Here is a 115057-nt window from a genome sequence, read left to right on the forward strand (position 1 = left end):
TGGTCAACATGCAGAAGATCGCCTACGTGCGCGAACAGTCCGGCGCCAAGGCTCTTCTGGCCCTTAAATGCTTCGCCACCTGGTCGGTGTTCGACCTGATGCAGGAATACATGGACGGCACCACTTCGTCGTCGTTGTACGAGCTCAAGCTGGGTCGCCAGAAGTTCGAAGGTGAAGCCCACGCCTACAGCGTGGCCTGGGCCGACGATGAAATCGAAGAGATGCTGGATAACTGCGACAAGATCATCTTCAACTCCATCAGCCAGTTGCAGCGCTTTGCCGAACGTAGCGAAGGCAAGACCCGCGGCCTGCGCGTCAACCCGCAGGTGAGCAGCTCCGACTACCTGCTGGCCGACCCGGCGCGCCCGTTCAGCCGTCTGGGCGAGTGGGACCCGGTGAAGATCGAAGGCGTGATCGAGCAGATCACAGGCTTCATGTTCCACAACAACTGCGAGAACGGTGACTTCAACCTGTTCGACCAGATGCTCAACACCATCGAAGAACGCTTCGGCGCGCTGCTGCACAAGGTCAACTGGGTCAGCCTCGGCGGCGGCATCCACTTCACCGGTGAAGGCTACGCCATCGACGCCTTCTGCCAGCGCCTCAAGGCGTTCTCGCAGAAGTACGACGTGCAGGTGTACCTGGAACCCGGCGAAGCGGCGATCACCAACAGCGCCTCCCTGGAAGTGACCGTGCTCGACACCCTCTACAACGGCAAAAACCTCGCCGTGGTAGACAGCTCCATCGAAGCCCACCTGCTGGACCTGCTGATCTATCGCCTCAACGCCAAGCTGGCACCGAGCGACGGTGAACACACCTACATGGTGTGCGGCAAGTCGTGCCTGGCCGGGGACATCTTCGGTGAATACCAATTTGATCAGCCGCTGGCCATCGGCGATCGACTGTCGTTCATCGACACGGCAGGCTACACCATGGTCAAGAAAAACTGGTTCAACGGCCTGAAAATGCCGTCCATCGTAGTGAAACAACTCGACGGTACAGTCGAAGTGGTTCGTGAATTTGGTTACGACGACTACCTGTCCAGCCTTTCGTAAAGCGGACAGATAAAGGAGAGATAAAGCAATTGAAAAAGAACGTTCTTATCATTGGTGCAGGAGGTGTCGCCAAGGTGGTGGCCCACAAGTGCGCGCAGCACAACGACGAACTCGGTCGTATTGCTATCGCGTCGCGCAACATCTCCAAATGCCAGGCCATCATCGACAGCGTCAAGGCCAAGGGTAGCCTCAAGGTACCCGCCGATATCCAGGCCTTCGCGCTGAACGCTTTGGACGTGGAAGCGACCAAGGCACTGATCCGCGAGACTGAATCGCAGATCGTCATCAACGTAGGTTCTGCGTTCCTCAACATGTCGGTACTGCGTGCCTGCATCGACACGGGCGTGGCTTACCTCGACACCGCCATCCACGAAGAGCCGGGCAAGGTCTGCGAGACCCCGCCGTGGTACGGCAACTACGAATGGAACCACCTGGAAGAGTGCAAACAGAAGAACATCACGGCCATTCTTGGCGTGGGCTTCGACCCGGGTGTCGTCAACGCTTATGCAGCGCTGGCGCAGCAAAAGCATTTTGACCGCATTGATTCGATCGACATTCTCGACGTCAATGCCGGCTCCCATGGCAAATATTTCGCCACCAATTTCGACCCGGAAATCAACTTCCGCGAATTCACCGGACAGGTGTGGAGCTGGCAGAACAGCCAGTGGACCAGCAACACCATGTTCGAAGTCAAACGCACCGACGACCTGCCTGTGGTCGGTTCGCAGAACCTGTACCTGACCGGCCACGATGAAGTGCACTCGCTGTCGAAAAACCTCGACGTGCCCAACGTGCGTTTCTGGATGAGCTTCGGCGAACACTACATCAACGTGTTCACCGTGCTGAAAAACCTCGGCCTGCTCTCCGAAAAACCGGTCACTACCGCCGAAGGCCTGGAAGTCGTGCCGCTGAAACTGGTCAAGGCCGTGCTGCCTGACCCGTCGTCGCTGGCACCGGGCTACACCGGCAAGACCTGCATCGGCGACCTGGTCAAGGGCACCAAGGATGGCCAGCCGCGCGAGCTGTTCATCTACAACGTGGCCTGCCACGAAGAAGCCTTTGCCGAAACCGACAGCCAGGGCATCTCCTACACCGCCGGCGTACCACCGGTGGCTGCAGCGCTGCTGGTTGCCCGTGGCGAGTGGGATGTGAAGCACATGGCCAACGTCGAGGAACTGCCGGCTGAGCCGTTCCTGAAAGCGCTGGACGTGATGGGCTTGCCGACTCGCATCAAAGACGAGAACGGTGACCGTGCCTGGGATGCGATTGCCTGAGGGTGATAGCTGACTGAACAAAAAAATGCGCCCGAAGGGGCGCATTTTTTGTTGGGGCTCACATAAATCTCAAAGAACAATGAAGATCAAATGTGGGAGCTGGCTTGCCTGCGATAGCGGTGGGTCAGAACCGAATGGGCGAGCTGACACTCCGCTATCGCAGGCAAGCCAGCTCCCACACTGATCGTGTTGTCTGCTCGATAGCATTTCTATTCAAGATTGCGCGCCGAATTGCTCAACGCCCTTGAACACTGCAACAACGCCGGCGCCAGCTGCTTCTCCGCATCCGCCCGGCTCCACCGACTGGTGGGCGCCACCACGTGCACCGCCGCTACCGGCCGGCCATTTGCCCCCAGCACCGGCGCGCCGATGGTCATGTCGCCCAGGAACAGTTCCTGGCCATTCACCGCATAGCCTTGTTCGCGCACTTGCTGCAACGACTCCATGATCCTGTCGACCTCCGTCAGCGTCTGGCTGGTGTGCGCCACCCGCTGGCTGTGCTCGATCAACGCCAACGCCTCATCCTGCGGCAACGCACTCAAATACGCCCGGCCCGACGCCGTGCAGTACATCGGCACCCGCGAGCCAATCGGCATGTGCACCGGCACAAAGCCCGAGCTGACGAAGCGCGCGATGTACGTCATGTCGTAACCCGCAGGCTCCGTCAGGCACGAGGTTTCTCCCGTCAGGCGGGTCAGCTCCGAGAGGAACGGGTTGGCCACTTCAATCAACGAATGCGCATCCAGATAACTGAAGCCCAACTCCAGCACCCGGGGTGTGAGTTGGTAATGGCGGGTGCGCGAGTGTTTCCGAAGGTAACCCAGGCTCTCCAGGGTAAACACCATGCGCTGGGCCGAGCTTTTGGTCATGCCGGCGGCCTCGGCCACCTCTGCAAGGCTCATGCTGCGGCGCTGGGCGCTGAATGCCTTGAGCACCGACAGGCCTTTTTCCAGGGATTGGTTGTGCAAGCTGTTGCGTTCTTCAGACATGGCGGACTCGCGGTCAGGTCGATCAAGCGTGGCGATATTTCTACACCAAACTGCGAAATTCGACCACTTAAAATCGCATACCGATACGAAATGTTCATTTTGTCGATTTTCTGTACCACTAGACGATTTTATTGAATCGAAATGGCACAGAGCTTGCGGTTTCCTCTCCAGCCGCTTGCGGTACTGACGATCCGCTTTCCTTCTGGAGTAACCCGATGAACAGTCTTTCGCCCTTGTTTCGCCGCCTCGCCTTCGGTCTTTGCGCCACCCTTTGCGTGGCCACCGTGCACGCCGCCGGTGCAGCCTCGTACAAAGTCGGTGCAACGGCCAGCGGCTCGCCGTTTACCTTCCTCGACATCAAGAGCAACAGCATCCAGGGCGTGATGGTCGACGTGGCCAATGCCGTGGGCAAGGCCGGTGGTTTCACCAGCGAAATCGAGCAGACCAACTTTGCCGCGCTGATTCCTTCGCTGACCTCCGGCAAGCTCGACTTCATCGCCGCCGGCATGCTCAAGACCCCGGAGCGCGCCCAGGTGGTGGACTTCAGCGCGCCGGTGTACGCCTACGGCGAAGGCCTGATCGTGAGTGCCGACGACAACGCAACCTATACCGACCTCAGTTCGCTTAAGGACCAAGTAGTGGGCGTGCAGGCCGGCACGATCTTCTACGACATGCTCAACAAGCTGGGTATCTTCAAGGAAATCCGCACCTACGACTCCATCGGTGAAATGGTCCGGGACCTGAGCCTGGGCCGCATCAAGGCCGCCGTGGGTGACCAGCCGGTGGTGGCGTACCAGATCCGCCAGAAGCTGTTCAAAGGCGTGAAACTCGCCGCCGACTACAAGCCGGTCAACGTCGGCGAGGTGTGCCTGGTGGTGCGCAAGGGCGACAGCGAAACCCTCGCACGCCTGAACCAGGCCATCGCCAGCATCAAGGCTGACGGCACCCTGGAGGCGATCCTGAAGAAGTGGGGGCTTGATGCCCAGGTGCAGCCATGAACCCGGCTGAATTCCTGCAGAACGCCCGGGACTTCCTGCCGATCCTGCTTCAGGGCGCCTGGGTGACGATCCAGATCACCGTGCTGTCGTTCCTGCTCAGCAGCGCCATCGGCCTGGTGCTGGCGTTGCTCAAGCTGTCGCCGATCAAGGCGCTGTCGTGGGCGGCGAGCACGGTGATCAACGTGATTCGCGGCCTGCCGATCATCGTGCAGCTGTTCTACATCTACTTCGTGCTGCCGGACATGGGCGTGCACCTCAGCGCGTTCCAGGCGGGTGTGATCGGCATGGGCATCGCCTATTCGGCGTACCAGGCGGAGAACTTTCGTACCGGCATCATCGCGGTCGAACAAGGCCAGCGTGAAGCCGCCGAAGCCTTAGGGATGCGCTCGGTGCTGATGATGCGCCGGGTGATCCTGCCCCAGGCCTTTCGCATCGCCCTGCCGCCCTACGGCAACACCCTGGTGATGATGCTCAAGGACTCCTCGCTGGTGTCGACCATCACCGTGGCCGAGATGACGCGCCAGGGCCAGCTTATCGCCTCGTCGACCTTCCAGAACATGACCGTCTACACCCTGGTCGCCCTGCTCTACCTGCTGATGAGCCTGCCGCTGGTGTATGGCCTGCGCCGCATGGAACAGCACCTGGGCCGGAGGAAAAAAGCATGATCGAGATTCGCCAACTGCAAAAACACTACGGCACCCATCGTGTGCTGCACGGCGTCGACCTGGACGTGGCCAAGGGCGAAGTGGTGTGCCTGATCGGCCCGTCGGGCTCGGGCAAGTCCACCCTGCTGCGCTGCATCAACGCCCTGGAAGCCTACGACGGCGGCACCATCAACGTGTTCGGCGAAACCGTGCAACGTGGCAGCAAGACCGTACATGCATTGCGTAGCCGCATGGGCATGGTGTTCCAGCGCTTCAACCTGTTCCCCCATCGCACCGTGCTGGAAAACGTGATGGAAGGTCCGGTGTACGTCAAACGCGAACCGCTGCAACAGGCCCGGGAAGAAGCCCTGGCGCTGCTGGATAAAGTCGGCCTGTCGGCCAAGGCCGATGCCTACCCGGAACAACTCTCGGGCGGCCAGCAGCAACGCGTCGCCATCGCCCGCGCCCTCGCGATGAAGCCCGATGCGATGCTGTTCGACGAACCGACCTCGGCCCTCGACCCGGAACTGGTGGGCGATGTGCTGGAAGTGATGCGCACCCTCGCCGATGAAGGCATGACCATGATTGTGGTGACCCACGAAATGGGCTTTGCCCGCGAAGTGGCCGACCGCGTGTGCTTCCTGCACGGCGGCTACATCGTGGAAAGCGGACCCGCCGAGCAAGTACTGGGCAACCCGCAACAGCCGCGTACCCAGGACTTCCTGCGCCGCGTGCTGCACCCGACGGCCAACACCCGGAGCCTGTCATGAAGTCACTCTGGGCAGCGACAGCCCCCGCCGCACCGCCGACACCCGCGCTGGCTGAATCCATCAAGGTCGACGTGGCCATCGTCGGTGCCGGCTACACCGGTTTGTCCACGGCCCTGCACTTGGCGGAACGCGGCGTGAGCGTGTGCGTGCTGGAAGCCAACGAACCCGGCTGGGGCGCGTCCGGGCGCAATGGCGGGCAGGTCAACCCGACACTCAAATACGACCCGGATCAACTGGTGCAGAGGTACGGCGCCGAGCGCGCCGAGCCGCTGATCCATACCGTGTCCAACTCGGCCGACCTGGTGTTCAACCTGATCGAGCGCCATGGCATCGACTGTGCGCCCACTCGCAAGGGCTGGATGCAGGTGTCCTATTCCGAAAAAGGCGTGGCAGGCCTGCATGCCCGGGCCGAACAATGGGAGCGTCGCGGGGTGCCGGTGCAGCGCCTGGATGCCGGCGCGGTGTCAGCTCGGATGGGCAGCCAGGCGTTTGCCGGCGGCTGGCTGGATGGCCGCGCTGGCGCCATTCAACCGCTGGCCTATGCGCGCGGCCTGGTGCGTGCAGCGCAGGCGGCGGGCGTGCGCATTCACGGGCAGAGCGCGGTAACCGCGATGCAGCAGGCGGGCGCAGGCTGGAAGTTACAGACCGCCAGCGGTGCACAGGTGTCGGCCGGCCAGGTGGTGTTGGCCACCAACGGCTACAGCGGCGACTTGTGGCCCGGCATGGCCCAGAGCGTACTGGCGGCCAACAGCTTTATCGTTGCTACCCGGCCCTTGAGCGGGCCTGCGGCCGAGAGCATTTTGCCGGGGCAGGAAACCGTCTCAACCGCCCAACGGCTGCTGCTGTACTTTCGCAAGGACGTCCACGGTCGCCTGTTGATGGGCGGGCGCGGGTTGTTCGAAGATCCCACCGGGCCAGCGGATTTTGCGCACCTGGAACGTTCGCTGGCGTTGCTGTTTCCGCAGTTGGGCAAGCTGGACTTCGAGTACCGCTGGGCGGGACGGATCGCGATCACCCGGGACTTTATGCCCCACGTCCACGAACCCGCACCCGGCTTGACCCTGGCATTGGGCTGTAACGGACGCGGGATAGCCCTGTGCACCAGCCTCGGCCAGCAACTGGCGGGACGCCTGTGTGACAGCCGTTCCGACTTCGCGTACCCGGTAACGCCTTTGCAGCGGTTGCCACTGCATGGCTTGCAACGCTTCTACATCGGTGCGGGTGTGGCGTGGTACAGCCTGCTGGACCGCCTATCCCTGTAGGAGCGAGCTTGCTCGCGAAAAACCCGAAGGCGCCGCGTTTCCTCAGGAGACCGGCGCCTTCGTCAAAGCTCGCAGACCTCACCCTCGTCGCCGAAGAAATAGATATTTTCGTGCTTATAACCCCAGCGACCGCCCCGCTCGCGAACATGCGGCTCGAAGGTAAAGCACGTCACCTCCTCCAGGCGCCGATGATTGCCCGCCTCGATGTAGAGCCTTTGGTCACGCTGCTCGCAGATGCTGTGGCCGACGTTGCCGGCGAAATCGAGGTTCTCGAAACCCTCGGATGCGATCAGGTCATTGGCAAACGCATGCAGGTCGTTGAACGTGGTCCCGGGCCGGGCGAATGTGCGCATCATGGCGTGTAACCGGTGCTCCACTTCATAGCCCTTGCTGAACTCCACCCCCGTCGGCACCGATCGGCACACACCCTCCTCCACATAGAAAGAGCGCGCGCAATCGCCCCACACAGTGCCGGAGCGTGGGCTCAAATCCACGGTGATCAGATTGTGCAAACCGACCGCTTCGTCACTGGGACGATAGTCGCGGCCCGACACAGAAAGCGCACTGCGTGAACCCAGTAATACGAAGGCCGGGCAGTCGTAATACCAGGTATCCGGATAGCCGGAGTCCGCAAGCATCTGCGCCGCCATTTCGGCGATGGACGCTTCGGTTGAATGTGGGGTGATTCGCGTAACGAGCTGCTGCAGCACCGACTTGGCGGCGGCCTGGACGACACGATTGGGCAACATGGACCGTCTCTGACTGATGGGTGATTGCGTCGATAGTATCAGCACCCTCCTCAATGACAGGGAGGCCTGCGCGGATTTTTCCGACAACTGTTTCAGGTTGTCGGTCGGACTCGGGCTGACTAACCTCCCGCAGTCGCTGCCCATTCAGCGGCCGGATTTGACCGTCCGCAACCATAGAACAACTGCGCCAAAACCGATCTTGGGCGTTTTTTTTACGCCTGATGTATTGTGTCGCGGCAGCTGTACGCGGGATACCTTCGGGTATGCCGGTTTTGTTCTTTGGGCCGGTCGGTCAACCCGCGTATAGCTGCCACCCTAATCGTTTGACCGCGAATAGTGGCAGCTCCATTCACAAAGGAGCTTCACCATGATTAAAGACAGTCCAAATCCCCCAAATCATGCCGACCGGCTTCAAGAAGCCGCTTACCGCGCCATTCATCACTATCTGAAACCTGACGCCCAACCCCAACCGCCTGAACCCGCCGAGCTACCGTTCGATGGATTGTTTACCGTGCGTAAGGACCTGGACACGGAAACCTTGCTGGCCAATGCCTCGCAAGACCTGGCGTCGATCAATGTCATCGCCGCTCACCTGGCCTTCGAAGTCGACGGTACCCAACGCAATGTGGCGCTGGGTATTTGCCGGATGCTGGAAGGTGTGCAGATGCTGGTCGACAAAGCGCTGGATCGATGCGCGGAAACTGCGCCGAGATAAAACTCACTGCGCTAACCGTGCCCACGCGAACGTGGGCACGGTTAGCAGTAACTCTTTGCCTTAAGGCAAGCATTCCCATGGATCAAGGTTGAGAGTTTTAGGTCCCGGTTTAGCAACACATAAAACAAATTCAGCTCCATAGGGAAGGCTGAAGTGATGGAAAGTGCCGTAGACGATTTCCGCACGTTCTGAGAAAACCTTTCGGCCATTCAGTGTAGCGCCATCAACAGTCCAAACTGTCTTATAACCACTTGCACCTTGAGGGCTAGCTGTGCCAACTACTTGCTTATCACCAATATCGTAATCAAAATCCACATTTACGATAGCAGTTTTTTGTCCGAGACTAGTAACCGTGACATTACTGTCAAACTTAGCTTTTCCAATTTCGCACTCTGTTCTTTCTTTATTACAAACGCGAACACTTGCAACAGAAGACTTGAAACTTTCCTGCTCAGCGCCTTTCACCGTCGCGATCCGTGGCTCCCGAGTCACATTAGCGGAAGGAAAAATCCCGTTTGAATCTTTAAAGCTTGATACTGCGACGATAGGTACTTGCTGTGCGGCGCAACCGCCAAGCAAAATAAAACCAAAGACTGACACACACTTTAAATAGTTTTTCAAAACCAACTCTCCTTTTGACTACAAAGTCCATTATCAAAGATAGGGGGATGTGTATCTACGTCCCAGCGCGCATTGTTATTCTGCGGCTCGCCCAAGTAAAGGCAATAGGCCATCATACCTTAACTCAGTTAAAATAGACAATAAATGTCTATTACCATAACGTGGAAAAATCATGCCTTCGTTTTTGTTCATTTTCGCAGTCAAAACACCGACCACCCAATCCGCTCACTCAACAACTCCAACGCCTTCATCCCCGCCAACGAATTGCCTGCCGCATTCAACTCCGGCGACCACACGCACACCGTGAACTGCCCCGGCACCACCGCGAGAATTCCGCCGCCTACCCCGCTCTTGCCCGGCAACCCGACGCGATACGCAAAATTCCCCGCCTCGTCATACAGCCCGCTGGTGGCCATGATCGAGTTCACCTGCTTGGTTTGCCGCGCGGTCAGAATCTGCTCACCGCTGTGGGTGCATACGCCTTCATTCGCCAGGAAGCAAAACGCCTTGGCCAGGTCCAGGCAGCTCATCTGCAACGCGCAGTAGTTGAAGTAGCTGTGCAGCACCGCGTCCACATCGTTGTGGAAGTTGCCGAACGACTTCATCAGGTACGCCATGGCCGCATTGCGCGCGCCGTGCTGGGCTTCGGATTCGGCCACGACACTGTTGACCAGGATCTGTGGGTTGCCCGACAGCCGCCGCACGAAGTCGCGCATGGACAGGATCGGCACGGCAAAGCGCGACTGGTTGATGTCGCAGATCACCAGCGCACCGGCGTTGATAAACGGGTTGCGTGGCCGCCCACGCTCAAACTCCAACTGCACCATGGAGTTGAACGGCTGTCCCGAGGGTTCGTGACCCAGGCGTTCCCAGATGCTTTCGCCGCCATGGTCGATGGCCTGCACCAGGCTGAATACCTTGGAGATGCTCTGTACGGAGAACAACGTGTGAGCATCGCCCGCACAGTAGGACGAGCCGTCATTACCGTACACGGCAATGCCCAGTTGCTGCGCCGGCACATCGGCGAGTGCGGGGATGTAGTCGGCGACTTTGCCGAGGCCGATCAGTGGACGGACTTCGTCGAGGATCGACTCCAACAGGGCCTGCATGTTTTGTTCGGGCATGGTTTGGAAAATAGTGATTGGCGGGCGCGGAGGATACCTGAAACGCCAGGGCCAGGCTGGATGTTGGTGCAACGATGGACGCTGCGCAGGCCGTGCGATATCTTCTGGCCGCCGCCGGTTCAGGCGAAAAAAAGAAGGAGTGGAACGTTGAAGATGCAGGACGCCCTGAGAGGAAGAAGCTTTGCCGTGCTGCTCGGCATTGCTTTTATTGCCTTAGACCAGTTGATCAAACTGCTGGCGCTGTTTTCGCTGCAAGCCACCACGTTCCGGTTCGGCTCAAGCCCGGTCAACATGGCCCTGGAGTTGAGCTTGAACCCGGGTGCGTTCCTCAGCTTGGGCGCCAGCCTGCCAACCCAGGTCAAGCAACTGATCTTTATCGTCGGCGTGGCCGCCGTGGTGTGCTGGGCGGGTTATTGGGCCTGGACGCACTGGAACCACTCCCTGCGCAAGGCCGCCCCCCTTTTCCTGATTGCCCTGGGCGGCGCCGGGAACCTGATTGACCGGGTTTTTCGTGACGGCCATGTCGTCGATTATCTGGTGGTGAATGTCGGCCCGCTGCATACGGGTGTGTTCAATCTCGCCGATATCGCGATCACCTTGGGTGCGTTGTTGCTGATGCTTGATCTATTCAAGAGCCCAGGTAAAGCCTGAGTTCCACACCGGCCAACAATACGCTCAAACAGGCGAAGAGAATCAGTGTGGGAGCTGGCTTGCCTGCGATGCAGACACCTCGATGTATCAGTTGCACCGAGGTGATGCTATCGCAGGCAAGCCAGCTCCCACCTTTGATTTAGGCTGGCCTGGACATCGTACTCAGTCAGCCCGCCACCCGCTCCCGCCCCTTGAACGCCACCGAAAAACAAAAAAAGATCAGCAACGCAAAACCCGCAGGAAACAGCCAGATGCTGCGCCAGTCATGGCTGCCACCCGCCGCTGCGTAGTGGTCTGTCACCTGCCCTGCTACCCAGAACCCGATCAACATTCCCACGCCGTAGGTCGCCAGGGTAATCAACCCCTGGGCCGAACTCCTGAAGCGCTCCGGGGCCTTGGCGTCGGTGTAAATCTGCCCCGAGACAAAGAAGAAGTCATAGCAGATGCCATGCAGCGCGATCCCGGCAAACAGCATGAAGGCCAGTTCGCCGTTGTTGCCGTAGGCGAACAGCGCATAGCGCAGCGCCCAGGCCAGCATGCCCACCAGCAGCGCGACCTTGATGCCGAAGCGCTGGATGAACAGCGGCAACAGCAGCATGAACAGCACCTCGGACACTTGCCCGATGGCCATTTTTGCCGTGGGGTTGGTCACGCCGATTTCCGCGAGAAACGGGTTGGCGTTCTGGTAGTAGAACGCCAGGGGAATACAGATAAGGATCGAGGCGATGAAGAACACCAGGTAGCTGCGATCCTTGAGCAAACCCAGCGCATCCAGCCCCAGCAGTTGCTTGACACCACCACTGCCCGCCTCGGCTTTCAACGGAGCGGTAGGCGGCAAGGTGAAGCTGTAGAAACCCAGCACCAGTGACGCGATGGCAGACATCAGGAAGGTGTTGCGCAACGCGCCGGTGGTGATCGACTGCTGGGAATCCCAGGCGAACACAAAGCTGATCACCAACCCCGCGACGATCCAGCCCAAGGTGCCCCACACACGGATGCGGGAAAATTCCTGGGCCGGGTCGCTCATTTGCCGGAACGCCACCGAGTTCACCAGTGCCAGGGTCGGCATGTAGATGACCATGTACGCCAGCACGTAGGGATAAAAGCCGACAAAGTCCGGCGCGCGGTACAGCTGGTACAGCAGTACTGCGCCGATCAGGTGCAGCACCGCCAGGATGCGCTCGGCGTTGAAGTAGCGGTCGGCGATCAGGCCGATGATAAACGGCGCGATGATCGCCCCCCAGGACTGGGTGGAAAACGCCATGCCGATTTGCCCGCCACTGGCCCCCAGGTTGCTGGCGAGGAAGGTGCCCAGGGTGACGAACCAGCCGCCCCAGATAAAGAACTGCAGGAACATCATGACGCTCAGTCGCGCTTTCATTGTGGTCACCGGTTTATTGTTATTTTGGTAAGCGAAGCGGTGTTCAGGCGTCGGGCAGGCCCAGCAGCCGTCGGTTGGAGTGTTCGTCGGACGTCACGCCGGCAAAGTCATCGAACGCCTTGGTGGTCTTGCGGATCATGTGCTGCTGGATGAACGCCGCCCCTTCCGCCGCGCCTTGTTGCGCGTCCTTCAGGCAGCACTCCCACTCCAGCACGGCCCAGCCGCTGAAATCGTATTGGGTGAGCTTGCTGAAGATCGATTTGAAGTCGATCTGGCCATCGCCCAACGAGCGGAAACGCCCGGGGCGGTCGACCCAGCCTTGATAACCGCCATACACGCCGGAGCGTGCATCGGGGCGGAACTCGGCGTCCTTGACGTGGAACATGCGGATGCGTGCGTGGTAGCGGTCGATGAAGCCCAGGTAGTCCATTTGCTGCAACAGCAGGTGGCTGGGGTCGTAGAGGATGTTGGCCCGGGGATGGTGGTCGACGGCTTCGAGGAAGCGCTCGAAGGAGGCGCCGTCGTGCAGGTCTTCACCGGGGTGGATTTCGTAGCACAGGTCGACACCGGCGGCTTCGAAGCAATCGAGGATCGGCAGCCAGCGCTTGGCCAACTCGGCGAAGCCTTGTTCCACCAGGCCGCCGGGGCGTTGTGGCCACGGGTAGAGGTAGGGCCAGAGCAGCGCGCCGGAGAAGGTCGCGTGTGCGCTTAAGCCAAGGCGTTGGCTGGCGCGGGCGGCGAGTTTCAATTGCTCGATGGCCCACTCGGTGCGTGCCTGGGGTTGGCCCCGCAGGTGGGCCGGGGCGAAGTCGTCGAAGAGCGTGTCGAAGGCCGGATGCACGGCCACCAACTGGCCTTGCAGGTGGGTCGACAGTTCGCTGATTTCGACGCCGGCATGGGCGCAGGTCGCCTTGAGTTCATCGCAGTAGGCCTGGCTTTCTGCGGCGCGGGCCAGGTCGATGTAGCGGGTGCCAAGGGTGGGCAACTGGATTGCCTTGTAGCCCTGGGAGGCCGCCCATTGGGCGATGTTGGCCAGGGTGTCGAAAGGCGCTTCGTCCGAGATGAACTGGGCGAGAAAAATACCGGGGCCGCGCATGTGTGTGATCTCCTTCATAAGTGGCTGGCCAGGGTCGTCCACTTCGCGTCGCCGCGATGGTTGGCGATCACGGCTTCGATAAAGGCCATGCCGCGTACGCCGACTTCAATGCCGGGCACGCCGACGGCTTCAGTGCCTTGGCGAATGGCTGTGGCGAAGTCGCGGTAGAGGTTGGCCATGGCCTCCAGGTAACCCTCGGGATGCCCGGCGGGCAGGCGCATGCGTTGCAAGGCCGCGTCGCACAGCCAGGGCTGGCCGACGCCGGAACGCAGGATGCGCAGGGGTTGATCGAGGGAGCGATGGATCAGGCTGGCGGGTTCTTCCTGGCGCCATTCAAGGCCGCCCTTGTCGCCATAGAGGCGGATCTTCAGCGGGTTCTCTTCACCGGCACACACTTGGCTGGCGATCAACACACCACTCGCGCCGGAGGCCATCTTGAACAGCATCGCGGCATCGTCATCGAGTTGGCGGCCGGGTACGTGAGTGCCCAGGCTGGCGCAGAGCTGTTCGATCGGTTGGTCGGCGACGAACTCCGCGAGGGAAAAGGCGTGGGTGCCGATGTCGCCGATACATCCACCCAGCCCCGACAGCTCGGGCCGGCTCCGCCAGTCAGCCTGCTTATTGCCCTCCCCGGCCACGTCCTGGCTGAGCCAACCCTGCGGGTATTCGACGATGACTTTGCGCAGGGGGCCGATGACACCGCTGCGCACCATCTCACGTGCTTGCCACACCATCGGGTAGCCCAGGTAGGTATGTGCCAACCCGTAGCGTCCGGGACTGGTGTTGACGACGGTTGCCAACGCCTGCACCTCGGCGAGATTCAACGCGGCAGGCTTCTCGCTGAACACGTGAAAGCCAGCCTGCAACGCCAGGGTTGCGATGGGAGCATGCAGATGATTGGGGGTGACGATCACCAGCAGTTGCATGCGCTGATCGGCCGGCAGTGCCTGTTCCGCCGTCAGCATCTGCTGCCAGTCGCTGTAGCAACGGGACGCGGGCAAGCCCAGGGCGCTGCCAGTGTTCCGGTTGTTCTCGGGCTCGCGGCTGAAGGCACCGCACACCAGTTCATAACCGCCATCCAGCCCCGCCGCCTGGCGGTGGGCCTGGCCGATGAAGGCGCCCGCGCCGCCGCCAACAAAGCCCATTCTTATTTTTTGCACTGCAGCCGTCATCGCAAGTCTTCTCTTTTTGGGCTATTACGGATCATGATGTAACCGGTTACATCGTGCCGGAAATTTAGGCCCAGTTGCTCGCGGTGTCAAACCCCGACTGCGGTAAACTTGGCGGCTGCTGCTCTGATAACGAGGTTGTCTTGTCCAATATTCGCGAAGTCGCCCGCTTGGCCGGGGTCTCGGTGGCCACCGTGTCCAGGACCCTGGCCAGCCCTGAACGCGTGCTCCCCGAGACCCGCGACAAGGTCAACGCCGCCGTGGAACAGACCGGCTACCGGCCGAACCGCATGGCGGTGCAATTTCGTTCGCGGCGCACCGGTAACCTGGTGATCCTGGTACCGGCGATTGCCAACACGTTTTTCGCCCGGGTCATCAGCGGTGCACAACAGGCGGCGCAGGCATCGGGTTACCGGTTGCTGTTGTGCGACACCCGGGGCCAGGCTGAAATCGAAAAGCAGTTCGCCGAACTGGTCCACGCCCATCAGGCCGATGGGGTGATTCAGTTGCGGGCCTCTGACCCGTTCAGCGACTGCAGCGACTCACCGCCACTGGTGAACGCCTGTGAGGTGATCCAGGACGGTCGCCATCCCACCATCAGCCTCGACAACCGTGGCGCAGCCCAGGCCATGACCCAACATTTGATCGACCTCGGCCACCGCCGCATTGGCTTGATCAAAGGCCCGAAAAGCAGCCCGCTGACCCGTGACCGCGTGGCCGGTTATGAAGATGCCTTGCTCGCGGCCGGCATCCCCCGCGACCCGGCGCTTATCTGCCACGGCGACTTCACCCTGCACGCCGGTTTCGAAGGCGCAGGCAGCATGCTTGCCCTGCCCGAGCGCCCCACCGCGCTGTTCTGCGAGAACGACGAAATGGCCATCGGCGCCTTGAAGCGCATCAAGCAACAGGGCCTGCGCGTGCCCCAGGATATTTCCCTGGTGGGCTTTGATGACATCCCCTTCGCCGCCTATTGCGACCCGCCGCTGACCACCATCGCCCAGCCAGCCGAAACCTTCGGGCGCAAGGCGGTCGAGATGCTCATCGCCCTGATCGAGAAAACCCCGCTGCAGGAACGCCAGGTGGTGTTGCCGTTCGAACTCACCTTGCGTGGCAGTACGGCAGCGCCCAACACTCAATAGTGCGCCACGTCCGACACCTGGGTGTCCAGCACGTCCCGCGCCAAAGCCCAGGCTTGATCCCGGGATTCCACCACCAGCAGCGGGTAGCCCCACGCTTTGCCAAACATCACCGCAAACGGCTTGAGCGCCAGGCGCTTGGCCGAGCTGGGCTCCACCTGAATCATGCCTTTGACGAACGCGCGCAAGGCCACCTTGTTCTTCTTCATCCAGATCGAGGCTTGTTTGCGCTCTTCGTGGGAGTGCTCGTGAGCGCTTTCATCCACGGCTTTTTCGTGAAGCAAAACGAAGGGTTCCTCGCGCCGCAGCAAGGCCTCGAACGCGACAAAGGTGTCTTGCGGGGGCGTGTCGCTCGGGGCGTCGAAGACGATTTTCACCACGGGGAACATTGCACTGTCGAGTTGCATGGGAAGCTCCTTTAACGAGAATGTTTCTCATAATAGCCATGCCATCACTGGACGCCATTGCACAGAATAGCCAGAATGTTTCGCATTCCAGCCAAGACGTACCTCCGCCATGTATACCCACCGCCTCGAAACCCGTGACCCGCTGCGCCCGGCCATGGCCGATGCGATTCCCCGAGCCGTGGTAGCGGTGAGCGCCTCAAGCACTTCCGCCAGCTGGGAACACACGCCGCACCAGCACCGCAAGGGTCAGTTGATGTACACGTTGCGCGGGGTGATTCATTGCGTCATCGAAGAAGGTATCTGGATCGTGCCGCCCCAATGCGCGCTGTGGATTCCGGGTGGCCTCTCCCATGCGGCACGCGGTTCGGGACCTGCGGATGTCTACTGCCTGCTGGTAGACCCCGATGCCGCCAGTGCCCTGCCCCGGCAATGCTGCACGCTGGCCGTGTCGCCGTTGTTACACGAGTTGATCAGCAAGGCCGTGAGCTTCCCGCCGCTGTATGACACCGAGGGCGCGCAAGGCCGGTTGGTGGCCACGCTGCTGGACGAACTCGCGCTGGCCCCGGTCGAGGCGCTGCACCTGCCCATGCCCCAGGACCCAAGGTTGAGACGCCTGGCCGACAGTTTGTTGGCCAACCCCGGCGACAAGGCCACCCTCGGCGAATGGGCGGTGCGTATCGGCATGAGCGAACGCAGCATGACGCGCCTGTTGCTGGAGGAGATCGGCCTGAGTTTCGGGCGCTGGCGCCGGCAGTTGCATGTGATCCTGTCGCTGCAGCGCCTGGCCAAAGGCGAAAGTGTGCAGAGGGTAGCGCTGGACCTGGGCTATGAGAACGCCAGCGGCTTTATCACCATGTTCCGCAAGGCCATCGGCAAACCTCCGGCGCGCTACCTGGCAGACCGCGCGGGCACATCCGAGCACACAACGCCCGCTATCGCCTTGCTGGATTATTATAAATAGTCAGGTATAAGCATTTTTAGAGCTTAAGGACTAGAACGGTTAAATCATTCCAGCCAAAAAAATCAAGCCAGCCTAAAATACTTATCGCACACTAAAAAATTTGCACTAGCATATGAGTACTCCCGTCCAGAAATCCGCTTTCAACACCCGCCAGCAAACCGCCTTACCCCCCGTAAATAAAGTGCCGAATGTTAAAATTTGTCACGTTTTGGCGTATTCAATTCGATTAACATCTAAACGCCTGCAGCGATTGAATTGACGGCCTCGCATGCCGGAAAAGGGAGCAACGTGATGCATTTTTCCAACGTCCTCGCTATTGCACGGACCCCATCGAAATCCGAGGACTTCAGCGAGCTTATAGTTCGTACTGTACCGAAAAATCTAAAAGTCGATACACGCTCCTACGGCCAACTAATTGGTCCCTATGAAAGCCATGGACATTACCGTGCCATCATCATAGAGATTGACACCCCCTCTGCCAGCACCCAAACGCTGGACATCATAAAGAAAACCAGATCCGAGAACCCCGGCAGCACCATTTTTCTGGTTGTCACCTTCGCCACCACACTAAGCAAAACCAAATATTATCTCGCAGGCGCCGACTACTGCATAAAGGTCGTCGAGAGCTCGCCCGAAAAAAAACTTGCGCTCTTCGCCGCGTTTCTCAGCGAGACATACTGGCTAAGTAATACTGATTTGCTACTCGACCAGGACCGCATGTGCATCTACGGCGGCGGCAAAAAGCTGGAAGTCTCCTTCGTCGAAATGAAAGTACTGGAAGCCCTCATTCATAATCGATTGCTCAGCCACGATGAAATTGCAGTTGTCATGGGACTTAACGCCCGATTTTATGATTCGCGGGCGCTCGAAAAATCGATCAGTCGTTTGCGCGGCAAAATAAAATCGCACTATGGAAGCAATATAATTCAAAGTATTCGGGGTTACGGCTACAAACTTAGCAGAGGCCTTGCTTCGGTGAATCATGTCCAACCCGTCAAGGAGCGGCCAAACCGTGAATAGCGGAAATCTATTGCTTGCAGCGTCCGCCGACTTCAAGTTTTCGCGCCAGGCGATACTTGAACGAAGTTGCACCTTATGGGGCAGTGAAATTCGGGTTCATGCCGAGCACGCTCTCGACACCTTGCCCGATGATGTGCGCCCCTTTTATTCCGAGCAACTTAAGTACGCCTACAGTGAAGCCCTGCAACACACAAAGCCCAACTCATTTGCCCGAGAAGGAAAACGTTTGCGTGTGGACAAAAGCCCGGGGCTCCACAAGTTTTTCCGGGTCGAGCAATCCTTATTGATGAATGAAGACCTGCTCAAGGAAATCATCAATACGTCGGCCATACTGGAAAAACACAAACAACAACTTATTGTCAGCGTTGAAAATACACTGGATACTCTCCCCGGCCCGGTGGAGCGTAGAAACATGATCCGCCAACTGTATAGCCTGAAAGACCGCAGCACTATCAAGCTTGCCTATAACAATTACACATTACATACAAAAAACACCGACCTGCTGATCGACTTGAGTCTTTATGACTATATAAAAATGCCCTTTCCAGACTCGGCCCTCAGGCTCAGTCTGAACACGCGCTCAGGCCTGTTCGACCGGCTTTACGACCAGATGCTGGGGCTGATGAGCACCACCCGGGTCTCGTTCATCGCCGACAACGTCGAGTATGCCGACAGCGCACTTCTCGCCAGACGCTTGCCTTTTGACTATTTTCAGGGCCCCTACTTCTCCCCTGCGGATAGTTTATGAACCCCCGTACTTTCCTGGAATCGGTGAATGCCATGAGTTCTCTCAAGAAACACACATTTACATCCACGTACCCGTCAATTGCGCTGCATGATTTCACGCCCAATGTGGCATTTTTACATTACGACGTCGACAGCGGCCCGCTGGTAGAAACCGCTGAGAAAACAGCGGAGTCCTCGGCCAGTTCCTACGCCGTGACCAGTGAGCAGAATTTCAATCTATGGCTCAGCAATTATGTGGCCGCCAAAAGACTCTATGAGGCCAATAACCGACTAACCCGACAACTTTACGACGCTTCCAAAAACCCGAAAATTGCCGTACTCAAATCAGAACCCGGCGGCCCCGATCTTAATAACACCCCCGCGGAAGTTGTTAATTCAACCCCCGCCTTGCGCACCCCGGATGTGTGGTTATTGACCCAACAAGACCGGGCACTGGTCAAAGGCGGACTGCGTATTTCCTTGACGACTATTGAGTCGGCACTGATCAAGAAGATGTTGCACCATGAAGAACGTGTGGTGAGCAAAGAAGAACTTATCCGGAACATCGGGCGCGAACCCGACCTCTATCGCGGGCTCGAAATGTGCCTCAGCCGACTGCAGGACAAGTTCAAGCGCGTCAATGATGGCGAGCGCCTGTTCCGAGCGGTACGCAACCGCGGCTACTGCCTCACACAAAAAATAAAAAGCCCTTTGAGCAGTCGCAACAGCGTCGCCGAACAATAATTATTTCATAAAAATTACAATTCACCCTGCCTATTAAAATCCTTTTCTATCTGCCATTTTATAACAACATGCCCGCGTTATAAGTCGTCAGCCATTGCTCCCTGCCATTTATTACTATCAATACGCACGCCTACGCGTGCGCCTGCCATTTGATAGTCATTAAAACCACGCCTCGCTTTAACCTGCCAGCACGTGAGTGGATACCACAGGGAGCAGAAGTATGCTTAACAACAGAAGAATGCATCGTAACCTTACACCCAAAGGTCTCACCTTCTGGGGGCAGTGGGCTATTGCCTTGAGTGTGGTCGTTGTACTTTTGTTTTCACTGGTACTGTTCAAGACCGGACAATTGGAAGCCCACTACCGGATATTGGCAGCCATTACAATACTGGCCTCTATCCCGGCCTACATGTTATGTGATGTCTATAGCAAAAAGGATGATTTTTTTGTAGGGCTGGGACGATTATTTACAGGCTGGTTATTGACCCTTGGGATATTGACTGTGGTCGGTATGGCCTGTAATGCCAGCTCGCTGTTTCCTCTGGAAACCCTGCTACTCTGGGCCGCCGTCAGCTATCCACTACTAGCACTTTGCTACATCCCCATTCACAGTCTCTCCCGCCACTACCATCGACAACTTCACGAACGTCAGAAATCGCTGATTATTGGCACCGGAAAACTTGCAACCGACTTGGCCAACACTCTTGCCAGGCAAAAACGTTCGCCGTTAGTTGGCCTCGTAGGTCCGGCCAGTACCGTGCCCCAGACCAGCGCTCAACCTCAAATTCTCGGCGATTTGCCGGACCTTCCCGCACTGATCAGGCAACACGGAATTCGCCGGCTGTACATCACTCATTCGCTCCAGGAAGCCACGCATATCGAGGCGCTGTACCTCAACCTGCTGGAGATCAGCGTGGACGTGATCTGGGTGCCCGACCTCAACAACATGCTGCTGCTCAACCACAGCGTGGCCGAGGTGGATGGCTTGCCGGCAATCTTCCTCAATGAGAGCCCGCTGACCAGTCGCCCGACCGCGGCACTGAGCAAGTCGCTGCTGGACAAGAGCCTGGCGCTGTTGGCGATTGTGCTGCTCAGCCCGTTGCTGCTGCTGTTCGCCCTGCTGATCAAACTCACCTCCCCCGGCCCGGTGATCTTCAAGCAGGACCGTCACGGTTGGAATGGCGAGGTGATCAAGGTCTGGAAGTTCCGCTCGATGCGCGTGCATGACGACCACGAAGTGCGCCAGGCAAGCCGCAACGACTCGCGCATTACCGGCGTAGGGCGCTTTATCCGGCGCACCTCCATCGACGAGTTGCCGCAGCTGTTCAACGTGTTGCAGGGGCATATGGCACTGGTGGGTCCGCGCCCCCATGCCGTGGCCCACAATGACTACTACTCGGGCAAGATTCGCGCCTACATGGCGCGGCATCGCATCAAGCCCGGCATCACCGGCCTGGCGCAAGTCAACGGCTGCCGTGGCGAAACCGAGACCCTGGAGAAGATGCAAAAACGCGTCGATATCGACCTGAGCTATATCAACAACTGGTCGCTGTGGCTCGACATCAAGATCCTCTTCAAGACCCCGTTTACCCTGCTGTCCAAAGACATCTATTGACCCTCCCTTCCCCGTGTCGCTGCAACGGCGACGCGGGGCACCAGACGCCCTCAGGGGCGTCGTCTTCGCTCCCCGCCACTCTCCCCTATCGGCCGTAAAGATAACGCCCACAGCGACGCCTGGGCGTCCAGGCCCACGCCATTCGTAGAGGGTTCACAGAGGGGAAGTCAGGGAAATGTTGCTCGCCGGCATTGCACCTGGCGTTGTGTTGCCAAGGCCTTCTCACTGCCTGGCGCATTCAGCACCAGGCAGTGAACAACCTTGTCGGCAAATGCCGCGCCGTCACTCAGTGATCTTCTCGAAGTTGTTGTAGAACAGCTCGCTGTCACGCCCATCGGTCATCGTCTGCAGCGAGTAAGCACGGTTCAGGCGCGCGCCGCCGTCGCGGGTCAGGGGTGCCCAGACGACGTTGGCCCGACGCATCGTCGAGGTGCTCATCAACTCGTCGAACGGGACGGAAATGTAGATCCCTTTGTCGAAGCTGCCCTCGCCGTACTCTTCTTTCGAGGCGGTGGTCAGTGTCACCCAGCCACCAAATTTCACGCCGTTCTTGAACTGCCGGGAGATGTCGACGGTGGTGCCCCAGTCCCGCGCCAGATAACGGCCCACACTGACTGCCGCCAAGGTGTCATAGGGCAGCTCTGTGTAGCTGGTGACATGCCCGGTGATGGTCTGGTAATCACGCAGGCCGAAGCCCTGATTGAAATCACGCTGGCGCACGACGTTCAGGTCTGCACCCACCGACCAGTGCTTGCCCGCCGGCCGAAACAACACTTCGCCGCCCACCCCGGCGTACATGGACTCCAGATAACCACCGTAGACCATGCCATACAGGTCCCGGTCCAGCCGCGCCGCATGGTTGAACTGGAAGTTTGGCATCGTCACATCCGACGTCGTCATGTATTGGCGCAGGTCGGTGCGCACCCGCGGCAACCCGCTGGGTGCGTCGTAGGTGAACTTGTCGTAGTTGTTCAGCAGGTTGGCGCTGAGCAAACCGCTCCACCAGGTGTTGCGGGTAAACCGGTACTCCGCGTCGGCATCGGCGGTGAACTGATACAGCAAGCCGTTGGGGCCGCCGATGTTCTGTTTGTAACCCAGGCCCAGGCCGTAGCTGAACGGCGCCTGCTTGCCGGTGTAAAGCGTGGTTTCCCGATGAGCAATCGCCGGATTGACCTCGGTGGCACGGTGCAGATCCGTCAACGGCTGCTCGTTGTTCACCACCGCGCGGAAGGTGTCGCGGGGTACGCTGGTTTCTTCGATGGGCATGTCATAACGCTTGTTCACCAGGGTGAACCAATCGATGTCCTGATTGGCGCTGTTGTCGAGAATACGGCTGGCGCGCCCGACGGCCTTGGCTGAGTAGAAGTAGCGCTGCTGCTCGCCATACACCATCAATTCCGAGCCGCGCTGGGCAATGCGTTCCACCTTGTAGCCGGCATTCTGCTGCAGCCGATCGGCGACACTGGCCCAGTTGACCTGGTCGGGCGGCGTGGTCGGCATGCGTGCGGGCAACGGTTCGGCGGGCGGGTCATAGGTCTTGACCGGTGCCTTGCGGCTGACAAAGTTGGTGTGCAGGGTGATGCCGAACATCGCGGTGTTTCCGCGCTCCCAGGCCGCACTCAGGTCAACGCTGTCGGCCAGCTTGTAGACCACACCGATATTGACTGGCGAGTCCTGCTTGATCGGGTTGTCCAACGGTTCGTGCTTGTAGTCGTTGCCCTCGTATTCGAGCTTCAGGCTCAGGGGTTCCCACGGCGTTTGATAGGCGATCCCGCCAAACAACGAAGGACGGCCCCTGAAGTAGGCGTTGGAGTTCACGTCCCCTGCCCTGGCGACGACTGCGGTGCTCTTGGGCCGGTCGTTGAACTTGCTGCCGAACACCGACAGCGGGTTGCTGAAGTCCCCGCGATTGCCCAGGTAGCCCCAGGCAATGCCGAGGCTGAAATCCAGGTTGGCATAGCGCTTGTTGGCGACGAAGTATTCGCTGGAAAACAATCCGGTACCGCCGATGTCCCGGGCGCCGAAGGCCACTTGCGGCGCCCAGTGGCTTTCTTCCCAGAGCCGTGCCTTGAAGTCGATGGCTTTGTCTTTGAAGCTCTGGCTTCCGCTCAACGCCTCGGCACCGTACTTGCGGTTGCTGATGGCGGTGTAGCGAAACGAGCCCTCCAGCCAGTCGAACGGCTGCAAGGAAAAGCTGTAGCGCGAGTAAGGATCGGTCCGGTTGGCGTTGGCGCTCAGCTCGCCCGCCGGGGCCATGCGTGCGGTGGGAGTCTGTAGCAGGCCCACGCCGCCAAAATCATTTTGGGTGTAACGGGGCTCACCGTGAACCAGCCCACAGGGCAAAAGCAATACAGCTGCAAAACGTAAATTCAAGGGTTCACCTCAGCCAACGGTTGAGTGGCGAAAAACTCGGCCAGTTGTTGGTTGAGATCAGGGGTCGGCGTCTCAAGATCATCGCTGCGCAGCGGCACCAGGATCCGGCTGCCGGGAGCGGCCACGACACCCTCCTCCCGATTCCAGGCCGCCACGCCCACACGTCGTACCTGGCCGTCGGGCTGGATCAGCCACAGGTCATCGCTCTCGGCGTCGTCGAGGACAGTGCAGTCGCGGACGTAATCCCGGATTTCCCTCATCGCCTGGTACGCCACATTGCAGGGCTGCGCGACCGCCCCCAGTACCTCAACGGTGGAGGGTCTTGCGGGGTAAAAAAGCTGGTCGCCCTCATCGAGCAACGCGTTGCGGGCGAACCCCGCCTCCACGGCGATCGGGTCCAGCACGGTCACCTGGCGGCCGGTGACGGGCAACTGCTCGACCTGCCGGTACAGACGCGCACTCAAGTCCGCCCGCGTGTGCTTGTTATCCAGCAAGGCCCCTCGTTGCAGCAGTTTCAGGTCGAACAACACGCCCGCCTTCAAACGCGCCTGCTTGCCTGCCTGCGACCGGTGCAGCCACGCGGCGCCCAACCAGTAGCTTTCGGCATTGGGCTGGGCCTCGCGAATCACGTCCAGCAAGCGCGCACCGGGCTTGATGTCGAATGGGCCGGGGCTGCGCACATCACCGCTGACGGTGACGGCCGCCTGGCCAACGCCTGGGCCGATCAACAGCAGCCCAAGGCATAAAAGGGTCGAACACTTCACCGGACGGCCCCCCGATCAGGGCGCAACTGCACGATTTTCAACACCAGCCGGGGCGTCAGGTGCTGCTCGCTGCGCCAGATGAAACCATCCAGCGGATCGATCCAGTAACGGTTGGTGGCGCGGAAATTCAAGGTGGGCACATCCACCTGTTCGTCGATGCGCAGCAAGGCGTAATCCTTGTCCAGAATGCGGAGGATCTCGATACCGTGGGGGCTGAAACGGCTGTTGACCGCAAGACCGATTCGGTTGCCGTCATAGAGGTCGATCCAGCGGGTGCTGGCATAGCCATCGGGCAGATGCTGGAGGCCGCGTTTGAACGGCGACTCGCCACTGAAGCGGGTGCCATCCAGGGAAACCCCCAGCCCGACGGTGCGCACCACCAGGCCGTTGCGCATCATCAGCACTTGCTTGCCGGAGGCGACCCAGAACTCCAGGTCGCCCCGACGACGGGGCATGGCCATCACCCCTTCGCTGACGGCGGTGGTGACCAGGATCTGCGGATACGGCACCGCGTCGACCTGGGCGCGGGTCACGTTGATGGAGGCCGGGCCGGTGACGGACGTTTCGAGGGTGTACCACGACGCTCTCATCAACGGGTTACACCCGCACAACAAGAGCGCCATCGACAGACAGGCGCAGCTAGGCAAAATTTTCACCACGGGATAGCGCCTTATCTGCTGTTGACTTCACTGAGGTCATTGGCCGATCTGGCACCCAGCCCAATGGCAGTGGCGGTAGGCAGCAGTTGGCTGATCAAGCGGTTCCAGCGCGTCACGCCGGCAGGCCCAACGTACACGATGTCTTGGGGCTGCAAGTCAAAGCGCGTGGCGAGCACCAGCGCCGAAGGTGACTGGGCATCGAGCTGGAACACCTTGGCCGGTTCGGCTTCCAGGTTGTCCACGCCGCGAATCACGTACACCGCATTGCCATTGGAAGTGGTCTGGTTCAAGCCCCCAGCCGTGCCCAGGGCATCGGTCAGGTTGATCGACTTGCCCTTGAAACTCAGCGCCCGGGGCTGATTGACTTCACCCATGAGGTACACGCGTTTCTGGTCGTTATAGGGCAAGTACAACCGGTCGCCGCCCTTGAGGTAGATGCCCTGCAGTTGCGAGCCCTGGCGATTGAGGCTGTCCAGGTCGAGCCTGTACTCGCGGCCGTCGCGGGTCAGGGTCAGGCCCGACAGGTCGGCATTCGTCGGGTCGACACCGGCGGCGCCAATGGCCTCCACAGCGCTCAGTGGCGTGGTGGTGATCGGCTGCTGGCCGGCTTTCACCACCGCACCGGTCACCACCACCGTCTGGCTGGCAAACCGCAGCACGCTGACGTCAACCTGAGGGCTTTCAATAAATTGCGCCAGGCGTCCGGAGATATAGGCGCGCAGCTCTTCGATGGTTTTACCGGCCACCGGGACGTTACCGATATACGGATAAAACAGCGTGCCGTCCGGGCGAACCAGGCGCCCGTTGGCATCAATCTGCTGTTGCGGCCCCGACGGCGCCGTCAACTCAGGGTGATCCCAGACCGTAATAAACAACAGGTCATTGGCGCCTACGCGATAGCCACCCGGAACATAAGACAATAATTCCGAGGGCACCGATTCGCGTACTTGCGTGGCGGCATTCATGGCGATCAATTTGGGGGTGATGGGAATCAACTCCACCCGGGTACTTTCGAGAGAACCCTCACTGGACATTTGACCGGTGTCCATGTGTTGACCAGGCGAAAACATGCAGCCGTGCAAGCTGATACTTGCCAGCAAAAGAACAGGTAACCTACGAATCATAATGGCACTACGCTAGTCGAGGGCGAGTCTAAAAAAGATCACCCAGAAAGTTCTGAGTGATCTTGAACAACACACATTGCGGGTTAATTAGTTGGTACCGGTGGTACCACCTGTGCCGGTTGTGCCGCCGGTGCCGGAAGTACCGCCATTGGAACTGCCGCCCGAGTTGGAAGCAGCCGCCGCAGCGCCGACAACAGCCGTGCCGACCCCCACGGTTTCACCGAGCGTCACGCCGCCCACGACCGGGGTGCTCAACGACAGGGACTCGCCTGCGCTGGCCGTCTCGCTCACCGCTGCGCCGGCGACTTCACCCGCCGCCAGTGCCGCAGTACTTGTGAAAGCCAGCAAGCCAGCCAACAGTAATTGCTTCATATCAGACTCCTTCTCGATATTTACCCCTTATACAACTTTGCAATAAGGGAGTAGTGATGGAACGGAGATAAAACAGGCCATGAAAACTGCATATAGATCCTGCCGGATCACGCAATTAGCCTCTCAGGAATCATCTCACTTGTGGATACGGCAAACCACCAATGTTAATAATCGTCAGGTTCAAATGATTGGCCGCACTGATAATCCGCGACCGATACCGTAATACTCGAAACCATTGGCTTTCATGCGGTGCGGATCAAATATATTCCGGCCGTCAAAGATCACCGGCGTACTCAGTTTTTCTTTTATAAAGTCCAGGTCCGGGGCTTTGAACTCGCGCCACTCGGTCACGATCACCAACGCATCGGCACCCTGCAACGCGGCTTCCTTGGTGCCCATCAGCAGCAAGTCTTCGTTCATGCCGTAGATGCGCTGGGTTTCCGCCATGGCTTCCGGGTCGAACGCCTGAATCCTGGCCCCTACGCTGCGCAACTGTTCGATCAATACGCGGCTGGAGGCTTCGCGCATGTCATCGGTATTGGGCTTGAAGGCCAGGCCCCAGATCGCAAAGGTCTTGCCTTCCAGTTGCCCACCGAAGTGATGGTGGATATGCCCGAACAGGTGCTGCTTCTGGCGCTTGTTGACTTCCTCGACAGCCGACAACAGGGTTGCCTGGTAGCCGATCGACGACGCGGTGCGCTCCAGGGCTTGCACGTCTTTCGGGAAGCACGAGCCGCCATAGCCGCAGCCGGGGTAGATAAAGTCGTAGCCGATTCGCGGGTCGGAACCAATGCCTTTACGCACGGCTTCAATGTCGGCGCCCAGGCGTTCGGCAAAGTTGGCCATTTCGTTCATGAACGAAATCTTGGTGGCCAACAGGCAGTTGGCTGCGTACTTGGTCAGCTCCGCACTGCGGATGTCCATCGTGATGATTTTTTCGTGGTTGCGGTTGAAGGGCTCATACAGCTCCCGCATGCGGTCCACGGCGTAGCTGCTGTCACTGCCGATGATGATTCGGTCGGGACGCGTGCAGTCCGCGACCGCCGAACCTTCCTTGAGGAACTCGGGGTTCGAGATGACGTGAAACTCCACCTCAAGCCCTCGGGACTTCAGCACCTCGGACACTTTCGCCCGGACTTTGTCCGCCGTGCCCACCGGCACTGTGGACTTGTTCACGATGATCTTCGGCTCGGTCATGTTGAGGGCAATGGTCGCCGCCACGGAGAGCACGTACTTGATGTCGGCGCTGCCGTCGTCATCCGGCGGCGTGCCCACGGCGATGAACTGCACCTCGCCGTGACGCACGCCCTGGGCGGCATCGGTGGTGAAATGCAGGCGGCCGGCATCATGGTTCTTCTGGACGAGCGCGCTTAACCCAGGCTCGTAGATCGGGATAATGCCGCTCTTGAGGTTCTCGACTTTCGTGGCGTCGATGTCGACACAACAGACTTCATGCCCCGCGTCAGCCAATACCGCCGCCTGCACCAGACCCACATAGCCGATTCCAAATACAGTTACATTCATTTCAATACTCCTTTAAACAAGCTCGAGGCGGCCATAGCGGTCTTCAAAGCGGATGATGTCGTCTTCGCCGAGGTAGGAACCTGATTGCACTTCAATCAGCTCCAGCGGGATGCGTCCCGGGTTTTCGAGGGAGTGCACAACGCCGATCGGGATGTAGGTGGACTGGTTCTCGGTGAGCAGCACCTGCTTGTCGGCGATCTGCACATTGGCCGTGCCGGAGACCACGATCCAGTGCTCGGCCCGATGGTGGTGAAGCTGCACAGACAGCTTGTGCCCCGGCTTCACCGTGATGCGCTTCACCTGGTAGCGGTAGCCCTGGTCCACCGAGTCATACTTGCCCCACGGCCGATAGACTTCGCGGTGGCTCGCGCTTTCGATCCGGTGCTTTTCAGTCAGCTCGGTGACGATCTTCTTGACGTCCTGGGCATGGTCCTTGGTGGTCACGAGGACCGCGTCGGCGGTCTCGACCACCACCACATCGCTGATCCCTGCCACCGTGACCAGCCGGTGGCTGGCGTGCACATAGCTGTGGGTGACGTCTTGCAGCAACACGTCACCCTGGGTGCAGTTCTGATGGACATCCTTGGCGCCCGCTTCCCACACCGAATCCCAGGCGCCCAGGTCACTCCACGGGGAGTTGAGGATGACCACCGAGGCGATATCGGTTTTTTCCATCACCGCGTAATCAATCGACACGTTGGGCGCGTTCACGAAATCCACCTGGTTGAGCCGGGTGAAATCCTGGTCATGCGCCGCGTTGGAGAGGGACAGTTCGGCGGCCACCACGATGTCCGGGCTCAGGCGCTCCAGCTCAGCCTTCATGACAGAGGCACGGAACATGAACATGCCGCTGTTCCAGAAGTAGTTACCCTGGGCCAGGTAGCCTTGTGCGGTCGCAAGGTCAGGCTTTTCGACAAAGGCCTCGACGTGCGCCGCGCCGTCGACCGCAGCCGCTTGAGTACGGATATAGCCGTAGCCGGTCTCCGGCTTGGTGGGCACCACGCCGAAGGTGACGATCTTGCCCTTGTTGACTTCCGCCGTGGCCGACGTCAACGCTGCGTTGAAGGCGTCGGTATCGCCGATGACATGGTCTGCCGCCAGCACCAGCAGGATCGGATCGTCCCCGTCCGCCAGCGCCGAAAGCGTCGCGGCCGCAATCGCCGGGGCGGTATTTCGGGCGGTGGGTTCCAGGAGGATTTTCTGCGGAATCACGTCCAGCGATCGGCTTTGTTCGGCCACGATGAACCGGTGTTCTTCGTTACACACAATGATTGGAGGGCGGACGTTCTCGCCCTCTATGCACAGGTTCTTGATTCGCTCCAACGTGGCCTGAAACAAACTCAAGTCACCGTGCAGGGCAATAAACTGCTTTGGCTTAAGTGCTCTTGAAAGCGGCCACAGGCGCGTGCCTGAGCCGCCAGACAATATAACTGGGATCATAGCGATTACTCGATGATTAAAGGCAATAAGAGCGTATTGACAAACAGTCGGAACTTAAGAGGCGAACGCCTTTACATAACTGATCAAACGATCTCTTTCGGTAAAGTCCAATGTACTTTCTGCGCTGCTGTAGTTAAGGGCCGAATCAATCGCCGAAAAGAAAGCGTCTTTATCGTGGGCGATAAACACAGACGGCAGGTCTGAAAAATTCTCGGCGGTGTCGAACTGATGATTATTGATATGTTCACCGCGTCGGCTATCGCGCGGGACGATAACGATGGGTTTGCCCAGTTCGAGGGAACGAATGATATTGCCCATGCCCGCATGGGAAACAATCACTTTCGAGGCGTTGAAGTTCTTGGAAAAGAGCGGCTCGGCAATGGTCTTGTACGCTGTAATGCGGCCCAGGTCGTTTTCGTTGTTGCCGACCTGCGCCACAATCGGGACCTGGGGGTTTGCATGGCTCCATTCATTCAAGTAGCCGAGCATTCTTTCAAACGGTGCTTGAGTGCCAACGCTGCAAAAAATCATTTATACAATCCTCCCTTTATATTGGGCCCGGCTGTTTTGCGAAAGCGTGGGCCACTGGGTCAGCAACTCATCGACAAAGTAAACAGCGATACGGCCAGACAAAGAGAGTTTCTTGGGGTTGGCGATGCTGTCGATCCACAGGGTCTTTTTGCCCATGAGTTTTCCGGCGATCAACCCCAGCAGACCGGGAGCGGCACCGGTGGAGATAACGTATTTGGCTTTACTGCGGTAGACGATCGCGAAGATCTGGCAAAACCCCTTGATGATCTTCATGGGCTCACTGCGGTTAAAGTCCGGGACTTGCGAAAACTTATGCAATGGATACTGCGAGCCAATGCTGATATCGACGGTGGCAATGGTAACTTTTTGACCGTCGAAGGCCGGGAGCAACTTACTCATTTGCACCCAGTGCCCACCTCCAGAACAAATCAACAAAACATCACTTGATTGACTCATGACGGTTCCCTTCCTGTCAGAACTAATAAACATCATTAAATAGCTGCGGCAGTTTTCAACAATTGAGCCTGCCCTTCCCAACGGCTTATCCGCTTGGCTTTCAGCAAGGCTGACTTTTCTTTATAGGTTTCTTGATGGGCGATGAGTTGGGAAACACCGGCCTTTATGGACAGTGGGTCCATCGTGTCCACGAACACCGCCGCCTCGGAAAACAACGAGCGCAGCACCGTGGTGTTTGAAAGCGCCATCGGCCTGCCGGCACTGACCGCTTCGTTGGCCACGCTCAACTGCACGTTGTCGCGGGTGGTCAGGCCGAGCACCACATTTGCGTGGCACAGCAACTGCTCGAAGGTCGCCTTGCTGAGGAAGCCGGTCAGCTTGATGTTGCCGGGCAGTGACGCCACGAGTTCCTCGGAGAGCTTGCCCTGGTGCTTGCCGGTGATCAGGAAGTCGACACCGGGCATTTCCCTGGCGGCGTTGATCACAACCTCGATCGGCTCATCGATATCAAACGAACAGGGAAACAGCACATAGGGTGTTTCGCGCTCACTGGCGGGCGGCACCGGAAAGTCGCACGGCAAGTCTTCCAGAATAAAAAGCCTGGCTTCCTTGACGCCCAGGCTTGCCAATTCTTCTTTGACTTTGAAGTTGTGCACGACCACCGCATCAATGCGATTCAGCAGGGCCACGGTTCCCGGGAAGCCGATCCATTGTTTGCGCAACAGGCTGTTGTGGGCGTCGGCAATAATCTTCAGGCGCCGGTTAAATACACACTTGTAGGCCAGCGCTATATGCAAGACCGGGCTCGGTGGCAGTTGCACCCAAAGCACTTCGGGCGAACCGACCAACAGCGTCTTGAGGGTTTTGAACGACTTGATCAAATAGTCCAGTGGCCGTGCAGACTTTTTCTTGAACCGGTTGGGCAGATGCAGAATGTCATACGCCCAATATTGCTTCATGGTATCGGCGCGTCGTTGATAGCCAATCCATGCAATCATTAATGATTTCACTTAAGAATCCTGCATAAATAAGGGTGGGCACGCGGGGTGCTTTACAAGGCAAACCAGACAGGAAAGTCGGCGCGGTACAGAATGTTTTTATTTCGAAAGCGAATCGGTTTGGCCGGGTTGCCGCCCACGATCGAATAGGCTTCAACGCTGCGCGTCACCACACTGCCGGGATACACCACCGCGCCTTTCCCGATGGTGACGCCGGGCATCACCATCACATTGGGAAAGATCCAGGCGTCGTCTTCGATCACCACGGGTTTTCCCACCAGGCAACTCATCGGGTCATCGATGTCGTGGCCCAGGGTATAAATCCGGGTGTTGTGGGAAATATTGACGTTGTCGCCAATGCGGATACCCGCGCGGTTATCCAGGTAGCAGCCGTAATTGATCGTGCAGTTCTTGCCGATCGCGCAGTTGCCGAACGAGAAGAAAACCACCTTGCGGTGAACCGTGGTGTTTGCGCCCACCTGGCACCCGGTGGCCCGCAGGAGTGAACGTCGCAGGTTGAAAAACAAGGCGAGGCTGAGCAGCGTGTTGAACAAGGCAAGGGCGGCCTTCTTGATATTCAGTTTCAGGTTCTTCATCTACTCACCCTGCCCTGCTGTATCCGTCACGCGCTGCGAACTCATCACAAAATTCCGGAAGCGGATATTGGTACTGACCGGCGTGGCGAACGACGGGTTATTCCCACCGAAGAACGTCGAAAACAGCAAACCATCGATGGTGATATCCCGGGTGTCTCTAAACGTCAGCCCGGTTTCGGTGTGCACCAGTTTTTTGTCGTACCAAATGGAGATCACGCCGTCGGCCTCCCCCGGCGTATTCAACTTCACCAGTTGCTCCAACGTATGCCATTGCCCGACCGTAAACATCCAGGAACCCAGGCCTACAGCCGTTCCCCAGGTTTTACTGGTGGGCAGATAGGCATAAATGGCGCCGGCGCCCTTTTCTTTCCATATGTAGCGCGTGGAAAAACCATCATGGCCGTTAGGTATTTTCCCGCCGGTATTGGCTGTACCGCCATAGAGGCCTGGAAGCTTCCCGCCTTTTACAAAGTTGAAGTTCTTGTCGAACTTCAACTCATAGGTCAGCACCAGGCATTCGCGGCCGGGTTGCGGGAGCGGCGACTTGAACTCAATGCCGCCATAGGGCAAACCCAGGCGCACCATCGAACCCGGGTCGTACGAGCCGGCCGGAAAGTGCACGGCGATGTCCTTGATCTTCTGGCTATAGGCCTTGTTCGTCAGATTGGCGCTGCCCTTAATGCTGTTCTGCGCCTGCGGACCTTTGAGCATCTGCGACACATCCGGCAGTGACGGATAGATGTTTTTGATGGGTTGCTCACAACGGTCGTTAGTCTCTGATGCGCCGCTCGCAGCCATCTGCAAAGCGAACGCCAAAGTGAGTAGCGTCGAGGCTGTCTTTTTCACGTCGGTTGCCCCTCAACTCTATTTTTCATCGACCCACTTCAAAAAGTCGTCGACCGCTTTTTGTGCCAGGGACGACCGCTGCGCGATCTCCTGCTTGAGGTGCTCGGCCATCTGCGTTTTGGATTGCCTGAACTCGCTGATGGTCGACATGATCACCTCAGCGTCCGGGGTGCTGACCAACCGGGTGCCTTGAGGCAACATTTCATGGACTTTCTTCAGCTTGTTTTCGATGGCAACGGCGATGGTGGGAAACCCGAGGGAAGCCGGCAGCAGCACGCCGTGTGCACGGGCGCTGATGATCACGTCGGACTCGACAATCAATTTCGCCATGAACGTTTCCGGGGTGTCGCCAGCCGCGTCCCAGCACAACCATTCGAACCGGTGGTACTTGTCGATCAGGTGCTGGTCCCGCTCTTTGTAGAGCGAGACCAGGCGCACCTGCTCGCCGCGCTTGGCCAGCTCTTCAGCGGCCTGCACCATCGCCTTGATGAACTGCTGCCCGTTCGCGTCGTGGGGCCAGTCGCGCAGGATAAAGGACAGGTACTTGCCCTTCTTCAGGCTGCCGATTTCCAGGTCTTTGCTGGAGATCCACAGGTCGGAAAGCAGGCTCGGGTCGGTGTACACCTCGACATCGGTCTTGCCGAAGGTGTTGCAATGCTGCTGGCTGGTGCCGTCCCGCACGGAGATGTAGTCGCAGCGATTGATCACGCTGACCGCGCGGTCGAGCAACTTGCCACCGCCATCAAACGGGCCCAGGCCGATACAGAACGCCGCCAGGCGACGGTGGAAATAGATCCTGTCGACACCGCCGCGCATGCCTACATACAAACGCAGAAGTGTGGACTTCAGGTCGGTTTGCGCCTTGAGGCTTTTGTGCAGCTTCGCCACGATGCCCTGACGGGCGGTGGCGGCTTTGGCCGGCGGGATGAACGAGAAGAACTGGCCCCCGCCCCCCAGCACCACCAGGTCGGCCTTGACCGGCTCCTTGATGTGCAGCCACTTGATACGCGGGTTGAAGTTCCGGGCGATCTCCGGATGATCGACACCCACGGCAATATCCGATTCTTTAAAGCGTTTTTTCAGAATATTGATAACGCAGAGCATTAATACGTCATCACCCAAATTACCAGGACCGTATGCCCCCCGGATATATACTTTGCTGACATTCATGCTGGGCTTCCATTTTCCACGGGGTCGTTAAACACGGTATTCAAAGCGAACGTTGTTGCGAGAATGTAGATAAATATCAACGCCAGTATCATCAATCGATAGACCATACTTTCAACGTAGGCACTTGAGATAAAACTGACAAAAGGCAATGTCCACAAGATCAATATCCTGGGAGAAACCAGCAACTCCAAAGGGAGTATTTTCTTGTAGACGAAATAAGGCAGGCCGAGCAGGAAGTGGATGAACTGGGAACCAATGAACGCCTTGGCAATCCCGACGGCGCCCTCTTCCCGCAGCCAGAACGCCCCGGCGATGAATAACAGGCCCCACAGCACGTTGCTCATGACGCTGAACCAGGCGAGGTTCATCACGATCATCTTTCTTGAAATGCCGGACTTGAAGGCACTGAGCAGCGAGCCAAGAATCACCAGCACCAACGTCACTTCAAAATCACGCCCCAGGAAACTGCTCCCGTAGAGCTTCGCCAATAACTCGGGAAACATGATCACCGGCTGGATAATCACCAACACCACTAACCAGCCCGACAGAAAGTTCAAGGCGTCCAACTTGCGATTCTTGCCGCCCAGCGCGGCGGCCAGCATCGGCACCAGTACCGAGCCCAGTACCACGGAAACATGGGAAAAGATCGCGTTCCATTGCATGGCGGCGGCGTACATGCCGAGGGCGGCAAGTCCGTTAGTGGTTTGCGCCAATAACTTGTTCGCGAACCAGTTCATCGGCGCGACCATCAACCCGGTCAACAACACCGGCAGGCCAACCGAAAGCACCGCGTGCTTTTCAGCAATCGCGCCCTTGAAACTCAGCGTGGTGTTCTGCGCCTTCAGTATTTTCCAGCACGCCAGCGCGCTGAAAAACACAATCAGCAATTGAGAGCCGGCCAACCCCAGCAGCGCGCCGTTGAGCCTGAACTGGATGGTCAGGCCGTACGTGGCCGGGATCGCAACGATGGCGATGATTCCGTTGATCGTCGCAATCGAGCGGTATTGCCCCCAGCCGGTCAGGCAGCCCTGGGTCCAGCCCGACAAAATAATCAGCGTGATGGTGCACAACACGATCAGCGACGCCGCGTTCAGGCTGTCTGTGCCCAGGATGACGCTGGAGAAGAAATCCGGGAAAAACAGCGCTGTCCCGATGATCATCCCGCTGAAAAAAACCGAGAAAATCAGCGTCAGCGCGATGCCCCTGCCGGTCTTCTCGGGGCTGGTGTCCTTGAACTGCCCAATGTGCTTGGCCGTCGCCGTGGTGGTGGCCTGGGCGGCGACGTTGGCCAGCATCACAATCGCGCTCTGGATCAGGCCGTACTCGCCAAACGATTGCGCGCCCAATACACGCGCAACCAGGATGCCGGTGATCACCACCGACACTTTCGTGGCGACGGCGGAAATGAAGCTCCATGCCGTACTGGACACGAATTTTTTCAACAGTGTGCTGTTCATCCGGCATTCACCTGCAGGGGCGTGGTTATCAGCGGCTGGCGAGGGTTGAGGATTTTTTTGCGTTGCCTGGCGGTGTGTTCGGCACACACCCGCAGGACAATGGCGCCATACGCGATGCCGATGGCGTACGGCTGATAAGGCGTGGCCGACACGATGAACATCACCCCCAGGAAGATGCCGATCGAGACCGCCACCCGGCTGTTCATATGCTGGGTAATCGAGGTGATGAAGACATACAACAGGTACAACCCGATCAGCCCGTACTTAACAAAGTAGGTCAGGTAGGCACTGTCGATATTCGAGTTCTTGTCATCCAGGCCACGGTATTCAAACCAGGGAATCTCGAACGGCGTCCCTGCTCCCAACCCCACAAAGTAATGCATGGGGTTCATGCCCCGGATCAACTCCAACGCGGGGCTGAAGCGCGTGGCCAGTTGCGCGGCCATGCCTTCAGACGACAAGCCGTCATTGATTCGATCGGCACCGATCATAGTGCTGATGCCGATAAACGCCATCAGCACCACCGCCCCTGCCAGGGCGACACCGATCATGCGCGCAGGCTTTTGGTATTGGTGAATGATGATCGCCGCAAACACCGACACAAAAATGAACCGCGAGTTGGCGATAAACAAACAGATAAGCGAGCTCGCCAGGCAGAGGCGTGCGAGCTTTTTTTGCTGGTCAAACAGGCGTGGATCGATGAAGTAATAGATCAGGTAGGCAACGGCTGCGTAGGTGCCCCCATCCAGGTATCGATAGGCGTTTTCTTCGTAATAGACGTCCTGAAACTTGTACAGCCCCAACCGTAGCCACGCGATGTCCAGCACATTGAATGCGCTCATCGCGATCAACAGCATCAGCACCGTTTTCAGCTTCAGGGTTTTCGCGGCGAGGGTCGCGATATTCGCCAGCACGATAAACGACAGGATCATGATGAAAGGCCGAACATCCTTGAGCAGGTACTTGTTCGAGGACTCCAGCAGGCCAAAGGCGAGTAACACCACATACAGTCCGCAGCCAAAAAGCAGCGCGCCCGGCGCCGTCAGTTGGCTCTTCTGCGTCAGCACCTGCCTGATCAGCAACGCACCCAGCCCGCCCACGATGTAGAAGTCAAAGAAGAAGATGCCCTTGAGCGAGATTATTTCGCTGTAGGAGTTGCCGGTAGGAATCACCGACAGCATCACCCCAAACAGCACGATTGAGTGCTTTGGGCTTTTGACGGCAAGCAAACCCGCTGACAGCGCGATAAGGGATAACAGGTAAAACATGGCTGGGTATTCTTTATGCTGATTTGAATTTGGCACGCTACCGCCCCAGGATTTTTCGTTCATTTCCTGAAAACGTGACGTCTATCCTGCTGAAACTTCCTGGGACGATGGTGCGTAACGACTGGAATCAGCTTCGATCAGCCTGGTACTCGTACTGGTAATACCCGTAGTTGCCGTAGCCATATTTGGCGGAGGCTTTCTTCTCGACCCCGTTGAAAATGGCGCCCCTCAGCACGATGCCGTTCTGGGCAAACCGGCGCATGGTGTGTTCGATTTCCTTGGCCGGGTTCAAGCCGTAGCGCGTGACGATCAGGTTGGTCCCCGATTGCCGTCCCACAATCGCCGCGTCGGTCACGGCCAGGAGAGGTGGCGTATCGAGGATCACCAGGTCGTACCTTTCGCTGACCTGGGACAACAGCTCAGTCAGGTTGCGATGCATCAGCAACTCAGAAGGATTGGGCGGTATCTGCCCGCGGCTGATGAGGTCGAGGTTTTCAATGCCGGTGTTGTGAATGGCGGTTTCCAGCGTGCATTGATTGGAGAGGATGTCGGACAGCCCATCCTTGGCGGACACACCCAACACCTTGTGCAGGTAGCCCCGGCGCATATCCACGTCAATCAACAGTACGCGCTGCCCGGTTTGAGCGATGACCGCCGCCAGGTTGACCGAGACGAAGGTTTTACCCACCTCGGGGCTCGGGCCCGAGATCATGATCCGGTTATTCGGCGCCTCAAGCATTGCGAAGTGCAGGCTGGTGCGCAAACTGCGCAAGGCCTCCACCGCCAGGTCCGTGGGGTGACTGATGGCCAGCAATGAAGACCCCGCATCGGTACGCCCACGCCCCCGGGTGATTTTGTCTTCCTCGACCTTTTGCAACGTGCTGTAGGGAATCGACGCATACACCGGCAAGCCCAGTTGCTCGATGGCTTCCGGGCTTTCCAGGCCCCGGTTCAGCGCCTTGCGCAGCAGCACCAGCGCCACCGCGAGGAAGCCGCCCAGCAGGGTCGCGATCAGCACGATCAGGATCTTTTTCGGCTTGATCGGCTTGAGGTAATTGACGTCGGCGGTGTCGATCAGGCGCACGTTACCCACGGTGCCCGCACGCATCACGTCGAGCTCCTGGGACTTGTTGAGCAGTTGGGTATAAATCGCCGTACCCACCTCGACGTCCCGGGTCAGGCTCAGCAGTTCCTGCTGGGTGGAAGGCAGGCTCTCTACCCGGCTCGCCAGGCTTTGCTGCTTGCTGGTCAACTCGCCGATCTGGGTCAGCAACGCGCGATACGCGGGATGCTGGCGGGTGAACTTGCGGTCCATCTCGGCCTGCTGCAGCTTCAGCTCGGAGATACTGGTATCGAGCCCCACGATCTGGTCGAGGATGGCCTTGGTCTCGAGGGTGATGTCCACCGACTTGCTGCGGGTCTGGTATTCATTCAAGGCCTTGCCGGCTTTCTCCAGGTCCTTCTTGACCTCCGGCAGTTGCTCCTTGAGAAACGCCAGGCTTTGCGCCGCTTCAGCCGAGGTGCGCTCGACGTTTTGCCGCACATAAATGGCCGCGATCTGATTGAGGATCTTGATCGCCTGGTCCGGGTCGGTGCTTTCCAGCGCCAGCCCGATCATGCCCGACTCTTTGCCACGCTCGACCACATCCAGGTTCTCCTGGTAGTCGAGGATGCTGGTCAGGCGCGCATTACGGATCACCCGGAAACGGGTGCCGGGTTTGGCCCGCAGCTCTTCAATCTGAAACGCGACGCCATTTTGCTCGAACGGCTGCCCGACCTCACCGGCTGCCAGCACCTGGTCATCTTCATCCACCAGGGTGTAATGCGCGTTGTCACCCACGGTCAGGGTCAACTTCTTGCCCAGTTGCCCGTCAGGCAAATCCAGCTTGAAGATCTTCAGCGACTCGCCGCCCCAGGCGAAACTGTCCAGGCCCAGCAACGGCTCGGCGAGTGCACCGGGATTGCTCTTCTGGAAGCGGCGCGCGAGGAATTCACCGATCAGCGGGAAGTACATCGGCTGCACGACGATATCGAGTTTCAGGTTATCGACGGTCTTGCCAATCACGTAGCGGGACTGGATCAGCTCGATCTCGGTGGCCGAGGGAGACTCCTTGCCCAGCATGCCGCCAATGTCCGAGAAGCCCAGCAAGTCGTTCTTTTTCGCCTCGACCTGCAACAGGGCGTTCGCCTGGTAGACCGGGGTCGCCAACACCGCATACGCGGCGCCCGTCACCATAAAGGCGCCGGTAACCGCGGCGATCAACCACTTGTGGTCGATCAGTGTTCCAAACAGACCGAGGAGATCGATCTCCTCGTTTTCGTCTTCCCGTGCGGTGACTGCTGGCGCTTGCTGCATAAGTCGGATTCTTAGCCTTATTTCGATTCAAAAAGTAGTGGCGATCAGCGTGCGAGACGCTGCGCCCATGCGTTTACGGCTTCTTCGATCAACGCATACGCGTGCACAAAAGCAGCTTTCCCTTGACGGTAGGGGTCGCTGATCTCTCGCTCGTTTTGCCATTTCCCCAGCAGCAAGACCTTGCCTCGTGCCTCGGGAGCCATGCTGAGTACGGCACTGATGTGCTGTCGTTCCATCACCAGGATCAGGTCGGCGTCGCTGATCGCCTGTGGCGCCAGTTGGGTGGCCTGGTGCTCGTCGGCTGGATGGCCATGGGCTTCGAGTACCGCACGCGCGGTGGTTTCAATCGGCTTGCCGACCAACGCGGCAATACCTGCAGAACTGACCTTGATATCGGAGCGCGCGAGTGCGCCACGCAAAAGACTTTCCGCGGTGGGACTACGGCAAATATTGCCAATACAGACAATCAACACTCTTTTAAACAAGGCGATATTCCCCGGGGCATCCATTACCCATGAAACAACTAGTAACTTCACGGCAGTATTTAGTACCACGGAACTTTGACCTCACCCAAAATTATCTTTGGACGAAAAATAACAGCACCCGGCTTTATGTACGACCAACCAGACAATTTATAACATTCGTGACTTTGCAGCGTTCATCGGCTTTAAATTAAACAACCATGCCATATCGTTTTATATAGACAGAGGGACGCCCCATGAGCGCAAATGCCAATAAGGCCTGGTATCTGGTCCAGTGCAAATCCCGGCAGGATGAACGCGCCGAGGAGCATCTGCAGCGCCAGGGCTATACCTGCTTTCGGTCTACCTATAAACGCGAACGGCTGTTGAAGGGCCAGCGAAGGACCACCCGCGAATCACTGTTTCCCGGGTACCTGTTTATTCAAATGAGCCTGCAGGACAGCTGGAGCTCACTGCGTTCGACCCGTGGCGTGTCGCGGGTCGTCGGGTTCGGCGCGCACCCGCTGCCCATCAGCGATGCGCTGGTGGACGAACTCCAGGAGCGCGACCATCAGGCCGTGGTGGCCACCCTGCTGAAGCCGGGCGAAAGCGTGCGTATCCATGAAGGCCCGTTTGCCGAACTGGAGGCGGTCTTCCTGGCCATGGACGGTGAACAACGGGTGGTATTGCTGATGAACTTCCTGCAACGGGAACAGCGCATCAGTTTGCCTTTCACCGACGTCAGCCGAGTTAAGGAAACTTGCTGATATCCCGCTAAACAGACAAAAAATAACCATCAACTTACTAACAGACTAAAAATAACATCGCCTTACTTTTTCGCCTCTTCAGAATAGAGTAATACCTGAATAAACAGCGAGGAACAGCCATGAAAAGTTCAAAGCTATTGGTAGAGCGTATCGGCCTGTTTCCTTCTTCGGGAAACATCCACGTCAACGTTAATAGTTCAACCACCGTTGTAGAACGCATGCAGGTGTTATACGCCAGCCATTCGCTGGACAGCGATGAATCCGGTGCCGGGCTTTCAATGGTGTTCGCCGACTGGCGCTTCAAGTTACAGGTGAGTAATCCCCTGTCCGTTTGCCTGTGCGTGGAAAGCCGCGGCGACAGCCATTTCATGCAGGTCAAGACCGCCGAATTACTGGCCAATATCTCCTGCACCGAGGAGCGACCATGAGCATTTATGGGGATTTGAAACGTGCCTATGCCCTGAAGGGGCTAACCACCGCCTTTGAAGGTTTTGTGGGCCTGGCGCCCAACGAACACCTACCGACCGAGCACTATGCGCGCAACACCCAGGTCATGTCCCGCTGGCTGGATCATTTGCGCGGCAACTCGCCGCTGGACATTACCGATACGCTGTTCAAGCAGATGAAGCGTGCTCAGCGCCGTGGCGATGCCCGGCGCTTCAACTCTCAGACGATGCTGCTGGGGCTGCTGGTGGAAAGCAACATGGCCATGGACCTGGCCACTTACTCGGCGTTCAACGGTGTGGGAGCGGCCCGCCAGGAAGGTTCCTGATGGGCCTGGTCGGCCCCGGAAACGGCGACGGCCACATGGTTGAGCAGCTTCTCGGCGTTGTACTTGGGCACCATCGCACTTAACAACAGAATCACCATTCCCCCACCGATCAACGACGGGGAAACCCGCACCTCAACCACCTCAAGGCGCCATAGAAACGCCAGCGCCGCCATCCCGCCCAAAAAGCCACCGGCCAGCGCCTCGTTGAGCGGATGAATATAGGGGGCGACGCAATACGCACTGAACCAGCCGGTGACCAACATTCCGGCGATAGCCGCGGGCCAGCGCCAATCGGGATTGATGCGGCGCGCCACCAGGCTCATTGCCACAGGCACCATCAGCGAGGTATTCATGGCGTGACCACTGAGCACGGCAATATCAAGGTGTTGGAGCGACACGCCCCAGCCCTTGAACAGCAATTTGCTGAACGCCACGATGGAATAGGTGCACGCGATCGTCATCAGCCACCACTTGACCGCCTGGGGCCGGGAATACCAGAGCCAGACGGCGATCACCACGGCGGCCGGAATCATGACGGTGATACCGCCGTATTGCGCAAGTTCTTCCCGTATCACGTGCTGTTCCCTACCCGCAAGTTTTCCCGGGCCCATGAGACCTCAGACCCGGGCAAAACACAACGACTTCAGGGCGCGGCAGCCAACGATTGCGGCGAAAATACCTCGGTATCGGTCAATGCCTGAACCTCTACCCGGTGCGGGAAAATCTTCTTTTCCACAAACAAATCATCCACCTGCTGCAACGCCTGTATGTCCCGTTCCTCGACCGGCAACAGCGACTCATCACCCCATTTGCGCAGCAACTGTGAAACCTCCAGCGGGATATCGTTGACCTTGGCAAACACCCGCGCGTATTCCTCGGGGTTCTGCTGCGCCCACTCGAAGGCCTTGGCAAAACGCTGCAGGACGTCACTCAACGCCTTGCGCTTGAGCGGGTCGGCCAGCACCTCATCGGAGGCGGTGATAAAGGTCAGGCCGGTGTTGATGCCCTCCCCGCTGATCAGCACCCGCGCGCCCTTTTGCTCGGCGAACGCCTGATACACCCCGAAGGTAGCCCAGGCTTCGATCTTGCCGGCATTGAACGCGGGCAACGCATCGGTGGGCAGGACGAAGCCGACGTTGACGTCCTTTTCATCCACGCCCGCATTCTCCAGGGCGCGGATCAACAGGTACTGGGAAATGCTGCCACGGGCGGACGAGACCACCACATTGAGGCCTTTCAGGTCTGCCACACTGTGGATCGGTGAATCGGGCGGCACCAGGATCGCAATGCTCCGTGCCTGGCTGCGACGCACGGCGACAATACGCAATGGCGTGCCCCCGGTCGCGGCCGCCAACACCGGCGTATCACCCGCCGGGCCGAGGTCTACGGCGCCGGCGCGCAACGCTTCGAACAGCGGCGCGGCGCCCTGGAAGTTGGCCCACTGCACCTTGTAGTCGATACCGTCCAGGGCGTGAGAGGCCTCCACCACGGTGCGCAAGCCCTTGGCCTGGTCACCGAGGATCAAGGTCACGCCGGACAACGCCGAAGCGGACTCAGGGGCTTCGGCGGCTTTGTCGCAGCCGCCCATCACTAGCGCCGCTGCCAGCAGCAAAACCGTTCTGAACTCAGCCATGGGCAAACCGCCGCACGGTGGCGCTGGCGGGCTGTGCGGCCGGGGCGTCCACCTCCACGCCCAGCAGGCTCAGCAAGCGTGCACGGATCGCCTGGAAACCGTCCTGCCCGGTGTCCCGTGCGCGGGGCAGATCGATGCTCAGTTGTTCGGCAATCTTGCCGTCCGCCAGCACGATCACACGGTCGGCCAGCAGGATCGCTTCGTCGACGTCGTGGGTCACCAGCAACACCGCCGGCGTGTGTTTGCGCCAGAGTTCGATGATCAGGCGATGCATCTTGATGCGGGTCAGCGCATCCAGGGCGGCGAAGGGTTCGTCCAGCAACAGCAACTTGGGCTCGCGCACCAGGCCACGGGCCAATGCCACGCGCTGGGCCTCACCGCCGGACAGCGTTGCGGGGTACGCCTCCAGCCGATGGGCCAGCCCGACTTCCGTCAAGGCCTGCACCGCCCGGGCCTTGGCGTCGGGCACCCGCAGGCCGAGGATCACGTTTTTCCAGGCGCGCTTCCACGGCATCAGCCGCGGTTCCTGGAACACCGCCGCCCGAGCCTTGGGCACGCGCAGTTGGCCGCTGTCGATACTGTCCAGGCCCGCGAGGCTGCGCAGCAAGGTGGTCTTGCCGGAACCGCTGGCGCCCAGCAGCGCGACAAACTCCCCGGGGGCGATATCCAGGTCCAGGCCATCAATGACCCGCTGCTGGCCGAACTGGCGCACCACATTACGCAACTGCACCGGTGCTGCTGAAGCTTCGAGAGTCGACATGTCAGTTCCTCACAAACGATGGGCGCCAGGCCAGGGCAAAACGTTCCAGGGTGCGGATCAAGCCATCGATCAGCAGGCCCAGCACGCTGTAGATCAGCAGGCAGATCACGATCACGTCGGTGCGCATGAAGTCGCGCGCATCACTGGCCAGGTAGCCGATGCCGGCGGTGGTGTTGATTTGCTCGACGAACACCAGGGCCAGCCACGAGATGCCCAGGGAATAGCGCAGGCCGACAAAAAACGACGGCAACGAGCCCGGCAGGATCACATGCCAGATCAGCTCGCGACGATTGAGGCCAAGGGTGTTGGCGGCCTCGATCAATTTGGGGTCGATGTTGCGGATGCCGGCGAACAGATTGAGGTAAACGGGAAAGGTGGTGCCGGTGACAATCAGCGCGATCTTGGTGAACTCGCCGATGCCGAACCAGAGGATGAACAACGGCACCAGCGCCAGGGACGGGATGGTACGCAGCATCTGCATCGGTGAGTCGAGGATCACCTCGCCACGCTTGGACAGCCCGGTGATCAGCGCCGCCACCACCCCGATACTCACACCGATGCTCAAGCCCAGCAGTGCCCGTTGCAGCGACACCAGCAAGTGCTTGCCCAACTCGCCGGAGACGATCATTGCCCACAAGGTGCCGCCAATCTGCGACGGCGCGGCGATGACCCGCGCCGGGATAAAGCCCAGCTCGGAGGCCAGCTCCCACAGCAGCAGCAACACAATCGGGCTGACCAGGCGCAGCAGCACGTCGGGGGTGCGCCAGTTGCGCAGCCAGCGCGGAGTCAACCGGGATGCAACCCCGGCGTGACCCTCGGCCTTGTCGACGGAAAACGAACTGGCGTTAAGGGACTTTTCAGTCATCGGGCTTCCTTCCTCATCAAGAACACGGCCAGGAGCGCCGCTGCGGTTTCATGCTATTCGCATAAAAAACCTCAGTGAAATTCTATTTGGGAATAACCTAATGCGATTAAAATGCGCATTACTGATAACTATACAAAAATATGATTCTGTATTTTTATAATTAGGATAGAACCAATCGGCATTTTACAGGCCCGGGCACTGCCCCTATTTTCGATACCAGCTTTATTCCTGCCCTCAACAAGGACTGACCATGAGCATCGAATTTATCGGCTATATCGGCGGCCACCACGCCTCGGAGATCCACCCTCGCAGCGGCCCGACCTTGCAACCCGACTACGTGGAAACCGTGGCCCGCGCCCACGAAGAGGCCGGCTTCGACCGTGCCCTGGTGGCCTTCCACTCCAACAGCCCGGACAGCACCTTGATCGCCGCCCACGCGGCCAGCGTGACCCGCAAATTGAAGTTCCTGATTGCCCATCGACCAGGGTTTGCCCAACCCACCCTCGCCGCCCGGCAATTCGCCACGCTGGATGTGTTCAACGGTGGACGCACCGCCGTGCACATCATCACCGGCGGCGATGACCGTGAACTGCGGGCCGACGGCAGCCATATCGACAAGGACGAGCGCTATGCGCGCACCGACGAATACTTGAGCGTGGTGCGCCAGGAATGGACCAGTGAAAAACCCTTCGACCATCACGGCACTTACTACCAGTACGAGGGTGCGTTTTCCACGGTGAAGTCGCCGCAGCAGCCGCATATTCCGCTGTATTTTGGCGGGTCTTCAGCGGCCGCCATTGCGGTGGCGGGCAAGCATGCGGATGTGTATGCGCTGTGGGGTGAGACCTACGAGCAGGTGAAGGAAGTGGTCTCTCAGGTGCGCGCTGAGGCAGCCAAACATGGGCGTACGGTTCGCTTCAGTTTGTCGTTGCGGCCGATCCTGGCGGAGACGGAAGCGCTGGCGTGGGAGCGTGCGGATCGCATCCTGGAGCAGGCGACGGCGTTGGCTGAGAAGAATGGGTTTGTGAAGCGTGAACCGCCGAATGAGGGGTCGCGTCGGTTGTTGGCGGCGGCGGCCCAGGGGTCACGTCTGGATAAGCGGTTGTGGACCGGGATTGCCGGGTTGCTGGGGGCCCAGGGGAATTCGACGTCGCTGGTGGGCACGGCTGATCAGGTGGCTGAAGCTCTGCTCGACTATTACGATCTGGGTATTACGACCTTTTTGATTCGTGGGTTTGATCCGCTTGATGATGCGATTGACTATGGGAAGCGGCTGATTCCGCTGACCCGCCAGTTGGTGGCTGAACGGGAGCGGCAGGCGGCTGAAAAAGTCGCCTGACACCACCTGCGGGAGCTGCCCACGCAGCTCCCGCAGAGAAAATCGCTGATTGCATCCAACCCTCTCGCCACGCTAAAGTTGAGAATAATTATCAATCACTAGCTGGCACCTGCACTCCATGAACAACCGCAGCAGTTTCGAACAGGACGTCGAACACCTCTACCTTGAACACAGTGGGTGGTTGAAAAACTGGTTGCGCAAACGTCTGCACGAAACCGCCGATGCCGATGATCTTGCCCAGGACACCTTCGTGCGAATCATCGGTGCGCGGCGTCCGGTCAATGAGTTGCGCCAGCCCTTGGCCTACCTCGCCACCATCGCCAACAGCCTCCTGATCAACCGCTGGCGCCGCCAGGCCGTGGAGCGCGCTTACCAACACGTGTTGGCCGAGCAACCACAAGCGCTGGAGATATCGCCGGAAGACAAATACCTGCTGATCGAAACTCTGGTGGAAGTCGATGAACTGCTGCACGGAATGCCCGCCGGCATGCGCGAAATCTTCCTGCTGTCGCAGCTCGACGGGCTGACCTACAAGCAGATCGGCAGCCAGTTGGGCCTGAGTGTCGACAAGGTGCAAAAGTCCATGAGCAAGGCATTCACGCTGTGCTACGCCAGCCAGTTCGAGTAAGCGCCGTGTCGGTTCAGGATCTTCAGGAACACCCCATCCCCGAATCCGTGCGTGACCAGGCTGTCGCCTGGTTCACCCTGGCGCAATCGGGTGAGATCAGCCCGCAGCAGCAGGAACAGTTGCAACAGTGGCGCCAGGCCGATCCCCAACACGAACGCGCCTGGCAACGCTTCACTACCCTCACCCAGCAGTTGCAACGGCGCAGCCAGCAACTGAGCACTCCGCTGGCACGCCAGACCTTGCAACAGACCCGAACCCTGGAGCGTGATCGTCGCCAGGTGCTGAAAATCCTGTTGGGTGCCGGCTTGTTGGGCGGTACCGCCTGGCAGGCCAGCGACAGCTTTTGGATTCAAAGCGCCTTGGCCGACTACCACACCGCCACCGGCGAACGCCGCCACCACACCCTGAGCGACGGCACACAAATCTGGCTTAACACACGAACGCTGCTGGATGCGCAATACGATGCCCAGGAACGCCGCCTGACCCTGCGTCAAGGCGAAGTCGACATCCTCACCGCCAGCGACCCCGCCCGGCGCCCCTTGTTGGTGTACACGGCCGAAGCGCGCCTGCAACCGTTGGGCACGCGCTTCACTGTGCGCCGCGAAGACGATGGCCGCGGAACCCGGGTCGCCGTCAGCAGCGGCCGGGTCGCGGCGAGCCTCAAGGCAGGGGGCGAGGCGCTGGTGGTAGACGCCCACTCACAGGCCTGGATCAGCAGCACTCGCGTCTACCCGGCACAACCGGCCAGCCTGAACGAAACGGCATGGATCGACGGATTCATCGTGGCCGAACGCATGCGACTTGCGGATTTCGCGCAGGAGCTGACCCGCTATCTGCCCGGTATTTTGCGCTGTGAACCGGCAGTCGCGGACTTGCGACTGAGCGGCTCTTACCCGCTGAACAACCCTGGGCAGATCTTCGCAATGCTCGAACAAAGCCTGCCGGTGAAGGTACAACAGCGCACCCGTTATTGGGTCACCCTCACCACGCGATGAGCCTGTCGTGAAAATAAACTGAAAAAAGCGGCAGGTTTTTCATTCTCGTTTGGCTTATGGGCGAATCCCGCTCATTGCAGTGGCGGGAAAGCCCTCCTCCTGACTCCGGAAACCTGCCATGAACGACCGCTCCGCCCCTCGCCCACGCAGCAGCAATCATCGCTGTGCATCAACCCTCAGCCTGGTCCTGTTCAGCGGTGCGGTACTTGCGCAAAGCGTGCTCGCACCGGTCGCCCTGGCGCAAACGGCGGACAGGCAGATCCACTTCGCGGTCGGCGCAGGGCCGCTGGACCTGGTGCTGGGCCAGTTCGGATTGCAAGCATCCATTGCGGTTTCCGCCAACGCGAGCCTGACCGCCGGCAAAAACAGCCCGGGCCTCGAGGGTGCCTACACAGTAGCCCAAGGCTTTGCGCGGATTCTGGCGGGCAGCGGTTACACCGCCGCGCTGCAAACCAACGGCAGCTATGTACTGGTGCCCCAGGCCGAAAGCAAGGGTGCCCTGGAGCTCGGTGCCACCAATATCAATGCCACGGGGCTGGGTGCTACCACGGAAAATACCGGTTCCTACGCCACCGGCTCGATGCAGACCGCCACCAAGCTGCCGCTGTCGCTGCGTGAAACGCCGCAGTCGGTGACCGTCATCACCCGTCAACGCATGGACGACCAAGGCATGCGCAGCCTCGACGATGTGGTGCAAGCCACCCCAGGGCTGCGCATGTCCGCAGCACGGCCGGCCAACAGTGAGTATTTCTCCCGCGGTTTCCCCATCAACAACCTGATGTTCGACGGATTGCCCACCACTTACAACGCCGACTGGGTAGCCGCTGCCGACATGGCGCCCTACGACCACGTGGAAATCGTGCGCGGCGCCACCGGGCTGATGCAAGGTGCAGGCAACCCGTCCGCGGCCATCAACATGGTGCGCAAGCGACCGACGCGGGAGTTCCAGGCCAGCGTCACGGGCAGCGCCGGCAGTTGGGACAATTACCGCTCCGAGCTGGACGTGTCCGGCCCTCTCAACGACAGCGCCAGCGTGCGTGGACGGTTTGTCGGGGCGTATCAGGACAAGGACAGCTTCCAGGATTACGCCGGCCGCGAACGGGGGGTGTTCTACGGCATCAGCGAGTTCGACCTGAGCGACAGCACCACCCTGACGCTTGGAGCGTCGGACCAAAACGATAACAACAACATCAACTGGGGTGGGTTACCGGTCAACAGCGACGGCAGCCATGCCAATTTTTCGCGCTCCAAGACCTTTGGATACAGCTGGAGCCACCAGGACATCGACAACAAAACCGTATTTGCCGAGCTGGATCATCGTTTCGACAATGACTGGCGCCTGCACCTGGCCGCGTCAAAGAACTGGTCTGACTTCGCGCTGACCGGTGCCGTACTGGAACACTACGGCGCCTATCAGCAACGGGTGTTCAACCAGACCCGCAACTACGATCAGTCCACTTATGACGCCTACGCCAGCGGGCCGTTCAGCCTGCTGGGGCGCCAGCATGAACTGGTGGTGGGTGCCAGCAAGCGCCAACTCAAGACCAGCGGCAAGGGCGGCAACATGTTCATTCCAGTGGCCGACATCATCAACTTCAGCCCCCGCAGCGTACCCAAGCCCACTGTGCCGGACAGCTACGACCTGAATGAAAAAGTCGACCAGGAAGGTCTCTACATCACCACCCGCTGGAGCATCACCGACCCGCTGAAAGTCATCCTCGGCGCGCGCCTGGACTGGTATGACACCACCTCGATCTACAACCAGATCAATGACGGTTACTACACCAACAGCCAGTACAAGGTCACCCGCAACCTGACGCGCTACGCGGGTGTGATCTATGAACTGGACGAGCACCACTCGGTCTACGCCAGCTACACCGACATCTTCATGCCGCAAAGCGAGATCGCCAACGACAACTCGGTAATCAAGCCGATCGAGGGCAAGAACTACGAAATAGGTATCAAGGGTGAATACTTCGGCGGCGCGCTCAATGCCAGTGCCGCGCTCTTCCAGATCGACCAGGAAAACCGCGCGGCCTTGCTCGACAACCAGTCCCAGTGCGCGCGCAGCAACGACGGTGTGTACTGCTACGAAGCCGCCGGCAAGGTCCGCAGTCAGGGTATCGACCTGGAACTGATCGGCGCCCTGACCCCTGATTGGCAAGTAGGCGCCGGCTACACCTTCGCCCAGGCCAAGTACCGCAAGGACGCCGACCGCACCAAGGAAGGCCGTCTGTTCGACACCGACCTGCCACGCCACATGTTCAAGTTGAACACCGTGTACACCCTGCCAGGGGAGCTGAATCAGTGGCGTGTCGGCGCCAACCTGTATAGCCAGAGCAGCATGTTCAACAAGGGCAGCAACTCCAGTTTCGGCCCTTACCATATCGAACAGGACGCCTATGCACTGGTGGGATTGATGGTGGGCTACAAGGTCAATCAACACCTCGATACCCGGCTGAACGTCAACAACCTGTTCGACAAAAAGTACTATCAGGGCATCGCCGGCAATAGCACATGGAGTCCGTATGATGTGTATGGCGATCCGCGCAATTTCTCGGTGACCGCCAAGTACAGCTTCTGACCCGACCTGCGGTGAGAGAGCAGTCTCTCTCACCGCACCGATCAGTTCTTGTAGTCGGTATCGCTGCGCTCCAACTGCCGAATCAGCGCATTCCAGTGCCGCGCCACGCCGGGCCCATCACCGCTCTTGAACACCTCAGCCTGCTTCTCCACCTTGGCCACCACCTCGGCCGGCGGAAAGATCAACTCGGCATTCCCCCCCGCCTGCGCCGCGATCTGGATATTGCACGCCCGCTCCAACCCCTGCAGTTGCTGAAACGCATGCTCCACACTCACCCCCGCCGTCAGCAACCCATGGTTACGCAGGATCATCACACTCTTGTCCCCCAGGTCCGCCACCAGCCGCTCACGCTCGTCCAGGTCAAGGGCCACGCCTTCATACCCGTGATACGCCACGCGCCCGGAAAAACCGATGGAGTGCTGGGAGATCGGCAACAACCCGTCCTTCTGTGCCGACACCGCAATGCCGTCGCGGGTATGGGTATGCAGCACCGCTTGCAGGTCGTGGCGGGCGGCGTGGATGGCGCTGTGGATCACGTAGCCCGCGTAGTTGATACCCAGGCCCGTAGGGTCATCGACGATCGTACCGTCGATGTCCACCTTGACCAGGTTGGAAGCGCTGATCTCATCGAACAACAGCCCATAGGCGTTGATCAGAAAATGCTCCTCAGGCCCCGGCACGCGGGCGGAGAAGTGGGTGTAGATGTGGTCAGTCCACTTGTACAAGGCCGCCAGCCGATAGGCCGCCGCCAGCTTGACGCGCACCTCCCACTCTTCCGGAGTAACCCGCTGGCGAACGTTGTTCGAGACACTGGAGATCGAGGTGACGCTGCTCATGGCAAAACTTCCTGGATGGCCTTAAGGACTTCCAGGCAAGCCTAGGGGATGCCAAAAAATAATAAAAAGCACATTTTAATCTAAGCTAATTATTATTTTTTTTCATATCACGCCGCATTCCGGATCTTGTGCAACGACGTCGCCACCAACTTGCCAAAGGCATCCACCGGCCCTTGCAGGTTGCCAAGGAAGTGCGGGTAGATCAGCCACAGGTCCATCACTGGCTTGAAATCCTTCAGCGGCATGGCTGCCAATTGATCGCGATGGGCACTGCGTTCCAGCAGCGGGCGTGGCACCAGGCCAAGGCCCAGGCCGTCAGCCACCAGGCCCAGTTGCAGCTCGGTGCCAAAGGTCTCCAGGTTGACCCGCAAGGCCAGGCCCTGGTCCGACAAGGTGCGTTGCAGCCCGGCGCGGAAGCCACAGCCATCCGGGTTGAGGATCCAGCCGCTCTGGTACACATCGGCCAGCTTGCACGGCTTTTTCGGCAGCTGGGCCTTGGCGCAGACCACCACCAGCTCCATCTTGCCGATGGACTCGCCGACGATGTTGTCCGGGAAGATCTTGCCCGCCGGGAACAGCGCCGCCGCTGCGTCCAGTTCGCCGCGCTCGATCTTGCCCACCAGTTGGCTGCCCCAACCGGTGGCCACCTGGGCCCGCAGCTCGGGGTATTCGCTGCGCAGGTGCTTGAGGGCATCCAGCAGCACCACGTCGCCGATGGTTTGCGGCACGCCCAGCCGCAGCAGGCCGGTGGGCGGTGCGTCGGTGGCGACCAGTTCGCGCAGGGCGTCCATCTCCCGCAGGATCGAACGGCACTGTTCATACACCCGCGTACCGATCAAAGTAGGCTTGAGCGGCTTGGTGTTGCGGTCGAACAACTCCACCCCCAGCGCCTGCTCGAAGTTCTGCACGCGACGGGTGATCGCCGGCTGGGTCAGTTGCAACGACTCGGCGGCGTGGCTGATGGACTGGCAACGAATCACTTCGACAAAGGCATCGATATCGTCAATTTTCATTTGGGCCGCACATAGAGAACAGTCATTAAGATGTGTGAAAAGCATAGTTCCATAAACGGTGGCTGGATAGCCCGCCACCCGATCGATAACGTCTAACGCTATTCAAACCGGTTCTAAATTACTTTCCGCTATAACCTAATCATTAAAAAATAGCATATTAACTATAAACATTATGCTTAGATAAACCCATCACCACGAACCACCCACGATGGAATTGTCATGACCCAGGCCCGACACCCGGAGAGACTCAGAGCATTCATTGGCGCCCTGGCGGAATTGATCGACGGCAACCCTCGCGAAGGTGACCTGCTGCACCGCGGCGGCAAGCTGCTGGCGCAACTGGTGAGCCACGATGACTGGCTGCCGGACGAATTTGCCCAACCCAACCCTGAGCGTTATCAGCAATTTCTGCTGCACGCCGATTCGCGCCAGCGCTTCAGCATTGTCAGTTTTGTGTGGGGACCGGGGCAAACCACGCCGATCCATGACCATCGGGTGTGGGGGCTGATCGGCATGCTGCGCGGCGCCGAGTATTCCCAGGGGTTTGAGCGCAACGCCGAGGGCGCCTTGATCCCGGATGGAAAACCCATCCAGCTGGAACCCGGCCAGGTGGAAGCCGTGTCGCCAAAGATCGGTGACATCCATCAAGTCAGCAATGCCTTCGACGACCAGGTGTCCATCAGCATTCACGTGTACGGCGCCAATATCGGTGCCGTGCGCCGCGCCGTGTATCAGCCGGACGGCAGCGAGAAACTGTTTATCTCCGGTTATTCCAACGCCTTTCTCCCGAACATCTGGGATTTGTCCAAAGAGAGCCCTGCCCTATGAGTACTGCATCGAACCGCACCTTCGCCCAGATTCGCCAGGCCCTGTTGGACCATGAAGAAGTCGCCCTCGTGGATGTACGCGAGGAAGCGCCGTTCGCTGAATCCCACCCGCTGTTCGCCGCGAATATCCCGCTGTCGAAACTGGAACTGGAGGTGTATTCGCGCATTCCGCGCCTGGACACCCACGTGACCGTGTACGACAACGGTGAAGGCCTGGCGCAGATCGCCGCCCAGCGTTTGCACGCCCTCGGCTACACCCGGGTCAGCCTGCTGGAAGGCGGCCTGGACGGTTGGCGCAACGCCGGCGGCGAATTGTTTATCGACGTCAATGTACCCAGCAAATCCTTCGGCGAACTGGTGGAAAGCCAGCGCCACACGCCGTCCCTGGCGGCTGAAGAAGTGCAGGCATTGCTCGACAGCAACGCCGACGTGGTGGTGCTCGACGCCCGCCGCTTTGATGAATACCAGACCATGAGCATTCCCACCGGCATCAGCGTGCCGGGGGCTGAACTGGTGCTGCGCGCCCGTGAACTGGCGCCCGACCCGGCCACCCGTATCATCGTCAATTGCGCCGGGCGCACCCGCAGCATCATCGGCACCCAGTCACTGATCAACGCCGGCATCGCCAACCCGGTGTCCGCCCTGCGCAACGGCACCATCGGCTGGACCCTGGCCGGGCAGACGCTGCAACACGGCCAGGCCCGACGCTTTGCGCCGACCTCAGAAGAACATCGCCAGATCGCCGCCAGGGACGCCCGCCAAGTCGCCGACAAGGCCCGCGTAGGCCGCGCCACCCTCGCCGATCTGCACCGCTGGCAGCAGGAAGCGACACGCACCACTTACCTGTTCGACGTACGCACCCCGGAAGAATTCGAAGCCGGCCACCTGCCCGGCGCGCGCTCTACACCCGGCGGCCAACTGGTACAGGAAACCGATCACGTCGCCAGCGTGCGTGGCGCCCGGCTGGTGCTGTCGGATGACGACGGTGTGCGGGCCAATATGTCCGCCTCCTGGCTCGCGCAACTGGGCTGGGAAGTGCATGTGCTGGATGACCTGCAACCCGCGCACTTCAGCGAGCAGGGAGCCTGGGTCGCCCCGGTTCCGGCACCGCAACAAGCCGAACTGATCAGCCCCCGGACCCTGGCCGAGTGGCAGGCACACGGCGACACCGCGGTGCTGGACTTCACCAGCAGCGCCAATTACGTCAAGCGCCACATTCCCGGTGCGTGGTGGGCGTTGCGCGCACAACTGCCCGACGCCTTGCGCAAGGTGCCCGCCGCCGAACGCTACGTGTTGACCTGCGGCAGCAGCCAACTGGCGCGCCTCGCGGTAGCCGAGGTGGAAGCACTGACCGGCAAGCAAGTGTTCCTGCTGCAGGACGGCACCGCCAGCTGGATCGCCGCACAACTGCCCCTGGAAGAAGGCGAAACCCGCCTCGCCTCACCGCGCATCGACCGCTACCGCCGCCCGTATGAAGGCACCGACAACCCGCGGGAAGCCATGCAGGCCTACCTGGACTGGGAGTTCGGCTTGGTGGACCAGTTGGCCCGCGATGGTACCCATGGGTTCTATGTGATCTGAACCCCACCTGGAGCGAGCCTGCTCGCTCCTCTTCCCATTACCAGCCGACCCCTTCTCCAGGCGGAGGTGACTGAACGCAAGACTTAGCCTGGAGCACGCCCGATGCGCTTTACCCTCGCCCTTTTACTGGTCGCCCTCACCTTGGGTGCGACCTGCCAGGCCGCCGACCTGCAACCCCTGCGGGTGGCCAACCAGAAATCCACCATCAAGGCCCTGCTGGAAGTCGCCGGCGAAACCCGGGATGTGCCCTACGAAATCCAGTGGTCCGAATTCCCCGCCGCCGCGCCGTTGGGCGAAGCACTCAACGCCGGCGCCGTGGACATCGGCGCCCTGGGCGATGCGCCCTATGTGTTCGCCCTCGGTGCCGGTGCACCGTTGAAGGTGGTCAGCATCATCCACGCCGAAGGCCGCAACACCACCGCGCTCATCGTGCCCAAGAACTCCCCGATCCACGACCTCGCCGACCTCAAGGGCAAGCGCATCGTGACCACCCGTGGCTCCATCGGGCACTTCCTGGCGATCAAGGCGTTGCGCAGCGCCGGCCTGTCCACCCACGACGTGCAGTTCATCTTCCTGCTGCCCAGCGAGTCACGCCTGGTACTGGACAACGGGACAGCGGATGCCTGGTCCACCTGGGATCCCTACACCACCGTCGTCACCTCCCAAAGCCAGGCCAGGGTCCTTGCCAGCGGCAACAACCTGCTGAGCAATCACCTGTACCTCGCCGCCACCAGCAAGGCGATCGCCGACAAGCGCGTGCAACTGGATGACTTTGTCGCCCGGGTCGACCGTGCCTACCGCTGGAGCAACGAGCATCCGCAGGAATTCGCCGCGGCTATGGCGAAAATCACCGGCTTGCCGCTGGAGGTGCACGTGGCCGTCGCCAACGCCACCCATATGCAGCCGGTCGCGATTGACGACACGGTGATCAGCGGCCTGCAAACCACCGCCGACATCTACCAGGAAGAAGGCCTGCTGACCAAACACATCGACGTCTCCCAAGGCTTCGACAAGAGCTTCAACGCCAAGCGTGCCCCCCTCACCCAAGCTTCCCGCTAACAGGAGATCGATCATGAGCAAACGCCAACTGAAACTCGGTGCCATGGTGCACGGCGTCGGTCACGGCTGGGGCGAATGGCGCCACCCGCAGGCGCAACCCAATGCCAGCGTCAACTTCGGGTTCTACAAACACCAGACGCAACTGGCTGAAAGCGCGAAGTTCGATTTCGTGTTCATCGCCGACAGCCTGCATATCCATGAAAAATCCAGCCCGCACTACCTCAACCGCTTTGAGCCACTGACCATTCTTTCAGCCCTGGCGGCCCTGACCTCGAATATCGGCCTGGTGGCGACGGTCACCGTCAGCTACACCGAACCGTTCCAGGTGGCGCGCCAGTTTGCCTCGCTGGACCACATCAGCGGCGGCCGCGCCGGCTGGAACGTGGTCACCTCGTGGCTCAGCGGCACCGCCGACAACTTCGGCAAGGCCGAGCACCCGCCCCATGCCGTGCGCTACCGCATCGCCAAGGAGCACGTAAACGTGGTCAAGGGCCTGTGGGATTCCTGGGAAGACGATGCCTTCGCCTACGACAAGCAGAGCGGCGAGTTCTTTACGCCTGGCAAGCTGCACGCGCTGAAGCACAAAGGCGAGTTTTTCTCGGTCAAGGGCCCGCTGAACATCGCGCGCTCGCGCCAGGGCCAACCAGTGATTTTCCAGGCCGGCACCTCCGAGGACGGGCGCAATTTTGCGGCCGAAAACAGCGACGCGATTTTCGTCCACGCCGAGACCTTCGACGAAGCAAAAGCCTACGCCCAAGACCTGAAAAAACGCGCCCGCCGTTTTGGCCGTGACGCCGATCAGTTGTCGATCCTGCCGGGCATCCGGCCGATCGTGGGCCGCGACGAGGCCGAGGTGGAAAGCCGCTACCAGCAAGCGGTGGACCTGGTGACCGTCGAAGATGCCATCGTCGCCCTGGGCCGCCCGTTCAACGACCACGACTTCAGCCAGTACCCGCTGGACGAACCCTTCCCGGAACTCGGCGACCTGGGTTCCAACAGCCAGAAAGGCGGCTCCGACCGCATCAAGCAGCTGGCCCGCGACGAGGGCCTGACCCTGCGGGAAGTGGCCCTGCGGTTCTCCCGGCCCAAGCGGGATTTTGTCGGCACCCCGGAGCAAGTCGCCGACGCGATCCAGACCTGGTTCGAAGCCGGCGCTGCCGACGGGTTCATCATCAATTCACTGCTGCCGGATGGCCTCCAGTACTTCACCGAGTGGGTGGTGCCGGTGCTGCAACAGCGCGGCCTGTTCCGCAGTGAATACAGCGGCGTCACCTTGCGGGACAACCTTGGCCTCGACGTACCGGCCAACCGCTACGCCGCCGCCTTTGAAACCCAACCCACACAGCTCGCCATCTGACCAGGGCACGACCATGACGAACACGATCAAACAGGGACAGTTCAATCGTCGCGGCTTCCTGGGCGCCAGTTCGATTGCCCTGGGCGCACTGGGCCTCGCCTCGCTGGTGCCACGGGCTTTTGCGGGGCCGGCGAAGCTCTCGGACCTGACCCTCGCCGTCGCCACCTACCGTGGCCAGGACTCGTATTTCACCGACGACGCCGGCACCTCCGACACCCCCTACAAGGTCGACTACGCCGAGTTTGCCGGCGGCAACCTGATCGTCGAAGCGCTGGCCTCGGGCAGCCTCGACATTGGCGGCATGAGCGAGATCCCACCGATCTTTTCGATCCAGAGCCACCGCGAACCGAAGCTGATCGCGGTGCTCCAAGGCGACGTGAATAACCAGGTGATCCTGATTCCCAAGGACTCGAAAATTGAATCCATCGCCCAGCTCAAAGGAAAACGTGTGGGCTACGTGCGCTCCACCACGTCCCACTACTTCTTGATCAAAGCCTTGAAGGAACAAGGGCTGACATTCAACGACATCACCCCCGTGGCACTGACGCCGCAGGATGGTTTCAGTGCGTTCCAGAGCGGCCAGCTGGACGCCTGGGTGATCTACGGGGTGTTTATCCAACTGGCGAAATTCCGCAGCGGTGCCCGGGTGTTGAAAACCGCCCTCGGCTACCTCTCCGGCAACTACCTGATCGGCGCCCGCCCCGCCGCCCTAGAAGACCCGCTGCGCAAACAGGCGATCCAGGATTACCTGCAACGCCAGGCGCGCACCCTGGAATGGATGAACAACAACCCCGAGCCCTGGGCCGAGAAATCAGCGAAGTTGCTGGGGGTGGATAAAGCGGTGTTCCTCGACGTGTACAACAACCGCAGCCAGCCCTACAGCGTGATTGAGGTGAACGACCAGGCCATCGCTTCGCAGCAGGAAGTGGCGGATCTGTTCTTTAACGCCGGGGTGTTGAGCGAGCGGCTGGATGTCAGCCCGTTATGGGATCGGGAGTTCAAGTTGCTGCCGATATAACCCGCCTTCGAAAACGCCGAATAACCCATTTGGGGGCGGGTTTGCTGTGGTGAGGGGGCTTGTCTCCCGATTGATGGAGCTGCTTCGCAGCCCAGCGCGGGGCAAGCCCGCTCACCACAACAAGCCCGATCACCACAACAGGCCCGCTCACCACCGCAAGCCCGCTCCCACCTTTTGAACGAGTACACCCATCATGAGCCTTTCTTCTCAACCGTCACTGCGCTCCGTGGAAGTGGCCAATTTCGAAGCCTTGCTGGAACGCCTCGGCAGCCAGCTCGCCGCCACCGCCCACCTTTACGATGAAAGCGGCGCGTTCCCCCATGACAATTTCACGCTGTTGCACCAGCACGGCCTGGTCGCCCTGACCGTGCCCAAGGCGTTGGGCGGTGGTGGCGCCAACCTGGCCCAGGCGCGCAAAGCCATCAGCGCCATCGCCAAGGGCGAACCCTCCACCGCGTTGATCCTGGTGATGCAGTACCTGCAACACACCCGCCTGCAAGACAGCAAAACCTGGCCGCCGGCCTTGCGCACCCAAGTGGCCGAAGACGCGGTGCGCAATGGCGCGCTGATCAACGCCCTGCGGGTCGAACCCGACCTCGGCACCCCGGCCCGTGGCGGGCTGCCGGCGACGATCGCACGGCGTACCTCCACCGGTTGGCGCATCAGCGGTCGCAAGATCTACTCCACCGGCAGCCATGGCCTGACGTGGCTCAGCGTGTGGGCGCGCAGCAGCGATGAAGACCCGCTGGTAGGCGCCTGGCTGGTGCCCAAGGACAGCCCCGGCATCAGCATTGTCGAGACCTGGGACCACCTGGGCATGCGCGCCACCTGCAGCCACGAAGTGGTGTTCGATAACGTACTGGTGCCGTTGGACCATGCGGTCAGCGTCAGCCCCTGGAGCGCGCCGCAGGCGGAACTCGACGGTGACGGGTTCCTGTGGATGTCGGTGTTGCTCTCATCGGTGTACGACGCCGTGGCCCAGGCCGCGCGCGACTGGCTGGTGGACTGGCTGGAACAGCGCAAACCGTCCAACCTCGGTGCGGCGCTGTCGACCTTGCCGCGCTTTCAGGAGACCGTCGGGCATATCGACACCCTGCTGTTTGCCAACCGCAGCCTGCTGGACGCCGCCGCCGACGGGCACACCCCGGCAGCCAATGCCGCGCAACTCAAATACCTGGTGACCGGCAACGCAATCCGCGCCGTGGAGCTGGCCATCGAGGCCTCGGGCAATCCTGGCTTGTCCCGCCACAGCCCGCTGCAACGGCATTACCGCGACGTACTCTGCAGCCGCGTGCACACCCCGCAGAACGACGCCGTGCTGCAAGGTGTCGGCAAAGCCGTCTTCGCTCAACGACAGAAGGAACGCACATGAGCCAGGTGATTATCGCCAGCCAGCTGGACGAAGATTTCAACGCAGTGATCCGCGAGCGCCTGGCCCTCACGCACCCCGGTGCCGAGGTCATCGGTGTACCCGCCGGGGTGCCCAGCGACTTGCCGCCCCAGGCCAATATCCTGCTGGCGCGGCCGATCAATGTGCGTGGCTACACCGCGCCAGACGCCCCGCCACCGGGCTGGCCGTATGGCGTGCAGTGGATTCAGGTGGTGTCGTCGGGCATCGATTTCTACCCCAAGTGGCTGTTCAACGGGCCGCCGGTGAGCACCTCACGGGGCAGCGCCGCCGAGAACCTCGCCGAGTTCGCCCTGGCGGCGATCTTCGCCGCGGCCAAGCATTTACCGGATATCTGGGTGCAGGATTCACAATGGCAATTCACCCCATTGCGCCCGCTCAAGGGCACGACGTTGGGAATTCTCGGGTTTGGCGCGATTGGCCACAGCCTGGCGCAGAAGGCTCATGGGCTGGGGATCAAGGTCGTGGCGTTGCGACAAAGCCAGACGCCGTTTGACGTAGACGGCGTGGAAGCGGCGCGGGATATCCACGACCTGTTTGCTCGCGCTGATCACCTGGTGCTCGCCGCGCCGTTGACCGAGGCCACGCGGCATATCGTGAATCGTGAAGTGCTGGCGAGCGCCAGGCCGGGGTTGCACCTGATCAACATTGCCCGGGGTGGTTTGGTGGATCATGAGGCGCTGCTGGAAGCGCTGGACAGCGGCCATATCGGGCTGGCCTCGCTGGATGTGACCGAGCCCGAGCCATTGCCCGACGGGCATGCGCTGTACGGGCATCCGAGGGTCAGGGTGTCGCCGCATACGTCGGCGATTTCGACCCATAGCCGGCATGATATTGCGGACAGCTTTCTGGGCAATCTGGAAAGATACCTGGGTGATCTGCCGCTGGAAAACCTGGCCGATACCCAACGCGGTTACTAAGCCCGGCGCGATTAAAAATGTGGGAGCTGGCTTGCTGTGGTGAGGGGGCTTGTCCCCTGTCGGGTTCACCACCGATTGGTGGGGCTGCTTCGCAGCCCGGCGCGGGGCAAGCCCGCTCACCACAGCAAGCCCGCTCACCACAGCAAGCCCGCTCGCCACAGCAAGCCAGCTCCCACATTTGTTTTCTGTAGGCTGAAAAACATCATCAGCCTTATGCATCACAACCTAACCACTACATACCTATTTTTTATAATTAACTTATAACTAATCGGACTTTTACGCCCGCCATTTATACAAATACTGTTACATCCAATACCGACCCCTGACCAGGTGGAGGCCCGACTTTGCCTAAACCGTCAACCACCCCAGGGGTCCATCATGAGTCCTACCGCCGTACCCAATCGCCTGACACTGGCCGTCTCCCTCGCCCTGTTCGGCCTCACTGCCCATGCCGACGACGCCGCCCTGCCGGTGGTCAACGTCACCGCCGAGCACCGCAGCGAAAACCTGCAAAAAACCCCGCTGGCGATTTCCGCGTTCGATGAAAAAGCCCTCGAAGACAAGCAGATCAACAGCGTGCGCGATCTCTCCGGCCAGGTACCCAACCTGACACTCAGCCGCCAGTCGATCTCCTACAGCGCCCAGACCTACGGCATCCGCGGCATCGGCGAAACCGACCCGATCCAGGAAGCCGCCGTCGCCGTCTACGCCGATGACCTGTACATCCCCCGCGCCATTTCCTCGATGCTCGACTTCAACGATGTGGAGCGGGTCGAAGTGTTGCGCGGCCCACAGGGCACGCTGTATGGCCGTAACAGCAGCGCCGGCGCGATCCGTGTGATCACCCGCGACCCCAGCCAGGAAACCCGTGGCTTTGTCGAGCTGGGCGCCGGCAACTACGACGCGCAGAACGCACGCCTGCTGATCAGTGGGCCGCTGGTGGACAACGCATTGTTCGGCAGTTTCTCGGCGATTCGCCTGAGCCGCGACGGCACCGTGTCCGACCCGACCCGTGGCAAGGACGTGAACAACGTCGACATCCAGTCCTATCGCGGCAAGCTGCGCTACAAGCCGGTGGATTCGCCCTGGGATGTGCAACTGACCCTGGCCGGCACCTTCGACCGTGGCGACACCACCAGCTACACGCCCTTCGACGCCAACGGGCATTTCGACAAGTTCAAGAGCTACAGCAGCCTCGACCCGAAAAACCGCCTGGACCAGGGCAGCTCGGTGTTGCGGGCGATCTATGCGATCAATGACAACCTGAATTTCAAGTCGGTGACCGCCTATTCGGCGTTCCACCAACCGGTGGATTACGACAACTCAGGGCAAGCCGCGCTGATCCAGAACAACCTGATCCTGTACAAGCAGAACTATGCGACCCAGGAGTTCCAGCTCAACGGCGACTACGACGATTTCAGCTTCAGCACCGGCGTGTACCTGTACCGCGAGAAGTTCGACGCCGACCGCGACAACCTCACCTACTCCATCGCCCGCAACCGGGTGATCGGCCAGGGGCAATACAGCACCACCAACACCGAAAGCTACGCGCTGTATGGCCAGGGCACCTACAAGCTCACGCAACAACTGTCGCTGATCGCCGGCCTGCGCTTTACCCGCGAGCACAAGAATTTCGACTTTACCAACTACGCGATCAACACCAACCGGGAAATCACCGGCACCAACTTCACCGCCGAGTCGAGCAAATCCTGGCAGTCCACCAGCCCGAAAATCGGCTTCGAATACGCCTGGACCCCGCACCTGAACCAATACGCCTACGTCGCCAAGGGCTTCAAGGCCGGCGGTTACGACAACCGCGCACCGACCCAGGCCGCCGCTGAACAGGCGTTCTCCCCGGAAGACGTGACCACCTGGGAAACCGGGGTCAAGGGCGACTTCTTCGACCAGCGCCTGCGGGCCAACGTCGCGGTGTTCTACAACGACTACAAAGACCTGCAAACCAACGCCTATGACCCGGCGCTGGGCGTGAGCCTGCGCACCAACGTTGGCCGCGCCCACACCTACGGCGTGGAGCTGGAAACCCTCACCGCCCTGAGCCGCGACCTGCAATTGACCGCCAACGTCGGCTACCTGCAAAGCAAGTACGACGACTTCCAGAACGCCAGCGGTGCCGGGGTGGATGCCAACGGCAAGCAACTGGTGTTCTCGCCGCGCTGGAACGCCAGCCTGGGCCTGAACTACACCATTCCTGCCGGGTTGCCCGGCACCTGGCTGGCGGGCACCGATGCGCAGTTCCAGACCAAGTCCTATGCCAACGCGCTGAACGACGACATCCAGGAAATCCCGCAACAGACCTTCTGGAACGCCAACACCCGCTACATCAGCGGCGACGGCCACTGGACCACCACCCTCGCGGTGAAAAACCTGCTGGACCGCGCCTACCCGCAGTCGGTGGGCTACGTGCCCTCAAGCGGCGCCCGCTACTACTCGGTCAACGACCCGCGAACCCTGTTGCTGACCGTGCGCTACGACCTCTGACGCTACCCCCTCCAAAAGCACCGCAATCTCAAGGAGCGAATCATGGCTTTTACCCGCAGGGAACTGATTTCCCGTATTGCCGCCGTGGGCGGTTATTCCGCCGCTGTCAGCGCATTGGGCGCGCTGGGGCTGACGCCCCAGGCAGTGGCATCAAGCTTTACCCCGCTGCAATTGGGCAGCACCGGCAAGGGCAAGAACGTGGTGGTGGTCGGCGCCGGGATCTCCGGGCTGGTCAGCGCCTACGAGCTGCGCAAGGCCGGTTTCAACGTGACGATCCTGGAGGCCCGCGACCGGGTGGGCGGGCGCAACTGGACGCTGCGCCGTGGCACCAAAGTCGACTTCGACGACGGTGTCAGCCAGACCGTCGACTTTGACGACGGGCAGTTTTTCAATGCCGGCCCGGCGCGGATTCCCAGCCACCACCAGACGATTCTCGGCTACTGCCGCGAGCTGGGGGTGGAGCTGCAAGTGCTGGTCAACAGCAGCCGCAACGCCCTGGCCCGCCCCGATACCCAGCAACCAGCGTTTCAACTGCGCCAGGCGGTCAACGACACCCGTGGCCAGCTCTCGGAACTGCTGGCCCGTACCGTCAGCCGCAAGGCCCTGGACCAGGACCTGAGCGCGGACGACCGCAAGGCCCTGCTGAGTTTCCTCAAGGTGTACGGCGACCTCAACGGCGACCTGCAATACAAGGGCTCGGTGCGTTCCGGCTACACCCGGGTGCCCGGTGCCGGTGATCAAACCGGCGTGACCCGCGCCCCGCTGGAGCTGCAAACCCTGCTCAATCCCAAGCTGTGGGGCGCGCTGGTGTTCGACGAAATACCGGAGTTTTCCTCCACCATGTTCCAGCCGGTGGGTGGCATGGACCGCATTCCGTATGCCTTCTACGAGCACCTCAAGGATGCGGTGCGCTTCAACGCTGAAGTCAGTGATATCCAGACCTCAGAGCAAGGCAGCCGCATCAGCTACCGCGACCGCCTCAGCGGCAAGACCCAGACCCTGAGCGCCGACTACGCCATCGTCACCGTGCCGCTGCCACTGTTGGCGAAGCTGCCGAGCAACTTCACCGCGCCGTTCAAGCAGGCGATCCAGACCGCGCAAAGCGACCAGGCCAACAAGGTGGCGTGGCAGGCACCGCGTTTTTGGGAAACCGACTTCAACATCTACGGCGGCCTGTCGTACCTCGACCATGAAGTCAAAGGGTTGTGGTACCCCAGCGACCGTCTCAACAGCGCCCAGGGGATTCTGGTGGCGGCCTACAACACCAGCGAGTCGGCCCAGGCCTTCAGCAAAAAATCCCTGGCCGAACAGTTCGACTCTTCACGCCAGGCGGTGGAGCTGTTGCACCCCGGCCACAGCGCCAAACTGCAAAAACCGGTGGCGATCAACTGGTCGAAAGTCAGCTACAGCAAGGGCCCGTGGATCGTCAACGACGAGGTTGGCGAGAGCGCCTATCGCCTGCTTAACGAGCCCCAGGGCCGTACTTACCTGGCCAGCGACGCCCTCGCCCACGGCGGTGTCGGTATCTGGCAGAACAGCGCCGCCGACTCCGCACGGCGCATCGTCTCACTGATCGGCCGCCATGCCGAACGCCAGCAACCGGGCGTTGCCGCCTGAACCTTCTCACTCAAGGAATGAACTGATGAAAACTCTTTTTGCAGGACTGCTGATGACCGCCACCAGCCTCGCCGCCCACGCCGATGAGATCAAGCGCGTGCCGCTGCCCAACTCGAACTTCCCGATCTCGCTGGCGGTGTCGGTGCCACCGCAAACCGAGCTGCTGTTTGTCAGTGGATTGCTGGCTGATGTGCACGACCCCAAGGCACCGAAAGACTCGTTTGCGGCCTATGGCGACACGGCGATCCAGACCACGTCGATCCTCAACAAGCTCAAGGGCGTACTGCAAAGCCAGGGCCTGGATCTGGGGGATGTGGTGCAGTTGCGGGTGTTCCTGGTAGGTGATCCGGCCAAGGGCGGCAAGCTGGACTTCGCCGGTTTGCAGGAAGGCTACACGCCGTTCTTCGGCAGTGCCGAGCAACCGAAAAAACCGGCGCGCACCGCCGTGCAAGTCGTCGCACTGCCGTTGCCCGGCGGGCTGGTAGAAATCGAAGCGGTTGCCGCGCGCAAACGCTGATCCCCCGGGCATCGCAAATAACCTGTTCGGCTTGGGTATCTCTGTGGCGAGGTGCTTTCTGTGGTGAGGGGGCTTGTCCCCCGTTGGGCTGCGAAGCAGCCCCAAACCAGGCGCCCACGTTTGCCTGGTAGAACTCGGTGAGCTTATTGGGGCCGCTTCGCAGCCCAACGGGGGACAAGCCCCCTCGCCACAGGACAAGCCCTCTCCTTCCACAGGGCAAGCAACATCTGAGACCAAGGAGCTTCACTCTCATGCATAGCCGTCCCTTATTGCTGCCGCTCTCGCTGGCGTGCGGCCTGGCGTCCTTCGGCGTCGAATCCGCCGAAGACCGCTCCCCCACCCTCGACACCGTGGTGGTCACCGGCAACCGTGGCGCCGAACAACGCACGGTCACCACCAGCCCAACACCGATTGATGTGATCAGCGGCGAGCAGCTGCGGGCCGTGGGCAAGCCGAGTCTGCTGGAGGCATTGGGCAAGCTCATTCCGTCCTTCAACCTGCCGGACCGCGCCGGCTGGGATGCCAGCGGCGTGGTGCGCTCGGCCACGCTGCGCGGCCTCACCGCCTCCCACGTGCTGGTGCTGGTCAACGGCAAACGCCGGCACACCAGCGCCACCCTGAACATCAACGGCATCAACAGCGGCGCCGCCCCCAGCGACCTGGACCTGATCCCGGTGGCTGCCATCGACCATGTGGAAGTGCTGCGCGACGGCGCCGCCGCCCAGTACGGTTCGGATGCGATTTCAGGGGTGATCAATATCATCCTCAAGCAGACCACCGGCGGCAGTTCCGACACCACCCTGGGCCAGAACTACGACGGCAAGCGCGGCACCGGCCAGGAGGCGCTGAATTATGGCTTCCAGGTGGGCGAAGCCGGGGTGCTCAACGTGTCCCTCGACACCCGCTACCAGGAGCGCGACAACAAGGCCGGCAGCAACGGCTACAGCAGCCATTACTACCCGCTGGCCGATGGCTCCCCCGACCCGCGCGAAGCCACCTCCAGCCACCACACCTACAAAGGCTATGGTTCGCCCCGCAGCCAACTGGCCGATGTGGCGTACAACCTCGACCTGCCGCTGAACGATGACCTGACGCTGTACTCGTTCTCCACCCTGGCCACCCGGGAGAACAACGACGGCCAGAACTTCCGCCTGCCCAATGGCCGCAACACCATCACCACCGGGCCCAATGGTTACCCCGATGGCTACAGCCCGTACTGGCTGGTCAACGAGACCGACTTTCAATCGGCCTTCGGTGCCAAGGGCAACGACCTCGGCGGCGGTTGGGCCTGGGACTTGAGCAGCACCTACGGGCGCAACTACGCCAAGCAGCGCACCTACGACAACCAAAACCCGTCCCTGGGTGAAAGCACGCCGAACACGTTTACCTCCGGCATCTACATTGCCGATCAGCTCACCACCAACCTGGACCTGAAAAACAACTACGAGATCGGCCTGGCCAAGCCGCTGGACGTGGCGTTCGGCCTGGAGCACCGGCGCGAAAGCTACGAGACACGCGCCGGCTCGGAGGCCTCGTATATCGATGGCGGCTACGTGTTCCCGGCGGGCCATCCGCGGGCCGGGCAGCGCCCTGATCCGGGGGCTCAGGTCACCAACGGTATCCGCCCGGAAGACGCGCAGAAGATCAGCCGCAACAGCCTCGCCAGCTATGTGGACCTGGGTTTCTACCCCACCGAACAGTGGTACGTCGGCGTGGCCGGGCGCTACGAGCATTACAACGAAGGCGTCGGCGGCACCCGCAGTGGCAAGCTCAGCACCCGGTATGCGTTCAACCCGGTGTTCGCCCTGCGCGGCACCGTGAGCAACGGCTTTCGCGCGCCGTCACTGGCCAACGAGATCTTCACCGCGCGCTCCACCGGGTTCGACACCATCAACGGGGTGTACCAGTCGTATAACTACGTGATCCTGCCGGTGGATTCCGCCGGCGCCCAGGCACTCGGCGCCAAGTCACTGAAGCCGGAGCGTTCGACCAACTTCAGCCTCGGTTTCGCCGTGACTCCAAGCGACGACCTGAGCCTGACGGTGGACGGCTACGTGATCAACCTGCGGGACCGCCTGGTGCTCAGCGAACGCTTCCAGGGCCCGGGCATTGCGGCGCTGCTGGACGGCATCGGCGTACCGGCCACGGCGGGCGCGCAGTACTTCACCAATGGCGCCAACACCCGCACCTCCGGCGTGGACGTGGTGGGCAACTACCGGCAAAACCTCGACCGCTACGGCTCGGTGAAATGGACGGCGGCGCTGAACTACAACCACACGCAGATCCTCAGCGTCAACGACACCCCGGCGCAGCTCGCCGCCCTGGGTAACTTCCAGTTGATGGGCCGCCAGTCGCGGGCACTGATCACCAAGACCTCACCCAGCAGCAAGATGATTTTCTCTGCCGACTGGGCGATCCACGACTTCGACGTCAACCTGCGCCTGACCCGCTACGGCACCTACACCGAGGTCAACAGCTCCAGCGACCCGAGCCTGGACCGCACGTATTCGGCCAAGTGGATCACCGACCTCGACGTGGCCTACGCCATCACCCGGCAACTGACCGTAGCGGTGGGTGCGCAGAACCTGTTCGACAAATACCCGGATCACATCGGCGTGAAGAACTCTTCTTTCGGCGACAACTGGGGCAGTTATTCGCCGTTCGGGTTTACCGGCGGGTATTACTACAGCCGGGTGCAGTACGCGTTCTGATTTAGCAACCGCCGGCCAGGCGTTCACGCAGGAACTCGATCAACGCCTGCACCGGGCGCGAGCTCTGGCGGTGCTGGGGGTACACGGCGGAAAGGGTCAGGGACTCGGGCGCGAAGTCGTCCAGCAGTGTCACCAGCCGGCCGTCCTGCAGGGCTTGGGCGACGATAAAGTTCGGCAGGTAGGTGATGCCCAATCCTGCTATCGCGGCTTCGCACAGCAACTCGCCGTTGTTGACCCGCATACGCCCGCTGACATTGCGGGTGTGGGGTTTACCGTCAACCTTGAAGTGCCATTGCACCTGGCGGCCATGGCCGTAAGGCAGGCATTGGTGGTCGGCCAGGTCGTCGGGGCGTTGCGGTGTACCGTGGTGTGCCAGGTAATCCGGGCTGGCGCAGTACACGCGTTGCACGCTGGCGATGCGCCGGGCGATCAGGGTCGAGTCTTCAAGGATGCCGATGCGCAGCACCAGGTCGTAGCCTTCGCTGATCAGGTCTACCGGGCGGTCGCTGAGGTCCACTTCCACGGTGACGTGAGGGTGGCGTTGCAGGAACAGCGGCAACAGGCTGCCCAGGTGTGCCATGGCGAACGACAAGGGCGCACTCAGGCGAATGGTGCCACGGGGGTCGGTGTTCTGGCCGGCGATGCCCTGCTCCACTTGCTCGACTTCACTGAGCAGGCGCAAGGCGGATTCGTAGTAACTCTGGCCCAGGGGCGTGACGTCCAGGCGGCGGGTGGAGCGGTTGAGCAGGCGTACGCCCAGGCGCTCTTCCAGCTGGATCAGGCGACGGCTGACAAATTGCTTGGACAGCCCAAGGTGTTCGGCGGCGGCGGTGAAACTGCCGGATTCCATGACCTGGCAAAACAGGCGCATGTCTTCGAAGGGGTTCATTGTCGCTTCTCGGTGGACGCTGAAGCTCTTTATAACCGGGTTGTCGCATCACCACCAATCAAATATCGATACCCCTGTGGCGAGGGAGCTTGCTCCCGCTGGAGTGCGAAGCGCTCCCAGGATTTTTGGGGCCGCTACGCAGCCCAGCGGGAGCAAGCTCCCTCGCCACAGCAAGCTCCCTCGCCACAAGGAGGTTGCTTCGGCCCTGAGGTTACTTGGCCGCCAGTGCCGAGTAGCTGTTCATCAGGTTGCGATAGTTGGGAATGCGCGGCGACAGCAGATTCGCCAGGCCTTCCATGTCGTTGCGCCAGTCCACCTGCAGCTCGCAGGCCACCGAGAACCAGTTCACCAGCTGTGCACCGGCCGCCGTCATGCGTGCCCACGCCGCCTGTTGCACGGTTTCGTTGAAGGTCCCCGACGCGTCGGTGACCACAAACACTTCAAACCCTTCAGCCAGGGCCGACAACGTCGGGAAGGTCACGCACACGTCGGTCACGACCCCGGCGATGATCAGTTGCTTGCGGCCGGTGGCTTTCACTGCCTTGACGAAGTCTTCGTTGTCCCACGCGTTGATCTGGCCAGGGCGCGGGATGTATGGCGCGTCCGGGAACAGCTCTTTCAGCTCCGGCACCATCGGGCCGTTGGGGCCGCTTTCGAAGCTGGTGGTGAGGATGGTCGGCAGCTTGAAGAACTTGGCCAGGTCCGCCAGGGCCAGCACGTTGTTCTTGAACTCGTTGGGCGAGAAGTCCTGCACCAGCGAAATCAGGCCGGTCTGGTGGTCCACCAGCAGCACCACGGCGTCATCTTTGTTCAGGCGTTTGTAAGTCATGGGAACACTCCTTTGGGGGTTGATTCAGAAGGCAAAACACGAGCAGCCAAACGCGCCCCAGAAACCCTGGAAGTCGCTGACCGGTACGCTCGAGAGACGCGCCCGTTCATGGCTATGGGAATGCACGCCACACGGGCCGCTGCACTGGTGCACCTGGGCCTGCAGCGTTGAGGTCGGGCGCCAGTGGCCCGGTACCTTGACCACCGGCGACCAGTCCGGCAGCACCGGCACGCTGGGTGGCGCAAAATGTTCAAAGTCGCCGGCGCCGTACACCACCTTGCCGCCGACCACGGTCAATACCGATTCGATCCACTTGATGGCTTCTTCGTCGACACTGAAGAAGTCCGCCGACAGGGCCGCCACGTCCGCCAGCTGGCCGACCTTGATCTGGCCCTTCTTGCCCTGCTCCGACGAGAACCAGGCGCTGCCGTGGGTGAACAGTTCCAGGGCGGTCAGGCGGGGCAAGCCTTCGGCGTGCAGCTCCAGGCCACCGACGGTGCGGCCGCTGACCATCCAGTACAGCGAGGTCCAGGGGTTGTAGCTCGACACCCGGGTGGCGTCGGTGCCGGCGCCCACCGGCACGCCCTCGGCGAGCATGCGCTTGATCGGCGGCGTGGCCTCGGCCGCCTTGGCGCCGTAGCGCTCCACAAAGTACTCACCCTGGAACGCCATGCGGTCCTGGATCGCGATGCCGCCGCCCAACGCCCGCACCCGCTCGATGTTCTGCGGGGTGATGGTTTCGGCGTGATCGAAGAACCACGGCAGGCCGTTGAACGGGATGTCGCGGTTGACCTTCTCGAACACGTCGAGCATGCGCGAGATCGATTCGTTGTAGGTGGCGTGCAGGCGGAACGGCCAGCGCTGTTCCACCAGGTGGCGCACCACCGGTTCCAGTTCCTGCTCCATGGTCAGCGGCAGGTCCGGGCGCGGTTCAAGGAAGTCTTCGAAGTCGGCCGCCGAGAACACCAGCATCTCGCCGGCGCCGTTGTGGCGCAGGTAGTCGTCGCCCTGGTGCAGGGTCACGCTGCCGGTCCAGTTCTTGAAGTCGCTGAGTTCTTCCTTGGGCTTCTGGGTGAACAGGTTGTAGGCGATGCGCACGGTCAGTTGCTCGTCCTTGGCCAACTGCTCGATCACCGCGTAGTCATCGGGGTAGTTCTGGAAACCGCCGCCGGCGTCGATGGCGCTGGTCAGCCCCAGGCGGTTGAGTTCACGCATGAACTGGCGGGTGGAGTTCACCTGGTATTCCAGGGGCAGTTTCGGGCCCTTGGCCAGGGTCGCGTAGAGAATCATCGCGTTGGGCCGCGCCACCAGCATGCCGGTGGGGTTGCCGTTGCTGTCGCGCACAATCTCGCCGCCGGGCGGGTTCGGTGTGTCCTTGGTGTAGCCGGCCACGCGCAGGGCGGCGCGGTTGAGCAAGGCACGGTCATACAGGTGCAACACGAACACCGGCGTATCGGGGGCGGCCTGGTTGAGTTCGTCGAGGGTGGGCATGCGTTTTTCGGCGAACTGGAATTCGTTCCAGCCGCCCACCACCCTCACCCACTGCGGCGTGGGCGTGCGGTCGGCCTGGTCCTTGAGCATGCGCAGGGCATCGGCCAGGGACGGCACGCCTTCCCAGCGCAGTTCAAGGTTGTAGTTCAGGCCGCCACGGATCAGGTGCAGGTGCGAGTCGTTGAGGCCGGGGATGACGGTGCGGCCCTTGAGGTCGATGACCTGGGTGCCACTGCCCCGCAGGGCCATGGCTTCGCCGTCGGTGCCAACCGCGACAAAGCGCCCCTGGTGGATAGCGACTGCGGTGGCGCGGGGGTTTTCACGGTCCACGGTGTGGAACTGGCCATTGAACAGAATCAGATCAGCGTTCATAGGGTTTCCTTTACAGAGGCTTCAAGCCAGGGAGCGAACAGGCGGGTGGCCGCCGGCATCAGCAGGTACACCACCAGTACGACGATGGTCACGGTGACCAGAAAGGTGGCAACGATGTAGTTGGACAGGAACGGATGCAGCCGCAAGACCGGGCCCCAGATGATCGGCACCAGCAGCGTCAGCGGCAGGATCACCAGCAGCGTGACCACCGCCTGTTTCCAGCGCGGCGGCTTGGCAGCGGCATCGGCCTGGGGCGAGAACCAGAACTCGTTCACCGCGCCGACTTCGGTCTGGTCGCCATCGGCCAACATCGGTGCGGCTTCGTTGATCAACGCCAGGCGCTGCGGCGAATCGAGCCAGCGCTCCAGGTCATCGGTGGAGCGGTAACGCAGCACGCAGGTGAACAGCGCGAGGCCGCCCTGCTTGCTGCGCACCACGTCGACGCCGAGGTGGCCCGGGCGCTCGCCGGCGATACGCACGATGCGCCGTAGCCAGGCTTCATAGTCGGCTTCGCGGCCAGGTTTGATGCGGTGTTTGACCACCAGGGTGACCACCTCGTCCGGCCCGCCTTGCTGCGTTGCTGAGTCCATCGTGCTCCTCCCCTGAATACGTGAGCGATGGGCGCAGTGTGGGGTGTGGCGCTGGGTAAAAATTGGATGTACGTGCTCTGTTAAAGCGCCCGGGACATGTGTTCGCCAATGCGTGATCGCAACCAGCGCTCCGCCGGATCGTTGTCGTGCACCCCACTCCACACCATCGACAGCTCTGCAGCATCGATGGCGAATGGCGGGTCCTCGGCCCTTAATGCACTGCCTTGCGTCAATGCGCACGCGGCATAATCGGGCACCGTCGCAATCATCTCACTGCCGGCCAGCAGGGCCCGCAACCCACTGAATTGCGGCACCGCCAACACGACTCGCCGGGCCCGGCCAATCCGTGCCAGGTCCAGGTCGATATTGCCGCTCAGGTCACCGGAAAACGAAACCATGGCATGGGGCCGTGAACAGTAGTCATCCAGGGTCAACGGCTCAGGCCGATCGTCGCCCCGCAGGACCTTGCACGGAATATCCCGCAGCTTCTTGCGCTTGGCGTTGGCCGGCAGCTCGGTGGTGTAGCTGACCCCCACGGAGATCTCACCACTGGCCAACAACGCCGACATCAGCAAGTAATTCGCACGCCGCACGACCACGATGATCCCCGGTGCCTCTTCGCGCAGCTGGCTGAGCAACAGGGGAAACAACCCGAACTCGGCGTCATCCGACAGCCCTATGCGAAACACCGCGCAACTGGTGGAAGGGTCGAAGTCCTTGGCGCGACTGACCGCGCCGGAAATGATGTCCATGGCCGGTTGCAACTCCTTGAGGATCGCCACGGCCCGTGGCGTGGGCTCCATGCCGCGCCCATTGCGCAGCAGCAGCGGGTCATCGAACAGGTCGCGCAACCGGCCCAGGGCCGCACTCACTGCCGGCTGGCCCATGAAGAGTTTTTCGGCCACCCGGGTCAGGTTCTTTTCGAACATCAGGGCCTCGAAAATCACCAGCAGGTTCATGTCGACACGGCGCAAGTCGTTGCGATTCATAGGGTTTCCCGGAAGGTGAGGACCCCGTCAGCTAACCACGTTCAAGGCATGTGCAATTGCATGCCTGTGCTGTCTTTTTTCCGCAGTCACCTGGCGAAATTAACAACGATTAACTCGCCAGCCAGACAGCCCGGCGCCAAGAATACGGCCGTCTACACTGGACTTTCACTCACCGGGAACGCTCCCATCGACCACGGAATCTGTCATGGCCCGACTTGAGCAAATCGCACCTGACCGGCACGCGCACGCCTCCGCTACCGGCGGCCTGTGTACCCGCCGCGAACGCATGGTCAAACAGCTGATCCTGGCGAACCTTGGGGAAAGCCTGGAGGTCACCGAACTGGCCCGCGCCTGCGCCCTGTCCCGCAGCCACTTCTCTCGCGCCTTTAAGTGCACCACGGGCCTCTCGCCCCAGGAATGGATTCGGCAACAACGTATCCAGCGGGCCAAGGAGCTGATCATCAGCTCTGGCTTGAGCCTGACCCAAATCAGCCAGGAATGCGGATTTTGCGACCAGGCACACTTCTGCCACATATTCAGCCGCAGCGAAGGCGTGAACCCGATGACCTGGCGTAACCACCAACTTCGCGTGATCGCCGCCTAGTGGTGATTGCACCCCGGCGCAAACCTCTGGAATATGCACCACAGACCTCGCTCCAGAGACCGCGCATGAGCAACCTCAACGACCAGGCCATGCATTTCGGCCCCTACCGGATTCACCCGCGCCAGCGCGTGGTGCTGGAAGGTGCCCAGCCATTGCGCCTGGGCCGTCGGGCGGTCGATATCCTGCTGGTTTTGCTGGAGCACGCCGGCCAGGTGGTGAGCAAACAGGAGCTGATCGCCCGGGTCTGGCCCAAGACCGTGGTGGAGGACGGCAACCTGCGGGTGCACATGGCGGCCCTGCGCAAGGCCCTGGGCGACGGCCAGGCCGGGCAGCGCTATATCGTCACCGTGGCCCAGCGCGGCTACAGTTTCGTGGCGCCCCTGAGTATCGAACCCACGGCGCTGGAAGGCGACAGCGCGGGGGGCCATCCCGGGCACAACCTGCCGCTGCGCCGCACTCGGATGCTGGGACGCCAGGCCCTGATCGAAAGCCTGGTGCACCAGTTGCCTCGGCACCGCTTCATCACCCTCACGGGTGCAGGCGGTATCGGCAAGACCACCGTCGCCCTGCGGGTGGCGGAATTGCTGATCGGACGTTACCGCGACGGCATTCGCCTGCTGGACCTCGCCCCCCTGAGCCAGCCTTCGATGATCGTGCCCAATCTGGCAGCCCTGCTGGAGCTCCCGCCACCGAGTCACGAGCCGCTGGCCAGCCTGGCGGGCCTGCTGCGCGAGCGCCAGATGCTGTTGGTGATCGACAACTGCGAGCACCTGCTCGACGATATTGCGCTGATCAGTGAAACCCTGCTGCGCAATGCCCCCCATCTGCACATTTTGACCACCAGCCGCGAAGCACTGCGCGCAGAAGGAGAGTTCGTACAACGCCTGGAGCCTTTGGCATGCCCACCGGCCACTGGCGACCGCGCCGCAGCCATGGCGTATCCCGCGCTGCAATTGCTGGTAGAACGGGCACTGTCGTGCTGGGACGGCTTTGAACTGAGTGACAGCGAACTGCCCCTGGCCATCGATATCTGCCGACGCCTGGACGGCATTCCCTTGGCGATCGAGCTGGTGGCGGCGCAAATCAAACGCTTTGGCCTGCAGGGCTTGCGGGTGCAGATGGAGGATAACTTTCGCCTGTTGACCCGCGGCCGACGCAGCGCCCTGCCCCGGCACCAGACCCTGCGCGCCACCCTGGAGTGGAGCTTCGACCTGCTGACCGCTTGCGAGCAGGTATGCCTGCGGCGCCTCGCAGTGTTCCGGGGCGGCTTCACCCTGGAATCAGCGGCGGCGGTGATAGGCGGTGAGCACATTGCGCCGACGGAGGTGCTGGGTTCAATCACGCAGTTGGTGGCCAAGTCCTTGCTCAACGTTGAGGTGGGCGATGAAGCGGTGGCCTATCGGCTGCTGGACATCACCCGGACCTACGCCCTGGAGAAACTCAGCGCTGCCTGCGAGCTGGAGGCCAGCCGTGAGCGACACGCCGCCCGGTGCCTGACACTGATGAATCAGGCGCAAGCCGACTGGGAACAAGTGTCCACCCGGCAGTGGCTCGACCGTTATGCAGGCTGTCGCGAAGATGTGCGTGCCGCCCTCGACTGGGGGTTGAGCCAGAACGGCGCGCCGCTGCTGGCCATCCGTTTGACGGTCAGCGCGATGCCGTTGTGGCAGGAGTTGTCGCTGCTCACCGAGCATGGTTTGTACGTAGGCAAAGCCCTGGCCCTGCTTCAGCAATCGGCTGCTCCCTGCGCGCACTTGCACCTGCAACTGCAATTGGCCCTGGGCAGCTTTTCCTATCACACCCAGGGCGCAACCCCACAGACCATCAACGCGTTCGTGCAGGCACGGCAGCTGGCCGAAGGCAGCCACAATGTCGCCGGCCAACTCAGGGCCGTGTCCGGCCATATGGCGGTCAACCTGTGCAACGGCAACTACCGCCAGGCCCTGCGCCAAAGCCTGCATTTCGACCGCCTGGACCCCAACGCCCAACCGCTGCTGGCCTTGAGCGCACAGCGCCTGCGGGTGCTGGCGCAACATTTTTCCGGCAACCAGGCCCTGGCGCGGCACAACGCCGAACAGGTGATGCAGCGTATGGCCCACAGCGGCCACCTCAATCGGTTTACCCATGGATTTGGCGTGCAATACGACCAGAGCGTGGCGTCGCTGACGGTACTGGCACGCATCCTCTGGCTCCAGGGGTTCCCGGAGCGCGCCTGGCGCACTGCCCGCCAGGCGCTGGAGCTGGCGCTGCAAATCAATCACGGCACCTCGATCTGCTACACACTGGCCCTCGCGGGTGTCGTCATCGCCCACTACAACGGCGACGACGGGGCCGCCCGATCAATGCTGGAGCTGTTGTCACAGCAGGCGCGCAAGCATTCGGTGCTGCTGTTCGACACCTGGGCCAGGCACTACGCCCACGCACTGGACGGCCTGGTGCACGAGGAGCACGTCGAAGGCCTGGGCCTGATCAAGGACATCGTCGCGACCCTGCACACTCGGGACGTGGATGAGGCCTGCTTCGAACGAGCCAGGCAAGGCGATGCGGGTTGGTGCACCGCGGAGATTCTGCGGGTGCGGGCCGAATCCCTGCTGCACCAGGCTGACTCGCCCCCGGTGCAGGCGGCTGAAAGCCTGTTGCTGGAAGCGCTGGGGCTGGCGCATCAGCAGGGAGCCTTGGCCTGGGAACTGCGAAGCGCCCTGTCACTGGCCCGGCTATGGCATCGCGAGGGCCGGCACGCCGCCGCGCGCGACCTGTTGCAAGCCGTTCATGGGCGCTTTACCGAAGGGTTTTCCACGCCGGACCTAGTGAGCGTGCGCCGCCTGCTCGACGAACTGCACCACAAACTGCCGGCTTGAGAACGCCCCCAGATAGTGCCCGTAGCCTTGCTGCAACAACCCCACCTGGGCAGGGTCACCCAAACGGGCCAACGCGTAGGCGCGTACGCAATTGAGCAGGCGATAACGCCGAGGTCCGGGGCCGGGTTCGACGGTCAGCAGCGAGGTGTCCACCAACCGTGCCAGCAGATAAGGCAAGTCGGCATGCTCCAGCTCAGTGCCGGCAATCAGCGCACCCAGCGTCGGCAGGCTCACCGCCATCTTGAACAACCCCAATTGGAGGAACAGCCAACGCTCCGGCAGGCTCAAGCGATCGTAGGTCCAGTCCAGTGCCGCGTTCATGGATTGGTGCCGCCCTACGGCCGTTCGCCGTCCGCCAGTGAGCACCAGCAAGCCGTTCGCAACCTGTGTTTGCAAGCCCTTGACGCCCAAGGCATCGACCTGGGCCGCCGCCAGTTCCAGGGCCAGCGGGATGCCGTCGAGGCGTCGGCAGATATCCCGCAGGGGCGCCAGGTCTTGCCTGCGCAAACCAAAGCCTTGCTGGCTGGCCCGGGCGCGACTGACAAATAGCTGCACCGCAGGATAAGCCAGCGCTTGTTCGACATCGGCCAATGCCGACAGCGGCGGCACGACCAGCGCCGGCACGCGCTGAACCCACTCCCCAGGAATATGCAAGGCTTCGCGGCTGCTCAACAACAGCGTCACCCGGGGCGCCATCTCCCGCAGCGCGAACACCAGGTTGCGACACGCGGCCACCGCCTGTTCACACCCATCCAGGACCAACAACAAATGCCGCGACGCCAGTTGCCGGCAAAAGCCTTGCAAGGTGCCGCCCGGCTCAACGTCAATCCCGAGCGCCCCGGACAACTGGCGGACCACGCCCGATAGCTGGCTGACACCGGCCAACTCCACCCGCCACACGCCGTCGCGATAACGCGGCAGCACCTGTGCAGCCAGGTACAGGGCCAGGGTGGTTTTGCCGATGCCGGCACACCCGGTAAGCGTCATCAGCGTTTGGCCCGGCAAGCGCCGTGCAAGGGCATGCGCCAGCGGGTCCAGGCCGAACACCGGTACCAGGCGTGCCGGCAGGTTATGGTGAGGCAAGGGCTGTGCCGGTGCTGCCTGCATCGGTTGCGTCGCGACAAAACAGTACCCGCGCAGCGGCAGGTTGACGATATAACGCCGCCCGCCCTGGCCATCGGCCAAGGCACGGCGCAAGGCCGCGATGTGCACCCGCAGGTTGTTCTCCTCCACCACGCTGCTGGGCCACACCCGTGTAATCAGGTCTGCCTTGCTGACAAACTGCCCGGCCTGCTCCACCAGCACCGCGAGAATGTCCAGGGCACGCCCGCCCAGCGGCAGCGGCCGGCCCTCTTCGCACACCAGGCGCTGCTGGGGGTAAAAGGTGAAGGGGCCGAAGCGCACTTCACATTCAGGCTCAATCGTATGAAGGCTATGCATGCTCGTCAAAGCGCTGAAACACCCGGTCTTGGGCGCCTGCGCATCCTTTTCCATGGGACTGACGGCTATCTTGCCAGCTACCCGTGACAGGACAATGCTGGCACAGGGATCCACACGGACATTCAGGTGCGCCAGACGGCCATCAGCTGAATTGCTGGCGGTATTGGGTCGGGTTCAAGCCGAGTTTTTCACTGAACAGAAAACGCATATGCCGCACGCTGCCAAAGCCCGCATGAAAGGCTACGGTCTTGAGTGGCAGGTCGCTGGTCTCCAGCAAGTGCCGCGCGCGATCAATGCGCGCGCCCTGCAGGAAAGCCATCGGGGTCATCTGCACTTCCTTGGCAAACACCCGCGCAAAGTGCCGCGCGCTCATGCCTGCGAGTTGCGCCATGGACTCGATGGTAAAGGCCTGGTCCAGCCGCTCCAGCACATGGGTCTGCACCCGGGTAATCGCGGTTTCCTGGGGGGCCACCGCTGCGGTCATCGGGCTGAACTGGGCTTGGCCACCCTGGCGCTTCATGACCACCAGCAACACCTTGGCCACGTCGACAGCCACCTGCTTGCCGTGGTCCTGGGCAACAACGGACAGCGCCAGGTCGATGCCCGCCGTCACGCCGCCAGAGGTGATGAGCCGGCCGTCCTGCAGGTAGATGCGGTCGGTCTCCACCGTGGCCTTGGGAAAGGCCTTGATCAGCCGCTCGGTGTAATGCCAGTGAGTGGTCACGCGTTGGCCGTCCAGCAAGCCGGCGTATCCCAGCACGAAGGCACCGGTGCAGATCGAGCCGAATCGCCGGGCACGAGGCGCAGCCGCCTTGAGCCAGGGCAACAGGGCGGGATGGCATTCGTTGTAGGCGCCGGGGCCGCCGGGGACCAACAGCAAGTCATATGCCTCAAGGGCCTGGTCCAGGTGCAGATCGGGATGCACCACCACGCCATTGGAGGCTTGCAGTGGCCCCTGCTCGGTACCGATCGTCAGGATCTGATAGTGAGCTGACGGCGCAAGGTAGCGATTGGCAATGGAGAACACTTCCAGCGGCCCGGCCATGTCGAGCAGCAGAAAGTCGGGAAACAGCACCATGGCCACGGTTTTCATTGTCAGGAACTGTCCGTTCGGGGAGAGGAATCCTTGCATTATGGCATGCCACCAACTGTCAACCCACACAGGACAGTCATTCCGATTTCAGCTTCTTAATCAACCTATCACTAACCAGTAACCTTCTCCTCACACCGAAGCCCTGCATCTCGCAGCCAGCTTCCCTTGAGGAGAACACCCCATGCTGACCCTTCGCAAAGCCTCGGAACGCGGCGCCGCCAATCACGGTTGGTTGAAGTCGTTCCACACCTTCTCGTTCGCCAACTACTGGAATCCCAGGGAACAGGGTTTTTCCGACCTGCTGGTGATCAACGATGACCGGGTTGCCGCCGGCAAGGGCTTCGGCCAACACCCGCACCGCGACATGGAGATTTTCTCCTATGTGCTCGAAGGCGCCCTGGAACACAAGGACACCCTGGGCACCGGTTCGGTGATTCGCCCAGGCGATGTGCAACTGATGAGCGCCGGCAGCGGCGTGGCCCACAGCGAGTTCAACCACAGCCACACCCAGGGCGTGCACTTCCTGCAAATCTGGATCGTGCCGGACGTGGCCGGCGCCGAGCCGCGCTATCAGCAGGAGCACTTCACCGAAGCGCAAAAGCGTGGCCGGTTGCAGCTGATCATCTCGCCGGAAGGCACCGACGGCTCCCTTGGCGTGCGCCAGGATGCGCGGGTGTATGCCGGGCTGTTCAACGGCTTTGAAACCGCAAGCCTGGCCCTGGCCCCGGAGCGCTACGCCTACATCCATGTGGCGCGGGGCAGCATTGAAGTCAACGGCCAGCGCTTACACGAAGGCGACGGTGCCCGAGTGCGCGATGAGCGGGAGATTCACCTGAGCCATGGCGAGAATGCCGAGGTGCTGGTGTTCGACCTGCGCCCTCGTGAACTGCCTGAAATGCCGTAAAGGTCGGCACGATGGCCCGGGAAAACGGGCCATCGCTGACGTCGATAGTCACCATCAGCGCAATGAAGTTCTCTAAAAAAATCCACCGCGTACCATCACATCCATACCAACCAATGACATCCCGGAGCACACCCTCATGAAACGCCAACTCTTGCTTAGCCTCGCTTTCTCGGTACTTGCTGTAAGCGCCTTTACTCAACCTGCCCTCGCTGAAGGCGGCGCGGATCGCCTGATGGACAGCCGCGTGGCTGAGGGTGGTTCTGACCGTTTGCTGGAACGTCGTGTGGCGGAAGGCGGTTCTGATCGGTTGCTGGAACGTCGTGTAGCTGAAGGTGGCGCTGACCGTCTTCAAGAAAACCGTGTAGCCGAAGGTGGCGCTGAGCGTCTTCAAGGCAACCGTGTAGCTGAAGGTGGTGCTGAGCGTCTTCAAGGCAACCGTGTAGCTGAAGGTGGCGCTGACCGTCTTCAAGGCAACCGTGTAGCTGAAGGTGGTGCAGACCGCCTGATGGAAAACCGCGCATAACCCTGGTTGCTCGCGGTTCACCCCCAGCCGGCCTGATCAGCCGGCTTTTTTTCGCCTGCTGTTTACTCACCGCCAACAGCGCCACAAAACCCTGTGGCGAGGGAGCTTGCTCCCGCTGGGCTGCGCAGCAGCCCCAATGAATACACCGCGTTTCTTCAGGGGAGACCCGTTGGCAGGTTTTGGGGCCGCTTCGCAGCCCAACGGGAGCAAGCTCCCTCGCCACACAAGCCTCGCCACACAAGCGCTCTCGCCAACGTAAGTCGCCACTCGCTGTTAACACAGCTCACGATCCAGCCACACCACCGCCTTGCCAATCTGCTGCCTGGCTTCAATCCGTGCGTGCACCTGCTGCACCTCTTCCAGCGTGTAATGCCCTTCGATATCCACCGTCAGCGAACCCTCAAGCATCGCCGCGAACACCGCATTGGCACGCCGTTGCACGGTCGGGCTGTCGGCCATGTGGTCGTTGAGCCGTGGCCGGGTCAGGAACAGCGAGCCGGCTTCCCCCAACTCCATCGGGTCCAAATCAGTGATCGAACCGGAGACGTTGCCGTAATTGACGATCAGCCCCCGCGTACGACAAGCCTTGAAGCTTTCACGCAAGGTGGCCTTGCCCACCGAATCGAACACCACGTTCACACCCTGCCCCTGCGTTGCCTGCAAGACTCGCTCGGCAAACCCCTCGTACGGCCAGGCGTAATCAGCACCGCGCTGAAGGGCAATCGCACATTTTTCAGTGCTGCTGCCGGTGGTGAATACCGTGGCGCCGAGTCGACGGGCCATTTGCACCAGTAACTGGCCGATGCTGCCGGACGCGGCATGGATCAGGCAGCTGTTGCCTGCCTGCAACCGTGCGACATCTTCAATCAGGTAGTGAGCCGTACAGCCCTGGAACATCGCCGCAGCCGCCTGATCGAAGCCGATCGCATTCGGAATCTGCGCGACCCGCGCGGCCGGCACGCTGGCGTATTCAGCAAACGCGCCCCAGGCAATGCACCACGCCACCCGATCGCCCGGCGCCAGATGGCTAACGCCCTCGCCCACTTCCACCACCACACCCGCACCTTCCATGCCCAGGGTGCAAGGCACTCGCACCGGGTACGTTACCGACTGGGCGTACTTGCCCTGACGGGTATGCACATCCATGAAGTTGATCCCGGCGCAGGCCACCTTGATCAGCACGTGGCCGGGCATCACTTGGGGTTTGGGCACATCAAGGCGCAGTTGAACGACCTCCGGGCCGCCGTAGGTTTCAAGGGTGAGGGCTTTCATCGCGGGACAACTCCGTTTGCGGTGGGAATGCGCCATGGTAAAAGGCACCACTCTGTACGAGAATTCCCCAATACCTCCCACCCTCCGTGCGGAAACAACCCGATGTTCGACTGGCAGGATCTGTATTACTTCACCGTACTGGCGCGCACCCAGTCGCTGTCGGCGGCCGCCCGCGAGCTGCAGGTGGAACACGCCACCGTGGGGCGGCGCGTCGATGCCCTGGAAAAAGCCCTCGGCGTCAAACTGGTAGATCGCCTGCCCCGCAGCCGGCCACTCACGGAGGAAGGCCTGGCGTTGGCCAGGTTGGCGGCAGGCATGGGCGAGATGGCCACCGACGTGATGCGCCTGTCCCGCGTGGCCTCGATCGAAGTGGCCGGCACCGTGCGGGTCAGTTGCCCGCCGTCGATTGCCATCCACTGCATCGCGCCCCACGTCGCGCGCTTCCGGGCGCAGTATCCCAAACTGAATATCGTGCTGATGTCCTCGACCACGCTTGCCGCTCTGGACAAAGGTGAAGCCGACATTGCCCTGCGCACGGTGCGGCCCGATGAAGAGGCACTGGTGCGCAGGAAGGTCGGCGCGGTGCGCTTCGGGCTCTATGCCACACCCGAGTTCAAACGGTTACCCGCCGAACAGTGGGCGTTCATTGCCTATGACGCCACCCGTGACCATCTGCCCCAACAGGCATGGATGCACCAGGTACGCGGCAGCCGCGCGATTGCCTTTGCCGCCAGCGACCTGATCACCCAGCAAATGGCCGCCCGGTCCCAGGTGGGCGCGGTGGTGTTGCCCACGTTGGTGGGTGATCACGACGCGGCATTGGTGCGGCTGGCAACGAATACCGAAGGCCCGGTTCGCGATATCTGGCTGACGGTGTACCCCGACATGCGCCGCTCGCCTTCGGTGAAGGTGGTGATGGAGTTTTTGGTGAGTTGCATTGAAAGCGCGCCGCAGTTGCGGCGCTGAAGCCGTTTACTGCGCCGCGTACTGCTCGTCGCTGACCTGCTCCATCCAGTCCACCACCTTGCCGTCGAGCATCTCGTTGATCGCGATATGGGTCATGGCGGTGTTGGCCGTGGCGCCGTGCCAATGCTTGACGCCGGGGGCAATCCACACGGTGTCGCCGGGGCGAATTGCCCGCACGGGCTGGCCCCATTCCTGAACCTGGCCCAGGCCTGCGGTCACGATCAACGTCTGCCCCAGCGGGTGAGTGTGCCAAGCCGTACGCGCCCCCGGTTCAAAGGTGACAACGGCGCCAGTGACACGCGCGGCATCGGTGCCCTTGAAAGGTGAGTCGACGCGCACTGTGCCGGTGAAATAGTCCGCCGGCCCTTTGGCCGAGGGTTGGGAACCGTTGGGTGTGATGGTCAGCATGGGGGTCTCCTGTGCCGATGATTCGAGTGCCAGCAAGGACAATGAAAGTGCGGTGGCGGCGAGACGGGTGTTCATAGGCCGGTCATCCGTTCCAGGGCTTCGGGATAGCGGTCGCCGTGCACCGCGATGTTTGCAGCGGCGACGTCCAGCTCACTGAGTTCTGCAGCGCTGAGCTGCACCTCGACCGCCCCCAGGTTTTCCGTCAGGCGCGAGGTTTTGGTGGTGCCCGGAATTGGTACGATCCAGGGCTTCTGGGCCAGCAACCAGGCCAATGCTATTTGCGATGGCGTGGCGTGTTTGCGCCGGGCGACCTGGTGCAGCAACTCCACCAGGGCCTGGTTGGCCTGTAAGGCTTGGGGCGTGAACCTTGGCAACGTGCTGCGAAAGTCCGAGCTGTCAAAGGTGCTGTGACTGTCGAACTTGCCCGTCAGAAAGCCTTTGCCCAAAGGGCTGTAGGGCACCAGGCCAATGCCCAGTTCCTCCAGCAGTGGCAACACCTCGGCCTCGGGCTTGCGCCACCACAGTGAGTACTCGCTTTGCAACGCGGTCACCGGTTGCACGGCATGGGCGCGGCGGATGGTCGAGGCGCCGGCTTCAGACAAACCGAAATGCTTGACCTTACCCTCCTGAATCAAATCCTTCACCGCGCCGGCCACCTCTTCGATCGGCACATTCGGATCCACCCGATGCTGATAAAACAGGTCGATCACATCGGTCTTCAGGCGCTTGAGCGAGGCTTCGGCCACCTGGCGAATATGCTCCGGCCGGCTGTCGAGACCCGACCATTTGCCGTTGCCGGACGGGTCCAGGGCAAATCCGAACTTGGTGGCGATCACCACCTGCTCACGCAGCGGCGACAGCGCTTCACCCAGCAGTTCTTCATTGATGAACGGGCCATAGACTTCGGCGGTATCGAAGAAGGTCACGCCTTGTTCAACCGCGTTGCGCAACAAGGCAATCATCTGCTGTTTGTCGGCCGCGGGGCCGTAGCCAAAGCTCATGCCCATGCAGCCAAGCCCAAGGGCGGAGACTTCGAGTTGGCTGTTGCCGAGTGTGCGTTTGAGCATGATCGTTCTCCGGGTAAGGGGGCTGATTCCAATCTAACAGTTACGAATTGTGATAATTAGCCGCTAGAATCTGAAAATACTTATGAGGATGACTCACCAATGCTCAGGGAAAACGCCAATGACCTGCTCGCGTTTCTGGCGGTAGCCCGCGAGCGCAGCTTTACCAAGGCGGCGGCCAAGCTCGGGGTTTCCCAGTCGGCGCTGAGCCATACCCTGCGTGGCCTGGAGGCGCGGCTGGGGCTGCGTCTGCTGACCCGCACCACCCGCAGCGTGTCGCCCACCGAAGCCGGGCAGCACTTGATCGATACGATCGGGCCGCACTTCGATGAAATCCAGGTCGGCCTTGAGGGGTTGAGCCACTTGCGGGACAGGCCGTCCGGCACCATCCGCATCAATGCCATGGACCACGCGCTGGAGTTCATCCTGTGGCCGGTGCTGAAACCGTTCCTCGCGCAGTACCCGGATATCGCCGTGGAAGTGTGTTGCGACTACGGCTTTGTCGACATCGCCGCCCACGGCTTCGACGCCGGCGTACGCCTCGGCGAAGACGTGGCTCAAGGCATGATTGCCACGCGCATCAGTCCCGATATGCGCATGCTGGTGGTGGGTTCACCGGCCTACTTTGCCCAGCGCGCCATACCCCGCACGCCTCGCGACCTGACCGATCACGCCTGCAACAATTTGCGCCTGCCCACCAATGGCGGCCTGTACGTGTGGGAGTTCAAAAAAGGCGAGGAAAGCCTGAATGTGCGGGTGTCTGGCCAGGTGACGTTCAATGGCGTGTACCCATTGCTCAAGGCGGCGCTCGACGGCTTCGGCTTGAGCTACGTGCCTGCCGACCTGGTGGCGCCTTATCTGGCAGACGGGCGCCTGGTGCAGGTGCTGGATGACTGGTGCGCGCCGTTTGCCGGCTTCCACCTGTATTACCCCAGCCGTCGCCAGGCCTCACCCGCCTTTGCGCTGCTGGTGGAAGCGCTGCGTTATCGCGGTTGAAGGAATTCCGCCAGCGCGCCGCCCAAGGCCTCAAATACCAAGGCGATGCGCTGCACCCGGCGCATGTCCTGATGCATGGCAATCCACACGTCGACACTGAAATCCACCTGCCCGGGCAGCACGCGCACCAGCCCGTGACGCTGCGCCACCTGGCTTGAGCACACGCCAATTCCCAGCCCGGCACGCAGCGCCGCCAACTGGGCGAGGTGATCGTCGGTGCGGATAAATGTATTGGCCGCCGAACAGTCAAAACCGCGCTCACGCAGGAGCTCGATCTCCAGCAAATTGCGGTCCGGGCCGATCAGCGGGTAGCCGTGCAATTGCGCGACGGTGTCCGGCGTGCCCTGCTCCGCCAGCAACTCCGGTGCGGCGTACAACCCCACTTGCAGGTCGCCGACCTTGCGCGCGACCACCGTCGCTTCCGTAGGGCGGCGGATGCGCACGGCGACGTCTGCCTCCTGCCGGGCCAGGGCTTGCAGGCGGTTGGACACGCTCAACTCAATGGCCAATTGCGGATGATCACGGCGCAGGCTGCGCAGCATCGGCGGCAGCACCTCAACCCCCAGCAGCTTGCCGCTGGTAAGCCGCACCGTGCCACTGGCCAACGCCGCATCGGCGGAGGCTGCGCGGTTGAAGGCGTTGGCGGCAACGGCCATTGCTTCCACGTGGCTGATCAGGTCCTTGGCGGTGTCAGTGGGCAACAGACCAGAAGGTGAGCGGATAAACAGGCTGACCCCGACGCTTTGCTCCAGCGCCTCGATCCGTCGCCGCGCAGTGGCCTGGGCGATCCCCAGCAAGCGGGCCGCGCCCGACAGGCTGCCGGTGCGTAGCACGGCGAGGAAGGCGCGCTGGGTTTCCCATTGGAGTTGAGGGGCGTTCATACATTTCCTGTGAGCCGCTGGGCAGTTTTGGCGGATGTTCTTTGTTCGGGGGCTGCGGCATGCTGGCGAGCATAACCGATGGGGCTTTCGCCCTCACTTTGCACAGGATCGTTTTTGATGACACTCACCGGCCAATGCCGCTGCGCCAACGTGACCTACACCCTCAATACCGACGCACCGCTGGCGGTGTATGCCTGCCATTGCCGTCACTGCCAGACCTGGAGCGGCAGCGCGTTTGCCTTGCATGCGCTGTTGCCGGCGGACGCGTTGAAGGTCGACGGGGTGTTGACGGAATATGGTTATGACGTAGAGGGGCAGCGTTCAGAGCATCACCTGTGCGGGGTGTGCCACACGCGAATCTACAACACCACGACGGCTGCGCCGGGGCTAGTTGTGCTGCGGGTCGGGACACTGGATGAGAGCCCGGCCGTGCAGCCGGTGGCGCATATCTGGGTGCGGCACAAGCAGCCGTGGGTAGCACTGGCGGAGGGCGTTCCGACGTGGCCGCAAAGCCCGACGCCCCAGGCGTTTGCGCAGGTGTTGAGTGAACACAAAACACAAATGTATGTGGCGAGGGGGCTTGTCCCCCGTTGGGCTGCGAAGCAGCCCCAATAAGGTCCCCGTGCTCTGTCAGATAGAACTCTGCTGTTAGTTTTGGGGCCGCTGCGCAGCCCAGCGGGGGACAAGCCCCCTCACCACAGAAGTCGAGTCGATCTTAAGAGTCAGCACTTCTCCATTGCGCAGTTGCCAATCGAAGAAATCCGAAAAGTCATCGCGAACCAATGCGCGGATCGCCTTGGCCACCACCCCATGGGCAACCAGTACCACCACCTGTTGCCCATGGTTTACCAGCAGCTCATTCAACCCACCCCGAATACGCTCGACAAACTGCGAGATTGACTCCCCATCAGTCGGCGCCAGTTCCCACTGCCGGGTAATATTTTGCGCCCACAGCTCGGGATACCGCTGCGCCGCTTCCACCTGGGTCAGTCCTTCAAACACGCCCACACCGCGTTCACGAAACGCATCCAGCGTGGACAATGCCAGCCCGTCATCCGCAAAAACAATCGCCGCCGTTTGCTGAGCCCTGCGCAGCGGCGAGACCACGACGGTGTCGATCTGCACCGGTAACTTTACCCGCAACTCCCGTGCCTGAAGCACGCCCCGCTCGTTGAGATCAACGTCCAGCGAGCCTTGGTAACGCCCTTCGGCATTGGCCTGCGTTTCGCCGTGGCGAACAACATACAACTGCATACCGCCCTCCTTCATCCTGACGTTGAAAGGCCGCGAACGGCCTCCCCGATAAAGTCCTAAGCTAAGATCGAAAGATTATTTATCGAAAGATTTTTAGAACCATAAGCTGACCTTAATCCATTAAGAGTCGAGCACGCCATGCCCCAGTTTTCGCTCCACCGCCTTTTCATCGCCGGCCTGGCCACACTGGGCCTCTGCACCACCCTGAGCACTCAAGCGCAGGAAACCGTACGCATCGGTTACCAGAAATCCTCGACCCTGATCACCCTGCTGAAAACCCAGGGCACCCTGGAAAAAGCCCTCAAGGCCGACGGCATCGACGTCACCTGGCACGAGTTCCCCAGCGGCCTGCCGCTGCTGGAAGCCTTGAACGTCGGCAACGTCGACATCAGCGCCGACGTGGCCGACACGGTGCCGATCTTCGCCCAGGCTGCCCAGGCCAAACTCACCTACTTCGCCCAGGAAGCGCCCTCGCCCCAGGCGCAGGCCATCGTGGTGCGCAAGGACTCGCCGATCCAGCAACTGGCGGATTTGAAGGGTAAGAAAATCGCCGTGACCAAGGCTGCTGGCACTCACTACTTGTTGATCGCTGCCCTGAACAAGGCGGGGCTGGCCTTCTCCGATATCGAGCCGGCGTACCTGACGCCCGCCGACGGTCGCGCTGCATTTGAAAACAACAAGGTTGATGCCTGGGTTACCTGGGAACCCTTCCTCACCAGCGTGCAGCGCCAACTGCCTACCCGTACCCTGGCGGATGGCACTGGGCTGGCCAGTTATAAGCGTTATTACCTGACGGGTACGCCTTATGCCAAGGCGCATCCCGAGGTGTTGAAACTGGTTTACGAGCAGTTGCACCAGGCGGGTGAGTGGGTGAAGAGCCATCCGCGTGATGCCGCGAAAGTGCTGGGGCCGTTGTGGGGCAACCTGGATGCGGAGACTGTCGAGGCGGCCAATGCTCATCGCAGTTATGAAGTGCAGCCGGTGACGCTGGATCAGTTGGGCGAACAGCAGAAGATCGCCGATGCATTCTTCAAGGCGGGGTTGTTGCCCAAGGCGGTGGATGCGCAGGATGTGCAGGTGTGGAAGCCCTGACGGTTTGCCCGGCCTCCGGGGTGGGGTGCATATCCGTTATTTGCGTAACGGCGGCTTAGGGTTTCGCTCTTACAGCGACTCACTTTGGAAGAGCCCCAAAGTAAGCAAAAGGCTCTGCCCCGCCTGTCGGCACCTCGCCTAGGCTCGGTGTTCCCTCACTCCGGCATTGCTCCGCGGGCCGCCGCGACGGGGCGTCCCTGCCCCGTCGCGGCTAAACCGGCGTCCTGCCGGTTTACCCGCTCCTCAATCCCTGCGTTCGGCCTCGGGCTGAATGGGGCAGTCAGAGCCAGATCAAGATCAAAATCTACAGCACAGCGGCCTACAGGCCGGCTTGAGTGGTAGAAGCCAGATCAAAAGCCAAAGCGAAAACCAAATCTGAAACGGATGCAGCTCTGCTTTTCTGTGGGAGCTGGCTTGCCTGCGATGCAGACACCTCGGTTTTTCAGGTACATCCAGTTGATGCCATCGCAGGCAAGCCAGCTCCCACATTTGACCGTGCCCGCTGTAGATTTTGATCTTGATATTGCCTTTGCTTCACACCACTCAAGCCGGCCTGTAGGCCGCTGTGCTGTAGATCTTGATCTTGATCTTAGGCGCCCCATTAAACCACGCTGGCCGAACGCAGGCTTTGGAGCGTGGGTAACCCGGCAGGACGCCGGGTTAGCCGCGCTGGGCCAAGGATGGCCCATCGCGGCGGCCCACGGTCCAAAGCCGGAGTGAGGGCACACCGAGCCCAAGCGAGGTGCCGAGTGGTGGGGCAAGAGCCTTTTGGTTACTTTTGGGCTCCTTTCAAAAGTGACCCGCTGTAAGAGCGGAACCCATAGAAGCCGTTACCTAAATAACGGATATGCCCCCAGCCCAACACAAAAAGCTGATCTACCGTGCGTGTCAGCTTTTACGCGTCGCATCATCCAACGCCAAAATGGTATGAGCATTGGTCACCGTGGTCGCCAGGGTATTGATCACCCCCGACCGCAACGCCCCCAGCGTCGCCGCTGCCTTGGTGTTTTCACTCGCAATCGCCACCACATCCGGAATCCGGAACAGCTCCTGCACCGTCAACCCGATCACCCGTCCCTGGATGGCGTTGACCGCGGGCTGCCCGTGAATGTCGATAAAGTCATACCCCATCATGTCCCCCACCGTGCCGGACAAGCGCGCCTGGGCGATCTCCTGGGGCGAAAACCACCCCATGCGCACCATGTTGCTGTTTTCACTCATGTCGCCAATACCGATCAACGCCATGTCGGCACGACGGGCACGGTCAAGGGTGGAACGCACGGTGTCATTGCTGATCAACACCCCGCGCAGCTCCGGATTAGCCACCAGCGCCGGCGCATACAGGCTTTCACTCTCGCCACCAAACCGCAGGGCCAGGCGCCGGCAGATATGGTCAGGGTTCATGTATTCGCCGGCCTTGAGCGAACCACCGATAGCGCACACAAACGTGCAGTTGCGGGTCACCGGCAAAAACACGTTATCCGCCACCGCGCCCACATTACGCCCCATGCCGACCGCGACGATCATCCCGTCGCTGAGGGTTTTGTTCAGGTAGTTGGCCACTAGGCTTGCAACCGCCGAGCGCTGGGTGTCGGGGTCGCTGTGGTCGACCGCGATCAAGGCCCGGTCCAGCTGGAAGCGCTCCACCAACGCCTGTTCCAGCTCGTTGTTCATCGCCGGGTGCTGCAGCACGCGCACCTCGACAATCCCTTCATCCCGCGCGCGTTTGAGCAGGCGGCTGACTTTTGCCCGGGACAGGTCGAAGCGCTTGGCGATGGCTTCCTGAGTGACGTTCTCAAGGTAATAGAGCATCGCCACTTCGGTCATCAGGTCGATGTCGCTGGCGATGCGCTGGGTACTGTCACTCATGGGCACGGGCTTCCGTTTCGGTGTCAAAGGCGCATTCTCCCGACTCTTGCCCCGTTCCGTCCACTACTGATGCCCGTCACGCTCGATCGCGTTGATGCGGTCGACCTTGGCCCCGGAACGCGCGGCTTCGAACTCCGACTCCAGGAACGACTTGACGATGCTTTTGGCCAGCTCCGCGCCGATCACCCGTGCACCAATGGACAGGATCTGCGCATCGTTGCTCTTGCGCGCCCGCTCCGCCGAGTAGGTGTCGTGGGCCTGGGCCGCACGAATCCCAAGGACTTTGTTGGCCGAGATGGCCATGCCGATACCGGTGCCGCACACCAGCACGCCCAGCCGTTGCTGGCCGGCGTTGATCGCCGTGGCCACCGCCAGGGCAATGTCCGGGTACAGCACCGGCGCCGTGGAGTGGGTGCCGAAGTCGGTCACCGGGTAACCCAGCGCCTCAATGTGGCGCTTCAACAGTTCTTTGAGCTCATAACCCGCTTCATCGCATCCGATAGCCACCGGGAAAGGTGTGTTCATGGCGTTTGGCTCCGCTGCCGTTTTGGGTGCTGGAGAATGATCATATGATCACTCAATGAAATTTCGCTCAGTCATTTCTCGGATATTCCAGGCGCTCTGTCAAGCAGGATTTAGCTGACCTCACAGTCAAAGCCCTCTAAACCGGCACGATTTGCGCAAATCCACCCATTTACAACTTTTAAGTGAAAGAGATTGACTGATCAGAATTTCATTTGATACACATATGCTCACAGCGAAACATGACTGTGCGACCTAATAAGAATTCACAGCACGAGGACACGCCGATGGCCACGCCATTACTGCTCCAGGCTGAACACGTCGCCAAGGCTTACGCCGGGATCCCTGCCCTGCGTGAGGGGCGCCTCTCTCTGCGGGCCGGCAGCGTCCACGCTCTGTGCGGCGGCAATGGCGCAGGCAAATCGACTTTCCTGAGCATCCTGATGGGCATCACCCAGCGTGACGCCGGGACCATCCTGCTCAACGGCTCACCCGTTCAGTTCAACCGCCCCAGCGAAGCACTGGCGGCGGGGATCGCGATGATCACCCAGGAGCTTGAACCCATTCCCTACATGACCGTCGCCGAAAACATCTGGCTGGGCCGCGAACCGCGCCGCGCCGGGTGCATCGTCGACAGCAAGGAATTGAACCGGCGCACTCGCCAATTGCTGGAAAGCCTGGAGTTCGACGTCGACGCCACCAGCCCCATGCATCGCCTGAGCGTGGCGCAGATCCAGTTGGTGGAGATCGCCAAGGCGTTCAGCCACGACTGCCAGGTAATGATCATGGACGAGCCCACCTCGGCCATCGGCGAGCGCGAGGCCGAAACCCTGTTCAAGGCGATCCGGCGCCTCACTGCCCGTGGTGCCGGCATCGTCTATGTGTCGCACCGCCTCAGTGAACTGGCGCAAATCGCCGACGACTACAGCATCTTTCGCGACGGCGCCTTTGTTGAAACCGGGCGCATGGCCGATATCGACCGCGCCCACCTGGTGCGCGGCATCGTCGGCCAGGAACTGACCCGCATCGATCACAAGGTCGGCCGCGAATGCGCCGCCGAATGCTGCCTGGACGTCGACAGCCTGAGCCGTGCCGGCGAGTTCCAGGACATCAGCCTGCAGCTGCGCCAGGGGGAGATTCTGGGCATCTATGGGCTGATGGGCTCGGGCCGCAGTGAATTCCTCAACTGCATCTACGGCCTCACCACCCCGGATTCAGGCAGCGTGACCCTGCAAGGCAAACCGATGCCCATCGGCCTGCCCAAGGCGACGATCCAGGCCGGCATGTCGCTGGTCACCGAAGACCGCAAGGACAGCGGCCTGGTGCTCAGCGGCAGCATCCTCTCGAACATCGCGCTGTCGGCGTACAAGCAGCTGTCGAGCTGGTCGCTGATCAATGCGCGCAAGGAAAACCAGTTGGCCCAGGACATGGTCAAGCGCCTGCAGATCAAGACCACCTCCCTGGACCTGCCGGTGGAGTCCATGAGCGGCGGCAATCAGCAGAAGGTGGTGCTCGCCAAATGCCTGTCGACCCAGCCGATCTGCCTGCTCTGCGATGAGCCGACCCGGGGCATCGACGAAGGCGCCAAGCAGGAGATCTATCACCTGCTGGACCAGTTCGTGCGCGCCGGTGGTGCAGCAATTGTGGTGTCGTCCGAAGCCCCGGAATTGCTCCACCTGAGTGACCGTATTGCCGTGTTCAAAGGCGGAAGGCTGGTCACCATCAGCAGCGATACCGCCCTTTCCCAGGAAGCCTTGTTGAGTCTTGCCTCATGAATGCCAAATCACTTTCTACACCTGCAGCCGCCCCCATCACCACTGCACCGCGCAGCCGCCTGCGCTTGTCCCTCGACCGCTTCGGCCTGCCGCTGGTGTTTATCCTGCTGTGCCTGGTGATGGCCTTCGCCAGCGAATACTTCATGACCTGGCGCAACTGGATGGACATCCTGCGCCAGACCTCGATCAACGGGATCCTCGCCGTGGGCATGACCTACGTGATCCTGACCAAGGGCATCGACTTGTCGGTGGGCTCGATCCTGGCGTTTGCCGGCCTGTGCAGCGCCATGGTCGCGACCCAGGGCTATGGCGTGCTGGCGGCAGTCAGCGCCGGGATGTTCGCCGGGGCGATGCTCGGGGTGGTGAACGGCTTTATGGTCGCCAACCTGTCGATCCCGCCGTTTGTGGCGACCCTCGGCATGTTGAGCATTGCCCGGGGCATGACCTTCATTCTCAACGACGGCAGCCCGATCACCGATTTGCCCGACGCCTACCTCGCGCTGGGCATCGGCAAGATCGGCCCGATTGGCGTGCCGATTGTGATCTTCGCCGTGGTCGCGCTGATCTTCTGGATGGTGCTGCGCTACACCACTTACGGCCGTTATGTGTACGCGGTGGGCGGCAACGAGAAGAGTGCACGCACCTCCGGGATCGGCGTGCGCAAGGTGATGTTTTCGGTGTACGTGGTTTCGGGGTTGCTCGCCGGATTGGCCGGCGTGGTGCTCTCGGCACGCACCACTTCCGCCCTGCCCCAGGCCGGCACTTCGTATGAGCTGGACGCGATTGCCGCGGTGGTGATCGGCGGCACCAGCCTGTCCGGCGGTACCGGCACGATTGTCGGCACGCTGTTTGGCGCGCTGCTGATCGGCGTGATCAACAACGGCCTGAACCTGCTCGGCGTGTCCTCCTATTACCAGCAGGTCGCCAAGGGCCTGATCATCGTGTTCGCAGTACTGATTGATGTGTGGCGCAAGAAAAAACGCTAGTCGCGTTTCCTCGAAAACCGAACTGAACGACCTACAACAATAAGCGGAGTTCTCATCATGAAAGTTGGTATTTCCCTGGCCGCCGTCGCGGCACTCTCCCTGCTCGCCAGCAGCATTGCCCTGGCTGCCGATGGCAAGACCTACAAGATCGGCGCCGCGGTGTACGGGCTCAAGGGCCAGTTCATGCAGAACTGGGTGCGCGAGCTGAAAGAACACCCGGCGGTCAAAGACGGCACCGTGCAACTGACCGTATTCGATGGCAACTATGACGCCCTGACCCAGAACAACCAGATTGAAAACATGGTGACCCAGCACTACGACGCGATCCTGTTTGTGCCGATCGACACCAAGGCCGGCGTCGGCACTGTGAAGGCCGCCATGAGCAACGACGTGGTGGTGATCGCCTCCAACACCAAGGTGGCCGACGCCAACGTGCCGTATGTGGGCAACGACGACGTGGAAGGCGGCCGGCTCCAGGCCCAGGCCATGGTCGACAAACTCAAGGGTAAGGGCAACGTGGTGATCATCCAGGGCCCGATTGGCCAGTCAGCCCAGATCGACCGCGAAAAAGGCGAGATGGAAGTACTGGGCAAACACCCGGACATCAAGATCATCGAGAAGAAAACCGCCAACTGGGACCGCGCCCAGGCCCTGGCCCTGACGGAAGACTGGCTGAACGCCCACCCCAAAGGCATCAACGGCGTGATCGCGCAGAACGACGACATGGCCCTCGGCGCAGTGCAGGCACTGAAGTCCCACGGGCTCACCTCCAAAGACGTGCCGGTGACCTCCATCGACGGCATGCCGGATGCAATCCAGGCCGCGAAAAAAGATGAAGTGACCACCTTCCTGCAAGACGCCCAGGCCCAGTCCCAGGGCGCGCTGGATGTGGCGCTGCGGGCATTGGCCGGCAAGGACTACAAACCGCAGTCGGTGATCTGGGAACGCTATGGCAAGGACGTGAAATGGGGCGACGGGACTGCCAAGAACTACATCCTGCCGTGGGTGCCGGTGACCAATGCGAATGCGGATGCGCTGTATCAGCAGGTCAGCGGCAGCAAATAGCAACACGATCAATGTGGGAGCTGGCTTGCCTGCGATGGCATCACCTCGGTGCTGCTGATACACCGAGTCGCCTGCATCGCAGGCAAGCCAGCTCCCACATTTGACCGGGCTCCACCCTTAGATCTCGATTGTCAGTAAGAGGAGTCATGTTCATGTCTGGATTCTGGAATCAAGCCTTCGACCTCACCGGCCGCTGCGCCGTGATCACCGGCGGGGCCGCCGGGATCGGTCTGGCTTGTGCCAGCCTGTTGGTGGAACGCGGCGCGCGGGTGGCCCTGCTGGACCGCGACCCGACCGTGGTCGAAGTCGCCGCCAGCCTCGGCGCCGGGAACATCGGCATCGCCGTGGACCTGCGCCAGCTCGACCAGGTGCAGAGCACCGTCGACTACGTATTCGACCACTTCAAGCGCCTGGATTACCTGGTCAACAGCGCCGGCGTCGCCCTGCTGGACAAGGCCCTGGACGTCAGCGAAAACGCCTGGGACACCACCCTCGACATCAACCTCAAGGCCAGCTTCTTCGTGGCCCAGGCCTGCGCCAGGCACATGCTTGCCCAGGGCAGCGGGCGCATCGTCAACCTCGCCTCTCAAGCGGCGGTGATCGGCCTCGACCGTCACGTCGCCTACTGCGCCAGCAAGGCCGCCGTGGTCGGCATGACCAAGGTGCTCGCCATGGAATGGGCGCCCCACATCAACGTCAACGCCATCTCCCCGACCATCGTCGAAACCGCCCTGGGCAAAAAGGCCTGGGCGGGCGAGCTGGGGGAGCGGGCGAAATTGCAGATCCCGACGGGCCGCTTTGCCCAGCCGGAAGAAATCGCCGGGCTCGCGTTGTACCTGCTCAGCGACGCCGCACAGATGATCACCGGGGAAAACGTGGTGATCGACGGCGGCTACAGCATTCAGTAATTCATCTTTTGTCGTGAGGTTTATCGTCATGTCCACTGTCACCGAACGCACCCCTGAGCAACTGGCCCCCGTCATTCCGAAAACCATGCAGGCCGTGGTCTGCCATGGCCCCGAAGATTACCGCCTGGAGACCGTCGACGTGCCCACACCCGGCCCCGACGAGATCCTGACCAAGGTCGAGCTGTGTGGCATCTGCATGGGCGACATCAAGACCTATCGCGGCGCGCCGTCGTTCTGGGGCGATGCCGAGCAGCCGCGCTACGTGAAGCCGCCGATGATTCCCGGGCATGAATTCGTGTGCCGCGTGGTTGCCCTCGGCCCGGGTGCGGAAAAGCGTGGGGTGAAGGTCGGCGACCGGGTGATTTCCGAACAGATCGTACCGTGCTGGGGCTGCCGTTTCTGCAACCACGGCCAGTACTGGATGTGCCAGAAGCACGACCTGTATGGCTTCCAGAACAACGTCCAGGGCGCCATGGCCCAGTACATGATCTTCACCAAGGAAGGCATCATCCACAAAGTGCCGGACTCGATTGCCCCGGATGAGGCGATCCTGATCGAACCCCTGGCCTGCTCGCTGCACGCAGCGGAACGGGCGAATGTGGACTTCGACGACATCGTGGTGGTGGCCGGTGCCGGTACCCTGGGCCTGGGGATCATCGGTGCGGTGCGCATGCGCAACCCGAAGAAACTCATCGTGCTCGACATGAAACCCGAACGCGCCGCCCTCGCCCTGCGCATGGGCGCGGATGAGGTGTGGAACCCCGCCGAGGTCGACGTGATGGCGAAGATTCGCGAGATCACCGATGGCTATGGTTGCGACATTTACATCGAAGCCACCGGGCATCACAAGGCGGTGAACCAGGGCCTGGCGATGCTGCGCAAGCTGGGGCGTTTTGTTGAGTTCAGCGTGTTCAACGACGAGGCCACGGTGGACTGGTCGATCATCGGCGACCGCAAGGAACTGGACGTGCTGGGCTCGCACCTGGGCCCGTACATGTACCCACGGGCCATCGACTTTATCGGCAACCGCAAGATCGACATGCGCGACGTGGTGACCCACAAATTTGCCCTGGCAGACTTCAAGGAAGCGTTTGCGGTGATGGAACGCGGAGACAAGTCGCTTAAAGTCGTCCTGGAACCCTGATTGGCTCAATAACACAAAACCCTGCGGGCGCCGGGCTCTTTGTGGGAGCTGGCTTGCCTGCGATAGCATCGACCCGGTGTCACTGAAAGACCGAGGCGCTTGCATCGCAGGCAAGCCAGCTCCCACAACAGCCCCCGCCCCAACACCCAGAACAAGAACACAGGAAACCGCGTTATGAATCGAGTGATAAACGATCCGGATCAGGTGGTCGAGGACATGCTGCGGGGCATTCTGGTCGCGCACCCCGAGCTGCGCCAGTACGAAACCAATCCACGGGTGATCGGCAAGGCCAGGCCGTCACCGCAAGGCCGTGTGGGCATCGTGACCGGCGGCGGCTCCGGGCATGAACCGGCGTTCCTCGGCTATGTCGGCCCGGGCCTGGTGGATGCCGTGGCCGTCGGCGAGATTTTCTCCTCGCCCACCGCCAAAAGTTTCTTCGACGCCTTCCGGGCTGCCGACCACGGCGCCGGCGTGGCGTGCCTGTACGGCAACTATGCCGGCGACAACATGAACGTGAAGCTGGCGATGAAGATGGCCGCCAGCAAGGACATGCGCATCCGCACGGTGGTCGCCAACGACGACGTGGCCTCGGCCCCCAAGGCCGACATCGCCAAGCGTCGCGGGGTGGCGGGTGAGATCTTCATGTGGAAGGTCGGTGGTGCAGCGGCCGCGCAGCATTACGACCTGGACGGGGTGATTCGTGTCGCCCAGAAGGCGGTCGACAACTGCCGCTCCATCGGCATCGGCCTTACGCCCTGCACCATCGCCGCGGTGGGCAAGCCGAACTTCCAGATCCCCGACGGGCAGATGGAATTGGGCATCGGCCACCACGGCGAGCCGGGCATCGAAGTGATCCCCATCGAGTCCGCCGAAGCCATGGCGGCGCGCATGCTCGCGCCGATCCTCGCCGACCGCGACTTCAGCCAGGACGACAGCGTGGTGGTGCTGGTCTCGGGCCTGGGCGCCACGCCGGTGATGGAGCTTTACATTTTCTACGCCGAGGTTGAACGTCAGCTCAAGGCCAAGGGTTTGAAGATTCACCGCTGCTACGTGGGCAACTACTTCACTTCCCTGGAAATGATGGGCGTGACCCTGACCTTGCTGGGCCTGGACGCCGAGCTGAAAACCCTGATCGACCAACCCTGCCGTTCCATCGGCATGACCCAGGCGGAATAAACCATGAGCCAGCATTTCTCCACCCACGACGGCAGCGCCATCGTTGCCGACCTGGTGAGCGTGATCGTTGCCAACCGCGAGTACCTCAGCGAAGTTGACGGCGCCATTGGCGATGGCGACCACGGCATCAACATGGCCAAGGGCTTTGCCCATTGCGGGCGCACGATCGAAGGCCGCCAGTTGACCCTGGCCGAAGCGCTGGACGAGTTGACGCTGAGCCTGATGGAAGGCATCGGCGGCTCCATGGGGCCGCTGTATGGCAGCCTGTTTATCGGCATGGCGGATGAGGTACGGGCCAGCGAAGAGATTGACGCGGCGACCTTTGCGCACTTGCTGCGGGGCGGACTGACGTCGTTGCAGGACATCACCGAAGCCGGCGTAGGTGACAAGTGTTTGATGGACACGCTGATTCCGGCGGTGGAGGCGTTTGAACAGGCCCACGCGTCGGGCGCGTCGTTCAGTGAAGCGCTGGAGGCGATGAAAAGTGCGGCGTCACAGGGACGGGATTCCACCAGGGATCTGGTGGCGAAGATTGGCCGGGCGAGTCGGCTGGGTGAGCGCTCGCTCGGCGTACTGGATGCGGGCGCGGTGTCGTGCTGTTTGATACTGACAAGGCTGGCGGATTCGGTTCAACCGCGGTTGGTGTAGCGCCTGGCCGGGCCTCATCGCAGGCAAGCCAGCTCCCACAGTTGATCGAGTGTGCCTGGGCGTACGCTGTCAACTGTGGGAGCTGGCTTGCCTGCGATGGCCGCGGCGCGGTTTAACGTTTATCACCAAAATCAGCTGCACTCTGCTTCACCTGCTCTATGTACCGCGCCACCGCCGGCGCCTTTTCAAAACGCCGGTGGATCAGCGACAGCCACGACGACGCCTCGCTGCCTTCAATCCTGCGATACACCACGTTCGGCAACCCCACATGCCCCACCACCGACTCCGGCACCACCGCCACGCCCTGCCCCAGCGACACCAAGGCAATCACTGCCACCAAACCACCCGGCTGCGGCCCTAACCGGGGTGCATAGCCGCCCTGCGCCGCCACGTGCAACGTGCCGCTGATCTGCTCGGGCAAGATGAAGGTCTCGTTCTGCAGGTGCTCACAGCTGATCGCCTTCAACCCCAGCAGCCACGAATCCTGAGGCAACGCCAGCACAAACCCCTCACTGCTCAAACGCACCGCATCGACGCCGTCAGGCAAGGTCATCGGCGAGCGAATATAGCCAATGTCGTAGCGCCCCTCGGCCACCAGTCCCGGCAACGCCGCCATGGGGCTCTCGCGCACATTGAGGCTCACGTCCGGGCAATCCGCGCAGAACGACTGCACCTGGCGCTGCAGCAGCCCCGAATACACCGCCGACGCCACATACCCCAATTCGATATGACCGATCTCGCCACGCCCGGCGCGCTGGGCATTGCGCTGGGCAAACTCGAACTGGCGCACCGTGGCCTCGGCCTCGATCAGCAACGCCGCGCCCGCCTCGGTCAGGCTGACTTCGCGCTGGCGGCGGATAAACAGGCGGGTGCCCAGGGTGGTCTCCATGTCCTGGATCTGTCGGCTCAGGGTCGGCGGCGCAATGCCCAGTTGCTCGGCGGCACGGGTGAAATTGCGTTGCCGGGCAACGGCCAGAAAGTAGCGGAAATGCCGTATTTCCATCACAGGATTAGCTCAAAGGTAATGAAGTGCTGTATGGCGCCTAACAACGGCCGACTGACCGGGGATAAGCTCGCGGTACGCTTACAGTAGAGAGGCTTTCCCATGTTCGTCAAATCATTGATCCTGGCCGCTGTCGGTCTTTGCACCCTGCCAGCGGCGTTCGCGGCAGGGCCGTCACCGGGCATTGCCCACAAGGCAATACTTAGTCTGGCAACTGCCCAGCAGGTCGCTGCACACGCTCGAAAATTGGCCGCCGACAAAGGCTGGCCCTGCGCCCTGGCAATCGTCGATGACGGTGGCTGGCCGATCCTGACCCTGCGCATGGACGGGGCCCCTGTGGTGGCGGGCATCGAATTGGCTCAAGGCAAGGCGCGCACGTCAGCACTTTTCAAGCGACCCTCCGCAGACCTGGAAAACGCCATCAACGGTGGGCGCCAGGCAGCCATCACCGCCGGCCTGCTGATGATGAAAGGCGCCCGGCCCATCATTCTTGAAGGCCAGGTCGTGGGCGCCATCGGCATCAGCGCCGACACCCCGGCCCACGACGACGAGATCGCCCTGGCGGCGGTGAGCGCGGTGCAACCATGAGCAACGTCAGCCCGCGCCTCACGCTGCTGACCGCCTCCGGGGTCTGCTCGCTGATTGTGCTCGACACCAATATCGTCGCCGTCACCTTGCCAAGCATCGCCCGGGACCTGGGGGCGAATTTTGCCGATATCGAGTGGGTGGTCAGCGCTTATATGCTGGCCTTCGCCGCGCTGTTGCTGCCGGCCGGGAGCATTGCCGACCGCTTCGGGCGCAAGAAAAGCCTGATCTGGGGCCTGAGCATTTTCATCCTCGCCTCCCTCGGCTGCGGCGCAGCACCGAATGCGTTGTTCCTGGACATCGCCCGAGCCATCAAAGGCGTCGGTGCGGCCTTGCTGCTGACTTCTGCGCTGGCCTCCATCGGCCACACCTTTCACGACGAAGCGGAGCGTGCCAAGGCCTGGGCGTTCTGGGGCGCGTGCATGGGTGTGGCGATGACCGCCGCGCCGACCCTGGGCGGCTTGATCACCGAGTACTTGGGCTGGCGCTGGATTTTCTATCTCAATTTGCCCATCGGCCTGGGGTTGATGGCGCTGTCGGTGCATGCCATCCCGCATTCGCGGGATAGCCAATCGGCGCGGCTAGACCCTTGGGGCAGCCTGGCGTTCAGCGCGAGCCTGCTGTGCCTGATCTGGGGCCTGATCGAAGCCAACCGCATCGGCTGGGACAACCCGCTGACTTACGCCCGGTTGCTGGGCGGCATCGCTTTGCTGGGCTTGTTTGTGCTCGCCGAACGCCTGCAACAGCGGCCGATGGTAGACCTGCAACTGTTCAAGCACCCACGCTTTATCGGCGCGCTGCTGGGGATGTTCGCCTACGCCGGCTGCGCCCAGGTGATGATGACGCTGCTGCCGTTCTACCTGCAAAACGGCCTGGGTTTCTCCGCGATTGCGTCGGGGCTCGGCATGCTGCCGTTTGCCTTGACCATGCTGGTTTGCCCAAGGATTGGCGCACGCCTGGCCGGTCGCTTTGCACCGGCAACGATGATGGCGACGGGGCTCACGCTGGTGGGTTGCGGCAACCTGCTCAGTGCCTGGGCGGTGAATGTCGGCGGCTACCTGCCGTTCGCCCTGGCCATAGCGGTGACGGGGGCCGGCGCCGGATTGCTCAATGGCGACACCCAGAAAAACATCATGGCCTGCGTACCACGAGACCGCGCCGGGATGGCATCGGGCATGAGTACGACCATGCGCTTCAGTGCGATCATGTTAGCGATCGGGGTGTACGGGGCCTTGTTGAGCAGCCACAGCGAACAGCTGCTGCACACCCGCCTGGGCGCACAGTGGCAGGAACAGGTGTCGGGGATTGCTTCACGGGTGGTGGCGGGCGATATGCCGGCGGCAATGGCGCTGCTGCCTGAGTCGGCGCGGGGGATGGTGCAGCCACTGGCGCGGCAGGCATTTGTCGGCGGGTTCAGCGTGGTGTTGTGGGTGGCGGGGTTGTTGGGGTTGCTGGGGGCGCTGGTGGTGGGATCGTTGATGCGCCATTCCATACCGGCGGTGCCGCAGGCTTCACTGCCAACTCGGTGAGTTGACCACCACAAACCCATGTGGGAGCGGGCTTGTTGTGGTGAGCGGGCTTGCCCCGCGCTGGGCTGCGAAGCAGCCCCATCAATCTGTGGTGAACCCGACGGGGGACAAGCCCCCTCACCACAACAAGCCCGCTCCCACATTTTGATCTTCGCCAGGCAGTTGACCTGCTACCAGAACCGCTGCTGGGTCAGGCGACTCCACCAGGTCAGCAGCACGCGGTCTACCGAACCGCTGGCGGCCAGGCCAACCCGCTCCTGCAGGCTTTTACGCTCGGCATAATGCAGGTGGAACACCTCGGCAGTCTTGGCCTTGGTTGCCAGGTATTCGTCGCTGGTTTGCAGCGCGTCCACCAGTTGCTTGTCCAACGCGGCAACGCCGAGCCAGACTTCACCGGTAGCCACTTCATCAATGGCCAGCTGCGGGCGGTAGCGCGACACGAAGTTCTTGAACAGTTGATGGGTGATGTCCAGGTCTTCCTGGAACTTCTCCCGGCCCTTCTCGGTGTTTTCGCCAAACACGGTCAGGGTGCGCTTGTATTCACCGGCGGTCAGCACTTCGAAGTCGATGTCGTGCTTCTTCAGCAGGCGGTTGACGTTGGGCAACTGCGCCACCACGCCGATCGAGCCCAGGATGGCAAACGGCGCGCTGATGATCTTCTCGCCGATGCACGCCATCATGTAGCCGCCGCTGGCCGCGACCTTGTCGATGCACACGGTCAACGGTACGCCCGCCTCGCGGATACGGGCCAGTTGCGACGACGCCAGGCCGTAGCTGTGGACCATGCCGCCGCCGCTTTCGAGGCGCAGCACCACTTCGTCCTTGGGCGTGGCCAGGCTCAACAGTGCGGTGATTTCGTGGCGCAGGCTTTCGGTGGCCGAGGCTTTGATATCGCCGTCGAAATCCAGCACGAACACCCGTGGCCTGGCCTCGGGTTTCTTCTTGCCGTTCTTCTTTTCAGCCTTGCTTTCAGACTTGCGCAGGGCCTTGAGCTGGTCCTTGTCGAGCAAGGTCTGCTCCAGGCGCTCACGCAGGCCCTTGTAGAAGTCATTGAGTTTGCTGACCTGCAACTGGCCGGCGGATTTGCGACGCCCCTTGCTGCGCAGGGCGGCAAAACTGGCGAGGACCACCAGAATGGCGACCACCAGGGTGACGGTTTTAGCTAGAAAACTTGCGTACTCGGCAAGAAACTCCATAAGACACCTGTGAGGCTTGAAAGGCGCAGTCTACGGGGATTGTCGTCGTGATGTCTAACACTGTCGAACGCAACAAACTCCTACAAAAATAACCAATTTTTCCTACTTGCGTAGTTCGATTCCCACAACATTTTCAGACTCCACGTCCAGCATTTACAGGGGAAAACCGCCTTAAACTCCGCGTTTATCAGACCCTGTAGAAGCAACGCTCATGTATAGCAGGCATTGCAACATTCCGTACCAGATCCGTACGTCGTGGATGCTCACGGCCCTGGCGATCGTACTGATTGCCCCCACGCCCACCCTGGCTGCCGACCCTCGTGCCCAGGAGCTTGAGCGGCGAACCCGGGAACAGCTGGAACTGGAGCAACGCTTGCGCCTGCTGGAGCGCTCCGGCCCCTTGTCACCCCAGGCTGCGCCGGGGCCGCCGCCACCGCTCCCCGTCGAGCCCTGCTGGCAGGTCCGGGGGCTCAGGCTGCAAGGCAACACCTTGATCAGCCTGGCGCAGATCAATGCACGCCTTCAGCCGCTGATGAGCGACTGCATGAGCGTCACCCGCATCAACCAATTGCTAACGGCCCTGACCGCGCTGTATGCCGACGCCGGCTTCATCGCCAGCCGGCCTTACCTGGCGCAACGGCCACAGGACGGCCAGAGTCTGGACGTCATCATCGAGGAAGGTTTTGTCGAAAGCATCGAGCTTGCGGCCCCCGACCTGCCCATCTCGCTGCGTGGCGCGTTCCCCGGGATGCTCGGCAAACCGTTGCAACTGCGGGAACTGGAACAGGGCCTCGACCAACTCAACCGCCTGCGCTCCCTGGACCTCACCGCCGACGTGGCCCCCGGCAGCTTGCCCGGCGGCTCACGGCTGCTGATTCGCCCACGTACCAGTGCCGCGCCGATCGGCGCCGTGGTGAGCTACAACAACCGTGGCACCGAATACATCGGACGCAACAACGGCGCGCTGACCCTGACCTACGACAGCCCCTTGGGGTTGAACGATTTTGTCGCCCTGAGCACCAGCACCACCCTGGACCAGACGTCCGCCTACAGCCGCAGCCAAAGCCTGTACTACAACATTCCCTACGGCTTCTGGACCCTGGCCCTGAGCGCCGGCCACTCCCAATACCGCTACCCGGTCGAGCTGCCGAGCCAGACCGTCCGCGCGAACGGCCAGACCCGCCAATACAGCCTCAGCCTCAACCGCCTGCTCTGGCGCGACCAGGGCACGCTGCTCAACGGCATGCTGCGCCTGAGTTCAAAGCGTTCACAGAGCTACTTTGCCGATCAATACCTGGCCATCCAAAGCCCGAGCCTGACAGTCGCCGAGGCCAGCCTCAGCCTGCTGAAAATCAGTGACGGCCTCTGGAATAGCACGTTCAGCTACGCCCAGGGCCTGGACTGGCTGGGAGCCGACCGCGACGAGGAACGGCTGTCACCCGCGCTGCCCCGCGCGCAGTTTCGCAAGTACCGCGCCGACGTGAGCTACTGGCGCCAGGGCCGCGATGGCCAATGGAGCTGGAACAGCCAACTGGCGCTGCAATACAGCCCCGACCCACTGCCCAGCCTGGAACAGATGCTGCTGACTGATGACTACGCGGTACGCGGCTTTCGTCAGGACCTGGTACAGGCCGCCAATGGCGCGGTGTGGCGCAACACCCTCAGCCTGCCCCGCCGCCTCGGCACGCAATGGACCCTCAGCCCGCGTGTGGGGCTGGACGTGGGTTGGAGCAAGCAAGTGACGGGTGCCGAAGGCCAGCGGCTGGCCGGGGCCAATATCGGCGTCGGCTTGAGCACCCGCGACTGGCAACTGGACCTGGACTACCAGCGCAGGCTCTACGGCCCGCCCCCTTCGAGCCACGAGCCGGGCTTCTGGCGGCTGGAGTTGAGCCTGCAAATCTGAGTTCGCAAGGCGGGTGTTCTGGAGGAATACCCGAGGAGGCTTCACCCGTGCTCGCAAGGAGCATCAGGACGGTGCACGCACCCCATAACAACAATCAAAAAAGGTTTCGTCATGAAAACAATTACCCACGCGCCACCGGCCGCTCTCAAACCCTGCCAGACCTTGCGCTGGATGGTCTGCGGCCTGGTATTTGTCCACTACATACAACCCGCCATGGCCGCCAGCGGGGCAACAGTGACGGTGACCATGGCCGCGTCCACCCCGCAGGCCCCGATCCCGGCTCCCGGCGGCGCCACAGTCTCCACCCAACAAGGGGTGCCGGTGGTCAACATTGTTGCCCCCAACGCGACGGGGCTTTCCCACAACCAGTTCCTGAACTACGACGTCGAGCGCCAGGGGCTGGTGCTGAACAATTCAACGGCGGCAGGCCAGTCGCAATTGGCCGGGCAACTGGGTGCCAACCCGCAGTTCAATGGCCGTGACGCCAGCCTGATTCTCAACGAAGTGATCAGTCGCAACGCCTCCCGCATCAACGGCCCCCAGGAGATCTTCGGCCGGGCGGCCGACTATGTGCTGGCCAACCCCAACGGCATCAACGTCAACGGCGCGAGCTTTATCAATACGCCGCGAGCCGCCTTCGTGGTGGGCAGCCCGGAGTTCGAGGACGGGCGCCTTGCGCGCCTCACAACCTTTGACGCGCGCAACGAGCTGATTGTGGGTGACCGCGGGCTGAGCAACATGGCAGGCGCCATAGACCTGATTGCACCGCGTATCGACGTCAACGGCAGCATCGATGCACGGAGCGACCTGAATGTCATCATGGGTTTCAACCAGGTGGCGTATGAGGATCGCAGGATCGAACAGGTACGCCAGCCGGCCAGGCCGCCCGTCGACGCGCAACTGTTCGGCGCGATGCAGGCCGGACGGATCAATATCATCAGCACCGCCGACGGCGCCGGGGTCAAGGTTGCCGCGCCGCTGCTGGCCATGGCAGACCTGACGGTGGCCTCGGCCGGCAACCTGGAAATAACCGGCAGCATTCGGCCAGACTCGCTCAACGCCAACCGTACCCTGTTGAACAGCGACACCGGCGATGTGCAGTTGCAGGCCAAGGACGACCTGGTGCTCACCGCCACCGACGTCAGCGCACGCACCATCGACGCCAGCGCCGGGGGTGACCTGCGGCTCGACGCCCTGACCAGTTCGCGTAAAACCGAGCAGCGGGAAAACTGGAACAAAAAATTCCTGTTCATTACCACCGAGACCTACGACAAAAAAACCACCGACACCCGCACCCAGCAGCACGGCAGCAACCTCACGGCCACTGCCGACCTGAGCCTCAAGGCCGGCAAAAATATCGAGCTCAAGGCCTCCACCGCCAGCGCCGGCGCAACCCTTCAGGCCGAGGCCGGCAAGGACCTGCGCCTGAGTGCACTGAACGACGCGAAGGAAACCCGCGAAACCCTCAACCACCGCAAAAACCTCTGGCGCGGCGACTACGATAAAACCGAAAAAATAGAAACCGCCCGCAGCAGCAGCCTCACCAGCGGCGGCGCGATGCAGTTGAGCAGCCAGCAGGACCTGCAAGTACTCGGCAGCGAGGTAGTGAGCCAGGGCGACCTGACCATCGACGCCGGGGGCAAGGTTGACATCGGCACCACCCGGGTCGTCCAGGAGAGCTGGCAAAAAGACTACGAAGGCGACTTGCTCTCCGGCAGTTTTTTCGGCGAGAACCTGAAGGACGAACGCAACGAAGACCTGGTGGTCGGCAGCCTGGTGGAGGCCAACGGCACCTTGCGGCTGCGCTCGGAAAACGTTGCCATCAGTGGCAGCCAGGTCGTGGGAGAGAAAGATGCGTTGCTGGTCAGCACAAGCGGCGCCCTGAGCATCGACGGCGCGCAAAACCGGGTGACGTCGGACAAGTCCGTCACCGACAGCAAACTGTTTGGCCTGCTCAAGGACCAGACCCGCGAGCGCAAGAACACCGCCACTCAGGTCCGCAGCCAGGTGCAGTCGCGCAGCAATCTGCGCCTGCAAAGCGCCAGCGACTTGAACGTGGTGGGCTCCGACGTGTCGGCACAAGGCCGGCTCGAACTGCAAGCCGAGGCCGACATCAACCTGCTGGCAGGCAAAAACACCGCCCAAACCCTCACTGAGACCGACCAGCACGGGTTCTCTGCCTCCGCCGGTGAAACCAAAGAAGCCGGGCCCGGGATCAAGGGGTCGGAGCAATACCAGGCCGGGATCAACTACAACCAGAAACAAACCATCACCACCGAGGACACCCTCACCCACGAGGGCAGTCAACTCACCGGCGCCAGCGTGGACATCAACGCCGGCAATAATCTGCTGGTCAAGGGCTCCGACATAACGGCCACCGACGGCGATTTGAACCTGGCGGCCCCCTCCATAGAACTGCTCAGCGAGGCGGATAAAAGCCTACTGGCCGTCGAGGAAAACAGCCTCAGCCTTGGCCAGTTCTATACCGGCGGCATGGACCGCGCCGGCGGCGGCTGGCAGGTCGACAAGGACAAGGACGTGACGACCACGGACACCTCCACGGTTCAATCAAGCCAGTTGAGCGCTGCGGGAAATATCAATGTAATCGCCGGTGAGGGCCAGGGCCAACTCATCACCGAGGCCGCCAAGGTCAAGGCGGGCGGCGAGTTGAATGTCAGCGCGGGCACCCTGGAAAATCGTGCGGTGTACGACAGCGTTGCCGAGACCCGGGAGGTCGACCACTGGAGTGTCAGCGTCGGCGCCAACATCGAATACAAGGACGTGACCCGGCCGATCAAAAAAGTCGTCGACGGGATCGACCAGACCAAGGTCTACCAACCTTCGGTGCTGGATGCGCTGGACCCGCCCAACGCCGGTATCGACCTGGCCGTCAACGTGCTGGACAGCCGCGCCGAGTCGGGTTCCACCACGGCGGTGGTCAGTGAGTTCGAAGGCGCCTCGGTCAACGTTCAGGTCGACGGCGCGCTGACCGACACCGGCACGCGCTATGTGGCCACCGACGGCACGCTGGCGATCACTGCCGGGAGCCATGGGTTTGCAGCCGCTGAAAACACCACGTTCAGCCGGGACAAGGGCACCGATGTCGACACCGCCTTGCGGGTCTATACCACCACCGGCAGCGACATCAACGCGCGGGTCCTCGGCTCGGGCGGCAGCTTCGACTTGCGCCAGGCCACCGGCACCGCGGTACCCGGCAGCCTGGAGGGCAAATACGGGATCCAGGTGCAACTGGGTACGGATGGTCGGTATGAGGGCACCCGGTTTGATGCAGGCCAGGGTGACCTGAAAATCCGCACGCCGGGATCTCTGAGCTTCACCGAGGCCCGCGACTGGCAAACCAGCGATGAAACAACCCTGGGCGGGTTTGGCTGGGTGGAGGCCGGCACCAGCCCCAACACCCTGAAAAAAGCCAACGCAGGCGGCCAGCTCGACAAAGCATGGCTGGTCGTGGAAGACACCCAGGGCCGTGGCGCCAGCCTGTTCGCCGAAGGCCTGACCGAGATTGTCGCGGGGCAGGACCTTACGTTGCATGGCGCGCAAATCGGCAGCGCTGAACGCAACAACGGCGATGTGCGGCTCAAGGCCGGCGGTGACGTGGAGTTGCTGGCAGGTGTCGACACCTATTCGGCCGCCGGTGGCAACCTCGGCGGCGGTGCGCGGGCGAGCGTCAAGGCCACCCAAAGCGACACCGCCAGCGGAACGAGCGGCGGGTTCGGCCTACAGGGCGGCGTGGGCAGCATTGATGAACGCGGCACCCTGCAACGGGGTGGCAGCCTCGACAGTCGCGGCACGGTGCAAATCGAAGGCCGGAACGTGCGCCTGCAAGGGGTGCAAGGCAAGGCTGAGGCGTTCGAACTGGCTGCCATCGGCGGCGAGCTGATCCTGGAATCCGCCGTTTCCGATGAGCAACGCGACAACAAATCCCTGACCGCCGGGCTGGGCGCCAGCCTCACCCGCAGCGCTGACTCGTCGAACAACGGCTCGGGCCTGTTCGTCCGGGCGAAAGGCGGCATCGACCAGCTCGACAGCCAGACCCACGACAACACGCGCCTGGTGGCTGACCGGGTGCAGCTCGACAGCCGGGGCGATACCCGACTGCTGGGCGCCACCGTCACGGCCGGCGAGGTCAGCGGCCGGATCGGCGGTGACCTGGTGGTCGAGAGCCGGCAAGATCAGGTACAGGCATTGACACTGAACCTGGATGCGCAACTGACCACCGAGAAAAACCCGTCCGGCGGGATTGATAAGGCAAGCGTTGCCGCCGGCCCGTTCGGTGGCACCGTGAAAAACACCGGCAAAAAACTCTACGAAAAAGCCGCCGACAAGACCCAGGCGCTCAAGGACAAGTTGCTGGCCAGAAGTACTGGCAGCCCGGGCGCCTCTCGGGACCGATTCAAGGACCTGCTGTTCCAGAACCCGAAAAACCGCGATGTCACCCCGACCCTGCTGGCGGACTTCAGCCGCACCCGCAACGACACCGTGGCCGAGGCGTCCGGGATCCGGGGCCGTGACGGTGTGGATTTGCAGGTGGCGGGCGGCGTCGACCTGCTGGGCGCGCGGATAGGCTCCAGCGGTGGCACCGTGGACTTGGGTGGCGCGTCAGTCACCGGCAAGGATTTGAGTGGCCGCGACCAGCGCACCGACCTGGGCATCAACGCCTCAGCCTCCCCGTTGCTGCTGGGCCTGGCGCTGAACAAGGCGTTCACCAAAGAACGTGACCCGCAAAGCCTGGCCGACGAGCAATTCGATACCGGCCTGCTGCGTACCGGCGGGCACGACCAACGCCAATTACTGACCAGCGGGGTTGATCAAAAAGGCCGCTGACAGCGGCACGCAAGCGGTGCAGCCCCGGTACCGGGGCTGCCCTCTAACGAGCTTTTAAAACAAGCGTATGTTTTTTCATTGACAGCTTCCCGGCATCCTCATAACCTCGCCAGACTTTCAACGTACCGGGAAAACGGACGTGGGCAGCATCTACCTGATTCGACATGGCCAGGCCTCCTTCGGTGCAGACGACTACGACGTGCTGTCGCCCATCGGTGTGCAACAGGCGCAAGTGCTCGGCAGCCACCTGGCGGAACTGGGCCTGAGCTTTGACCGTTGCGTGTCCGGTGACCTGCGTCGCCAGCAGCATACGGCCACCGCCGCCTTCGAACAGTACAGCGCCCTTGGCCTGCCGGTACCGCCGCTGGAAATCGACAGCGCGTTCAACGAATTCGATGCAGAGGCAATCATTCGCGCCCTGCTCCCGGACTTGCTGCACAGCGAACCCGAAGCCCTGCACATCCTGCGTAACGCCGCGCAAAACCGCGGCGAGTTCCAGCGCATCTTTTCCCTGATTGTCGAACGCTGGCTGGCCGGCACCTACGACCCGCCGGGCCTGGAAAGCTGGCTGGGGTTTGTCGAACGGGTGCAGGGTGGCCTGCAACGCCTGCTCGAAGCCGCCGACAGCAGTGACAAGATCGCCGTGTTCACCTCCGGCGGCACCATCACTGCCCTGCTCCACCTGATTACCCGAATGCCGGCCGCACAGGCCTTCGAACTGAACTGGCAAATTGTTAACACCTCGCTCAACCACCTGAAATTCCGTGGTCGCGAGGTGGCACTGGCTTCCTTCAACAGTCATACCCACTTGCAACTGTTGAAGGCGCCGCAGCTCATCACCTTCCGATGAATTGCGGCCAACCGTGACCCCAAGGTCACTGGACTCACCATAAAAGGATCGAAACCATGACTGACGTAGCTAAAGCCGTAGAAGCAATGAAAGCCAAATTCAACCCAGCCGCTGCCGACGGCCTGGATCTGGTGTTCGGTTTCCGCATCGACGACACCCAGAACTTCTCGCTGGTTGTGAAAAACAACACCTGCGAACTGCTGGAAGGTGAAAACCCGGACGCCCAGGTCACCCTGGTGATGGACGCCGAAACCATGAAAGGCATCGTCAGCGGCGAAACCGACGGCATGCAAGCGTTCATGGGCGGCAAACTGCGCACTGAAGGCGACATGATGCTGGCCATGAAATTGAGCGAGCTGTTCCCGGCCTGATCAGGGTAACCCTGACCAGACCAAGTGAGTTTGTGTGGGAGCCAGGCTTGCCCGCGATAGCATCACCTCGGTGCAACTGATTCACCGAGGCGTCTGCATCGCAGGCAAGCCAGCTCCCACATAAGCCCCACATTTTGATCGTGTTGTTTTCAGGTTTTTGGCTGCAACAACAACGCCACCAACGCACTCCACCCCGTCTGATGCGACGCCCCCAACCCCCGCCCGGTCTCCCCATGAAAATACTCATGGAACAACACCAGGTCGCGGCTCGCCGGGTCGGCCTCCAACTGCGCATATCCCACCATCGACGGCCTTGAACCGTTTTCATCTCGCAGAAACAAGCGCGTCAGCCGTTGACTCAGACCGTCTGCCACCTCCTCCAGCGACGCCAGGTACCCACTCCCCGCCGGGTACTCCACCGAGAAATTGTCGGCGTAGTAGCGATGAAATTCCCGCAGCGACTCAATCAGCATGTAATTGACCGGCATCCACAACGGCCCACGCCAATTGGAGTTGCCGCCGTACAGCCGTGAGTCAGACTCCGCCGGTTCATAGCGGGCGCACAGGGTGTTGCCATTCATCTTCAGCGCCAGCGGTTCCTCGGCAAAGGCTTTGGATAGCGAGCGCACCCCAAACGTGGAGAGAAACTCGGACTCATCCAGCATGCGCCGCAGCAAGTCCTTGGTGCGCTCGCCCCGCAACAGCGCCAGCAACAGGCGATTACCCTGCCCCGGCTCGTTCCAGCGCGATACCAACTTGGCCAGGTCGGGCCGGTGCTTCATAAAGCCCAGCAGACGCTCACGCAGCCCTTCCAGGCCTTCATGCTCGCGCTGCTCCAGCACCAGCACCGCAAACAGCGGCATCAGCCCGACGATGGAACGCAGCCGCACCGGTTCGCTTTCACCGCCGGGACGGTGCAGCACGTCGTAGAAAAACTGGTCCTGTTCATCCCACAGGCCTTCGTCACCGTTGTCCACGCGGTTGATCGCGCCAGCGATGTACAGGAAGTGCTCGAAAAACTTCACCGCGATGTCCACGTACACGACGTTGCGCTTGGCCAACTCCAGGCCGATGCGCATCAGGTCCAACGCATACGCGGCCACCCACGCCGTGCCGTCCGCCTGGTCCAACTGATAACCCGGCGGCAAATCAGCCGAGCGGTCGAACAGCGCAATGTTGTCCAGCCCGAGGAAACCACCCTGGAACAGGTTGCGGCCCTCGGCGTCCTTGCGGTTGACCCACCAGGAAAAATTCAGCAGCAGCTTGTGGAAAATCCGCTCGAGGAAATCCATGTCGCCCACGCCCTTCAGCGCCTTGTCCTGCTGGTACACCCGCCAACTGGCCCAGGCGTGCACCGGCGGGTTGGCATCGTCGAAACGCCACTCGTAGGCCGGCAACTGGCCGTTGGGGTGCATGAAGCGGTCCTTCACCAGCAGCAACAGCTGCTGCTTGGCGTAACCCGGATCGATCAGGGCAAAGGCCACCGCCTGGAAACCCTGGTCCCACGAGGCGTACCACGGGTACTCCCAGGTGTCGGGCATCGAGAGGATGTCGAAATTCGACAGGTGCCGCCAATGGGTATTGCGGATATGCAGGCGCTCGGGCGGCGGTGCGGGCTGGGCCGGGTCGCCGTCGAGCCACTGGTTCACGTCGAAGTAATACAACTGCTTGGACCACAGCAACCCGGCCAGGGCCTGGCGCTGCACGTTGCGCGCGTCTTCATCGGCGATGCCCTGTTGCAGCGCCGCATAGAACTCGTCGGTCTCCTGGCGGCGCTGTTCGAACAGCTTGCGTGCATTGATCCAGGGCGCTTCCGCCGGGGCGAAGCGCAGGTACAGGGTTTTGCTTTCCAGGCCCGCCAGTTCCAGAATGAAACGTGCGGCGACCTTGGTGCCCGAGTCCCGGCGAATCGCGGTTTGCGCCCCCGTGGTCACGTAGTCGTTGATCCCGTCCTTGAACGGCCCCGGCGCGGGTTGCCCATCCAGCTTGGGAAAGTTGGTTTCGTTTTCGCAGAACAGCCATTCCACACCGTCCTGGCCCCAGGCACTCAGGTGGCGATCAACCAACTCATGGTGGCGCGCCACCACCTGCTCGCCCTCCAGGCGCAACTCGGGCTTGGGCGCATCCGCACTCCAGCTCCAGTCGTTGCGCGCCCACAGGTGCGGCAACACCTGCAAGCGCGTGGGCTGGTCGGAACGGTTGTGCACGGTGATGCGCATGAATACATCGTCAGGCTGGTGCTTGGCGTATTCGACGGTGACATCGCAGTAGCGGTTGTCTTCGAAAACCCCGGTGTCGAGGATTTCGTATTCGGCATCCCCCAGGCCACGGCGGGCGTTCTCGGTGATCAGGTCGTCGTAGGGAAAGGCCGCGTGGGGGTATTTGTAGAGCATGCGCATGTAGGCATGGCTCGGCACGCCATCGACGAAAAAGTACAGTTCCTTGACGTCTTCGCCGTGGTTGCCCTCGGCGTTGTTCAGGCCGAACAGGCGCTCCTTGATGATTGCGTCGTGCCCGTTCCACAGCGCCAGGCCCAGGCACCAGCGCTGGGCCTTGTCGCTGAAACCCGCGAGGCCGTCTTCGCCCCAGCGGTAGGCGCGGCTGCGGGCATGTTCGTGGGGGAAGTAGCGCCAGGCGTCGCCGTCGGCGCTGTAGTCTTCGCGCACCGTGCCCCATTGCCGCTCGCTCAGGTAGGGGCCCCAGTCACGCCAGCGCTCGGCGTCGTCCCTGGCCAGGCGCTGGCCTTCAATCGTTTCCAGAATGTTCGTCGCAGGCTGTGCCGTCATCGAGTCTTCCGTCGCGTTCCGAGGTGACGGCCAGTGTAGAGCCCATCGGCGGTGAGATGCACGTGAAGCTAATAACATCCAGCTCATTCATTTGCAGAATGAAGTCCAGAGGATTCTTCGTTTGCAAGGCCGTGGCAGGCCCAACAAAATCAACCCACCGTGCATTTTATCTCTATAGCCGCCAGGAATTTTTCTATGCCCACCGCCCGCCCTGTCAGCCCTGACGACATTCGCAAAGGCTTCTCCAAGGCCATGTCCGACATGTACCGCGATGAAGTGCCGCTGTATGGCGCGCTGATGGAACTGGTGGCCGAGACCAATGCCCGGGTGCTCAACACCGACACCGGGCTGGCTCACCAACTGCAGCGCACCGGGGAAATCCAGCGCCTGGACATGGAGCGCCACGGCGCCATCCGCCTGGGCACCGCTGAAGAACTGGCGACCATCAGCCGCCTGTTTGCGGTGATGGGCATGCAACCGGTGGGCTATTACGACCTCACGCCCGCCGGCGTCCCTGTACATTCCACGGCCTTTCGCGCCGTGCATGAGAGCGCCCTGCAAACCAGTCCGTTCCGGGTGTTCACCTCCCTGCTGCGTCTGGAGCTGATCGAAAACCCGGAACTGCGCGCCTTCGCCCAATCCGCCCTGGCCAAGCGCTCGATCTTCACCCCGCGTGCCCTGGAGCTGATCCAACAAGCGGAAACCGATGGCGGCCTCGACGCCGCTCACGCCGAGGAGTTTATCCAGCAAGCCCTGGAAACCTTCCGCTGGCACCACACCGCCACCGTCACCGCCGCGCAATACCAGCAACTGAGCGACCAGCACCGGCTGATCGCGGACGTGGTGGCGTTCAAGGGCCCGCACATCAACCACCTGACGCCGCGCACCCTGGACATCGACCAGGTGCAGGCCGCGATGCCGGGCAAAGGCATTACCCCCAAGGCCGTGATCGAAGGGCCGCCCCGCCGCCAATGCCCGATCCTGCTGCGCCAGACCAGTTTCAAGGCCCTCGACGAGGCGATTGCCTTTACCGACGCCAAGGGCAGCCACAGCGCACGCTTCGGCGAAATCGAACAACGCGGCGTGGCGCTTACCCCCAAGGGCCGGGCGCTGTACGACCAACTGCTGAATGCGGCGCGGGACGAACTGGGTGCGTTTCCGAATGAGGCCAACGCCGCGCGCTACACCGAATTGATGGAACAACACTTCCAGGCGTTTCCCGACGATCACCGGCAGATGCGCGAACAGGAACTGGCGTACTTCCGCTATTTCGTGACCGAAAAAGGCTTGGCCGCGCAGCACAAGGCCGCCACCCTGGACGCATCGATCGCCGCCGGCCACGTCGACGTAGAGCCCTTGGTGTATGAAGATTTTCTGCCGGTGAGTGCGGCGGGGATTTTCCAGTCGAACCTGGGGGATGCGGCGCAAAGTCACTACGCGGCCAACGCGAACCAGGCCGAGTTTGAAAAAGCCCTGGGCCGCCAGACCATCGACGAGTTGACGTTGTACGGGGAAACCCAGCAGCGCTCGATTGACGAATGCACCCGCGCGCTGCTGGCTTGAAAAAGAGAGTTCGCCCGGCCACAGCGCATTCCATGCGCCGTCTAAGAGCCCCAGTGCCGGGCGAACGATTGGCATGATAGGCAGCGACGGCGTCGCTGTCTTTCAGGCAATTCTGAACAAATCTTCTACTTGGCGGCCGCTTTCTCCAGTTGCTCGACGATCTTGTCTTTGATCAACAGGCGTTTCTTCTTCAGTTTCTCCAACTCCTCATCGCCGCCGCTTGAAGACTCAAGCTCCAGCACCTCCTTGTCGGCGCTGTCGTATTGATGCAGCAGCGAATCCAGGTAGTTGTCGCCCGCCCTGCGCTTTTGAATGTCTTCCTTGGTGAAAGTCAGGTCCTGATACAGGTCGTGTTTCACTGGCATGGAGTACCTCCGCAAGTTGATCATTGACTGAATGCCCTTTGAAGCTAGCCCATCCGACGGGCTCTTGTCATGTTTGAGATCAACCTGTCGCGTTTGAATCCCCGTTCGTCGCTGGGCAGACGATTTCATAAAACCTTTGGCCCACCCTGCCCTCCACTGTAGATCGTCACCCGATGGAGAACAGGTTCCATGAATCACGCTGCCAACGCTGTCGACACCCAGTGCATCAACACTATCCGTACCCT

General features: G+C 61.3%; 104 protein-coding genes (2 of these 104 running past the window's edge). 55 read left to right on the top strand and 49 right to left on the bottom strand.

Translation table 11 applies throughout. The features are described 5' to 3' along the window. Positions 1–1055: the 3' portion of a carboxynorspermidine decarboxylase gene (locus HKK54_RS30010; protein ID WP_010171870.1), read on the top strand. It extends 43 nt beyond the left edge of the window; the window shows 1055 of its 1098 coding nt (coding positions 44–1098); its start codon lies beyond the left edge, outside the window; its stop codon occupies positions 1053–1055. 29 nt (positions 1056–1084) lie between these two features. Further along, positions 1085–2329: a saccharopine dehydrogenase family protein gene (locus HKK54_RS30015; RefSeq protein ID WP_003211412.1), complete on the top strand. Its 1245-nt coding sequence runs from the start codon at positions 1085–1087 to the stop codon at positions 2327–2329. Between the two features lie 209 nt (positions 2330–2538). Here HKK54_RS30015 and HKK54_RS30020 read toward each other — a convergent pair whose 3' ends face one another. Continuing rightward, positions 2539–3318: an IclR family transcriptional regulator gene (locus HKK54_RS30020; protein ID WP_008435411.1), complete on the bottom strand. Its 780-nt coding sequence runs from the start codon at positions 3316–3318 to the stop codon at positions 2539–2541. 215 nt (positions 3319–3533) lie between these two features. Between HKK54_RS30020 and HKK54_RS30025 the strand changes: the two genes are divergently transcribed. From HKK54_RS30025 to HKK54_RS30040, 4 genes are read left to right on the top strand one after another with little or no spacing between them, the layout of a single operon-like run. After that, positions 3534–4316, top strand: coding sequence for an ABC transporter substrate-binding protein (locus HKK54_RS30025; protein WP_010171875.1), 783 nt, complete (start codon positions 3534–3536; stop codon positions 4314–4316). Beyond that, on the top strand, positions 4313–4981 hold the full coding sequence (gene ehuD, locus HKK54_RS30030) for an ectoine/hydroxyectoine ABC transporter permease subunit EhuD (protein WP_003211406.1): 669 nt from the start codon (positions 4313–4315) through the stop codon (positions 4979–4981). Before HKK54_RS30025 ends, ehuD begins: the two co-directional genes overlap by 4 nt. Next, positions 4978–5730, top strand: coding sequence for an amino acid ABC transporter ATP-binding protein (locus HKK54_RS30035; protein ID WP_010171879.1), 753 nt, complete (start codon positions 4978–4980; stop codon positions 5728–5730). The genes ehuD and HKK54_RS30035 overlap by 4 nt, the downstream gene beginning before the upstream one ends. Next, entirely contained in the window at positions 5727–6992 is a 1266-nt protein-coding gene (locus tag HKK54_RS30040) for an NAD(P)/FAD-dependent oxidoreductase (protein WP_169388839.1), read from the top strand. Before HKK54_RS30035 ends, HKK54_RS30040 begins: the two co-directional genes overlap by 4 nt. Before the next feature lie 62 nt (positions 6993–7054). Here HKK54_RS30040 and HKK54_RS30045 read toward each other — a convergent pair whose 3' ends face one another. Beyond that, positions 7055–7741, bottom strand: a complete 687-nt coding sequence (locus tag HKK54_RS30045) for a M24 family metallopeptidase (protein WP_169388840.1) — start codon at positions 7739–7741, stop codon at positions 7055–7057. 367 nt (positions 7742–8108) lie between these two features. On the opposite strand from HKK54_RS30045, the gene HKK54_RS30050 reads away from it, so the two are divergent. Continuing rightward, on the top strand, positions 8109–8456 hold the full coding sequence (locus tag HKK54_RS30050) for a DUF6124 family protein (RefSeq protein ID WP_169388841.1): 348 nt from the start codon (positions 8109–8111) through the stop codon (positions 8454–8456). Between the two features lie 60 nt (positions 8457–8516). On the opposite strand, the gene HKK54_RS30055 is transcribed toward HKK54_RS30050, so the two are convergent. Both HKK54_RS30055 and glsB read right to left on the bottom strand, forming a co-directional pair. Next, a complete protein-coding gene (locus tag HKK54_RS30055; protein WP_141629516.1) occupies positions 8517–9077 on the bottom strand; it encodes a hypothetical protein in 561 nt (186 codons plus the stop codon). A gap of 200 nt (positions 9078–9277) precedes the next feature. Next, positions 9278–10186 (bottom strand): glutaminase B, encoded by a 909-nt coding sequence (gene glsB / locus HKK54_RS30060; RefSeq protein ID WP_003211397.1) that lies wholly within the window; start codon positions 10184–10186, stop codon positions 9278–9280. A 168-nt stretch (positions 10187–10354) separates the two neighbouring features. Here glsB and HKK54_RS30065 point away from each other — a divergent pair, with 168 nt between their 5' ends. Further along, complete coding sequence (locus tag HKK54_RS30065; RefSeq protein WP_169389394.1) at positions 10355–10852, top strand: signal peptidase II; 498 nt, start codon at positions 10355–10357, stop codon at positions 10850–10852. Between the two features lie 166 nt (positions 10853–11018). Here HKK54_RS30065 and HKK54_RS30070 read toward each other — a convergent pair whose 3' ends face one another. Genes HKK54_RS30070 through HKK54_RS30080 form a run of 3 tightly spaced genes read right to left on the bottom strand, consistent with a single transcriptional unit; the run spans position 11019 to position 14474 of the window. After that, positions 11019–12233 carry a nucleoside permease gene (locus tag HKK54_RS30070; protein WP_178121007.1) on the bottom strand — a complete coding sequence of 405 codons (1215 nt, stop codon included), beginning with the start codon at positions 12231–12233 and terminating at the stop codon, positions 11019–11021. A 43-nt stretch (positions 12234–12276) separates the two neighbouring features. Next, positions 12277–13329 (bottom strand): sugar phosphate isomerase/epimerase family protein, encoded by a 1053-nt coding sequence (locus HKK54_RS30075; RefSeq protein WP_169388843.1) that lies wholly within the window; start codon positions 13327–13329, stop codon positions 12277–12279. Between the two features lie 14 nt (positions 13330–13343). Beyond that, on the bottom strand, positions 13344–14474 hold the full coding sequence (locus HKK54_RS30080; RefSeq protein ID WP_178121046.1) for a Gfo/Idh/MocA family protein: 1131 nt from the start codon (positions 14472–14474) through the stop codon (positions 13344–13346). Between the two features lie 167 nt (positions 14475–14641). Here HKK54_RS30080 and HKK54_RS30085 point away from each other — a divergent pair, with 167 nt between their 5' ends. Next, positions 14642–15637: a LacI family DNA-binding transcriptional regulator gene (locus HKK54_RS30085; RefSeq protein WP_169388845.1), complete on the top strand. Its 996-nt coding sequence runs from the start codon at positions 14642–14644 to the stop codon at positions 15635–15637. Here HKK54_RS30085 and HKK54_RS30090 read toward each other — a convergent pair. Then, entirely contained in the window at positions 15631–16041 is a 411-nt protein-coding gene (locus HKK54_RS30090; protein WP_010171899.1) for a hypothetical protein, read from the bottom strand. The two genes, HKK54_RS30085 and HKK54_RS30090, sit on opposite strands and share 7 nt — an antisense overlap. Before the next feature lie 109 nt (positions 16042–16150). Here HKK54_RS30090 and HKK54_RS30095 point away from each other — a divergent pair, with 109 nt between their 5' ends. The 5 genes from HKK54_RS30095 to HKK54_RS30115 all read left to right on the top strand — a co-directional run bounded on the left by HKK54_RS30095 (position 16151) and on the right by HKK54_RS30115 (position 21107). Next, positions 16151–17002 (top strand): AraC family transcriptional regulator, encoded by an 852-nt coding sequence (locus HKK54_RS30095; RefSeq protein WP_169388846.1) that lies wholly within the window; start codon positions 16151–16153, stop codon positions 17000–17002. A gap of 291 nt (positions 17003–17293) precedes the next feature. Further along, the gene (locus HKK54_RS30100; protein WP_010171902.1) at positions 17294–18022 is read left to right on the top strand and encodes a winged helix-turn-helix domain-containing protein; all 729 of its coding nucleotides are present in this window, start codon (positions 17294–17296) and stop codon (positions 18020–18022) included. Further along, positions 18015–18770, top strand: coding sequence for a hypothetical protein (locus HKK54_RS30105; protein WP_010171903.1), 756 nt, complete (start codon positions 18015–18017; stop codon positions 18768–18770). Before HKK54_RS30100 ends, HKK54_RS30105 begins: the two co-directional genes overlap by 8 nt. A gap of 32 nt (positions 18771–18802) precedes the next feature. Then, positions 18803–19492: a winged helix-turn-helix domain-containing protein gene (locus HKK54_RS30110; protein ID WP_169389395.1), complete on the top strand. Its 690-nt coding sequence runs from the start codon at positions 18803–18805 to the stop codon at positions 19490–19492. A 220-nt stretch (positions 19493–19712) separates the two neighbouring features. Beyond that, a complete protein-coding gene (locus HKK54_RS30115) occupies positions 19713–21107 on the top strand; it encodes an undecaprenyl-phosphate glucose phosphotransferase (protein ID WP_029615958.1) in 1395 nt (464 codons plus the stop codon). A gap of 282 nt (positions 21108–21389) precedes the next feature. Here the strand turns inward: HKK54_RS30115 and HKK54_RS30120 are convergent, their stop codons facing one another. From HKK54_RS30120 to HKK54_RS30200, 17 genes are all read right to left on the bottom strand, one after another. Beyond that, entirely contained in the window at positions 21390–23480 is a 2091-nt protein-coding gene (locus tag HKK54_RS30120) for a YjbH domain-containing protein (protein ID WP_029615959.1), read from the bottom strand. After that, entirely contained in the window at positions 23477–24244 is a 768-nt protein-coding gene (locus HKK54_RS30125) for a capsule biosynthesis GfcC family protein (protein WP_169388847.1), read from the bottom strand. Before HKK54_RS30125 ends, HKK54_RS30120 begins: the two co-directional genes overlap by 4 nt. Further along, positions 24241–24900, bottom strand: a complete 660-nt coding sequence (locus HKK54_RS30130; protein ID WP_272903008.1) for a YjbF family lipoprotein — start codon at positions 24898–24900, stop codon at positions 24241–24243. The genes HKK54_RS30125 and HKK54_RS30130 overlap by 4 nt, the downstream gene beginning before the upstream one ends. 14 nt (positions 24901–24914) lie before the next feature. After that, a complete protein-coding gene (locus HKK54_RS30135; protein WP_141629517.1) occupies positions 24915–26027 on the bottom strand; it encodes a polysaccharide export protein in 1113 nt (370 codons plus the stop codon). An 87-nt stretch (positions 26028–26114) separates the two neighbouring features. Beyond that, a complete protein-coding gene (locus tag HKK54_RS30140) occupies positions 26115–26399 on the bottom strand; it encodes a hypothetical protein (protein WP_169388848.1) in 285 nt (94 codons plus the stop codon). 180 nt (positions 26400–26579) lie between these two features. After that, entirely contained in the window at positions 26580–27923 is a 1344-nt protein-coding gene (locus tag HKK54_RS30145; RefSeq protein WP_010171913.1) for a UDP-glucose dehydrogenase family protein, read from the bottom strand. Positions 27924–27935: 12 nt separating this feature from the next. Next, positions 27936–29363, bottom strand: coding sequence for a mannose-1-phosphate guanylyltransferase/mannose-6-phosphate isomerase (locus tag HKK54_RS30150; protein ID WP_029615960.1), 1428 nt, complete (start codon positions 29361–29363; stop codon positions 27936–27938). Positions 29364–29417: 54 nt separating this feature from the next. Continuing rightward, positions 29418–29894, bottom strand: coding sequence for a glycosyltransferase (locus tag HKK54_RS30155; RefSeq protein WP_010171917.1), 477 nt, complete (start codon positions 29892–29894; stop codon positions 29418–29420). Beyond that, complete coding sequence (locus HKK54_RS30160) at positions 29895–30350, bottom strand: polysaccharide biosynthesis protein (RefSeq protein ID WP_237151024.1); 456 nt, start codon at positions 30348–30350, stop codon at positions 29895–29897. Between the two features lie 35 nt (positions 30351–30385). Beyond that, positions 30386–31348, bottom strand: a complete 963-nt coding sequence (locus tag HKK54_RS30165; protein WP_010171920.1) for a glycosyltransferase family 1 protein — start codon at positions 31346–31348, stop codon at positions 30386–30388. A 53-nt stretch (positions 31349–31401) separates the two neighbouring features. Further along, positions 31402–31944 carry an acyltransferase gene (locus HKK54_RS30170; protein WP_169388849.1) on the bottom strand — a complete coding sequence of 181 codons (543 nt, stop codon included), beginning with the start codon at positions 31942–31944 and terminating at the stop codon, positions 31402–31404. Next, positions 31945–32790, bottom strand: a complete 846-nt coding sequence (locus HKK54_RS30175; protein WP_237151025.1) for a polysaccharide lyase — start codon at positions 32788–32790, stop codon at positions 31945–31947. It abuts the gene before it with no gap. Positions 32791–32808: 18 nt separating this feature from the next. Continuing rightward, positions 32809–33960 (bottom strand): polysaccharide pyruvyl transferase family protein, encoded by a 1152-nt coding sequence (locus HKK54_RS30180; RefSeq protein ID WP_169388850.1) that lies wholly within the window; start codon positions 33958–33960, stop codon positions 32809–32811. Continuing rightward, on the bottom strand, positions 33957–35417 hold the full coding sequence (locus tag HKK54_RS30185) for an oligosaccharide flippase family protein (RefSeq protein ID WP_169388851.1): 1461 nt from the start codon (positions 35415–35417) through the stop codon (positions 33957–33959). Before HKK54_RS30185 ends, HKK54_RS30180 begins: the two co-directional genes overlap by 4 nt. Next, on the bottom strand, positions 35414–36685 hold the full coding sequence (locus HKK54_RS30190; RefSeq protein ID WP_169388852.1) for a DUF6369 family protein: 1272 nt from the start codon (positions 36683–36685) through the stop codon (positions 35414–35416). The genes HKK54_RS30185 and HKK54_RS30190 overlap by 4 nt, the downstream gene beginning before the upstream one ends. 127 nt (positions 36686–36812) lie before the next feature. Next, entirely contained in the window at positions 36813–39041 is a 2229-nt protein-coding gene (locus HKK54_RS30195; RefSeq protein WP_169388853.1) for a polysaccharide biosynthesis tyrosine autokinase, read from the bottom strand. A gap of 44 nt (positions 39042–39085) precedes the next feature. Then, the gene (locus tag HKK54_RS30200) at positions 39086–39526 is read right to left on the bottom strand and encodes a low molecular weight protein-tyrosine-phosphatase (protein WP_169389399.1); all 441 of its coding nucleotides are present in this window, start codon (positions 39524–39526) and stop codon (positions 39086–39088) included. A 233-nt stretch (positions 39527–39759) separates the two neighbouring features. Between HKK54_RS30200 and rfaH the strand changes: the two genes are divergently transcribed. From rfaH to HKK54_RS30215, 3 genes are all read left to right on the top strand, one after another. Beyond that, positions 39760–40269 carry a transcription/translation regulatory transformer protein RfaH gene (gene rfaH / locus HKK54_RS30205; RefSeq protein WP_169388854.1) on the top strand — a complete coding sequence of 170 codons (510 nt, stop codon included), beginning with the start codon at positions 39760–39762 and terminating at the stop codon, positions 40267–40269. 119 nt (positions 40270–40388) lie between these two features. After that, positions 40389–40697: a phosphomannomutase gene (locus HKK54_RS30210; RefSeq protein WP_237151027.1), complete on the top strand. Its 309-nt coding sequence runs from the start codon at positions 40389–40391 to the stop codon at positions 40695–40697. Continuing rightward, the gene (locus HKK54_RS30215) at positions 40694–41041 is read left to right on the top strand and encodes a hypothetical protein (protein ID WP_010171933.1); all 348 of its coding nucleotides are present in this window, start codon (positions 40694–40696) and stop codon (positions 41039–41041) included. The genes HKK54_RS30210 and HKK54_RS30215 overlap by 4 nt, the downstream gene beginning before the upstream one ends. Here HKK54_RS30215 and HKK54_RS30220 read toward each other — a convergent pair. The 4 genes from HKK54_RS30220 to HKK54_RS30235 all read right to left on the bottom strand — a co-directional run bounded on the left by HKK54_RS30220 (position 40993) and on the right by HKK54_RS30235 (position 44299). After that, positions 40993–41616, bottom strand: a complete 624-nt coding sequence (locus HKK54_RS30220) for a hypothetical protein (RefSeq protein WP_010171934.1) — start codon at positions 41614–41616, stop codon at positions 40993–40995. The genes HKK54_RS30215 and HKK54_RS30220 overlap by 49 nt on opposite strands. A gap of 68 nt (positions 41617–41684) precedes the next feature. After that, positions 41685–42674, bottom strand: a complete 990-nt coding sequence (locus HKK54_RS30225) for an ABC transporter substrate-binding protein (protein WP_178121009.1) — start codon at positions 42672–42674, stop codon at positions 41685–41687. Then, positions 42667–43434: an ABC transporter ATP-binding protein gene (locus tag HKK54_RS30230; protein WP_169388856.1), complete on the bottom strand. Its 768-nt coding sequence runs from the start codon at positions 43432–43434 to the stop codon at positions 42667–42669. The genes HKK54_RS30225 and HKK54_RS30230 overlap by 8 nt, the downstream gene beginning before the upstream one ends. 1 nt (position 43435) lies before the next feature. Beyond that, positions 43436–44299, bottom strand: coding sequence for an ABC transporter permease (locus HKK54_RS30235; protein WP_169388857.1), 864 nt, complete (start codon positions 44297–44299; stop codon positions 43436–43438). Between the two features lie 250 nt (positions 44300–44549). Between HKK54_RS30235 and HKK54_RS30240 the strand changes: the two genes are divergently transcribed. The 4 genes from HKK54_RS30240 to HKK54_RS30255 all read left to right on the top strand — a co-directional run bounded on the left by HKK54_RS30240 (position 44550) and on the right by HKK54_RS30255 (position 49845). Continuing rightward, positions 44550–45638, top strand: a complete 1089-nt coding sequence (locus HKK54_RS30240) for an LLM class flavin-dependent oxidoreductase (RefSeq protein ID WP_010171942.1) — start codon at positions 44550–44552, stop codon at positions 45636–45638. Positions 45639–45756: 118 nt separating this feature from the next. After that, positions 45757–46266, top strand: a complete 510-nt coding sequence (locus HKK54_RS30245; protein WP_010171944.1) for a sigma-70 family RNA polymerase sigma factor — start codon at positions 45757–45759, stop codon at positions 46264–46266. A gap of 5 nt (positions 46267–46271) precedes the next feature. Next, complete coding sequence (locus HKK54_RS30250; protein WP_237151028.1) at positions 46272–47261, top strand: FecR domain-containing protein; 990 nt, start codon at positions 46272–46274, stop codon at positions 47259–47261. A 118-nt stretch (positions 47262–47379) separates the two neighbouring features. Next, a complete protein-coding gene (locus tag HKK54_RS30255) occupies positions 47380–49845 on the top strand; it encodes a TonB-dependent siderophore receptor (protein WP_169388858.1) in 2466 nt (821 codons plus the stop codon). A gap of 41 nt (positions 49846–49886) precedes the next feature. Here HKK54_RS30255 and HKK54_RS30260 read toward each other — a convergent pair whose 3' ends face one another. Both HKK54_RS30260 and HKK54_RS30265 read right to left on the bottom strand, forming a co-directional pair. After that, positions 49887–50681 (bottom strand): class II aldolase/adducin family protein, encoded by a 795-nt coding sequence (locus HKK54_RS30260; RefSeq protein ID WP_010171950.1) that lies wholly within the window; start codon positions 50679–50681, stop codon positions 49887–49889. A 107-nt stretch (positions 50682–50788) separates the two neighbouring features. Further along, a complete protein-coding gene (locus HKK54_RS30265; RefSeq protein WP_010171952.1) occupies positions 50789–51694 on the bottom strand; it encodes a LysR family transcriptional regulator in 906 nt (301 codons plus the stop codon). A 219-nt stretch (positions 51695–51913) separates the two neighbouring features. Between HKK54_RS30265 and HKK54_RS30270 the strand changes: the two genes are divergently transcribed. The 11 genes from HKK54_RS30270 to HKK54_RS30320 all read left to right on the top strand — a co-directional run bounded on the left by HKK54_RS30270 (position 51914) and on the right by HKK54_RS30320 (position 67208). After that, positions 51914–52522, top strand: coding sequence for a cysteine dioxygenase (locus HKK54_RS30270; RefSeq protein WP_010171955.1), 609 nt, complete (start codon positions 51914–51916; stop codon positions 52520–52522). After that, positions 52519–54102 (top strand): rhodanese homology domain-containing protein, encoded by a 1584-nt coding sequence (locus tag HKK54_RS30275; RefSeq protein WP_169388859.1) that lies wholly within the window; start codon positions 52519–52521, stop codon positions 54100–54102. The genes HKK54_RS30270 and HKK54_RS30275 overlap by 4 nt, the downstream gene beginning before the upstream one ends. Positions 54103–54204: 102 nt before the next feature. Continuing rightward, positions 54205–55161, top strand: a complete 957-nt coding sequence (locus HKK54_RS30280) for an ABC transporter substrate-binding protein (protein WP_169388860.1) — start codon at positions 54205–54207, stop codon at positions 55159–55161. 13 nt (positions 55162–55174) lie between these two features. Further along, positions 55175–56518 (top strand): LLM class flavin-dependent oxidoreductase, encoded by a 1344-nt coding sequence (locus tag HKK54_RS30285; protein WP_169388861.1) that lies wholly within the window; start codon positions 55175–55177, stop codon positions 56516–56518. Between the two features lie 13 nt (positions 56519–56531). Beyond that, the gene (locus tag HKK54_RS30290; RefSeq protein ID WP_169388862.1) at positions 56532–57536 is read left to right on the top strand and encodes an ABC transporter substrate-binding protein; all 1005 of its coding nucleotides are present in this window, start codon (positions 56532–56534) and stop codon (positions 57534–57536) included. Between the two features lie 193 nt (positions 57537–57729). Continuing rightward, positions 57730–58908, top strand: coding sequence for an acyl-CoA dehydrogenase family protein (locus HKK54_RS30295; RefSeq protein ID WP_169388863.1), 1179 nt, complete (start codon positions 57730–57732; stop codon positions 58906–58908). Further along, entirely contained in the window at positions 58905–59864 is a 960-nt protein-coding gene (locus HKK54_RS30300; RefSeq protein WP_010171967.1) for a D-isomer specific 2-hydroxyacid dehydrogenase family protein, read from the top strand. The genes HKK54_RS30295 and HKK54_RS30300 overlap by 4 nt, the downstream gene beginning before the upstream one ends. 378 nt (positions 59865–60242) lie before the next feature. Beyond that, on the top strand, positions 60243–62363 hold the full coding sequence (locus HKK54_RS30305; RefSeq protein WP_169388864.1) for a TonB-dependent receptor: 2121 nt from the start codon (positions 60243–60245) through the stop codon (positions 62361–62363). A gap of 42 nt (positions 62364–62405) precedes the next feature. Further along, positions 62406–63980: a flavin monoamine oxidase family protein gene (locus HKK54_RS30310; protein ID WP_169388865.1), complete on the top strand. Its 1575-nt coding sequence runs from the start codon at positions 62406–62408 to the stop codon at positions 63978–63980. A 25-nt stretch (positions 63981–64005) separates the two neighbouring features. Then, complete coding sequence (locus HKK54_RS30315) at positions 64006–64497, top strand: RidA family protein (RefSeq protein WP_169388866.1); 492 nt, start codon at positions 64006–64008, stop codon at positions 64495–64497. 251 nt (positions 64498–64748) lie between these two features. Further along, entirely contained in the window at positions 64749–67208 is a 2460-nt protein-coding gene (locus HKK54_RS30320) for a TonB-dependent receptor plug domain-containing protein (protein ID WP_010171974.1), read from the top strand. Between the two features lies 1 nt (position 67209). On the opposite strand, the gene HKK54_RS30325 is transcribed toward HKK54_RS30320, so the two are convergent. The 5 genes from HKK54_RS30325 to HKK54_RS30345 form a co-directional block, all read right to left on the bottom strand. Continuing rightward, a complete protein-coding gene (locus HKK54_RS30325; RefSeq protein ID WP_169388867.1) occupies positions 67210–68097 on the bottom strand; it encodes a LysR family transcriptional regulator in 888 nt (295 codons plus the stop codon). A gap of 211 nt (positions 68098–68308) precedes the next feature. After that, positions 68309–68926 carry an isochorismate family cysteine hydrolase YcaC gene (ycaC, locus tag HKK54_RS30330; protein ID WP_010171978.1) on the bottom strand — a complete coding sequence of 206 codons (618 nt, stop codon included), beginning with the start codon at positions 68924–68926 and terminating at the stop codon, positions 68309–68311. Positions 68927–68950: 24 nt separating this feature from the next. Further along, a complete protein-coding gene (locus HKK54_RS30335; RefSeq protein ID WP_010171980.1) occupies positions 68951–70789 on the bottom strand; it encodes an amidohydrolase in 1839 nt (612 codons plus the stop codon). Further along, positions 70786–71379 carry an antibiotic biosynthesis monooxygenase gene (locus HKK54_RS30340; RefSeq protein ID WP_010171982.1) on the bottom strand — a complete coding sequence of 198 codons (594 nt, stop codon included), beginning with the start codon at positions 71377–71379 and terminating at the stop codon, positions 70786–70788. Before HKK54_RS30340 ends, HKK54_RS30335 begins: the two co-directional genes overlap by 4 nt. Positions 71380–71459: 80 nt before the next feature. Beyond that, entirely contained in the window at positions 71460–72368 is a 909-nt protein-coding gene (locus tag HKK54_RS30345) for a LysR family transcriptional regulator (protein ID WP_010171983.1), read from the bottom strand. A gap of 205 nt (positions 72369–72573) precedes the next feature. On the opposite strand from HKK54_RS30345, the gene HKK54_RS30350 reads away from it, so the two are divergent. After that, positions 72574–72972: a helix-turn-helix domain-containing protein gene (locus HKK54_RS30350; protein ID WP_010171985.1), complete on the top strand. Its 399-nt coding sequence runs from the start codon at positions 72574–72576 to the stop codon at positions 72970–72972. 65 nt (positions 72973–73037) lie between these two features. Continuing rightward, positions 73038–75830: an ATP-binding protein gene (locus HKK54_RS30355; RefSeq protein ID WP_169388868.1), complete on the top strand. Its 2793-nt coding sequence runs from the start codon at positions 73038–73040 to the stop codon at positions 75828–75830. Here HKK54_RS30355 and HKK54_RS30360 read toward each other — a convergent pair. Further along, positions 75777–77324 (bottom strand): ATP-binding protein, encoded by a 1548-nt coding sequence (locus HKK54_RS30360; RefSeq protein WP_169388869.1) that lies wholly within the window; start codon positions 77322–77324, stop codon positions 75777–75779. The two genes, HKK54_RS30355 and HKK54_RS30360, sit on opposite strands and share 54 nt — an antisense overlap. 88 nt (positions 77325–77412) lie before the next feature. After that, complete coding sequence (locus tag HKK54_RS30365) at positions 77413–78363, bottom strand: GlxA family transcriptional regulator (protein WP_169388870.1); 951 nt, start codon at positions 78361–78363, stop codon at positions 77413–77415. 181 nt (positions 78364–78544) lie between these two features. On the opposite strand from HKK54_RS30365, the gene HKK54_RS30370 reads away from it, so the two are divergent. Then, positions 78545–79267, top strand: a complete 723-nt coding sequence (locus tag HKK54_RS30370; protein ID WP_010171992.1) for a pirin family protein — start codon at positions 78545–78547, stop codon at positions 79265–79267. A 136-nt stretch (positions 79268–79403) separates the two neighbouring features. Continuing rightward, complete coding sequence (locus tag HKK54_RS30375; RefSeq protein ID WP_169388871.1) at positions 79404–79790, top strand: phage infection protein; 387 nt, start codon at positions 79404–79406, stop codon at positions 79788–79790. A gap of 273 nt (positions 79791–80063) precedes the next feature. On the opposite strand, the gene HKK54_RS30380 is transcribed toward HKK54_RS30375, so the two are convergent. Next, complete coding sequence (locus tag HKK54_RS30380; RefSeq protein WP_169388872.1) at positions 80064–81062, bottom strand: quinone oxidoreductase family protein; 999 nt, start codon at positions 81060–81062, stop codon at positions 80064–80066. A gap of 102 nt (positions 81063–81164) precedes the next feature. On the opposite strand from HKK54_RS30380, the gene HKK54_RS30385 reads away from it, so the two are divergent. Further along, positions 81165–82028, top strand: a complete 864-nt coding sequence (locus tag HKK54_RS30385; RefSeq protein WP_169388873.1) for a LysR family transcriptional regulator — start codon at positions 81165–81167, stop codon at positions 82026–82028. Between the two features lie 6 nt (positions 82029–82034). Here HKK54_RS30385 and HKK54_RS30390 read toward each other — a convergent pair whose 3' ends face one another. Continuing rightward, entirely contained in the window at positions 82035–82436 is a 402-nt protein-coding gene (locus tag HKK54_RS30390; protein ID WP_178121010.1) for a (R)-mandelonitrile lyase, read from the bottom strand. A 71-nt stretch (positions 82437–82507) separates the two neighbouring features. Then, a complete protein-coding gene (locus HKK54_RS30395) occupies positions 82508–83503 on the bottom strand; it encodes an aldo/keto reductase (RefSeq protein WP_169388875.1) in 996 nt (331 codons plus the stop codon). A 99-nt stretch (positions 83504–83602) separates the two neighbouring features. On the opposite strand from HKK54_RS30395, the gene HKK54_RS30400 reads away from it, so the two are divergent. Further along, entirely contained in the window at positions 83603–84496 is an 894-nt protein-coding gene (locus HKK54_RS30400; RefSeq protein ID WP_169388876.1) for a LysR family transcriptional regulator, read from the top strand. On the opposite strand, the gene HKK54_RS30405 is transcribed toward HKK54_RS30400, so the two are convergent. Continuing rightward, positions 84484–85377 (bottom strand): LysR family transcriptional regulator, encoded by an 894-nt coding sequence (locus tag HKK54_RS30405; RefSeq protein ID WP_169388877.1) that lies wholly within the window; start codon positions 85375–85377, stop codon positions 84484–84486. The two genes, HKK54_RS30400 and HKK54_RS30405, sit on opposite strands and share 13 nt — an antisense overlap. A gap of 117 nt (positions 85378–85494) precedes the next feature. Between HKK54_RS30405 and HKK54_RS30410 the strand changes: the two genes are divergently transcribed. Then, positions 85495–85992: a GFA family protein gene (locus HKK54_RS30410; protein ID WP_169388878.1), complete on the top strand. Its 498-nt coding sequence runs from the start codon at positions 85495–85497 to the stop codon at positions 85990–85992. A 33-nt stretch (positions 85993–86025) separates the two neighbouring features. On the opposite strand, the gene HKK54_RS30415 is transcribed toward HKK54_RS30410, so the two are convergent. Continuing rightward, complete coding sequence (locus tag HKK54_RS30415) at positions 86026–86631, bottom strand: histidine phosphatase family protein (protein ID WP_169388879.1); 606 nt, start codon at positions 86629–86631, stop codon at positions 86026–86028. A 138-nt stretch (positions 86632–86769) separates the two neighbouring features. Between HKK54_RS30415 and HKK54_RS30420 the strand changes: the two genes are divergently transcribed. Then, positions 86770–87723 (top strand): aliphatic sulfonate ABC transporter substrate-binding protein, encoded by a 954-nt coding sequence (locus HKK54_RS30420; protein ID WP_169388880.1) that lies wholly within the window; start codon positions 86770–86772, stop codon positions 87721–87723. An 888-nt stretch (positions 87724–88611) separates the two neighbouring features. On the opposite strand, the gene HKK54_RS30425 is transcribed toward HKK54_RS30420, so the two are convergent. Continuing rightward, positions 88612–89592 (bottom strand): sugar-binding transcriptional regulator, encoded by a 981-nt coding sequence (locus HKK54_RS30425; RefSeq protein WP_003215718.1) that lies wholly within the window; start codon positions 89590–89592, stop codon positions 88612–88614. Between the two features lie 63 nt (positions 89593–89655). Next, positions 89656–90117 (bottom strand): ribose 5-phosphate isomerase B, encoded by a 462-nt coding sequence (rpiB, locus tag HKK54_RS30430; protein ID WP_010172018.1) that lies wholly within the window; start codon positions 90115–90117, stop codon positions 89656–89658. A 284-nt stretch (positions 90118–90401) separates the two neighbouring features. On the opposite strand from rpiB, the gene HKK54_RS30435 reads away from it, so the two are divergent. From HKK54_RS30435 to dhaL, 7 genes are all read left to right on the top strand, one after another. Next, complete coding sequence (locus tag HKK54_RS30435; RefSeq protein ID WP_010172020.1) at positions 90402–91889, top strand: sugar ABC transporter ATP-binding protein; 1488 nt, start codon at positions 90402–90404, stop codon at positions 91887–91889. Next, positions 91886–92875 (top strand): ABC transporter permease, encoded by a 990-nt coding sequence (locus HKK54_RS30440; RefSeq protein ID WP_010172022.1) that lies wholly within the window; start codon positions 91886–91888, stop codon positions 92873–92875. The genes HKK54_RS30435 and HKK54_RS30440 overlap by 4 nt, the downstream gene beginning before the upstream one ends. A gap of 57 nt (positions 92876–92932) precedes the next feature. Continuing rightward, positions 92933–93940 carry a substrate-binding domain-containing protein gene (locus tag HKK54_RS30445; protein ID WP_169388881.1) on the top strand — a complete coding sequence of 336 codons (1008 nt, stop codon included), beginning with the start codon at positions 92933–92935 and terminating at the stop codon, positions 93938–93940. Positions 93941–94092: 152 nt separating this feature from the next. Then, entirely contained in the window at positions 94093–94848 is a 756-nt protein-coding gene (locus tag HKK54_RS30450) for an SDR family oxidoreductase (RefSeq protein ID WP_169388882.1), read from the top strand. Between the two features lie 28 nt (positions 94849–94876). Continuing rightward, positions 94877–95992, top strand: a complete 1116-nt coding sequence (locus tag HKK54_RS30455) for an MDR/zinc-dependent alcohol dehydrogenase-like family protein (RefSeq protein ID WP_169388883.1) — start codon at positions 94877–94879, stop codon at positions 95990–95992. Between the two features lie 174 nt (positions 95993–96166). Beyond that, a complete protein-coding gene (locus tag HKK54_RS30460) occupies positions 96167–97168 on the top strand; it encodes a dihydroxyacetone kinase subunit DhaK (protein WP_169388884.1) in 1002 nt (333 codons plus the stop codon). A 3-nt stretch (positions 97169–97171) separates the two neighbouring features. After that, positions 97172–97816, top strand: coding sequence for a dihydroxyacetone kinase subunit DhaL (gene dhaL / locus HKK54_RS30465; RefSeq protein WP_169388885.1), 645 nt, complete (start codon positions 97172–97174; stop codon positions 97814–97816). 112 nt (positions 97817–97928) lie between these two features. Here dhaL and HKK54_RS30470 read toward each other — a convergent pair whose 3' ends face one another. After that, the gene (locus tag HKK54_RS30470; RefSeq protein WP_169388886.1) at positions 97929–98819 is read right to left on the bottom strand and encodes a LysR family transcriptional regulator; all 891 of its coding nucleotides are present in this window, start codon (positions 98817–98819) and stop codon (positions 97929–97931) included. Between the two features lie 102 nt (positions 98820–98921). Here HKK54_RS30470 and HKK54_RS30475 point away from each other — a divergent pair, with 102 nt between their 5' ends. Continuing rightward, positions 98922–99407, top strand: coding sequence for a GlcG/HbpS family heme-binding protein (locus HKK54_RS30475; protein WP_169388887.1), 486 nt, complete (start codon positions 98922–98924; stop codon positions 99405–99407). Continuing rightward, entirely contained in the window at positions 99404–100933 is a 1530-nt protein-coding gene (locus HKK54_RS30480; RefSeq protein WP_169388888.1) for an MFS transporter, read from the top strand. Before HKK54_RS30475 ends, HKK54_RS30480 begins: the two co-directional genes overlap by 4 nt. Before the next feature lie 170 nt (positions 100934–101103). Here HKK54_RS30480 and sohB read toward each other — a convergent pair whose 3' ends face one another. Then, on the bottom strand, positions 101104–102129 hold the full coding sequence (gene sohB, locus HKK54_RS30485; RefSeq protein ID WP_169388889.1) for a protease SohB: 1026 nt from the start codon (positions 102127–102129) through the stop codon (positions 101104–101106). A 211-nt stretch (positions 102130–102340) separates the two neighbouring features. On the opposite strand from sohB, the gene HKK54_RS30490 reads away from it, so the two are divergent. The 4 genes from HKK54_RS30490 to HKK54_RS30505 all read left to right on the top strand — a co-directional run bounded on the left by HKK54_RS30490 (position 102341) and on the right by HKK54_RS30505 (position 110098). Beyond that, positions 102341–104032 carry a ShlB/FhaC/HecB family hemolysin secretion/activation protein gene (locus tag HKK54_RS30490; protein ID WP_237151029.1) on the top strand — a complete coding sequence of 564 codons (1692 nt, stop codon included), beginning with the start codon at positions 102341–102343 and terminating at the stop codon, positions 104030–104032. A gap of 111 nt (positions 104033–104143) precedes the next feature. Further along, on the top strand, positions 104144–108877 hold the full coding sequence (locus HKK54_RS30495) for a hemagglutinin repeat-containing protein (protein WP_169388890.1): 4734 nt from the start codon (positions 104144–104146) through the stop codon (positions 108875–108877). 139 nt (positions 108878–109016) lie between these two features. Beyond that, on the top strand, positions 109017–109727 hold the full coding sequence (locus HKK54_RS30500) for a histidine phosphatase family protein (RefSeq protein ID WP_169388891.1): 711 nt from the start codon (positions 109017–109019) through the stop codon (positions 109725–109727). Between the two features lie 56 nt (positions 109728–109783). Next, positions 109784–110098: an SCP2 sterol-binding domain-containing protein gene (locus HKK54_RS30505; protein WP_010210990.1), complete on the top strand. Its 315-nt coding sequence runs from the start codon at positions 109784–109786 to the stop codon at positions 110096–110098. A gap of 149 nt (positions 110099–110247) precedes the next feature. On the opposite strand, the gene HKK54_RS30510 is transcribed toward HKK54_RS30505, so the two are convergent. Further along, positions 110248–112884: an MGH1-like glycoside hydrolase domain-containing protein gene (locus HKK54_RS30510; protein WP_169388892.1), complete on the bottom strand. Its 2637-nt coding sequence runs from the start codon at positions 112882–112884 to the stop codon at positions 110248–110250. Between the two features lie 195 nt (positions 112885–113079). Here HKK54_RS30510 and hglS point away from each other — a divergent pair, with 195 nt between their 5' ends. Next, entirely contained in the window at positions 113080–114447 is a 1368-nt protein-coding gene (gene hglS, locus HKK54_RS30515; protein WP_169388893.1) for a 2-oxoadipate dioxygenase/decarboxylase HglS, read from the top strand. 125 nt (positions 114448–114572) lie between these two features. Here the strand turns inward: hglS and HKK54_RS30520 are convergent, their stop codons facing one another. Beyond that, positions 114573–114812 (bottom strand): DUF465 domain-containing protein, encoded by a 240-nt coding sequence (locus HKK54_RS30520; RefSeq protein WP_010172053.1) that lies wholly within the window; start codon positions 114810–114812, stop codon positions 114573–114575. Positions 114813–115001: 189 nt separating this feature from the next. Between HKK54_RS30520 and tkt the strand changes: the two genes are divergently transcribed. Then, on the top strand, positions 115002–115057 hold the 5' portion of the coding sequence (tkt, locus tag HKK54_RS30525) for a transketolase (protein WP_169388894.1). 2011 nt of this gene lie beyond the right edge of the window; the window shows 56 of its 2067 coding nt (coding positions 1–56); the start codon lies at positions 115002–115004; its stop codon lies off the right edge, out of view.

The sequence above is a fragment of the Pseudomonas sp. ADAK13 genome (assembly GCF_012935715.1).
In the GTDB taxonomy this organism is placed as follows: Bacteria; Pseudomonadota; Gammaproteobacteria; order Pseudomonadales; family Pseudomonadaceae; genus Aquipseudomonas.

Bases quoted from the DNA above. Each gene is read 5' to 3' on its own strand.
- HKK54_RS30170 (WP_169388849.1), bottom strand. From the start codon at position 31,944: ATGAAGAACCTGAAACTGAATATCAAGAAGGCCGCCCTTGCCTTGTTC.
- HKK54_RS30470 (WP_169388886.1), bottom strand. From the start codon at position 98,819: ATGGAAATACGGCATTTCCGCTACTTTCTGGCCGTTGCCCGGCAACGC.
- ehuD (WP_003211406.1), top strand. From the start codon at position 4,313: ATGAACCCGGCTGAATTCCTGCAGAACGCCCGGGACTTCCTGCCGATC.
- HKK54_RS30070 (WP_178121007.1), bottom strand. From the start codon at position 12,233: ATGAAAGCGCGACTGAGCGTCATGATGTTCCTGCAGTTCTTTATCTGG.
- HKK54_RS30025 (WP_010171875.1), top strand. From the start codon at position 3,534: ATGAACAGTCTTTCGCCCTTGTTTCGCCGCCTCGCCTTCGGTCTTTGC.
- HKK54_RS30180 (WP_169388850.1), bottom strand. From the start codon at position 33,960: ATGAATGTCAGCAAAGTATATATCCGGGGGGCATACGGTCCTGGTAAT.
- HKK54_RS30405 (WP_169388877.1), bottom strand. From the start codon at position 85,377: ATGAACGCCCCTCAACTCCAATGGGAAACCCAGCGCGCCTTCCTCGCC.
- HKK54_RS30240 (WP_010171942.1), top strand. From the start codon at position 44,550: ATGAGCATCGAATTTATCGGCTATATCGGCGGCCACCACGCCTCGGAG.
- HKK54_RS30100 (WP_010171902.1), top strand. From the start codon at position 17,294: ATGCATTTTTCCAACGTCCTCGCTATTGCACGGACCCCATCGAAATCC.
- HKK54_RS30110 (WP_169389395.1), top strand. From the start codon at position 18,803: ATGAGTTCTCTCAAGAAACACACATTTACATCCACGTACCCGTCAATT.
- HKK54_RS30065 (WP_169389394.1), top strand. From the start codon at position 10,355: ATGCAGGACGCCCTGAGAGGAAGAAGCTTTGCCGTGCTGCTCGGCATT.
- HKK54_RS30390 (WP_178121010.1), bottom strand. From the start codon at position 82,436: ATGCTGACCATCACACCCAACGGTTCCCAACCCTCGGCCAAAGGGCCG.
- HKK54_RS30400 (WP_169388876.1), top strand. From the start codon at position 83,603: ATGCTCAGGGAAAACGCCAATGACCTGCTCGCGTTTCTGGCGGTAGCC.
- HKK54_RS30290 (WP_169388862.1), top strand. From the start codon at position 56,532: ATGACGAACACGATCAAACAGGGACAGTTCAATCGTCGCGGCTTCCTG.
- HKK54_RS30045 (WP_169388840.1), bottom strand. From the start codon at position 7,741: ATGTTGCCCAATCGTGTCGTCCAGGCCGCCGCCAAGTCGGTGCTGCAG.
- rpiB (WP_010172018.1), bottom strand. From the start codon at position 90,117: ATGAACACACCTTTCCCGGTGGCTATCGGATGCGATGAAGCGGGTTAT.
- HKK54_RS30265 (WP_010171952.1), bottom strand. From the start codon at position 51,694: ATGAAAATTGACGATATCGATGCCTTTGTCGAAGTGATTCGTTGCCAG.
- dhaL (WP_169388885.1), top strand. From the start codon at position 97,172: ATGAGCCAGCATTTCTCCACCCACGACGGCAGCGCCATCGTTGCCGAC.
- HKK54_RS30235 (WP_169388857.1), bottom strand. From the start codon at position 44,299: ATGACTGAAAAGTCCCTTAACGCCAGTTCGTTTTCCGTCGACAAGGCC.
- HKK54_RS30305 (WP_169388864.1), top strand. From the start codon at position 60,243: ATGAGTCCTACCGCCGTACCCAATCGCCTGACACTGGCCGTCTCCCTC.
- HKK54_RS30345 (WP_010171983.1), bottom strand. From the start codon at position 72,368: ATGAATCGCAACGACTTGCGCCGTGTCGACATGAACCTGCTGGTGATT.
- HKK54_RS30520 (WP_010172053.1), bottom strand. From the start codon at position 114,812: ATGCCAGTGAAACACGACCTGTATCAGGACCTGACTTTCACCAAGGAA.
- HKK54_RS30340 (WP_010171982.1), bottom strand. From the start codon at position 71,379: ATGGACTCAGCAACGCAGCAAGGCGGGCCGGACGAGGTGGTCACCCTG.
- HKK54_RS30040 (WP_169388839.1), top strand. From the start codon at position 5,727: ATGAAGTCACTCTGGGCAGCGACAGCCCCCGCCGCACCGCCGACACCC.
- HKK54_RS30335 (WP_010171980.1), bottom strand. From the start codon at position 70,789: ATGAACGCTGATCTGATTCTGTTCAATGGCCAGTTCCACACCGTGGAC.
- HKK54_RS30455 (WP_169388883.1), top strand. From the start codon at position 94,877: ATGTCCACTGTCACCGAACGCACCCCTGAGCAACTGGCCCCCGTCATT.
- HKK54_RS30395 (WP_169388875.1), bottom strand. From the start codon at position 83,503: ATGCTCAAACGCACACTCGGCAACAGCCAACTCGAAGTCTCCGCCCTT.
- HKK54_RS30275 (WP_169388859.1), top strand. From the start codon at position 52,519: ATGAGTACTGCATCGAACCGCACCTTCGCCCAGATTCGCCAGGCCCTG.
- HKK54_RS30360 (WP_169388869.1), bottom strand. From the start codon at position 77,324: ATGGAAAAGGATGCGCAGGCGCCCAAGACCGGGTGTTTCAGCGCTTTG.
- HKK54_RS30225 (WP_178121009.1), bottom strand. From the start codon at position 42,674: ATGGCTGAGTTCAGAACGGTTTTGCTGCTGGCAGCGGCGCTAGTGATG.
- HKK54_RS30140 (WP_169388848.1), bottom strand. From the start codon at position 26,399: ATGAAGCAATTACTGTTGGCTGGCTTGCTGGCTTTCACAAGTACTGCG.
- HKK54_RS30495 (WP_169388890.1), top strand. From the start codon at position 104,144: ATGAAAACAATTACCCACGCGCCACCGGCCGCTCTCAAACCCTGCCAG.
- HKK54_RS30490 (WP_237151029.1), top strand. From the start codon at position 102,341: ATGTATAGCAGGCATTGCAACATTCCGTACCAGATCCGTACGTCGTGG.
- HKK54_RS30210 (WP_237151027.1), top strand. From the start codon at position 40,389: ATGAAAAGTTCAAAGCTATTGGTAGAGCGTATCGGCCTGTTTCCTTCT.
- HKK54_RS30050 (WP_169388841.1), top strand. From the start codon at position 8,109: ATGATTAAAGACAGTCCAAATCCCCCAAATCATGCCGACCGGCTTCAA.
- HKK54_RS30230 (WP_169388856.1), bottom strand. From the start codon at position 43,434: ATGTCGACTCTCGAAGCTTCAGCAGCACCGGTGCAGTTGCGTAATGTG.
- HKK54_RS30460 (WP_169388884.1), top strand. From the start codon at position 96,167: ATGAATCGAGTGATAAACGATCCGGATCAGGTGGTCGAGGACATGCTG.
- HKK54_RS30480 (WP_169388888.1), top strand. From the start codon at position 99,404: ATGAGCAACGTCAGCCCGCGCCTCACGCTGCTGACCGCCTCCGGGGTC.
- HKK54_RS30155 (WP_010171917.1), bottom strand. From the start codon at position 29,894: ATGATTTTTTGCAGCGTTGGCACTCAAGCACCGTTTGAAAGAATGCTC.
- HKK54_RS30415 (WP_169388879.1), bottom strand. From the start codon at position 86,631: ATGCAGTTGTATGTTGTTCGCCACGGCGAAACGCAGGCCAATGCCGAA.
- HKK54_RS30190 (WP_169388852.1), bottom strand. From the start codon at position 36,685: ATGTTTTACCTGTTATCCCTTATCGCGCTGTCAGCGGGTTTGCTTGCC.
- HKK54_RS30270 (WP_010171955.1), top strand. From the start codon at position 51,914: ATGACCCAGGCCCGACACCCGGAGAGACTCAGAGCATTCATTGGCGCC.
- HKK54_RS30325 (WP_169388867.1), bottom strand. From the start codon at position 68,097: ATGAACCCCTTCGAAGACATGCGCCTGTTTTGCCAGGTCATGGAATCC.
- HKK54_RS30435 (WP_010172020.1), top strand. From the start codon at position 90,402: ATGGCCACGCCATTACTGCTCCAGGCTGAACACGTCGCCAAGGCTTAC.
- rfaH (WP_169388854.1), top strand. From the start codon at position 39,760: ATGAGCGCAAATGCCAATAAGGCCTGGTATCTGGTCCAGTGCAAATCC.
- HKK54_RS30370 (WP_010171992.1), top strand. From the start codon at position 78,545: ATGCTGACCCTTCGCAAAGCCTCGGAACGCGGCGCCGCCAATCACGGT.
- HKK54_RS30440 (WP_010172022.1), top strand. From the start codon at position 91,886: ATGAATGCCAAATCACTTTCTACACCTGCAGCCGCCCCCATCACCACT.
- HKK54_RS30315 (WP_169388866.1), top strand. From the start codon at position 64,006: ATGAAAACTCTTTTTGCAGGACTGCTGATGACCGCCACCAGCCTCGCC.
- HKK54_RS30020 (WP_008435411.1), bottom strand. From the start codon at position 3,318: ATGTCTGAAGAACGCAACAGCTTGCACAACCAATCCCTGGAAAAAGGC.
- HKK54_RS30420 (WP_169388880.1), top strand. From the start codon at position 86,770: ATGCCCCAGTTTTCGCTCCACCGCCTTTTCATCGCCGGCCTGGCCACA.
- ycaC (WP_010171978.1), bottom strand. From the start codon at position 68,926: ATGACTTACAAACGCCTGAACAAAGATGACGCCGTGGTGCTGCTGGTG.
- HKK54_RS30300 (WP_010171967.1), top strand. From the start codon at position 58,905: ATGAGCCAGGTGATTATCGCCAGCCAGCTGGACGAAGATTTCAACGCA.
- HKK54_RS30425 (WP_003215718.1), bottom strand. From the start codon at position 89,592: ATGAGTGACAGTACCCAGCGCATCGCCAGCGACATCGACCTGATGACC.
- HKK54_RS30385 (WP_169388873.1), top strand. From the start codon at position 81,165: ATGTTCGACTGGCAGGATCTGTATTACTTCACCGTACTGGCGCGCACC.
- hglS (WP_169388893.1), top strand. From the start codon at position 113,080: ATGCCCACCGCCCGCCCTGTCAGCCCTGACGACATTCGCAAAGGCTTC.
- HKK54_RS30115 (WP_029615958.1), top strand. From the start codon at position 19,713: ATGCTTAACAACAGAAGAATGCATCGTAACCTTACACCCAAAGGTCTC.
- HKK54_RS30320 (WP_010171974.1), top strand. From the start codon at position 64,749: ATGCATAGCCGTCCCTTATTGCTGCCGCTCTCGCTGGCGTGCGGCCTG.
- HKK54_RS30505 (WP_010210990.1), top strand. From the start codon at position 109,784: ATGACTGACGTAGCTAAAGCCGTAGAAGCAATGAAAGCCAAATTCAAC.
- HKK54_RS30510 (WP_169388892.1), bottom strand. From the start codon at position 112,884: ATGACGGCACAGCCTGCGACGAACATTCTGGAAACGATTGAAGGCCAG.
- HKK54_RS30135 (WP_141629517.1), bottom strand. From the start codon at position 26,027: ATGATTCGTAGGTTACCTGTTCTTTTGCTGGCAAGTATCAGCTTGCAC.
- HKK54_RS30260 (WP_010171950.1), bottom strand. From the start codon at position 50,681: ATGAGCAGCGTCACCTCGATCTCCAGTGTCTCGAACAACGTTCGCCAG.
- HKK54_RS30280 (WP_169388860.1), top strand. From the start codon at position 54,205: ATGCGCTTTACCCTCGCCCTTTTACTGGTCGCCCTCACCTTGGGTGCG.
- HKK54_RS30255 (WP_169388858.1), top strand. From the start codon at position 47,380: ATGAACGACCGCTCCGCCCCTCGCCCACGCAGCAGCAATCATCGCTGT.
- HKK54_RS30350 (WP_010171985.1), top strand. From the start codon at position 72,574: ATGGCCCGACTTGAGCAAATCGCACCTGACCGGCACGCGCACGCCTCC.
- HKK54_RS30090 (WP_010171899.1), bottom strand. From the start codon at position 16,041: ATGCAACTCGACAGTGCAATGTTCCCCGTGGTGAAAATCGTCTTCGAC.
- HKK54_RS30160 (WP_237151024.1), bottom strand. From the start codon at position 30,350: ATGAGTCAATCAAGTGATGTTTTGTTGATTTGTTCTGGAGGTGGGCAC.
- HKK54_RS30215 (WP_010171933.1), top strand. From the start codon at position 40,694: ATGAGCATTTATGGGGATTTGAAACGTGCCTATGCCCTGAAGGGGCTA.
- HKK54_RS30310 (WP_169388865.1), top strand. From the start codon at position 62,406: ATGGCTTTTACCCGCAGGGAACTGATTTCCCGTATTGCCGCCGTGGGC.
- HKK54_RS30375 (WP_169388871.1), top strand. From the start codon at position 79,404: ATGAAACGCCAACTCTTGCTTAGCCTCGCTTTCTCGGTACTTGCTGTA.
- HKK54_RS30450 (WP_169388882.1), top strand. From the start codon at position 94,093: ATGTCTGGATTCTGGAATCAAGCCTTCGACCTCACCGGCCGCTGCGCC.
- HKK54_RS30165 (WP_010171920.1), bottom strand. From the start codon at position 31,348: ATGATTGCATGGATTGGCTATCAACGACGCGCCGATACCATGAAGCAA.
- HKK54_RS30195 (WP_169388853.1), bottom strand. From the start codon at position 39,041: ATGCAGCAAGCGCCAGCAGTCACCGCACGGGAAGACGAAAACGAGGAG.
- HKK54_RS30475 (WP_169388887.1), top strand. From the start codon at position 98,922: ATGTTCGTCAAATCATTGATCCTGGCCGCTGTCGGTCTTTGCACCCTG.
- HKK54_RS30355 (WP_169388868.1), top strand. From the start codon at position 73,038: ATGAGCAACCTCAACGACCAGGCCATGCATTTCGGCCCCTACCGGATT.
- HKK54_RS30150 (WP_029615960.1), bottom strand. From the start codon at position 29,363: ATGATCCCAGTTATATTGTCTGGCGGCTCAGGCACGCGCCTGTGGCCG.
- sohB (WP_169388889.1), bottom strand. From the start codon at position 102,129: ATGGAGTTTCTTGCCGAGTACGCAAGTTTTCTAGCTAAAACCGTCACC.
- HKK54_RS30145 (WP_010171913.1), bottom strand. From the start codon at position 27,923: ATGAATGTAACTGTATTTGGAATCGGCTATGTGGGTCTGGTGCAGGCG.
- HKK54_RS30080 (WP_178121046.1), bottom strand. From the start codon at position 14,474: ATGGGCTTTGTTGGCGGCGGCGCGGGCGCCTTCATCGGCCAGGCCCAC.
- HKK54_RS30295 (WP_169388863.1), top strand. From the start codon at position 57,730: ATGAGCCTTTCTTCTCAACCGTCACTGCGCTCCGTGGAAGTGGCCAAT.
- HKK54_RS30035 (WP_010171879.1), top strand. From the start codon at position 4,978: ATGATCGAGATTCGCCAACTGCAAAAACACTACGGCACCCATCGTGTG.
- HKK54_RS30365 (WP_169388870.1), bottom strand. From the start codon at position 78,363: ATGAAAACCGTGGCCATGGTGCTGTTTCCCGACTTTCTGCTGCTCGAC.
- HKK54_RS30075 (WP_169388843.1), bottom strand. From the start codon at position 13,329: ATGCGCGGCCCCGGTATTTTTCTCGCCCAGTTCATCTCGGACGAAGCG.
- HKK54_RS30285 (WP_169388861.1), top strand. From the start codon at position 55,175: ATGAGCAAACGCCAACTGAAACTCGGTGCCATGGTGCACGGCGTCGGT.
- HKK54_RS30445 (WP_169388881.1), top strand. From the start codon at position 92,933: ATGAAAGTTGGTATTTCCCTGGCCGCCGTCGCGGCACTCTCCCTGCTC.
- HKK54_RS30380 (WP_169388872.1), bottom strand. From the start codon at position 81,062: ATGAAAGCCCTCACCCTTGAAACCTACGGCGGCCCGGAGGTCGTTCAA.
- HKK54_RS30245 (WP_010171944.1), top strand. From the start codon at position 45,757: ATGAACAACCGCAGCAGTTTCGAACAGGACGTCGAACACCTCTACCTT.
- HKK54_RS30185 (WP_169388851.1), bottom strand. From the start codon at position 35,417: ATGAACAGCACACTGTTGAAAAAATTCGTGTCCAGTACGGCATGGAGC.
- HKK54_RS30095 (WP_169388846.1), top strand. From the start codon at position 16,151: ATGTATACCCACCGCCTCGAAACCCGTGACCCGCTGCGCCCGGCCATG.
- HKK54_RS30410 (WP_169388878.1), top strand. From the start codon at position 85,495: ATGACACTCACCGGCCAATGCCGCTGCGCCAACGTGACCTACACCCTC.
- glsB (WP_003211397.1), bottom strand. From the start codon at position 10,186: ATGCAGGCCCTGTTGGAGTCGATCCTCGACGAAGTCCGTCCACTGATC.